Source organism: Cohnella sp. SGD-V74, assembly GCF_003001675.1.
GTDB lineage: Bacteria > Bacillota > Bacilli > Paenibacillales > Paenibacillaceae > Cohnella.
Map to the genome: position 1 here is coordinate 115,344 of NZ_PVYW01000014.1, position 115,343 is coordinate 230,686.

Sequence of the window (115,343 nt, forward strand, 5' to 3'; positions counted from 1 at the left end):
TCGCGCCATAACTTCGTGCCGGGCCTATTCGTGCCTTGCCGGATTACCCAAGCCAATCTGTATTGGTCGGCCGGCCAACACGATCTCGCTCACGAGACGTTGGATGAAGCGACGGCCTTCGTCGCCGATCAGGCCGACGGAATCTGGACAGGCTATCTGGCTTCGGCCAGAGCGCGCCTCTTCCTGCGGGAAGGCTCGACGAACCTGGCGAAGAAAGAAGTGTCCAAGCTTCGGATCGGACCCAAGGACAGGCCGGCGTATCATCGCGAATACGATTATTTGACGCTGTGCCATCTGCTGTCGGCGCAGCGCAAGGAACGCGAGGCGCTTCGTCTGCTGGAGCTGATGAAACCTCAAGCGGCACGCGAAGGGAGTCTGATGGGGCTCGCGGAAATCGGCCTGCTGCAAGCGGACCTGCTCGATCGAATGGGACAGCGCGCGCAGTCGATGAAAGCGTTGGAGGAAGCTCTGACGATCGGTGAAGCCAACGCGTATTGCAGAACCTTCCTGGAGGGGGGCGAGCGGACGGAGAAGCTGCTGCGGAAATATTTGGCGTTCCTTGGCCACGAAGACCGCAGCGCCGGGGAGACGGCATTGGCAGAGTACGTAAACGGGCTTCTATCCCGGTTTCCGGACAAGGAGGCGCGGGATGAGGTCGCGGCCGCGGCGCAGCCCGGTCTCGTCGAGCCGCTGACGCGTACGGAAATCCGTCTGCTGGACCTGATTCGCCAAGGCGAGTCCAACAAACGGATTGCGGAGAAGATGTCCCTGTCGGAAGGCTCCGTCAAGGTGTATTCCTCCCGCATCTACGGCAAGCTCGGCGTGTCCTCGCGGACGCAGGCCGTTATCGCGGCGCAGAGACTTGGCCTGCTGCAAGAGGACTAACCCGTTCACAATACGTAGAGCAGAATCGCGAAGAAATGGAACACGGAGCCGGCCACGACGAACAGATGCCATACTGCATGATGATAGGGGAAGCCGCGCCATACGTAGAAAATCGAACCGATCGTATAGAGCAGCCCGCCGATGACCAGCAGCTTGAGCCCTTCGGGCACGAGCAGCGCGTTCAACGGCTTCCAGGCGAAGACGATCAGCCATCCCATCAGGACGTAGAACAGCGTGGACAGCACCAGAAATTTTTTCGTAAAAAAGGCTTTGAACACGACGCCTGCGATCGCCAGTCCCCACACGACTCCGAACAGCGACCAGCCGAGCGGACTGCGGAGCGTGACGAGCAATAACGGCGTGTACGTCCCCGCGATGAACAGATAAATGCACGAATGGTCGAACGTCTCGAACAGATCCTTGACTTTGCCCGGAGGGAAGGCGTGAACGAGCGTCGAGGCCGTATACAGCAGGAGCATCGTCACGCCGTAGATCGTAAAGCTGACGACGTGCCAGGCCGTCCCTTCCAGACTCGCGAATACGATCAGCAGCACGAGCCCGGCGATGCTGAGCAGCGTTCCGATGCCGTGCGTGATCGCGTTCGCGATTTCCTCTCTTTTCGTGTAGACATGGGTATCCGCCATCGGCGGCACCGCCTTTCTCAGTTGTAAACCTTCCAGTTGCCGTCCGCGCGGGCGCGAACGACACCCGCCTTCGTTAAGTATTCGGCAATCGTCTCGGTCATGTCAACCGTCACCTCGCGCACGACCGGTTTCCCCCGGAACATCCGGTAGTCGCCGCCCCCCGAAGCGCGGTAGTGGTTCATCACGACGTCGTACTCCCCTTCCGGGTCCAGCGGACCCCCATTGCGGGCAAGCGCCCGAATGCGGCTGCCGACCGGACGGGAGACGTCGATCTCGTATTCGATGCCCTCCCACATATCGTAATTGTAAGGCTGCGGCTTCGGATGGAGGAACGACGAAGAGACCGCGATCCCGCCTTGCTCGTCCAGCGTGAAGTAGGAAGCCGTCTTCTCCAACGCTTCGCGGATATCCCTTCCGCTCAGGCGAAGCACCTTCAGCGTGTTCGGAAACGGATAGTTCGCCGTCACCTCTCTCATCGACACTCGCGGCCCGAAGCCCGGCGACAGGTCGTCGAACAGCGACGTACAGGAGATATCCGCTCCGGCCGCCTCCATCTGAATGCGGTTAACCAGCTCGATCAGCGGATGCTCCCGCAGACGGGCCGCCATCGGATCGGCGATCCTCATATCTCCTTGCACCTCGCACAGCGGCCGGTCCAGCCAGTTCTGCACCCGCGCTTCGCTGTCGCTCAGCCGCCCCTCCAGCTCCCGATCCGCTTCCGCTTCGCTCGCCTCCCGCAGCCTCGATTCGATCGCGGCCAGCTTCCAGCGTCCCGTATCGTCCCGTTCCAGCCCCAGCTCCAGCTGCGCCAGGCAGCTGCCCTGATAGCCCGGCTGCACGACGTAAGTCCCTCCGACGACAGCCCCTGCGATTCGTCTGTGCTGGTGACCGGTCAGCAGCACGTCGATGCCTTCGACCTCTTGGCACAGCCGCCATCCCTCGTTTTCTCCCGTCTGCTCCTCGGCCTCTTCTCCCGTGTCCAGCTCCCGTTCGAAGCCCCCGTGATACGAGACGATCACGATGTCCGCCCGCTCCCTTTCCTTCAGCCGAGGCACCCACCGCTTCGCAGCTTCGACCGCCGATTCGAACGCGATTCCGGCGATATTGGCCGGCTGCTCCCAGTTCGGAATGTACGGCGTCGTCAGCCCTAGCAGCGCGATTCTCGCCCCGCCCTCCAACTCGAACAGACGGTAGGGGCACCCGAAATAAGGCTCTTCCGTTCCTTCCCGCAGCAGGTTGGCCGACAGCCACGGGTAGGCGGATTCGGCTCTGGCCCGTTCGACGAACGGCAGCCCGTAATTGAACTCGTGGTTGCCCGGGATGAACGCATCCAGCTCCAGCGCGTTCATGACCGCCACGATCGGGTGCGGCGTCTCGCGATCCAGGCAGGCATGATAGTAGGCGAACGGCGTGCCCTGCAGCAGATCGCCGTTGTCGAGGAAGAGCGCGTTGCGCCGTTCCTTGCGCACCTGCTTGACGATGGAAGCCAGCTTCAGCAGCCCGTATTCCGCGGGCGAGTTGTCGGCGTAGCGGAGCGGCAGCATATGGCCGTGGACATCGCTTGTATAGAGCAAAGTTAACGTATCTGTTGCGGAGGTAGTCATCGCGGTTCTCTCCTGTCCGTTAAACGAAAATTTACAATCGCAAATGAAATTTTAACCAAATGAGACAATTAAACGAATAATTGGGTGATAGATTTAGGCTTGTATTCCCCATTATTTCCAAAATAGATAGAGGAGGACAAAGAAATCATGCTTAACCGATTGTCGAAAGTTCGTTTTCTGATTGCCGCTTCCCTCATTCTGCTCGTCATCGCCGGGTGCGGAAGCAACAACAACGCGGAGTCCGGCGCCTCGCCGTCCGCCGGCGCCGAAAGCTCGGCCCCGGCAAGCGAGCAAGCCTCTCCCAGCCCGAGCCCGAGTCCGGAACATACGGGATACGTTCCGAGCGAGCTGACGGTGCAATTCGTGCCGTCGCAGAACGCGGAGACGCTGGAAGCGAAAGCGAAGCCGCTGGAGAAACTGCTGGGAGACGCCCTCGGCATTCCGGTTAAAGTCAGCGTGTCGACCGACTACAACACGATCATCGAGGCGATGCAGTCCAAGAAGGTCGACGTCGGCTTCCTGCCTCCGAACACATACGTGCAAGCGAAAGGGATGGACGCGGCCGAAGTTATTTTGCAGGCGCAGCGCTTCGGCGTCAACGATGCGGACGGAACGCCTACGACCGAGCTGGTCGACAGCTACAAGTCGATGTTTATCGTCAAGGCCGGCTCCGACATCAAGACGCTGGCAGACCTGAAGGGCAAGACGATCGCCTGGCAAAGCGTCACCTCCTCGGCCGGATACGTGTACCCTGCCGTCGAGTTGAAAAGAGCCGGCGTCGACCCGAACACGGACGTGAAGAGCATCGAAGTAAAAGGCCATGACAAAGGCGTGCTCGCGGTGCTGAACGGCGACGCGGACGCGGCGGCGATCTTCCAGGACGCGCGCAACGTCGTCAAAGGCGACGTTCCGGACATTTTCGAGAAGACAGCCGCCCTGCACTTCACGATTCCGATTCCGAACGACACGATCTCGGTTCGCTCCGATATGAATAAAGAATGGATTGCCAAAATCCAGGATGCCTTCATCAGCCTCGGCCAGAACGAGGAGAGCAGGCAAATCATCTTCGAAATCTACTCGCACCAAGGCTATGCCAAGAGCGACGACAGCAAGTTCGATTCCGTGCGCGATTACGCTCAAGCGCTGCAATAAGACGGACGGCCCGGACGGCTCAAAGCCCGCAGAGGACTTCGGACCTTCCGGGCCTTTTGCCGCCCGCGGCCGATCAGCTCTTGCCTTCCACCAATCTCTTCCTCAGCTTGCCGGAGATCCAGTCGATCGCGGTGACGAGCACGATGATGCCGAGCAGAATGATGCCGACGCGGCTCCAGCTCCGGCCCTCCAGAGCGAAGATGAGCGGCGTTCCGATGCCGCCCGCCCCCACCGCGCCTAGAATGGCGGCCGACCGAACGTTGATCTCCAGCCGGAACAGCGCGAACGACAGATAGAACGGAATCGCCTGCGGCACGATGGCATGCCAGATCGTCTGCAGCCGGGTCGCTCCGCACGCCTTCAGCGCTTCCGAAGGCCCCATGTCCAGCTCCTCCAACGCCTCTGCGTTCAGCTTGCCCAGCATGCCGACGGAATTGAGTCCGACCGTCAGCACGCCCGCGAACGCGCCGGGGCCGACGGCCTTAATGAAAATGATCGCCATAATGATGTCCGGGAACGTACGGATGAGGCTGAGCGTAAAAGCGGATGCGCCGGAGAGCAGCCGCAGCTTGACCAGATTGCGCGCCGCCCACAGAGCGAACGGGATCGTGAGCACGACCGAGATTGCCGTTCCGAGCACGGCGATCGCCAGCGTCTCGCCCAGTCCGCGAAGCAAGTCCTCACCCTCCGCCAAATACACGTAGTTCCAATCAGGATGGAACAAGCCCGCGACGACCGCCTTCGTAATCTGCCAGGCGGTTTCTTTGATTCCGGAGAACGGAATGCCGCTGAACGCCCAGCCGTAGACAGCCGCCGCAATCGCAAGCCAGAGCCACGTGCGCGGGCGAGCGTAGAACGGCTTGGGCGGCTTGGGCGCTGCCGATGGATGAGGATAGTTCATGCGAGTTTCCCCCTGATTCTGGAGCTGGCGGCATCGATGGCGACGACGATCGCGAGCGTGAACAAAATAATGAGCAGCGTCTGGTCGTAGCGGAACATTCCGAGCGTCCGGTTCAAGTAGATGCCGATGCCGCCCGCTCCGACGAAGCCGAGAATGGCCGCGGCGCGAATGTTGATCTCGAACATGTACAGCGCAAAGCCGACGAACTGGCCCACGACCTGGGAGACGACGCCGTAATGAATCCACTGAAGCTTGTTCGCGCCGACCGCGGTCATCGCTTCCATCGGTCCGTCGTCGACCGTCTCGATCGCCTCGTACGCCCATTTGGACAAAATCCCGAACGAGAAAAAGGTGAGCGCCAGCGTGCCTGCAAGCGGACCGTAGCCGAAGACGGCCGCGAACAAGGCGGCGAACAGCAGATCGGGAATCGTGCGCGACAGGTTAAGCGCGAATTTGGCAGGCGCGCGCAGCAATCTAAGCTTAGTCACATTGCTCGCGGCCAGGAAAGAGACCGGCAGCGCCAGCAGCGCCCCGAACGTCGTTCCGAGTATCGCCATCTGCACCGTCTCGATCATCGGCTTCCAGACGACGCGGAAGTAGGCCCAATCCGGCGGAACCATTTTGGCGAAAAACTTGCCCATCTCCGGAATACCGCGCGCGAGCTCGCTTAAGGAGGCCTCCGTCTCCCGGGCGCACAGCCACAGGATGGCGAGCAGCAGCGCCGCCGTCAGCCAGGACTTCATGCCGGTCGGCGGCTTAGGCGGAAGGGCCTGCGGTCTAGACGGCTTCAACGGCTCTGCCTCCCAACCGTTCCTCTTCCGACACCGGGCGGCCGTAGATGTCCGCGAACGCTTCGTCCGTCGCTTGGGCCGCGGCGCCGTCGAACACGATCTCGCCCGCGCGCACTCCGACAATCCGCGTCGCGTATTCCCGGGCCAGATCGACGTAATGCAGGTTGACGACCGTCGTAATGCCCGTCTCCCGGTTGATGCGGCGCAAGTCGTCCATGACCTGGCGCGTCGTCAGCGGATCGAGCGAGGCGACCGGCTCGTCCGCGAGAATGATTTTGGGCTGCTGGGCCAGCGCCCTGGCGATCGACACGCGCTGCTGCTGGCCTCCGGACAGCTGGTCGGCGCGCTGATACGCTTTGTCCAGCATGTTGACCCTCCGCAGCGCGTCGAACGCCAGCTCCATGTCCTCCTTCGGGAACAAGCCCAGCATCGTGCGCAGCGTCGAATGGTAGCCGACCCGGCCGGCCAGCGCGTTGCGCAGCACCGTCGACCGCTTGACGAGGTTGAAGCTCTGGAAGATCATGCCGATGCTCCGCCTCATCATTCGGAGCTGCTTCCCTCTCGCCGCGGTGATCGACTGCCCGTCTATGAAAATCTCTCCCGACGTAATCTCGTGCAGGCGGTTGACCGAACGCAGCAGCGTCGACTTGCCCGCGCCGGACAAGCCGACGATGACGACGAACTCGCCCTTCCCGATCGTCAGGTCGATTTTGCTCAAGCCTACCGTGCCCCCGGGATACACCTTGCTTACCCGCTTGAATTCAATCATCTGTCCGAACGACCTCCGCTATCCGAATGTCGAAGCGCGCGTGTCTCTGTCGATCGATGCGCTTCTTCCCTTTTGTAGTTCGTCGCGGGCAGGTGCAATCCTATTGATATTGAAAAATTTAACATTAGGATGATAATTTTACATTCTATTTACATTGGTTTGATGGAGAGAGAAGAATTGCGAACGAAGGTGGCGAACGGTCATGCGCGAAAGCGGGAGACTGGCTGGGAGGAGCAGGCGGGACGGGCGTCGGAGACCTTGCTCCGTGCCGGACCCGCCTGTTGATTACCCGATCGGAAAACGATAAAAAGAGAGCGGTGGCATATACGTCAAGCTGTCGAGCGGATAGTAGGCGGCCGGATTTCTTTCGAAGCCGGCATGGATGAACGCCCGGCCCTGAAGCGGACGCTTCAGCGCAATCCGGATCGCGCTGCGGGCGGAGATCGACCAGGCTGCGATCTCCGCCCGTCCTGCCTCGTCCTCTATCGTGAACACAGGCTGATTAGGTCCTATTGTCAGCAGGTAGCCGCCGACATGGTCGTACGTCAGCTCGACGACGGGCGTTCCGTCATCCTCCGAGGACGCATCGTAGCGCGCGCCGGCGATCTCCGGGGCTCGGAAGTGAACGTCCTTGCCGTAGACGGATGCGAGCACGGCCCGGGCCATGCGCTCTCCGATCAACAGATTGCCGGCCGGACTGTTGTGAATCTCGTCGGAGAGCGGACTATCGATCGCCGGGACGACCGTCACGCCGGGGATATCGCGAGCGGCGACGCGCTGATGCTCGCGCACGAGCCCCCACCCCCGGTCGTCCTCCTCCGTCGTATCGCTGCCCGTGTACCGATTCAATTGCACGGTAGCGAACGGAAGCTCCGAATCGCCGAGATCGGCCCGCCATTGCTCGACCATCTTCCGGAAGCGTTCCCCGTAAGACTCGGAATCTCCCGGATAACAGTCGCTGCACCCTTGATACCAGACGACGCCTCTCGCGGAACCGCCCGCGGAGCGCACGATGTTCAGCATGTTGCGGTAGAGCGTCCCGTCCTCCCCGGGATTCCACGCCCTCAGCGGCGACCCGCCGAGCGCCGTCTGCACGAGGCCGATCGGATAACCCGTCTCTCTTTTCAACAGCTTCGCAAAAGCGAGAAAAGGAGAATGCCCCGGGTTCGCCGTCTCCCGATTTTCGATATGAAGCGTATTTGTCGACTCGTTAAAAGGATGGCTGGCGAGGTCCCACCTGCCGCTGTTGCGCAGCAGATGGATGCCGAGCTCCGGCGGATCGTTGATCGGGCCTTTGCCGTAGCCGGCCGCATTGCTCTGCCCTGCGATAATCCACAGATCGCCGACGCCGACGTGGTGGATCATGTCGCCGCGAACGGCCCACTCCAGCGCGGGATTGCCGTCGATCCGCAAACACGTCTCGATCCGGTACAGGCCGCCGGACGGAACGTTGTCCAAGACGACGCGCCAGCCGCGGTCGTCCGTCATCTCCGCCTTCGTCCAATCGACGACCGTCTCCGCGCTTTCTTCGCGAACGACCCGGGCGTACGCCTGCGCCTCGCGCGCCGGCTCGTCCGTGCGCCACTTCCCGGACAGCCCGATGACCGCCGAACCGTTCCTCTGCTGCACGATCGCCCAATCCCGCGGCCCTTGCTCCACGATGACTCCGATTTGTTTATTTTCCACGATTATTCCCCTCGCCGAGATAGATTTGCCGACGGTCTCTTGACCAGATAGACGCCGAGCAGCAGTCCGAGCAGCGCCATGGCCGCCATTCCCCGATACAGCGCGGCTCCGCCGAACTCGTCGAACACCCAGCCTCCGGCTGTCGAGCCGACGATGCCCGATAGGCCGAAGAAGGTCACCGTCATCGCCGTCTGTCCGGTCGACTTCCACTGCTCCGGCACGATCCGGTACAAATACTGCAAAGCGCCGACGTAGAAAATGACGAACGTCAATCCTTGAAAAACCTGCAAAGCGACAAGCCCGTAGGCGCTGCCGACCATCGAGCTGAGCGCGAATCGCAGCGCGTACATGCCCGCCGCGGCCGTCATCCAGGCCGTTTCCTTGCCGGGCTTGATGATCCGGGAGACGAACGCGAACATCACCGTCTCCACGATCGTCATGACGAACCACGACATTCCCGTCAGCCGCACGTCCCCGCCCAACTGTTCCACGTAGAGCCCGATGAACGTATCGTTCATCTTGTGCGGCACCGCCACGATCAGCACGATCAGGAAAAACAGCAGCGTCTCCCGCTGGGAGAAAAATTGTCCCAGACGGCGAAAGGACGCGCGAGACGCCGAAGCCTGCACGTCCGCCAGCCCGAACGCCTGGAGCAGCGCCGCGCAGCCGACGCCGAGGAAGATCCATGACAGGCTGCCCATTCCCCACGAGTTCAGCGCATACCCTGCCGTCAACGAGACGCAGGCATAGCCAAGCGCTCCGAACATGCGGACCGAGCCGTAGCCGACCCGCTCCCGCGCCGACGTCTGGAAGTTCAGGCTCTCGACGAGCGGATCGGTCGGCAGGAAGAAGACGTTCATCAGCACGACCAGCAAGAGCAGGCTCCATACGCGATCCGCTTGGAACAGCAGCGTGCCGCACAGGATGGACACGAGCAGCAGAAGCAGCAGCAGCTTCTTGATCGTCTTCGTCCTGTCGCTGACCATTCCCCACAGCGGCTGGGAGACGATGCTGACGAAGCTGCCCACGCCGAGCACGAACCCGATGTGCGTTCCCGATATGCCGACCTTCGCGGCATAGACGGGAAGGAACGACAGGAACAGCGCGAACATGGCGAAGTACAGAAAGTTAAAAGCACGAAGCCTGTTGACGACCGACACGCGTTACTCCTTGTCCGCCGGGTAGACGAGCCCCATTTGCCTGCGGGCTTCGTCCATCAGCTCCATGACCTTGATCGAGTTGTCGTAAGAGTTCGCGTCGGACTCGAGCTTCCCGGCCGCGATCAGATCGGCGAATTCCCGCACCTCGTAGTACATCGCGTTGTCCTCCTGAGGCTGCGTCAGCTCCTCGACCGATCCGTCGCGATAACGGAGGTGCGCCGTGTCCGGACGGCTGATTTTATCGAATACGATCGTTCCGTTCTCTCCTTGGATCTCGGCGCTGTTGTAGGAGTCGACGATCTTCGAGTAGTGCACGACCGCGTCCATCCCCTCGTAGCCGAGCAGCAGGCTGCCCGCCCCGTCCGCGCCGGATGCCAGCTTGAAGGCGCTCGCCTGTATCCGCTCCGGCGCTCCGAACAGCACGACGAGCGGGTAGATGCAATAGACGCCGAGGTCCATGAGCGCGCCGTTCGACAATGCCGGATTAAACGCGTTCGGCAGCTCTCCCCGCTTGTACAGATCGTAGCGCGACGAATATTGGCAGTAGCTGCCGGAATAGCGGCGCACCGTCCCGATCTTATGCAGATTGTCCCGCACCGCCCGGAACGTCGGCGTGAACGTCGACTTCATCGCCTCCATCAGCAGCACGCCGCTTGCTTTGGCCGCCTCGACCACTCGGCGCACCTCGCGCGCGTTGGAGGCGAGCGGCTTCTCGCACAGCACGTGCTTGCCTTGGCTCATGCACACAATCGCTTGATCGGCATGGGCGGCATTCGGGCTCGCGATATAGACGGCGTCGAACTCGTCTGACAACGCGAACCGCTCCAGATCCGTATAGACGTGCGGAATGCCGTGCTTGTCCGCGAACGCGCGGCCCTTGTCCTCCGTTCGGGAGAATACCGCCGTCAGCGCGATATCGTCGTTCCTCTTCGCCGCGTCGATGAAGTCGTCCGTAATCCAGTTCGTTCCGATAATGCCGAATCTAAGCATGTTCGCCAATCCCTTCGTCTCTATAAGTTGAACAAATCAAGTTGCTCCGGCTCGCGAACGACCGGAAGCTCGTATACGGGCTGTCCCAGCATGCGCATCAGCTGCTTGGCGTTGCCCGCCGCATGCCCGCCCGAATTGTTGTTGAAAATGACGCCCACCGTCCGGCTTTGCTCCGCCAGGCGCCGAACGATCGCGGTCCACTCGTCCAATTCGCTCTCATTGTAATCGTACAGGTAGCGGACTTCCCGCCAATTGGCGTTGCCGCTCTGGTTCCAGCCCCCGACGTTCCGGCCGTGCAGGCGGACGAGCGTGTAATCCGGGCTGGTCGCCACCGGAACGATCGGGATCGAGCCGACGCCGGCCTGCGGTTCGTCGCAGACGCTGTGAATCCAGCCCTCGTCACGCATGAACGCAAGCGTCCTCTCCCTCATCTCCGGCACGAACCAGCTCTGATGCCTGAACTCGAGCGCGCACGGAAAACCTTCCATCCTCTTCTTCGTCTCGCGCAGCAAGCGAACGTTCTCTTTCATGCAATCGAACCAGGGAGGATATTGGAACAGCGCCGCCGTCAGCTTGCCAGCTTCCCGAAGCGGAGTCAAGCTGTCCCGCAGCGCGCCGTACATGTCGTTGTCGTTCTCGTAATAGGGCTTGCCTCGCAGATGGCCTGTCATGCCCTGGTAGGCTTTGACGACGAAGCCGAAGCCCTCCGGCGTCTCCTCGGCGTAGCGCGCCATCCTGTCCGGAGGCTGCACCGCGTAGAAGGCGCTGTCCATCTCCACGATGGCGAAATGCCTGGCATACCCTTTAAGCTTGTCCTTCGCCGGCGTCCCCGGGGGGTACAGCGGGTCGTGGTCTCCCCACCCGGTCAATCCTATGACAATCACGGCGGCGTCCTCCTTCCCGTCGATCGCGCTCCGATTCGACATCCTACAACGAGTCTATCGGTTTCGCTTCCTTTCATCAAGCGCCCGCCTGGAATGCTGCGAGACGTTCATTCCGAACCTGCGTTTCCTGATACATTATACAAAAGGATTTTTGTCCCATTTTGACGAATAGGTGTAAAATGCATTCTATTGATGGGAGCGATCACCATTTTCGACGACGAGAAAAAGAACAAAGAACGTCCCAAACTCAAGGTTATCCATTTCGACAAAGACAAGCAATCGCTCGTGGAGACGGAGCAGCCCGTCACGACGTTCGCAGACGTCGGCGGTTTGGAGGAAGTGAAGCAGACGATACGCATGAACTTCATTCTTCCCCTTCAGCAGCCCGAGATGTTCCAGGCGTTCGGCATGCAAGCCGGCGGAAGCCTGCTACTCTACGGTCCGCCCGGCTGCGGCAAAACGTTCCTCGCCCGGGCGGTCGCCGGGGAGATCAAAGCGAACTTCATCCATCTCGAATTGCAGGCGATTCTATCGATGTATATCGGAGAGAGCGAGCACAACCTGCACGATCTGTTCGAGAAGGCGCGCGCGGAGAAGCCTTGCGTGCTGTTTATCGACGAGTTGGACGCGCTGGGGGGCAGCCGCCACCAGATGCGCCAGCATCATGAACGCATGCTCGTTAACCAACTGCTGATCGAGCTCGACGGATTGCACTCCTTTAATCAAGAGGTATTTGTCATCGGGGCAACGAATACGCCCTGGTACTTGGACACGGCCCTGCGGCGGCCCGGACGGTTCAACCAATTGGCTTTCGTCGCCCCTCCCGGCGCAGCGGAACGGGAAACGATCCTCCGGCTGAAAACGTCGGGAAAACCGCAGCAGGAGCTCGACTTCCGCAAGCTTTCGTCGCAGACGAACCTTTTCTCGGGGGCGGACTTGAACCGGCTCGTGGACGAGGCAACGCAATCGGCTCTTCGGAGATCGCTGCAATCCGGCAGCATCCAACCGATCACGAACGACGATCTCTCGCAAAGCTTGAAACAAAGAAAGCCTTCCACGCTGGAGTGGTTTCAAACGGCCAAAAACTACGCCACCTTCAGCGACTCGAACAAAGACTATCAAGTCGTGCTGGATTATATGAAAGAGCATAGGCTGCGTTGAGGAGGAATCGCCGGTGGAACACCTTCAAGTCCGCCATCCGTATTTGCATAAAATCTTGCAGTTACTCTCTTGGGAGCGGTATAAGGACGCCCTGAGCGAAGCGGAGGAATGGATCCGGCAGGATCCGGACGATGCCGAGGCGCTTGCTTGGCTGGCCTACGTATACCGATTTCTCGACATGGACAAGGCGCTCCATTGGAGCGGAGAGGCGCTTGCGCGGGATCCCGAATTGGAGCTGGCGTGGAAAACCCGGCTGTTCGTCTATTACGAGCGAGAAAATTGGGAGCCGTTCAAGCGAACCGCCGAGGAGATGCTGCGGTTATTTCCGGAAGATGGCTATATCTATCGTTTAAAGGCCCAATACCTGCTGATGTCGAAAAACGTAACTGAAGCCAGGGACCTGCTTCTGCAAGCCGTCGCTTTGGACCATTCCGCCGAGAGCTACGCGGTTTATTCGTACGCGGCCGCGCTGTCCGGAGAGTACAACGCATCCATGGAAGCGGAGAGAACCGCGTTGAGAGAAGAGCCGGAGAACGTGCAAGTGCTGCTCTACACCGGCTGGGCGGCCGATCAGAGAAGCGACTATAAGCAGGCGCTGGAGCGAATGAGCGCCGCGGTTCGCCTGGATCCCGACAACCAGCAAACGCGCGACGAATATTTGGAGACGCTGCAGAAATCGTACTGGTTTTACCGGATCCTGCTGCTCCCGAACTTCCTCAAGAGAATGAAGCCCTGGCAAATTCTTCTCCTCTGGGTCGCCTGCTGGCTGCTGTTCCGCCCGCTTCTCGTCGTCTTCATCGTGCTGTATATCGCGTCGTACTGGGTCAGCAAATGGCTCGTGCACGTAAAGGTCTTCGGCTTTCGGCGAGCCCCGCGGGGCGGGAAGGACTGAGTTCCGGCCGGAACTTATTGGTAAGAACCTATTCCGTCCCGAACGGCATCTTCCGTTCGAAAGTATGTTACAATCCCAAGACGGGTGCAACTTTACGGCTTGTTCTGCGTTCATAATTCGACAAACTATTCTGAAGTCTGCGGATATCGATAGACAACAAGAGAGGTGCAAGAAAAAGAGAGATGAGAGATTTGGGAGTGGAGACAAACCAGACCGTACCTGCCGACACTTACAGAGAGAGATCGTCCAGGCGCAGGCGCAAGGGCGCCGCGTTCTTCTTCGTCCTATTGTGGCTGGCCCTGATCGCCGGGGGCGTCTACGGAACGAAATGGTATTCCGACCGGATTCAGCAGCAGGTGTCCGCGAATCTGGAACGGCAGACCGCCGCGCAGATCGCGGCGATGCAGCAAGATTACGAGAGTCGGATCGCAGAGCTGAAAACCGATTTTCAGGAGCAAATGGCGCAGTTGGACGGCCAGGTGCAGACGTTAAATGAACTGCTCACCTTCGCCAAGGACAACGCCGATACGAAAACCGACAACAGCAACAAGCTGTACACGCAGCTCGCGGAAGTGAAAAAGCAGCTTAACGAGCTGAAAAAGAGTTTGGACGTGCTGAAATGAGCAGCGCCTCCATCCGATCGATGAACCGGACGCTGCTCCTGGCGACCGCTCCTTTTCTCGGTCTGCTGGCCTGGCTGCTCGTCTCCAACGTCGAGCTTGCGCTGTCCGACTCGGCTTACCCGGCGCATGAAGCGCAATCGTCCGATCTGAGCGCGAACACCGCCCCGGTAATGGACGGCTTGAGTCAGGCCGAGCTTCTGGCCCAAGGCACCGGCCAATCGATCAAGAAGCAGATCGCGCTGTACAACAAGACGAACGCCGACATGAACCAGATTGCCGAAGTCGCCTCCAAGCAAGCCGCGCGGCCTTACCAAATCTACGACAAGCGCATTACGAGCAAGCTTGGCAAGCCGGCCTCCACGATGAATTCGGACAAGCTGACGGCGCAATTGTTCCCCTTGAACACCCAGCACTTCAACGGCTACGCGCTGAAAATCAAGCTGAAGAAGGAAGACGCCATGAAGCTCGTGCTCGGCAAGGACGTTCAAGGCGGGGCGGAAACGACGCTCGAGGCGGTCAAACGGTACAAAGCCGCCATCGGGATCAACGGCGGCGGCTTCGCGGACGGCGGCGGCAAGCGGTATCCGCTTGGAACGACGATCGTCGACGGCGAATACGTAGGCGGGTTCCAGCCGACGTACAAGGACCTGTTCTTCGTCGGCATGAACGAGAGCAACAAGCTGATCGGCGGCAAATTCTCGAACAAGTCGCAGCTCGACGCGAAGAGCCCGAAGTTCGGCGCTTCTTTCGTGCCGATTCTGCTGCAGAACGGGCGGTCCGCGGAAATTCCGGCCAAGTGGCAGACAAGCCCGAAACGGGCCCCGCGCACGGTCATCGCCAATTACAAGGACGACCAGCTGCTGTTCCTCGTCGTCGACGGCTACAACGAGAAAGGCAGCTCGGGCGCAACGCTGGCGGAGATGCAAATTTTGCTGAAGCGCTTCGGGGCGATTAACGGCTACAACCTCGACGGCGGCGGCTCGACGTCTCTCGTCTGGAACGGGCGCGTCATCAACAATCCGTCCGACGGCCAGCTTCGCAAGCTTCCTACAAACTTCTTATTTTTTGCCTGACCGGCGCAAAAGTGGGGCTGTCTCATAAGTAAACTGAGGCGTACAGAACGATTATCGATGGATGGATGTTCATGGGCATCTATCTCCCTCCGATGCAAGATACCCCACAAAGTGACGTTAAGCTTCGAAGCTTATTCCGATTACTTTGCGGGGGCCCCAAAAGCGTGATCCTGAAATGGGAACGGTAAACCCGTTAAGAGGTGATTTCAGGACCGTATGAGGCAGTCTCCGGGAGATAGATGCCCACCTTCTTTTCATCGACAATCTTGTACGCCCTTACTTATGAGACAGCCCCTTCCGGCAGCCGGCCTGCCTTACTTGATTGCGCCGGCCGTCAGGCCCGAGACGATCTGCCGCTGGAAAAACATGTACATGAGCAGCACGGGGGCCATGGAGATCAGCAAGCCCGCGAACAGCGGCCCCCATTCCGTGCGGTACTGCATCTCGGCCTGCATGATCGCGATGCCGACCGGCAGCGTATATTGGGTTGGATCATTGATGAACACCGTTCCCATAATATACTCGTTCCAGTTATTCAGCGCGTTCACGATCGTCACCGTCACGAGGCCGGACTTGGCCATCGGCAGCATGATCTGGAAGAAAGTCCGGAAGTAACCCGCCCCGTCTATGTATGCAGCCTCCTCCAATTCCTTGGGCAGCGACTTGAAGAAGCCGCCCAGAACGAAAACCCCGAAAGGAATCGCCCATGCGGTATAGACAATCGCCAGTCCGCCCAGCTTGTTGATCAATCCGAAATCGTCCAATAAGAAGAAGAGCGGGATCAATCCCAAAATGAGCGGAATCATCATCGCGGACAAGTACGCGACGTACAGCAGGCGGCTTCCGCGAAATTCGAACCGGGAGAAGACGTAGGCGGTCGAAGCCGACAGAACGATCGCCGCGATCGAGCTGACGACGGTAACGAGCACCGAGTTCATGAAGTAACTCCCGAAGTTGTACGTCTGCCAAACGTAGGTGAAATGCTTCCACAACAGCGGCGTCTCCGGGAGCGCCCACGGCTTGTTCGTCAGAAATTGCGGATTGTCCTTCAACGCGCTCAGGAACGTCCAGAGCAGCGGATACAGCACGGCGGCGGCCCATACGGACAGAATCAGGAAGGCAACCGCCTTAAGCGCTCTGGAAGGTTGATTCAGCATGGGGATGCCTCCTTATTATGAGTATTCGACCGTATCCCGCCGCAGCAGGCGCTGCAGGACAAGCGTCGTGAGCAAGGACACGATCAGGATGACTACCCCGAGCGCGGCGGCGTATCCCATATGGAATTGCCGGAAGCCCATCTGGTACAAATACGAGCCGAGCACCTGCGTCGAATTGTCGGGTCCCCCTTCCGTCATGAGCAGCACCATCACGAACGACCCGTTCAGCGTCGTCATGACGATGTGAAGGACGCTCACTTTGACCTGTTCCCAGACGAGAGGAAGGGTAATCGTCCAAAATTGGCGTCCTTGCTTGGCCCCGTCGATCTCCGCGGCTTCGTACAACGAGGCGGGAATGCCCATGATCGCCGCGACCAGCAGCAGGAAATAAAACCCGATTCCCGCCCAGATCGAAGGCCACAGAATCGACCACAGCGCAGTCCCCTCTTCTCCCAGCCAAGGACGGTTCACCGGCTCGGCCGCGAACAGCGACAGGAACGAATTGAGAAAGCCGATGCTCGGGTTGTAGACGAATCTCCACAGCACGCCGATTACCACGATGGAGATGATGTTCGGAATAAAGAAGGCGATGCGAAAAAAGGAAGCTCCCCGAATGCGCAATCGGGTAACCGCTACCGCGAAGAAGGTGGCCAGCAGGACGATGCCGATCGTTTTGCCGAGCACGAGGAAGTAATCGTTGCCGATCGCCTTCCACACGATGGGATCGCGGACGATCTCCTTGAAATTGTCCAAGCCGACGTAAGTCATATGCTCCGAGCTCCCGGACCAATCGAACAGGGAAATATGGGCTCCCTTGGCGACCGGGTACAGCACGAACACGCTGAAAAACAAAAAAGTAGGAACGAGAAACGCCGCGATGAACAGCTTTCTCTGCAATTGACGGGACATCGGCTTATTCTCCTTTCCGGTACGCTGCGGAAGACCGAACGCCAACAAGCGCGACCGTCCTGCGATCGGCTTATTGGCGGTTGATCTTCCTTCGGCTTCTTTCAGCCGGACGGCTTTATTTTCTCGCTTTGGCAGCAGCGGCCTCGACGCGCTCCGCCCATTGCTCCGGCGTAATCTTGTTGACCGACAGCGCTACCGTCGCGTCGCACATCACTTTGAACACGTCGGCGTTGAAGACGACGACCGGCGCTACGAGCGTGTTGTCGCTGCTGTAATATTTCATGGCGTTCTTCGCCGTCTCCCCGGCGCTGGACGATTCGAGATCGACCTTCACGTTCATGAGGGCCCCCGTCTTCTCGGCCCAGTTCAAGGAAGCTTGCTTCGTGAAAATAAACTGGATGAACGCTTTGGCCGCTTCCGGATTTTTCGCTTTCTTCGCCACGGCCATCGTGCTCGTGTAAGGAAGAGCGACGTATTTGCCCCCCGCGGATTGCGTCACCGAAGGGACGAAACCGTATTCAAAATCGGCCGGCGCATCGTTCTTCATCTCGCTCTCCAGCCACAGACCGTTCGGGATCATCGCGGCTTTGCGCTGCAGGAACAGCATTTGCGAATCGGTATGGTTCAGCGCCGGCGCTCCTTGGTCGATGAAGCCTTTGGAACCGGTCTCGGCAAGCTGGTTGAGCGCCTTCATGACGGGCTCGCTGGCAAAGACGCCCTCCTTCATGTCGCCCATGTCTTGCAAAATCTGTCCGTCGTCCCCGTTGGCCGAGATAATCGCCGGATAGAGGAAACCTCCGAGAATGTAGTCGGGATAGACGCCCGTATGGATGTAAGGGCTGATGCCCGCGGCTTTGATCTTCTCGCTAAGCGTCAGGAATTCCTCGTAGGTCGACGGAGCCTCCCAGCCGTTCTTCGCGAACAGCGCCTTATCGTAGAACGTCCCGTAGGAGCCGAACACGAGCGGGATATTGTACGTCTTGCCGCCGTATTGCTCCGGCTGCGCGATCATGACGTCCAAAATTTTCTCCCCGTCGACATTCGTCGCTTGGCCGATCCAATCGGACAGATCGAGAAGCTGATCGTCCTCGATCATCTGCCTCGGATTCGAACCCGCGCCGTCAATATACACGACGTCCGGAGGGCTTCCTTGAATCCATCTCGGCTTCATCTGCTCGTTGATTTTCGGTCCCGCGGACTGCTTGATCTTCAAGTTCGGATGGAGCTCCTGGAATTGGGCGATGACGTCTTTCCACCAAGCGTCCCCGTATCCTCCGACGAAGTATTGAATTTCGAAATCTCCTTCCAGCTGCGCGTCCGAAGATTCCGCCGGCGTGACCGGCGAGGCATCCGGAGATGCCGGAGAAGCGTTCGAGGAGCTTGGGGTATCGCCGCCCGAAGCCGTCTGTTTCTCTTTGCCGCCGCCTCCGCAAGCCGCAAGAACAAGGATAAGTGCCAGAGTTAGAACCGTGCCCAACGTCTTTCTGATCTCCATGTCAGACCTCTCCTTTGAATATCGCTTAATTAATTAGTCCACTGGACTAATTATATAGTACGGGGTAAGCCATCCACTGTCAACGCTTACGTTTCTACTTCAATGATGAAATGGATACGCTTCCCGCATCACCTAAAAAGGACGACGGTGCAGAAGCGCCTCCCGAGTCGCGTCAAGGGAACGAAGAAGCGGATGAGCCGTCCGCGTCGCGTGAGGGAAACAACGAATCGGATACGACTCTCACCATCTCGTAAGGGGAACGGCGAAACGCTCCCCTCGTTATCCTCATTCAGGGAAAAACTTCGGCAAATACGCCCTGTTCGCTTGCAGCATCTCTTCCAGCAGCCGCTCCGCATCGTTGGCGGAAGGGACGAGGGGGTGATGCGCCAGCGCCAGCAAAGCCGTCTCCTTGTCTCCCGTCACCGCCGCTTCGATCGCCAGCCCTTCGTAAGTTTTCACCGCGGCGATCAGCCCTCTGACCGCGGGCGGAACCGCCGTCACAGGCAGAGGCTCGGGTCCCTGCTTGCCGACGCGGCAATTCGTCTCGATGCACGCATCGTCGGGGAGAAAATCCAGAATGCCGCCGTTGCGCACGTTGAGCGTCTGAACATCCCCGCTTCCGTTGTAAAGGGAGTTCATCAGATTAACGGCTGCCTCCGAGTAATAAGCCCCTCCCCTCTGCTCAAGCTGCTTCGGCTTCTCGGCCAGATCGGGATTCTCGTAAATCCGGAACAGCTCGTCTTCGAGCCGTTTGACCGTCTCCGCGCGCGTCTCGCCCCGAAGGGCGGCCGCCTGCTGCTCCGCCAGCATCTCCCGCTGCAAGTAGACATATTTCAAGTAGTAGGACGGAATCGCGCCGAGAGAACGAACGAGAGCCGAGTTCCACGCGTACGGGGAGGCGTTCTTGGCCGTGTATCCCGCGCTTTCGTCCAGCAGTTCGGAGAGCTTGGGCCGGCCGTCGACTTCGATCCGGCTGATCCAATGCAGATGGTTCAGGCCGACGAATTCGCAATAGATCCGCTCGGCCGGGACGGAATACAGGGACGACAGCCACTTGTACGCCGCGATCGGAGAGTTGCACAGCCCAATCGAACGAATGCGGGAATGCTTATGGATCGCTTCCGTCACCATGCCGGCCGGGTTGGTGAAGTTCAGCAGCCATGCTTCGGGGCACAACTCCTCCATCTCCCCGCAAATGTCGAGCAGCACGGGAATCGTGCGCAGTCCCTTCATCATGCCCCCGGGGCCGGTCGTCTCCTGGCCGATCATCCCGTACTTCAAGGGGATGGCCTCGTCCCGCGCGCGGGCGTCCAATTGTCCCACCCGCATCTGCGTCGAGACGTACGCCGCCCCGTCCAAGGCCGAACGCCGGTCGAGCGTCGGCTTGACTTCGATCGGCAGGCCGGATTTGGCGATCATCCGCTGCGCGAGGCTGCCGACGATATCCAGCTTGCGCCGGCCTTCCGGAATGTCGACGAGCGCGATCTCCGAGACGGGGAGCGTCTCGTAGTTGGCGATGAAGCCTTCGATCAATTCGGGCGTATACGACGATCCGCCGCCGATGACGGCGACCTTCAGCTTCGCGCTCATGCAGGCTTCTCCTCTCTAACGGCCAGCGACCGATTCAGATTGTCGTAGACGCGATCAGAGACGACCGCACCTGAACGCTCCAACGCCAGCAGTATCGCTCCCGCGACCGGCTCCGTCTCCAGCGTCCGCAACGTGCAGCGTTCCGCGATCGCCCGAATCTCCCGCTCAATGGAAGGAACGACGTACCGGTTGTCGCCCCGGGTAAGGATGCTGCCGATCAAGACGAGATCGAAGCGGGCATCTTCCATGCCGAGCTTCCGAATGACCGCGCCCGCCGCCTTGCCCAGCTCGGCTCCCTGTCTCTCCAAGATGACACGGGCGACCCGATCCTTCTCCGCGACCTCGAAGAGCAGCTTGGCCAACCGGTGCGGAATCTCCCGCCCCTCGTCCAGAAACCCGTGAAACATGGCGTCCACGGAGCCGTAGCCCAGCTCCCGGATCGTCGCGTCCGTCAGCAGCGTGGCGCTCTCCCGGCCTTCCCAGGAGCGAATGACCGAGCGGAACACTTCCACGGCCAATTCGCTGCCTCCGCCGAAGTCTCCGAAGGCGTAGCCGAAGCCGCCGACCTGAAACTCCTCGCCGCGGCCGTTGATCCCGTAGCAGTTCGTCCCGCTGCCGCAGACAAGCACGACGCCGTCCGGCTGTCTCGTGCCGGCCCGCAAGCCGATGACCGTATCGCAGACGATCGTGTGGCGCTCAAAGCCGAGCCGCGCAATCATCGGACGCAGGACGCGGTAGTCCGCTTCGCGGTCCGCTCCGGCCAGGCCGAACGTCGCGAAGCGAATATCCGCAAGGCTCAGTCCCGCCTCGCGCATAGCGTCTGCCGCGGCTTCCGCGATATTCCGCTCGGCCAGCGCGGCGTCGAGCTGATGATTGCCGCAGCCGCTGCGGCCGCGCCCGACGATCCGTCCTTCCGCGTCGGCGACGACGGCCAACGTTTTGCTGCCTCCTCCGTCTATGCCCAAATAATAAGCCAAGTAGGTTCTCTCCTATGTCTGTTCGTATTTTAATCCGCTTAAGGGTTAAGCATTTTCAAATTATCGCGCCACTTGTTCGTTTTGTACTCCAGCAAGCGATCGTAGCCGGCTTTCTGAGCGTCCTTCTCCGCCTGATCGAGAACGGCCAGCACTTCGTCTTCCGACTTGGCTCCGATGACCGCTTTGGCTTTCGCCTTTTCATAGATCTCGATGACGCTCTGCGAGATGATGCCTTCGTCGGAATCTCCGGCGGGAGCGAGATTCACGAACTCCGTCGTGTTGTATTGCGTCTTCCACGTGATTTCCGTCTGCCAGCGCGTTTCCCAGTTGCGTTTTTCCGGCGGAAGCGTCGATTCGAACTTCGTTTTCGAGCGGTCCACGTACACGGTATTGCCGTTCCATTGGAAGTTGACCGTCGAGTTCATCAGCTCGTCGCGTCCTTGCGGATCGCTCGTGAACTTGTCGGTGAACAGCGGCGCTTCCTCGTCGTCCGTCCCTTCCCAATACAAGCCCTCCGGTCCCCACATGATCGTGCGCTGCCCTTCCGGGCCCGTGAACCAGTCCAGGAAAGCGAAGATCGCTTCGGGGTCCTTCGCCGCCTTCGTAATGACGCTGACGTTCCATCCCAGCTGCTTGTAGTCGCCGGGGAAGATTTTGTTGCGGTCCAACCCCGCCTTGTGAATCGGCCATACGATGATGTAGCCCGCGCTCGGGTCCTCAGACGACAGAGCCGCGTTGCCTTTGGAGCCGAATTCCGTCGGACTGGAAGCGGCATAGACGGCGATCTTGCCCGTCACGACCTTCTGCTCGACCTGCTCCAGCTTCTGCGTGAAGGCGTCCTGCGTCATCAGCTTCTCCCGGTACAGCTTGTTCGCCAATTGCAGCGTCTCGCGGAACACCGGATCGGCAAACACGGACGTCAGCCGGTCGCCGGACGGCACCGCCAACATGTGCAGGCTGCTGTACAGATACGGACGGTTTTCCGCGAACGCCGACGTCAGAATGTCGATGCCTTCCGCTCCCTGGCCGACTTCGAACGGCACGACGTCCGGGTAGCTCTCCTTCACCTGCCGCAAGTACGCGTACAAGTCGTCCGTCGTCTCCAGACTTGGCGAGCCGAGCTCCTCGTAGATTTTCTTGTTGACCAAGTAGCCCGAATTGCCGTTCGGCTGCGTCGTGTACCAGTTCGGAAACTGATAGATCTTGCCGTCGGGCGAACGCAGCATGTCGAGCGTGGATTCGCCCGCCCACTTTTTCAAATTCGGATATTTATCCAGGTAATCGTCGAACGGCACGAGCATGCCTTCGGAACGAAGCTTCTCCACGTCCGCCCCCCGCTCCATCCAGATCACGTCGGGCAGTTCCCCGGAGACGATCATCGTGCTCATCTTCTGCTTCGCGTTGCCGCCCGAGCTGACCGGAACGACGTTAACCTTCTTGTTCTCCTTGATCCATTTCGTCGCCAAGTCCTCGCCCCAGGGCGGCATCGTGTACCAGTCGTAATGTCCGTAGAACGAAAATTCGAGCGGCTGCTCGCCCAACGCGAACCCCGCGCCCGCCTCCTCCGAGGCCGAACTTGCCGGCGGGGCGGAACTTCCCGGGGACGGGGACGAAGAAGATCCCTCGTTCTTCGCGCAGCCCGTCAATGCTGCCGTTCCCGTCAACGCCGCCGCGAGCGCCAGATGCAATGCTCTCTTCCGAAATGCCATGGCCATGACTCCCTTCGAATGATTATCTATGGTTAAAAGCGCAAGCTTTTGAACCCCTGGTCATTCCTTCAACGAACCGATCAGGACGCCTTTCACGAAGTATTTCTGCACGAACGGATAGACGCAGAGAATCGGAACCGTAGCCACCATCATCGTGGCCATCGACAGAGACTTCGTCGTTACCGAGCGCATTCGGCCCATATGGCTGCTTGCCGAACTGTCCATCTGCGCCAGCTGCTCATGCATGATGTTCGAATTGAGAATCTGCTGGAGCTTCGTCTGAATCGGCAGCAGGTCCGCGTTCGTGATATAGATGCTCGGGGCGAACCAGTCGTTCCAGTGATAGACGGCCGTGAACAGCGACAGTGTCGCCAGGACGGGGCCGGACAGCGGCAGAACGATGCGGACGAGAATGCCCCAATTCGAGCATCCGTCGATTTTCGCGGACTCCTCCAGCCCCGCGGGCAAGCCCGCGAAAAAGGTCCGGAACACGATCATATTCCACACGCTGATCAGTCCCGGCACGACCATGACCCAGAACGAATTCATCAGGCCGAGCTCGCGGATGAGCAGGTAGCTGGGAATGAGCCCGCCGCTGAAGTACATCGTGACGATGCACGCCACCATGTACGCCTTGCGTCCGATGAGCTCCTTCTTCGTCATGCCGTAAGCGAATACCGCCGTCGCGGCAATCGAGCAGGCCGTCCCGACGAGCGTTCGCAAGATAGAGATGACGAACCCGTCTATCAGGCGCGCGTCCTCGAACACGACCCGGTAATTTTCGAGCGTGAACGCCCGAGGCCAGAAAGTAATTCCGCCCTTCAGCGTATCCGCCCCCGAATTGAAGGAGACGACCGCCGCGTTCCAGAACGGATAGAAAGCGGTAAATCCTACGATGGCAAGCGCGATATAGATGGCGGCGACGAAAACCCGATCGCCGGTTGACAGCTTCATGTGCAATTCCTCCCCTTCCTGGCCGCCGCGATTACCACAGGCTGTTGCCGGATCTTCTGGCCCAATAATTGGCCCCGGCGAGCAATCCGACGCTGATGACCGCTTTGAACAATCCCGCTGCCGTCGCGTAGGAGTAGCGCGAGTTCTCGATTCCGATCCGGTACACGTAGGTGTCTATGACGTCGCTGACGTCCCGGAGAATCGGGTTGCTCGCGAGCAGCAAAATGTCTTCGAAGCCGGCGTTCAGCAGATTGCCGATCGCGAGAATCAGAAACACGACGACGACCGGAACGATGGACGGCAGCGTGATCGAGAACATCTGCCTCGGCTTGCCCGCGCCGTCGATCGAAGCCGCTTCGTACAGATGCGGATCGACTCCCGCGATGGCCGCCAGATAGACGATCGAGGCGAAGCCGATTTCCTTCCACACGCCCGTGGCGACGAGAATGGACCAGAAGTATTCCGGCATCGACAGGAAATTGATCGGCTCCTCGATCCAGTTCAGCTTCTGCAGCAGCAGGTTCAGGCTGCCATTGTCCGTGGACAGCAGCGAGGAGACGAAACCCGCCACGATGACCCAAGACAAGAAATGCGGCAAATAGCTGATCGTCTGGACCGTTCGCTTGAATATCCGGCTGCGCACCTCGTTTAACATCAGAGCGAGCAGGATCGGCGCCGGAAACCCGATCAGCAGCTTAAGCGAGCTGATGACGAGCGTGTTGCGCATAACGTCCCAGAACACCGGGGCGTGGAAGAACGCCTCGAAATGTTTGAATCCGACCCATGGACTGCCCAGAAATCCTCTGAACAAGCTGTAATCCTGAAAAGCGGTCAGCACGCCGTACATCGGGATGTAGCTGAAGACGAACACGAACAGCATCGCCGGGAGCGCCATCAGTTGAATGTCCCACTGCTTCAGAAATCTTCTCGCCGGACCGGGCTTCGCGTAAGCGGTTTCGTTTTTTCTTCTGCCCGATATGTCCATCTGAATCCCCCGTTCCTCGATAGATCGCATCGTTGCCGTTCAAGCGGCGATTCCGATCCGATTGCCTGCTTTCTTCTTGTATTTTAAAAGCAAAAAAAGGCGGATTCTCCGCCTATACGCCTGAAAACCGACTCAATCCTACTGTTAATTGAACATTCTGTTTTTGGTCGTTCTGGGGGAAGAACCGAGGTGCTGCTTGAACAGACGATTAAAGTTGGACAGCGTCCGGAAGCCGCATTCCATCGCGATCTCCGTAATCTTCAGATCGGTCGTATCGAGCAGCGCGACCGCGTGTTCGAGACGGATGCGAATCAAATATTCCAGGGGAGAGATGCCCGCCGCACGGCGGAAAATATCGCTGAAACGAGAGGGGCTCAAGTAGACGAGAGACGCGAGTTCATCCAACGTCCAAGGGTGAGAGAAATGCCGCTCCATCGCATGGATGACCTTGCGCACTTTCTGCAATTGCTCGGGGTTCATCTTCTTCCCGGGTTTGCGGAGATCGTCCATCCGGAAATCGCGATTGACCTGCGCGAGAAAACGAAGAAGATGCGAATACACCATCGAGACGTGCGAGGGGCGACCGCCCACGTGCTCCTCCTGCAGATCGAGCAACGTTCGGCGCAAGCCGTCCAAGGACGGATGCTTCCGTTCCAGCAAGTTCGCGAAGCGAAGGCCCATCTCCTTAAACGGGGACAAAATGTCCGGATCGTAGCGCAGATGACCGTGCAGCCATGCGGGATCGAAGGTGACGACCAGCATGACGAGCCCTTCGGTCTCGTAGGCGCAATGAAGATCGTTCGAGTTGATCAACAGAATGTCGCCTTGACCGAATTCGAACTTCTGACCGTTAATGATGTAATGCCCGGTGCCGGACTTGATCAGATTGATCTCGAGCACGTCGTGCCAATGCATCTTCTGGTAGAGGGAGTTGACGCCGACCGTGTCCGCGACGTAGATCGGGTACTGCTTGGCCATCGGGAACTTCTCTTTCGGAACTTCCGCGTTGTTCGGAACTGCCATCCTGCCCGCCTCCTCCTTCCGCTTGTTCGCGCGAAGGCCCGCATGGGGCTGTCCCATAAGTAAACTGAGGCGTACAGAACGATTATCGATGGATGGATGTTAATGGGCATCTATCTCCTTCCGATGCTATACGATCCTGAAATTTGAATGGTAAACCCGTGACAGGGTAATTTCAGGAACGTATGAGGCAGTCTCCAGGAGATAAATGCTTCTTCTTTTTCATCGATCATCTTGTACGCCTTTACTTATGAGACAGTCCCATCGGCGCTTCCTATTGCCCAACGAGCAGTGCCGCCCCGATCGCTCCGGCTTCCTTGCCCAACGTCGGACCGACGAAGCGGACGCCCGCCGCCATCGAGGAGATGCCGCGCTCGGCGATCGCTTCGTGCATCGGATCGAACAGCGCGGCGCCGATATTCGCAGCGCCTCCTCCGATGACCACCACTTCCGGATTCATGACGTGGATGATGGTGACCATGCCGTTGCCCAGCGCCAAACCGGCTTCTCTCAGCACGCGCAGGGACAACTCGTCGCCTTCGGCTGCGGCTTCCGCGACATGGCGAGAGGTCAGCGCCGCGCCGCCGGCTTTGCCGAGCAGCGCCGCGGCTTTCTCGGGATATTCGGCGGCCAGCTTCCCGGCGTTTCTCGCAATTGCCGTTCCGGAGGCGTACAGCTCCAGGCAGCCTGCGTTGCCGCAGGTGCAGCGGGGACCGTTCATGTCGACGGTAATATGACCCAGTTCGCCCGCGCTGTTGTCTCTGCCGCGAATGAGGCGGCCCGAGCTGACGATGCCCGCTCCGATTCCCGTCGACACGGTCACGTACACGCAGTTTTGCGTGCCTTTTCCCGCGCCTGCCGCCCACTCGCCGTAGGCTGCCGCGTTGGCGTCGTTCTCCAGGCTGACGGGCACGCCGAACTGTTCCTCCAGCCGCTTGCCCAAGGGAATATCGTTCCAGCCCAGGTTCGCCGCGTACGCGACGATGCCTTCTTTCGCGTTTAACGTGCCTGCCGTCGCGACGCCGATGCTCGCAAGCTCCTGCTCGGAAGTCAGGCTGTCTCTAATCAGTCCGACCATCCGGCCGATGACGGCTTCCGGCCCTTCGTGCGGCTGCGTAGCCGTTTCCGAGCGACAGACGACGTCTCCCTGCTCGTCCAGCAGAAGCGCGAGAATTTTCGTGCCGCCCAAATCGATGCCTGCGTAAACTTTGTTGCTCATGTGTATGACCTCCAATTAGTCCAGAACGGATGCGCTGAATATTTTTTGCAGCATGATCGTCGCGGAGCCGTACAGAGCCCCTTTGTCTCCGAACGAAGCTTGCAGTACCCGATCCCGGGTGAACGGGAACGGAAAAGGGAACTTCTCCAAGGCGTCCGAGAGCTTGTCGGAAAATTTCGCGGAGCGGTTCATCCAGCCTTCGATAATGACGGCCTCGGGACTCATGAAGTTGACGGCGCTCGCGATCATCAGCCGCGATACGTCGAGGATCCGGTCGAAAATCGGCTCCAGCCACGCTTCTCCGTCATCGTACCGGGCAAGCGCCTCCTCGAAATCGGCAGGAACGGCGACGCCCAGCTCTCTGGCCGCGTCCTGGCACCTTTTCAAGATAAAAGGACTGGTCAATACGGTCTCCACGCAGCCGCGCTGACCGCAATTGCAGATCTCCCCTTGGGAGTCCACCGGAATATGTCCGATTTCTCCGGCCGAGCCCCGGTAGCCCGAATGAATCTGGCCGTTCAGGATGATTCCCGCGCCGATGCCTTCGTTAATCGTGAAGTAGACAAGACTGCTCTTGTCCTTCCCCGCTCCGGAGTAATGCTCCGCGAAGGCGGCGGCGTTGGAATCGTTAACGATCTTGATCGGCACGTCCGGGAAGAAAGCCGCCACCTGTCTTCTCAAGTTGAAATTGGTCAGCCTCAGCAAGCTCGAGAACAGAACGGTGCCTTCCTGCTCGTCGATAATGCCGGGCGTCGAGATGCCGATTCCCTTGATCCGCTCGGAGCGAACCGACTCGGCTTGAGCCATGCACTCCCGCAGCGCGGAATGAATCTGCTCCGCCAGCGAATCGTTGCCGAACGCGATCTTCGTCTTGTACTCGGAGATCAGTTGACCGTGCAGGTTCAGCACGGCGCAAATCAAATACCGGTTGCCGAAAGAAATGCCGATCACGTAACCGCCGTCTTTGTTGATTTGCAGCGTGATCGCTTTCCTCCCCGCTCCGGCGGACGGCTTCTCCCCGATCTCTTCGACGAAGTTTTTCCCGATCAGCTCTTCGATCAGCGCGGATACCGTCGTCGCGCTCAGCTTGGTGATCTTCGCCAGCTCCGCCCGGGTCATGCGCCCTTCCCGGTGAAGCAGATTCATGATCATCGCCGTGTTGATCTCTTTCATCAATTGCAAATTTCCTTTAACGTGCACGACTTCCGTTCCTCCTGCCCTGCGGCGGATATCTGTCAGGGAGAGATAAGCCGGAACGAGTTTTCGCGCCGACGCCGCATCCGCCAATTATTTCATTCACTGGACTAATTTATTCGTAAAACGGTTAAGTCACACATTCATTATACCCTCGGAGCGGTCCGGCGGACAAGCGGGCATTGCTATCCATGCGAAATTCCGCTCGGAAAATCGGATACTCATCGGTGCCGGGCGCCTAAGCGAAGAGCTTCAACGACCGCAACGAACCGGCTCGAATCCCGTCGTTTTTGAATTTATGCGGCCGCTTGCGTATACTAGAAATATAATCTATTCCCATACGAATTGGAGGAGATTGATCATGAGCCAAACCGCTTCTCATCTGCAAGACTCGGTAGCGCTGAACAACGGCGTACGCATGCCGTGGTTCGGATTGGGCGTATTCAAAGTCCAGGAAGGAAACGAAGTCGTCGATTCGGTAAAAACGGCCATCAAGCACGGTTATCGCAGCATCGATACGGCAGCGATCTATCGGAACGAGGAAGGCGTCGGACAAGCGATCGCGGAAGCGATCCGCGAATACTCGGTGCCTCGCGAAGAACTGTTCGTCACCTCCAAAGTGTGGAATTCCGATCAAGGCTACCAGTCGACGCTGGACGCGTTCGACCTCAGCCTGAAGAAGCTGGGCCTCGACTATCTGGACCTCTATCTGATCCATTGGCCGGTCAAAGGCAAGTACAAAGACACGTGGAAAGCGCTCGAGCATATTTACAAGTCGGGCAAAGTCCGGGCGATCGGCGTCAGCAACTTCCACGTCCACCATCTCGAGGACTTGCTCGCCGAAGCGGAAATCGTTCCGGCGGTCGACCAAGTGGAGCTGCACCCGTATTTGACGCAGGTAGGACTCCGAGAATTCGCCCAATCCAAGGGCATTCAGATCGAAGCCTGGTCTCCGCTGGCGCAAGGGCTCGTGCTGAAGGATCCGGCCATCGAGGCGCTCGCCGCCAAGTACGGCAAAACCGCCGCGCAGATCGTGCTGCGCTGGAATCTGCAGAGCGGCATCGTCACGATTCCGAAGTCGGTTCAACCGGCGCGTATTGTCGGCAACGCGGACTTGTTCGATTTCGAACTCAGCGCGGAAGACGTCGCGGCTATCGACGCCCTTAACCGCAACCAGCGGGTCGGATCGGACCCGGACAACTTTAACTTCTAAGCGACGCCGCCCTCTCCGGGCGCAGCATCGAGGCAATAACGCCTTCTGCGTCCTTTGGAGGATAGCGGATTTTATACTCTCCGACTCGTCGAAAGAAGGCTTTGTCTCCTCCGCGATCCCGCGGGAGACAAAGCCTTCTGTGTCGAAACGGCTTGCTTGGGGCGATCAGACGCCCGTACGCCGCTTCTGGTTGTTTTGCACCTTGTGAATTTGCGTCTTCATCTTCTTCGTCTCCGTAGAGAAGCCGCCCTTCCCGCCTGCGCCTTGGCGTCCCTGCTTCTTGCGCTCCAGAATGCGCTTGATCGCTTCGGCCTGGCTCAGCTTCTTCCCGGCATCCCCGTCTTGGCCTTCAGCGGCCGGATTCGCGCGACTGTCGTCCATTTTGCTCGCCCCCATGATCGTATCCCGTCTATTCTACAACACCGAGGCGGTTCAAGTCCTGTTTTTTCCGTAAAAGATCTCGTCCATCTCCGCCTTCAGCTGCCTTGTGATCGCCTCTTGCTCCCGCGTGCTCAACTGGTCCTTGCCGTAGCCGAACAAATAATTGTTCAGATCGAATTCGCGCAGCTTGCACTTCGTATGGAAAATATGCTCCTGGTACACGTTAACGTCGATCATATCGTATTGCCGCACGATTTCTTCGGGAATGTAATTTTGGATGGAGTTAATGCTATGGTCGATGAACAGCTTATGGCCGTGAATGTCCCTCGTAAACCCTCTGACGCGATAGTCGATCGTCATGATGTCGGTGTCAAACGAGCTGATCAAATAGTTTAACGCCTTAAGAGGGGATATCTCTCCGCATGTCGAGACGTCGATGTCCGCGCGGAACGTGCTGATGCCTTCGCTCGGATGGTACTCCGGGTACGTGTGCACGGTGACGTGGCTCTTGTCCAGCTGCATGACGACGTTGCCCGGCAGCGGGCCGGGCGATTCCTCGTACGAAGCGGCCGGCACTTCCACGATCGGCCCTTCGGAGACGAGCAAGGTTACGCTTGCTCCCTGGGGCACGTAATCCTGCTTGGCCGTGTTCAGCACGTGCGCCCCGATCATGTCGGAGACGGTGCTCAGAATATGAGTCAGCCGATCCGAATTGTACTGTTCGTCGATATACGCGATATACGCTTCGCGTTCTTCCTTCGTTTTCGTATAACAAATATCGTACATATTGAAGCTGAGCGTCTTCGTCAAGTTGTTGAACCCGTGCAGCGTGATCCGTTCTTCATCGGCCGTCGGCATTCGTCATCCCCCCGTTCCCCTACATCTTACCCGTTATCCGTTAGTCCGATTCGCTTTGAACGGCTTGGGATTGGTCTTGGGAGGCTTTTTTCTTGGCGATTTTCTTCTTGATCAGGAGGAAAATAACGACGAGCGGAATGGCAATCGCGGCGATATAGAGGGAAATATCCTTCACCATGCCTTCGGCGGCCCGACCGTAGCTATAGAACAACAAGCCGACGGCGTAGAACTTGACTGCGCGCCCGAATGCGGCGTATACCATCAGTCTCCACAGCGGATAGTTCAAGCACCCGGACAAGATCGTGAACACCTTGAACGGAATCGGAGTGAAAGAACCGATCAGAATGGCGGCTTCCCCGCTCTTCTGAAACATCCGCGTCGCACTGTCGATCCAGGATTTCTTCAGAAATTTATGCAAGACCGATTGGCCCAGCAGCTTGCCGACCAAGTAACCGAAAGGGGTCCCGAGCAAACACGCCACATAGCCGGCCGTCGCCAGCCACAACGCGTTGGAGGGATGGATCAAGCTTAGGGGCACTTGAAGGAAAAAGGCGGGAATCGGAAAAAAGATCGCGTCGGCGAAAGAGTGTATAAATAATCCCCAGATGCCAAATTGCATTAAAGTGTCGATCAAGTTTTGAAACATAGCCGGCTCCTATCCGAAACGATCTTGGGTTGTGGGTCGATGTCCAAGCGGTCCTCCTTACTAGAAATACTATACCTATACTATTATATACTCAATTTGTTAAGGTCGAGTTTCAAATAAGACTTAAGACTGGTTTTTTTTCCGAAAATAAATGTTTCCAGACGGAGGCGCCTGTCGACAAGGCGTATAAAAGACTTAGGAGCTGTCCCATAAGTATACAGAACCGTACCGAACGATTATCGATGAAGGAGTGCCAGATGCCTTCTTTTTCATCGATAATCTTGTACGTCCCTTACTTATGGACAGCCCCTTTTGCGGGATGTCTATTCTATAGAAACTTGGATGAGACGCCGAGCATAACGAGAATCTGGTTTACACCCGTTCGCATCAGCACTCTGCAACCCGAGGGAGATGTCGTTGCAATTCCCTCGTCATTAGGACGACAATAGCCATTCGGATGACAGCTTCCGTCATCCCGGACGCGCAGTTGGCCGACCAGACCGACGGCCGCCCATTCGGGCCGCTCGGAGCGCGGAACGTAGATGCGGTCAGGATCGAAATCCGGATTGACCACTTTCCTCAGTTCCGTCCGGGCGGGACGAACCAGCATTCCGTCCATAGTTATTTCCGCCTCGTATTGTACTTCCTGCTTGATCAGTCTGCCCCACTCGTCCTTCAAGTACTTGCTGCGCCACTTCAATTCCTCGGCGTTAGCGACGAAAGCGGGCGTTGCGCTCGTAATTCCGAGTACGTAGTCGTCGGATGAAGTCGCTTTCCGGATTTTGTTTCCTTCCAGCGTAACGAAATAACCGACATCGATCGGAGCCCCGTCGAACGTCTCGAACATCTCCGCGTAATCGGCCGGAGCGGCCAGCCAGCCGTTCTGGGTCACGCCTTGTTCCCCCGGTCCGGAAATTCGGGCCGCCAGATCAGGCGTAATCGCATCGCCGTCCGCCAGAAACCACGAGTATTCTTCCGTCGCCGAACCGAAGCGTCCCATAATATGCGCACCTTCAAAGAGATTTGTGTCGGTCTCCAGTCCTTCCGCATGGGAGTAATCTCCGCTTGCTATCGTTCGCCCTCCCTCCGCATGCGACGAAATACCGCTCGCTTCCGTGCTCCATCCCTCCGCATGCGATGATTCGCCGCTTGCTGACGTGTCATCCCCCTCCGCATGCGATAAATCTCCACTCGCGGTCGAACGTTCTCCTTCCGCATGTGATGCTTCACCGCTTGCCGTCGTCTCACTCCCCTCCGCATGCGAGCTACGCCCGCTGGCCCTCGTTCTTAGCCCTTCCGCATGCGACCGCCCGCCGCTTGCCACCGCACCTTCCCCCTCCGCATGTGCCGCCTCGCCGCTTGCTGAAGTGCCAAGCCCCTCCGCATGCGACCCTCGAACACTTGCCTGCGTGCCAAATCCCTCCGCATGTGCCGCCTCTCCACTCGCCGTAGTGCTAAAACCCTCCGCATGCGCCGCCTCGCCGCTTGCCGTCGTACTAGCCCCCTCCGCATGCGATCCATTACCACTCGCCGTCGTGCCCGATCCCTCCGCATGCGACGAATCACCGCTTGCCGTCGTTCCAGTTCCCTCCGCATGCGACGCATGACCGCTCGCCGTCGTATTACCGCCTTCCGCATGCGAAGAATCGCCTTCCGCCGTCGTATTCGTGCCTTCCGTATGGGCTTGATTGCCGAGCGCCGACGTTCCGGCCCCTTCCGCATGGGAGTTTGTCCCTTCTGCCAGCGTATTCATGCCCTCGACGTGCGAATAATCTCCGAACGCTCTTCCCAGTGCTCCCTCCGAATGTGCCGCAATGCCCCTTGCTTCATTGGCATATCCTTCCGCATGCGAGGCTACTCCGGATGCAATCGTTCCATACCCTTCCGCATGAGCCGTATCGCTTAAAGCCTGGGTGATGAACCCTTCCGCATGCGATGCCGAGCCAATAGCGATGCTCGTGCTCCCTTCCGCATGCGAAGAGTTCCCGACCGCAACCGTCGAAAATCCTTCGGCATGAGAAGCCGCCCCTATCGCCGTCGTATTCAGCCCACCCGCATCCGAACATGAGCCAATGGCTTGACGATTGCAAGAATCCGCCATATCCACACCTCGTTTCCTCATAATAATTCATCGTATTCGAGGAAAATCGCGAGTGTTTGGACGAGCGGAGCGAAACAGGTCCGAACGCTTAAGATCGTTTTTTAATCTCCGTAAATAAACGCCTCCAGCCGGGCCAGCCCCTCTTTGTCAAGAAGAGCCGTATTGTCGTAATCCAGCACGCTGCCTTCGGGGAGCGGCCACCTCGGCGCTCTCTTCGCCAGCGAGCGGCTGAAATCGGCCCAGTGCTCCAGCTTCCATCGGTCCAGCTCCGTCGCCCGGCGTTCAATACGCTCCCGATAGACGGCCAGGTCGGCCAGATGGACGACGACAACCTTCACCTCGACAGCGGCTGCCGCCGCTCCGAGTTTCGCCAACTCCGCGCCGATCCATTCCGGATCTTCCGTCTCCTTCGTAAAGGGACCTATCACGTAGACGTCGTTGCCCAACTCCACGTTCTCCAGCGCGGTATCCATCGTGATCCGGTAGCCCAGATCCCGGCACAGCCGCTTGTATTCGGCCGAATCCCGATCGCTCGGGTCCAGCCCGGCCTGCGTCATGAGCGCCTCCGCCGCCGGTCTCAGCAGCGTGTCCATGTCCAACAACACCGCCCGCCGCCTGGCCGCCAGCTTTTTCGCCACCGTCGTCTTCCCCGCTCCCGCCCCGCCGATGAAAAATACGAGTTTCGCCATTGTATTACGCTCCTATCGCCGCAAACTACGCTAACCATTCTCCTCCCGGAAACCGAAATCCTCCCTTACGCGAAGTTCCCGCAGAGAGCCCGACCGGGCTCTAGATCCTGGATCGGGCTCATTTTAACGAATGGATCGCGCTCTTCACAGCCTCGGCCTCCCCATGTTTCAGAGACAGATTCAAATGCCTGGCCACCAGTCAGATTTTCATCATGGCCTCGCCCGTGTGCCGATATCGGATTCCTTGGAGCACCAATCTCCGTTTGAGCGGGATTGGGGAGACGATAAGCGATTGTTGTTTAGAACATCGCCCTTCGTTCACTTAGCCAAAGCCTCTCCATCGGGGTCTCTATCGGGCGTTTCCTTTGCTCGTACTTGCGGATTGGTCAGTTGCAAAAAAAAAACGCCGAGGGCATGTTCTCCCTTTGACGGCGTTGAATGGTCATTTTAACGGAATTTGACAGCGACTCCGAGCATGACGAGAATCTGGTTGGCTCCCGTTCGCTTCAACACTCTGAAGCCGGAAGAGGACGCCGTTGCCGTTCCCTCGTCGTTCGGGCAACAATACCCGTTCGAACGGCAGCTTCCGTCGTCCCGAACGCGCAGTTGGCCGACCAGACCGACGGCCACCCATTCGGGCCGATCGGAGCGCGGAACGTATACGCGAGCAGGATCGAATTGCGGATTGACCACTTTCTCAAGCTCTGTTCTGGCGGGGCGGACCAGCATCCCGTTGGTTGCCGCTTCCGCCTCGTAGAAGACTTCCTGGCGGATCGCTCTGCCCCACTCGTCTTTCAAATACTTGCCCCGCCACTTCAATTCTTCGGCGTTGGCAACAAAGGCTGGTGTTGCGCTCGTTATTCCGAGCACGTAATCGTCGGAGGAAGTCGCTTTGCGAATTTTATCTTCTTCCAGCGTCACGAAGTAACCGACATCGATCGGCTCCCCGTCCGCCGTCTCGAACATTTCCGCATAATCGGCCGGAGCGGCCAGCCAGCCGTTCTGGGTCACGCCTTGTTCGCCCGGCCCGGAAATCCGGGCAGCCAAGTCAGGCGTAACCACATTGCCGTTCGCCAGAAACCAAGAGTATTCTTCCGTCGCCGACCCGAAGCGCCCTATAATGTGCGCTCCAGCAAAGTTATTCGTATCGGTCGCTAATCCTTCGGCATGCGAATGCTCGCCGCTGGCGATTGTTCCGTTCCCTTCCGCATGCGCTGCAAAGGCGCTTGCTATCGTGCCGGTCCCTTCCGCATGCGCTGCATCTCCGCTGGCCATCGTGTTAAACCCTTCCGCATGCGACGCGATTCTGATTGACTCTGAATCAATCCCCTCGGCATGGGCCCCTTCACCGCTTGCTAGCGTTCCCGCCCCCTCCGCATGCGACACATCGCCGCTTGCCGTCGTGCCATTCCCCTCCGCATGCGCCCCAATGCCGCTTGCCCTCGTGACTAACCCCTCAGCATGTGACGAATTGCCGCTGGCCACCGACAGTTGCCCTTCTGCGTGCGAAAAATTGCCGCTGGCGATCGTGCTCGTTCCTTCTGCATGCGACGCAAGGGCGCTGGCGATCGTAGTCCGTCCCTCCGAATGTGCCGTCACGCCGCTCGCCGTCGTGCCGGTCCCCTCTGCATGCGACGCAATACCGCTCGCTGTCGTAACATCCCCCTCTGCATGCGAGGCAAATGCGCTGGCGATCGTTTCACTCCCCTCCGCATGCGACACATCGCCGCTCGCCGTCGTGCCATTCCCCTCCGCATGCGCCCCAATGCCGCTTGCCCTCGTGACTAACCCCTCAGCATGTGACGAATTGCCGCTGGCCACCGACAGTTGCCCTTCTGCGTGCGAAAAATTGCCGCTGGCGATCGTGCTCGTTCCTTCTGCATGCGACGCATCGCCGCTCGCCGTCGTGCCAATCCCCTCAGCGTGCGACGCCAAACCTTCCGCCGACGTATTCTCGCCTTCGGCGTGGGCTTGACTGCCGACTGCCGACGTTCCGGAGCCTTCCGCATGGGAGTTTGTCCCTTCCGCCAGCGTATTCGTGCCCTCTACGTGCGAATAATCCCCGAACGCCCGTCCCAACGCTCCTTCGGAATGCGCCGCAATGCCTCTTGCTTCGTTGGCGTACCCCTCCGAATGCGACGCCACGCCCGATGCGATCGTACCGTACCCTTCCGCATGCGCCGTATCGCTTAATGCTTGAGAAAGATAACCTTCCGTATGCGATGCCGAGCCGACAGCGACGCTTGTGCTCCCTTCCGCATGGGAAGAGTTCCCGATCGCGAACGTCGAAAATCCCTCGGCGTGAGAAGCCGCTCCGCTCGCCGTCGTATTTAATCCGCCCGCGTCCGAACAAGCGCCAATCGCTTGACGATTGCATGAATCCGCCATATCCGCCCCCCCGTTTCTTCTCATGATGATTTATCCTATTCGAGAAAAAGCGCAAGCGTTTGGACGAGCGGATCCCTTCTTTTCGACAAACTTATCCCTTCTCGGTTATTTTGCTCCGTACCCAACGTGCGACCATAGTGAGCACCGTCAATGCCGCGCCAACCTCTATAGCATGATCCGCGACGTTCAAGATGCCGCCCGATCGGACGATAAAATCCGTCACCTGACCGAACAGCAGACGATCGACGCCGTTACCGACCGCTCCCCCTACGAGAAAACCGAGCGCGACGTCCATCGTAATGCCTTGCGCTTCTCCTTTTTTCCGATAGATCAGCACGCCCAACACGAACAAAACAGCGATAACTCCGAACAATCTCCCGTAGCCTTGCAGCAGGCTTCCGGCCATTCCGCTATTTTCAAAGCGGGTCCACTCTCTGCCCCACAGGATCAGCGTTTCTCCCACCTCAAGATGCACTCTTACCCAAGCTTTCGTTAACTGATCGGCTGCGACGACGAGAAAAGCGATGATGTAGAACGGCATATCCCGACCTTCTTCCTGTCCCCGTCGATCCGGGTTTACCCCAGTATAGCTTAATCGTCGGCTTGGGTTAACCGGTTGGTCTTATTGCCGAGCATCCCTCGCGTTCACGACAGGCGATGCCACTTAGCCCACATCTCGGGCGGGTTCAGCTCATATACGCCGTCTTCCCGGTACATGAACTGGTGCATGATGAATTCCCGGCGCATCGTCGCGAAATCCTCGTGATATTGCTTGATGAATTCGTTGATTTCCTTCTCGGCGTACTTCCTTCCGCTCTCCAAGTGCGAGACGATATGCTCCAGGACGATCAGCTTTTTCTTAAGCTGCGCCGGCACATGCTTCAAGCGGCCTTCCTTCGTGAAAAAATGCCGAATGACCGATGACCGCGTTCTCTCCAGCTCTTCTTCCATGTTCTCTTCTCCTTCCGTTCCGTCCGCCCCCCGATAGATGAGGCGCAGTGCGGCTTCGGCGTTGCCCTTCAGAAAGCAATCGTTCAGCGAGAAATAAATCGTGTTTTTGTCGCGGCGTTCATTGATCAGGCTCGCCTCCCGCAGCTTCGCGGCGTGATGCGTAATCGTCGCGGGCGTCACAGACAGCTTCTCCGCCAACGTCTGCCCGTTCCGTTCTCCGCCCGCAAGCAAAATCAGCATGCGGATTCTCGTGGGATCGGCTAGCGCTTTGTGGTAGGCAACGACTTTGTCGAGTTGCATATTGCGATCTCCTTTTATAAATTTAATATTCATCTAATTAGATATTCATTAAATACCAATATAAAGATCAGCGATGACGTTGTCAATGCTCCCCCTTTGCCGATATCCCCTCTAGTCAGTTCACGTCATACCTGTCCTAGCGCTTTTTCGCTTCTTTTGTCGCTATCCCTTCCGGTCAGTTCTCGCTCCCGCTGCCTTATGCTGCCTCCCCTTTTGCCGCTATCCCTTTGAGTCAGTTCACGCCATACCTGTCCTAGCGCTTTTTCGTATCCTTTGTCACTATCCCTTCCGGTCAGCTCTCGCTCCCGCTGCCTTATGCTACCTCCCCTTTTGCCGATATCCCTTTGAGTCAGTTGGGAGTAATATCCGGTATCTGGTAGATTGATCCACTCTTCTACAATCACTCATCCGAAGCCCGCGAAGTCTTGCAGCCGTTCCCAGTCTGGCGGACTGGCCCGAGCCTCACGGCAACAGAAGCTGCTGAACGCTAATTCGCAGCCGTAAGGATGATCCCGATTAATCGGGATAGCTTGTCGCTAAACGCTAAATCATCAGGTTTCTGAGCCGTCGGGATAAAGATAAATGGAGGATAGGACATGTCCGATCTCACAGGATGCGTACGAACAACCTGACTGAACGGGATACCGGCGAAGGAGAGGAAAAGGTACTATGTACAGATTCAGAATGCGGCGCTGAAACTGACTGAACGGGATATCGGCAAAAGAGCGGAAAAGGTACTACGTACAGATTCTGAATGCGGCGCTGAAAAGCTGAGTGGATGGGATGCTGGGAAAAGACACTATGTGCACATTCAGAATGCAGCGCAGAAACTGACTGAATGGGATACCGGCAAAGGAGCGGAAAAGGTACTACGTACAGACTCAGAATGCGGCGCTGAAACTGACTGAACGGGATATCGGCAAAAGAGAGGAAAAGGTACTACGTACAGATTCAGAATGTAGCGCAGAAAAGCTAAGTGGATAGGATACGGGCAAAGAGGCAGAGAGCGATAAATCCCGCGGCATCTGCAATTCACATTGGGCATACCAAAGATGGCGGAACTGCAACCAGATAGCGTCGGCTTAGAGCGGGCCAATCCAGGATTTCGGAACTGCAACCCGGCTGCATCGGCTTAGAGCGTGCAACGGTGCGATGGCGGAACTGCAACCAGATGACGTCGGCTTAGAGCGGGCCAATCCAGGATTTCGGAACTGCAACCCGGCTGCATCGGCTTAGAGCGTGCGAAGGTGCGGTGGCGGAACTGCAAGCAGATGACGTCGGCTTAGAGCGAGCCAATCCAGGATTTCGGAACTGCAACCCGGCTGCATCGGCTTAGTGCGTGCAACGGTGCGATGGCGGAGCTGCGACCAAACGGCGTCGGCTTAGAGCGAGCCAATCCAGGATTTCGAAACTACAACCCGGCTGCACCGGCTTAGAGCGTGCGAGCGATGCGATGGCGGAACTGCAACCAGATGACGTCGGCTTAGAGCGAGCCAATCCAGGATTTCGGAACTGCAACCCGGCTGCATCGGCTTAGAGCGTGCAACGGTGCGGTGGCGGAACTGCAACCAGATAGCGTCGGCTTAGAGCGAGCCAATCCAGGATTTCGGAACTGCAACCCGGCTGCATCGGCTTAGAGCGTGCAACGGTGCAATGGCGGAGCTGCAACCAGACGGCGTCGGCTTAGAGCGTGCAACGGTGCGATGGCGGAGCTGCAACCAGACGACGTCGGCTTAGAGCGTGCGAAGGTGCGGTGGCGGAACTGCAACCAGACGGCATCGGCTTAGAGCGTGCAACGGTGCGATAGCGGAACTGCAACCAGATGACGTCGGCTTAGAGCGAGCCAATCCAGGATTTCGGAACTACAACCAGATAGCGTCGGCTTAGAGCGAGCCAATCCAGGATTTCGGAACTGCAACCAGACGGTGTCGGCTTAGAGCGTGCAACGGTGCGGTGGCGGAGCTGCGGTCAGACGAAGAAGGGGGCCATCCCCCCGGCCACGAAGCTCGCGGTCGTCGGAACAGCCCCTATCTTTATTTCGTCGCTTCCAGCAGACGCCAGACGACTTGCGCGCTCTCCGCACGCGTCGTGAGATGCTGCGGCTCAAACCGTCCCGAGCCTTTGCCTTGCACGAGACCGAGCACACGAGCGGCCGCGACCGCATCGCTCGCCCATCCGGAGATCGACCGTTCGTCCGCGAACCCGGTCGATCCGGTCGAAGCGTCCGGCGCCTTCTTACCGGACTTCGCCTCGTAAGCGCGAACGATCATTACCGCCATCTCCTCGCGCGTGACCGGGGCGTTCGGAACGAACCGGTCGCCGTCCCGTCCTTGCACGATACCGGCTTGGCTGGCCGCCGCAACCGCATCGGCGTAATCCTCGCCCGGATCGACGTCTTCGAACGCAGCGCCTCCCTCGGCTTTAAGACCGAGCGCATTCGCAAGCATGGCTGCGAATTCGGCTCTCGTCACCTTGTCGTTCGGAGAGAAGCGGTCGGCCTCGACGCCCTCCACAAGATGTTTGGCAGACAGCTTCCGGATCGCGTCCGCAGCCCAGAAGCCGGCCGGAACGTCGGCGTACGAGCGGTCGTACTCCAGCACGGCATATTTGCTGAAGTGACGAAGCGCAGCCGACAACTCGCCGTTAACCCACTGACCGCCCAAGTAGACGATCTTCCCGTCGTCCGCGATCAGGTACACTCCCGCCAAGTCGCGGTTCGCCCCGTCGTTTGCCTTTATCCTCAGCTGAACGGGAGGATCGAAGCTTTCCGGCTTCACTGTCTTGCCGTCCTTGGTGATAAGCGCCAGTTCCAGCTCCAGAATCGATCCCGCCAAACGCAGCCCGGCCTCGCTGGCTTCGTCGGCTTTCTTCGCCAGGGCGGATGCCTCCGACGCTTCCATCGGTCTAAGCGTAATCGACAGCTTCGACTCTTTGCGCTCCTCGTCGGATACGAGCGCCAACAGACTACGCAGCGCGTCTCCCGGAATGTCGAGGGAGCCGCTATTGCCGGTCACCGCAAGCGATTTGGTATCCGCCAGCGCCGCCGCGTCCGCAGGCAGAAGCACTCTCGATTCACCGGCCCCAAGCGATACGGCGATGCTGCCCGAAGCGTCGGCTTTCGGCTCCCGTACGAGCACGGCGCCTTCCTCGACGGTATCCGAGGTTCCTCCTCCACCGCTTTCTCCGCTGCCACCGCCTCCGCCGCTGCCGCCGTTCCCTCCTCCAGGTACGGTCGCGGATTCGGCAAACCTGACATTGTCCATATACATCGTGCCAGCGTAATCGCTTGCGCCATCCGCCACGACGATCGTAATGTCGCGAAGCACGGTATCCGCGGCGATCACTTTATTGTCCGCGATCTTCGTCAGATCGAAGCTGACCTGATAGCGGTAGAGTCCGTCGGACGTTCTGACCTGCGAGGACAAAGCGTTCAGCGCGATATCATAGTTCTCCGCCGCCTGAGCCCAGTAGCCTAGGCTAGCCGGCGGGGCGAAAGCCAGATTGATGGACAACGTGCCTTCGGACGCCCGAACCGGCTGCAAATAAAAATCGAACAGCAAGTACCGGTTCGCGTCCCGAGTGGCGTTGATCCCGCCCAGCACGATGCGCGGCGCGGACGCCCACCCGTCGGAGGGCTTCACTTCCGGATAAGCGACTTCCCAGCCGATCGCCTTCGATCCGTTCGCAGGCTGGATCGTCAGCGCGCTCTTCACTCCCGAGCCGCCGTCCCAGGCCCAGCCTTGACGGGTCGAATCCTCGAACGTGGACGGAAGCGTCGGCGTCCCCAACGGATCGTGCACGACCGGCTGCTCGACGATCTCCCGCACCCCGGACACGGTCACGTTGTCCAAGGCAACCCACTCCGCGTCTTCCGCGCCGATAATCAGAATGAGGTTGGTCATGACGCTGTCCGCGCCGTCTTCGCCGATAACCCCGAGGTTGGGCGCGTCGTCTTTTGTAATCGTAATCGTCGCTTTATAGGTTCCGTCGTCCTGCTCTTCGAAGTCGGCCGGATTCGCCGCAACCGCGCGAGTCGGATTCAGCCAACTGTGAGAAGCGCTCTGCGGAATCGCGGCAATCGCTACTGTCGTCGGAGCGGGGGCGAAGACGTCCAGCGTCAGCCGCTGCGCGCCCAGAATGTCCGGACGAGCGGCTGAACCGTTCGCGGACAACCGTACGTTGCCCCAGTAGTTGGTTTCCGAAACGTCGCTGCTCGCTTCCATACCGGACAGCTTTAAACGGCCGTTCTCGACGGCGACGTCAACGCTCTTCACAGGACTTTCCCCGTTCAAGTCAAAACCTTGCGCGGTTCCGTCGTCGAAGTCCCAGACGACCGTCGAGAATTCCTCGCGCGGAGTTCTGTCGATCGGCTCGTAAGGGATGCCCTTGATTCTCGCCCTGACGTATTCACCCGATACGCTCAGCTCCGGAATCGACCACAGCTTGTCGTCGCCGGGATTCAGATTCGTCGCCTCGCTCTTGCCGAGTTCGAACGGCGTGAACGCCGCGGAAGTCTCGTTCTTGTTCGTGAGCGACCAGTTCACCCAGCTGACATTGTGCTCGTTCAGGAAGTTCAGCCAGACGTCGGCCTCGGCCAGGTAGGGACCATTGTTGCCGCTCGCCTCGCTCGTCCCCCACTCCGTGGCGAAAATCGCGACGCCGTTCTCCAGCGCATAACGGGCGTTGCTCATGACGTTCTCCCTGCTGGCGCTGTCGTCGGCCGGCATGTGCGTGCCGGTATAGAAATGGACCGTATATACCGTATTAGGGTCCGTCTCCCCCGTATTCGGATCTTCGATCGGGTCGTCGGCCGCCAGGTCGGGACGCTGGCTCCAGTTCGGACTGCCCACGATAATCACGTTGTCGTTGCCGTTCGCCCGCAGCATGCCGACGATCGGCTCCGCGTAATCTTTGATTTTCCGCCAGCCCGCAGCGTCGTTCGTCACGCCAGGCGCATTGCCGCTCGGCTCGTTAGCCAATTCGTAAATGATGTGCTCGTTGTTCGGGTACAAACCGGATATTTCCGTAAAAAAGTCCATCGCCCCCGCATACACTTCGGCATTCGGGTCGCCGGGGTCGTGTACATGCCAGTCGACGATGACGTAGAGATCGTTGGCGATCGCATATTCGATGCCGTCGATGACTCTCTGCTTGATGACGGCGGGGTTAGACGCATAGCCGTTCTCGCCGACGTACATCGCAAGCCGGATGACGTTGGATTCCCAATCCCCCGCCAGCGCGGCGAACGCGTTGTCGTTAATAATCTCCGGGAACCACTGCAGCCCGTGAGTGCTCATTCCCCGAAGTTGAATCGGCTGCCCGTCCTCCCCGGCCAGCGTTTTCATCCCGTTCTCCTCGACGATTTGCAGCGCGCCCGCAGCGGACGGCTTCAGCACACTGTCGTTGCCGAGCAAATATACCGTTTCCGTTACGCTGGACGAAGCTCCTCCCTGAGCTTCGTCCTCTGTTCCCGCCACCGCGGAAACAGACCAAAAAGGATAAAGCGCCAACAGCAGTGATCCGATCATAGCCCATACAAGAAGTCGTTTCCGAATGCTCCTCTTCACGGTTGAATCCTCCTCCAAACGATAGAATGAGACCTGCGCGCAACGATCCGAACGCTTCTTTTCCTCCTTTTCCCGCTCAATAATCAACATCGTAGAAAACGTTTTCTAAAGTCTGCAAAAAAAGAACGTTCCCCTTCTTCGTCGCAGTGCGCCTCCATAGAATGCTTCTCTCTACGAGCTGGTTTCGCCGAATACAGAAAACGTTTTCTATACTATAATTCATAATTTCCGTTTTGACAATCGCTAGTTTTGACGAAACTCGTCGTCATAGCCGAAATCGCCGTAAGCCTGCTCGTTCGCGACATTCTGAATCTCCTCCGCCCCGATCGCGATGTATCCGTAGCCTTCCTCCGCGTTTTTCCGCAGCGCCTTCATCTTCATGAACTTGGGGCTCCCTTCTCCCGCGTCGTCGTCGTAGACGAGCAAAATCCCGTCCGTCTTGCGGAGCAGCAAGTCGTCCCGCGCTTGAAACTGCCAAGCCCCGGTGAACGGCTGCTTGCTGACCGAGCCGAAATAATCGACGCGCCGGACGATGCCGCGATAATATTCCTGCTTGTCCTCCTTCCACTTCTCCTCCTGTCCGGCGAAGGCGGTCAGAATCGAAATTTTCAGATGGGGGTATTGCTCCTTCAGCTCCAGCGCCGTCTCGCAGGCCCATAAGTCGACGCCGTACTGGCCGGGGGTAATGATCCATTCCAGCCCGTCCTCGAGCAGCGGGATTAATCTCGCCTCGATCGCGCGGCGAATATAGGGAATGCCTTTGTGCTTCTGGTCGAAAATGCCCAGCTCGTGGGCGCGGTATCCGGTAATCAGCAGATTTTTCATCCGTTCTCCTTCATGACGAAAGTCGTTGAGACCAGTGTAACAGATTTCCCCGAGAGCATCATCTGCAAGCCCCGCGCCAAGCCGTCCGCTCAACCGTTGCCGCAGCCCCAGTCCCTAAGCGCGTCGTCGCTTCGCGAAAAAAATATCAGATTTGTCCAGTTCGACGCCTGCTTTCTCTATTGAGAGTTTCGGCGCGCTGAGCAATAATGAGAGCGAGATAGGCTATTCCGTAGAGGAGGATTCCCTTGCGCAAAGTGGTCGTAGGAGTCATAGGAACGGGACAGATCAGCGGTATCTACCTGAAAAACTTAACGGAAACGTTCGACGACATCGTCGAAGTGAAAGCGGTTGCGGATCAAGTGCCCGAGCTTGCGGCGAAGCGTGCGGAGCAATTCGGCGTTCCGAACGCCTGGACCGTGGAGCGGCTGCTGGCCGATCCCGACATCGAGCTCGTGCTGAACCTGACCGCACCGGTCGCCCATGCGCCGATCAATCTGGCCGCCTTGCAGGCCGGCAAGCACGTCTATACGGAGAAGCCGTTCGCGCTGACCCGAGAAGATGCGAACGAAGTGCTGGAACTGGCCGAGAAGCAAGGCTTGCTCGTCGGCTGCGCGCCCGATACGTTCCTCGGCGGCGGACTGCAAACCTGCCGGAAGCTGATCGACGACGGCTGGATCGGCACGCCGTATTCCGCGAACGGCACAATCGTCATGGGCAACGCCTGGAACGGGCTGCATCCCAACTTCCGCAATTTCCTCAAGCTGGGCGGAGATCCGATCATGGATATGGCGCCCTATTATTTGACCGCAATGGTGTTCCTGCTCGGTCCGGTGCGCAGAGTGTCCGGAACGGCGCAGCAGCTGCACCGCGAGATGACGGTGCGGAACCCGAAGTCGGCGGCGTACGGAGAGACGGTGCCGATCGAAGCGCCGACGAACGTCTCCGCCGTGCTGGACTTCGCCGGCGGAGCGGTCGGCAGCCTGCAAGCCGCCAAAGAGAGCTTCGGCTATCTGCCGCGGCTGGAGATTTTCGGCACGGAGGGCAACCTGATTGCGAACGATCCGAACTTCTTCGGCGGACGCGTCGCCGTGCAATTCCCGAGCGGCGAGACGAAGGAATTCCCGATCGCCCACGGCTTCACGGAAGACACCCGCGGCATCGGACTGGCCGACATGGCGTATGCCATTCGCGGCGGCCGAAGCCACCGCGCGAGCGGCGCTTTGGCCCGCCATGTGCTCGACGTCTCGCTCGGCATTTTCGAATCGTCGCGGGAAGAGCGGCACATCGCCGTCGCTTCGACCGTCGAACGCCCCGAGCCGCTGCCGCTCGGACTGAAGTACAACCGTCTCGACGTCTAAAAGCCTGACCAACCGCAAGAGTCTGCCATTTTTCCATAGAGGAGCTGTTGTCCGTGAACAGATTTCCGATTGCCGTCCAACCCTACACCGTACGGGATGCGTTAAGCCGGGATTACGCCGGAACGTTGGAGAAGCTCTCCGCGATCGGCTTCGAAGGCATCGAGCTCGGCCCGCCGCCCGAGGGGATGACCGTCTCCGAGCAGAAGGAGCTTCTGGCCCGCTTGAACCTGCAAGTCGTCGGCGCCCACGCCTCGTTCGACAACCTTGACGTCGACTTCGGCAAGCTTATCGAGTATCTTCATGAAGTGGGAGGACGATACGTCGCCGTCTCGATGAAGTTCGAATCCAAGGAAGACGCGCTGCGCAAAGCCGAACGATTCAACCGGATCGGCAAGCTGTGCCGGGACGCGGGAACGACCTTCCTCTACCATAATCACGACTGGGAATTCGAACGTTACGACGGAGAGTATGTGCTCGATCTCATCCTGAGGGAAACCGATCCCGAACTCGTTAAGCTGGAGTTGGACACGTACTGGGTCGCCAAGGGCGGAGAAGATCCGGCCGCCTTCCTGCGCAAGCTGAAGGGGCGCTGCCCGCTGCTGCACATCAAGGACATGGAAGCCGGAGAGGAGCGCTTCTTCGCGGAGATCGGAGAAGGCGTTCTCGACTTCCGCGCCATCGCGGACGCGGCGGCCGAGGTCGGAACGGAATGGCTGATCGTCGAGCAGGACGCGTCCCGCCGCGATCCGCTGGACAGTCTGGCGATCAGTTACAGCAACCTGTCCAAGCTGGACTTGAACCGCAAGAACGCCGGGTAGACGCGGCCATAAGGCCGGAGGGGAGGTGTCCGCACATGACAGAGACAGCCGCAATCGAACCCCCGGCGCCCGACATAGGCAAGCCGACGGGCGGACTTCGCGCCGCGCTGAACCTTCCGTCCATTCGCGTGCTGGGCGACTTCGTGAAGAAGCAGGGAACGGGACTGGAAGAGCGGGAAATTCCCGATTACGAGGTGCTTTATTTTCCGGAGGGAACTTCGACGGTCTACCGGGTCGGGGATCGGGAATTTTCCCTGAACAAGCCCTGCTTCGTTCTGACTCGGCCCGGAGAAGTGCACAGCTATCGCTACGATCCGCACAAGCCGACGAGACATCTGTTCATCCATTTCTGGCTGAAGGCGCTCCCCGACGACCTGCTCACCGTGCTGCAGCCGGAAGCTCCGTCGGTCATTCCGTATCAGGGCGAACTGCTCTTCTCGCTGATGAAGCAGATTAACGTCATCGCCCATTCGAAGCCGGAGAAGCTGCAGGATCGGGGAAGTCTGCTCCTGCTCTCCCTGCTGTCGGAGATCGACGCCTTGGCCGCGGACGAACCGCCCGACACGAATCGGCTGCCTCCCCAGCTCTCGAAGGCGCTGAACGTGATCGACGGCCATCTGTCCTCCCCGCTGTCCGTGGAGCAATTGGCCAGACGCGTCGGCTGGACGCCGGAGCATCTGTCCCGGTCGTTCTCCCGCCATCTGGGCATGACGCCGAAGGAAACGATCGTGCGCAAGAAGATCGACCGCGCCTGCCAGCTGCTGCTCTACGGACAGAAGAGCGTTAAGGAGATCGCCTTCGAGGTCGGATTCGCGGACGAAAATTATTTCTGCCGGGTGTTCAAAGCGACGAAAGCGATCACCGCCACCGACTACCGGGCCAAGTACTACAAGCCTCAGTACGAGGACCTTGCGCCGGCGAGCGATGAGGAAGCCTCGTACCCGTCCAATCGCGTGTTTTTCGGAGATTTCTAAATCAGAAGGAGCGTGCAGCCGATGTTTCCTTTTCGCGCGGCGCTTAATGCGTCCACCCTGTTCCCGTATCAGCTCGGAATCCGGGAGCAAATCCGCGTCGCAGCCCAGACGGGCTATGACGGTATCGAAATCTGGATGAAGGACCTGCAGCAATACGTCGCAGGCGGAGGTTCGACGGCCGAGCTGCGCCGCGAAGCGGCCGACGCCGGCATCGAGATCGCCAACGCGATCTCGTTCATTCCGTGGGCCGACGAGGACGAAGGCGTTCGCCAACGCGCCGCCGCGCAGACCGACGAGGAGCTGTCGCTGCTGGCCGAGCTGGGCTGCCCGTCGTTCGCCGCGCCTCCGTTCGGCGACGTCGCCGGCGCTTCGCTGGACGATATCGCCGTCCGCTTCGCCGCCTTGGCCGAGCAGTGCCGGAACTGCGGCGTCGCCCCGGTGCTGGAATTCTGGGGCCGCGCCCCCAAGCTGTCCCGGCTGAGCGAAGCGGCCTACGTCGCGATGCAGAGCCGCGTTCCGGACGCGACGCTTCTGCTCGATCCGTTCCACATGTATACGGGCGGCAGCTCGCTCGCCGATCTCGACTTCCTGTCGGGAGAACGGATCGGCATCGTGCACGCGAACGATTATCCCGAACAGCCTCCGCGGGAGACGATCAGCGACGACGACCGTCTGTTTCCCGGCGACGGAATCGCTCCCTCCGGGGAATTCGCGCGGCGGCTTCATCAGCTCGGCTATCGGGGCTTCCTGTCGCTGGAGCTGTTCCTGAAGGATGTCGGCGGACGCTCGGCGCTCGAGCTGGCCAGCCACGGCCTGGACAAAATGAGAAGCGCCTACTCCGTCTAGGGCGTGGTATGCAAACCCGCCCTAGTACAGATCGAACATGCTGATCTCGTACCCCAGCACCTTCAAGTAGTTGAACATCTGCCCGCGATGGTGCTGGGCATGCGTGACAATCTCGATCAGCCACTTGGCCTGCGCCAATCCGTGCTCCAGATAGAACGGCTTCGTTTTTTTCCGCAGAAAATCCTCGTCCGACAGACTGTCCATATACCGCTTCAAATCCGCCGTCCCCGACCCCATCCAGGCCGCAAGCTTGTCCGAATCTTCGCCGTCCGCCTCGATGCGGCTTTCCAGCTGCCTGACTTCCTCCTGGGTACTCTCCTGCAAAATCAGCAAGTCCACGGAAGGCACTCCCGCCAGATGCTGCGCAAGCTCAAGCAAACTTCTCATATTGGCCGCCGGTCTGTACGACCAATGCTCGGCCTTGATTTTGGCGAACAGATTGGAAGACGTCCTGACGATCAACTCCAGTTCCTCGAACAGCAAATGCTTCATTTCTTTAAGCTCGTTCATCTTCGATCTCTCCGTTTCGTAAGTGGGCTGCGGGGGCCAAGTTGGTCCCGCTTCCTACTATAGCTTATAATAGTGACAATCCCTGTCATGATTACAGCCGCAGAAAATGGAGGACAACCGATGTCGAAATCGAAGCGTCTGATGGAACTGATGATGACCGTGAACCGGATGCGCAAATTTACGGTCAAGGAACTGGCCGCCGAGTTTAACGTGTCGTCCAGAACGATTCTGAGAGATTTGCAAGAGCTGAGCGAGCTCGGCGTCCCGCTCTACTCCGAAGTCGGCCCGCACGGCGGCTATCAGGTGCTGAAGGAGCGGATTCTCCCCCCGATCGCGTTCGGCGTGGACGAGGCGGTCGCCATGTTCTTCGCCAGCCATGCGCTGCGCCACTACCTGTCGCTTCCTTTCGAGGCCGAATCGTCTTCGGCGCTTCAGAAGTTCTACTACTACATGCCGGGAGACGTCAGGGACCGCATCGACGAGATGAAAAACCGGGTCGACTTCCACGCCCGCGACCGGCAGCAGAAGGTCGACTGTCTCGGCCTCCTGCTGGAGGCCGCTGTGCGGCAGCGGGTGGTGACGATCCGGTACGGGAGCCAGCAGGAGGATTCGGAGCGCAGCATCCAGCCGGTCGGCATCTATGCGAGCAACGGTTTCTGGTACTGCCCGGCTTACTGCTTCCTGCGCCGGGGATTCCGTCTGTTCCGCTGCGACCGGATCCAGTCGGCCGCCTTCGACGAGACCGGGATCGAACCGCTTGATCACCGCCATGTTCACCTCGGCAACTGGGAGGAATTCGGACGCGAGGGGCGGATCGATGTCCGCATCGTCGCCGAGTTGAGCCGCGAGGGCGTGCAGCGCTGCCAAGGGGAGCTGTCGCATGTTCCGTTCATCGCGGTGCGCGAGGATGGAAGCGGACGGCTGGATCAGCGCGTTCCGGAGAGCGAGCTTCCGTATTTCGCCAAGTTTTTTCTCGGCTTGGGCGGCGAAGCGACCGTGGAAGGGCCGGAGGAACTGGTCGCGCTTATCCGCAAGCTGCTGTCGGAGCTGTCGGCCAAATACGGCTTAATGTGACAGGCCCGGATCTCGGAGGTACAATGGAAGGGCAAGCATAATCCGCCTAACGGAGGGACACGCGATGAAATTTATCAGCAACAACGACATCACCGATCCGACGCTGAACCTGGCGCTGGAAGAATATATTTTGCGCTCGCTGCCGGATACGGACGACTACCTGCTTTTCTACATCAACGAGCCGTCGATCATTATCGGCAAAAACCAGAACACGGTGGAAGAGATCAACGCGGAGTACGTGGAGCAGAACGGTATTCACGTCGTGCGCAGGCTGTCCGGCGGGGGAGCCGTCTATCATGACCTGGGCAATCTGAACTTCAGCTTCATCATGAAGGACGACGGCCAGTCGTTTCATAATTTCAAGAAGTTTACCGAGCCGGTCGTGCGCGCCTTGCGCAAGCTGGGCGTCGAGGCGGAGCTGACGGGGAGAAACGATCTGCAGGTCGGGGAACGGAAGATTTCCGGCAACGCGCAGTTCTCGACGAAGGGGAAAATGTTCAGTCACGGCACGCTGCTGTTCGACTCGGAGATCGAGAACGTCGTGTCCGCGCTGAAGGCGAACGCCGAGAAATACGTCTCCAAGGCGACCAAGTCGATTCGCAGCCGGGTCGCCAACATATCGGAGTTTCTTCGGGAGCCGATGACGGTCGAGCAATTCCGCGAGAAGCTGCTCGTCTCCCTGTTCGAAGGGGAAGCGGACATTCCGCGCTGCGAGCTGAGCGAGCAGGATTGGGCCAACGTGCGCAAGCTGGCGGACGAGCGCTACCGGAGCTGGGAGTGGAATTACGGCCGCTCGCCGGCGTTTAACGTGCGTCAGACGAAACGAATCGAGGGCGCAGGCACGTTCGACGTGCGGCTGCAGGTCGAGAACGGCGTCATCACCGGAGCCGCGCTCTACGGCGACTTCTTCGGCCGCGGCGACAGCGCCGAGCTGGCCGCCAAGTTCGTCGGCGTCCGCTACGAGGCGGAAGCCGTCGGCGCCCTGCTGGACGGTATCGACCTTCCCTTCTACGTAGGTCCGGTCACGAAGGAGCAATGGCTCGAGCTGATGCTGTAACGCTGCTGCAGCAAGGGGCCGCATCCCAAGTCGGGCGACTCGGGATACGGCCCCTTTGCAATGCGGACAGACGATCCGCTATTCGGTATATACTTTCATATCCGAGAGCTTAAACGCGATTTTGCCGCTGGTGTTCTTCGTGTCGTAATCTTTGTCGAACCGGATAATGAACAAGTGCGAATCCGCCGGATCGGCTTCGAACGCAATCGTCTTCGTCGACTTGGCTTTCACCTTCACTTCGTCTTCTCCGGAGCCGCTCGCGACGACGATCAGATCGGCCGTTCCCGTGTTCTCGAACTTGAACGTCACGGTAGTCGCGCCGGTATCCGAAAGCACGATCTGCGAGAAATGGCTGCCGCTGTTCGTGAAGACGCCGTTGGCGAATTTCAGATCTTCATATTCGAGCAGCGCATCGCCGATCAGCTCTTTGGCCGTATAATACAAGCCGCTCTCTTCTTCCTCGGCTTCGGCCTCGCCGGCAAGCAGCTCGAAATAGTCCTCGCCGTATTTATCCGTCAGCAGCTTTTCCACCTTGGCCCACGTTTTGTCCGGAACGGTATCCAGATCTTTGATCTGAACGTTCTTCGGGGATTTCTCGGTGACGAATTTCGGATTGCCCTTGTCGTTAAGCAAATAGACGGTGACGCTGTAGTTCGACAGAGTGAAAATCTCGGGCGAGGCCGAGAGCAAATAACCGCTCAGCTTGAAGGCTTGTCCGAGCTTCTTGTCCGGGGAGCCGGATTTGACGATTTTCAGGTCTACATGCTTGATAAATCCGTCGTATTCGTCGATAAAAGACTTGATATTATTCATCGAGTCGAACGCGGAGCTGTCGAGTTTAATCGAGGGGTGCAGAATGCTTTTCAACAGCTTCTGGTTCCCGGTTTCGACTGCGGTCAAATACTTGGAAATGACGGCGGATTGGGTTTTCGAAGGCGCCGTGGACGGTGCTGCGAGCGCCGCGGTGCCGCTGACGGTCAACAGCAGCAGGACAAGCATGGCGGATACGATTTTCTTCATGAATGACGACATCTCCCCTGGATAGGCATATTCCTCTGTGGAGGAAAACAATGGAAGTAATTATATAAAATTTATCGCCAGTTTTCCAGCCAAAATTATGCAATTTCGACAGGGTTCGACGTCCGCAATAAAGCGCCTTGCCGGCACGGCTTTCACACCTTTGTTCAGACAGGAGAGATCCCCTTTGTCCAACGTCAAATCGCGATTTCAATTCAAGCTCGCCTCCGCCCTCATCTTGTTCGCCATGCTGATCTCGACGCTGGTGGCGACTTCGGACCATCTTAGAATGAAAAATCAGGCCATCGCGAATACGGAGAAGCAGATCGAGCTCTATGAAAAATCGGTCAGAAACGCGCTCGATACGCTGGACAAAGCCTACTACCTGTTCGGGGAAAACTTGGCGAAAAGAATGAAAGAAATCTCCTACGAGCTGATCGTGAAGTACGAAGCCGATCCGCGTCTGGACGAGTGGGATTTTCAGCGCTTAAAGGAAGCTTACCGATTCGACGTGTACATGATCAACGAGGAAAATAAAATCGTCTACAGCAGCTATTTGCCCGACATCGGACTGGATTTCAACGACTGCTGCGGCAAACTCGCCAAGGTGCTGGACGAGCGGCGGGCCGGCGGCGGCTTTTACCACGACGGCATCGACACCGAGCAGTATTCCGGAAAATTGAAGAAATACAGCTACCTCGCGACCGGGGACAAGAAATATATCGTGCAGCTCGGCTATTCTCTGGAGAACAGCCCGATTTTCAAAGAATTCGATTTCTCCCGCACGGTCGACGGGCTTATTCAAGGCAATCCGTCCATTAACGAAATTCAAGTGCTGAATCTTGCCAGCCGGCGTCTGGGCAGCTCGGAACGAGGCGAGATCCTTCAGGGGGACAGAAAGCAGGCTTTCGATGCCGCATTTGCCACGGGAACGACAACCGAATACAAGGGGACGTGGAACGGCGAGCCGGCGGTCTACCGGTACGTTCGGCACGAATCGCAATACGACGAAGGCGTGACCAAGGTCAAGGTGCTGGAAATCGTCTACAACGAAAAAGAACTGGACCGGGTGCTCGACGTCAATACGAGAACGTTTCTCTCCCAACTGCTCGGCATTCTCGTCGTAGCCGCGGGTTTATCGCTGCTGATCGCCGGTTGGGTAGCCAAACCTATGTATTTGGCGTTCCACGACAGTCTGACCGGCTTGAAGAACCGGGCTTCCTTCGAAGACGACATCCGCGCCGCGCTGGCAAAACCGGCAGGTACGCTGGGACTGCTCATGATCGATCTCGACAATTTCAAAGTCGTTAACGACAGGCTCGGCCACGAAGCCGGCGATCGGCTGCTCCGCGGCGTCGCCCGGGAAATCCGCGCGGCTGTCGGCAGCGAAGCTTACGCCTATCGGCTGGGCGGCGACGAATTCGTCGCGTTGCTGCCGTCGGCTACGCTCCGGGAGGCGGAGGCCACCGCCTCCCGCGTGCTGAGTTCGGTGCGCCGGACGATCTCCGCGGAAGTCGAGTCGTTCGGACAGGCCATCACGGTAAGCATCGGCATCGCCCTCTCCCCCGAGCACGGCGCCGATCCCCGCACGCTGTGCCGCAACGCCGACACCGCCCTCTACAAGTCGAAAGAGCTGGGCAAAAACACCTATTGCGTCTACCAGCCTGACGGCGGTCGGTAGGCGGACCGAGCGCCGGTAAGCTCGCCGGGCGCGCTTATTTCGTCCGGGCCCGCCCCTCGGACCGCCATTAGCGCCGCCTGGCGCGCTTATCCGCCCGGCCCCGCCCCTTGGCCCGCCATTAGCGCCGCCTGACGCCGCAAAAAGGCCGCCAATCGATTCGCCCAAAACCTCGAATCGACTGGCGGCCCTTCCTTTTACACCATCACCTTACAAATATCGTTCGTGAACTCGACCGGATCGCCGATCGGCAAGCCTTCGATAAGCAGCGCCTGATTGTACAGCAGGCTCGTGTACAGGTTCAGCTTCTCCTTATCCTTGCCGTGCGCGTCCTTGAGCGACTGGAATACCGCGTGGTTGACGTTGATCTCCAGCACCTTCTCGGCTTTCACGCCCGGGCTGCTTGGCATGGAGTTCAGCACCTTCTCCATCTCGATCGTCAGCTCGCCTTCGGTGCTCAGGCAGACGGGATGGCTTCTCAGACGTTTGGAAGCCCGGACGCTCTTCACCTTGTCGCCCAGGAATTCCTTCATCGCCTCGAACAGCTCCTTGCTCTCTTCGGTCTCGTTCTCCTTGTCCTTCTCGTCCGCCTCGATGCCCAGATCGCTGCTGGAGACCGACTTGAATTCCTTCTCTTTGTACTTGGCGATCACCTTGACCGCGAATTCGTCGATATCGTCGGTCAGGTACAGAATCTCGTAACCTTTGTCGGAGACAAGCTCCGTCTGCGGCAGCTTCTCGATCCGCTCCTTCGATTCGCCGGTCGCATAGTAGATGAACTTCTGCTCCTCCGGCATGCGAGATACGTATTCGTCCAGCGTCACCAGCTTCTGCTCCTTGGAGGAGTAGAACAGCAGCAGGTCCTGCAGCACGTCCTTGTTCACGCCGTAATCGTTGTAAGCGCCGAACTTGAGCTGACGGCCGAAGCCTTCATAGAACTTCTCGTACTTCTCGCGCTCATCCTTGAGCAAGCTTTGCAATTGGCTCTTGATCTTGCTCTGGATGTTCTTCGCGATCTGCTTCAGCTGACGGTCGTGCTGCAGCATCTCTCGGGAAATGTTCAGCGACAGATCCTCGGAATCGACCATCCCTTTGACGAAGCTGAAGTAATCCGGCAGCAGGTCGGCGCACTTCTCCATGATCAGGACGCCGTTGGAGTACAGCTCCAAGCCTTTTTCGAATTCCTTCGTGTAATAATCGAACGGCGTGTTTTCCGGAATGTACAGGATCGCCTGATAACGAACCGCACCGTCGACGCTCAGGTGAATATGCTTGAGCGGCTTATCCCAGCCGTAGTGCTTCTCGTTGTAGAAGTTCTCGTAGTCGGCGTCGGTCAGCTCGCTTTTGTTTTTGCGCCAGATCGGCACCATGCTGTTGACGACCTGCTCCTCGGTATACTCCTCGAACTCCTTGTCGTCGCCTTCCTTCGGGCGGCTGCCCGTAATGTCCATCTTGATCGGATAGCGGATGAAGTCCGAGTATTTCTTGACGATCGCCTTGAGCCGGTACTGCTCCAGAAACTCGTCGTACTGGTCCTCCTCGGTATTCTCCTTGATTTTCAGCACGATTTCCGTGCCGACCGTTTCCTTCTCCGCCGACTCGATCGTATAGCCGTCCGCTCCGGTGGACTCCCAGCGGTACGCTTCGTCGCTGCCCAGCGCCTTGCTCGTGACAGTCACTTTGTCCGCAACCATGAACGCCGAATAGAATCCGACGCCGAATTGGCCGATGATGTTGTGGCCGTCCTGCGCCTCGTTCTCCTTCTTGAACGCGAGCGATCCGCTCTTGGCGATGATGCCGAGGTTGTTTTCCAGCTCTTCCTTCGTCATGCCGATGCCGGTATCGGTCACCGTCAACGTGCGGGACGCTTTGTCGGCGGTAATCTTAATGTAGTAATCCTCTTTATTAAACGTGAGGTTTTCGTCGGTCAGCGCTTTGTAGTAGATTTTGTCCACGGCGTCGCTGGCGTTGGAGATGAGTTCCCTCAGGAAAATCTCCCGCTGCGTGTAGATGGAGTTGATCATCATTTCGAGCAGACGTTTGGATTCCGCTTTGAATTGTTTCTTGGCCATGATTAGTTCTCCTTTCGGGGTATGTAAATGAGACTTTCATAGGCACAATCGTTTTAGGTTTAGCACTCGCTTGAACCGAGTGCCAACACAGCTATATTTTCACATTAACCCGAATTCATGTCAAGATGGCTTGCGGCTAGAACGGGAAATCGCAGACTGACCGACAGGAATTGACAGTTCCTATCCATTCCAGCATAATAAAAGCAATAAATGTCGAGGAAGCACCTCACAAAGATAAACACAGGACGTGTTTCTTTGCTGGGGTGCTCTTTATTTTCAAACAAAAAACTGTCGCAGCCATAGAAAAAAAAGCCCAAAGCGCCGGAAATCATCCGATTGACGCCTTGAGCGAAACGATAAGGAGCAGATAAGGTGAAAAAGAAAACGTACGAAGAAGTCATCAAAGAGTCGCCCGTTACTTACGAGTTATACGCCAATATGATCGACGACGGCAATCGCTACGAGATTTCTGACGGCGTATTGGAGCTGATGAGCCCTTCGCCGACATTTACGCATCAATCCATCATCTATGAATTTCAGTACAAGCTCAACTCCGATTGCCGGAATGAATTCATTATCGTATCTTCGCCCATCGACGTCATCTTGTCCGACACAGAGGTGCGGCAGCCGGATATCGTTCTGATCCGGCGCAGCAGGATGTCGATCATCAGCAACAGAGGCATTAACGGCGCTCCGGATCTCGTCGTGGAGGTTACGTCCGAGCATTCACGCAGACGGGACAAGGTGCGCAAGCGCATCGTGTACGCCAAATATGGCGTGCCGGAATACTGGATCGTGGACCTCTCCAATCTCACCTTGGAGCAATACGTATTGGATGGGGACCACTATGAGCTGATCGAGGTGTATGCGGAAGACGATCCGATCAGCTCGCAGACCGTACCGTGCGCTTCATTCAGTATGAACGAGATCATACAAAGCCTGCCCGTGCATCCCGATCAATTGGAGTAAACATTCTCCGTTCACTCAGCCGGCCGCAGCGCCCTGGTCGTTCCGCGAGCTACCAGCTTCGGCACGATCTCGTCCTTGACGAGTTCTCCCGGACTTCTCGGCAGCTCGTGCAGCAAAATCTCGATCGCCCGGCGGCCGATCTGAGCCGTATTCTGATTGATCGTCGTCAGATGCGGATACGTGTACGCGCTAATCCTCAGATCGTCGTATCCGATCAGGCTGACGTCTCCCGGAACATCGAGTCCCATGTCCTGAGCCGCTTTCAGCGCGCCGAGCGCCTTCAGGTCGCTCGTGACGAAGATCGCCGTCGGAGGCTCCCCGCCGCTGCGTCCGAGCAGCTCCTTGAAGCCCTCGTACCCCATCTCCGCGTTCTCGGACGGACCGTCCATGACGCATACCAGCTCCGGATCGAACGGAATTTGGTGCTGCTGAAGCGCCAAGCGGTAGCCTTGCAAGCGGAGCGAGAACTCCTGGTTCAGATCGACGACGGACTTCCCGGTCAGAATGATGCCCGTCCTCCTATGTCCAAGCGACAGCAGATGCTGCGTAGCCAGGTAGCCGCCGGTCAAATTGTCCGCGACGACGTAAGGAACGGACAGATGCGGGTAATAAAATTGCACGGTCACGAGCCGTTTGCCTTCATCCCTCCACGCTTCGAGCGACTTCTGGTCGAAGCTGTACGGAGGAGTCACCAACACGTAGGCCGCGCCCGGCTTCTCGGGCAGCCGATACCGTTCATCGACCGCCCACAGGTAGAACTCGACTCCGTTCTCTTCGCAGACCTCCCTCATCGCTTCCAGCATGTCTCCCCAGTAACGATGATTAAGCGAATCTACGGACAAGTTGTGATAGACGAAGAAAATATGCCGAACGGGAAGCGGACTCTCCTCCTCTTCTTCGCCCTCCGAGCCGCGGACGAACGTCCCCTTGCCGCGCACTCTGTAGACGTACCCTTCGTTCACCAGCTCGGTCAGCGCCCTGCGGGACGTAATCTCGCTGGCGTTGTACAGCTTGGCCAATTCCTGTTGATTCGGCAGCGGCCATCCTTTCGGATACTGTCCGCTGCGGATTTTCGTCTTCAGGTCGTCGATCATGACCTGATACATCGGCGCGCTTCTGTCCGATATGCGGATCACCTTGAATCCCCTCCGCTCTACAGCTTTAACGCGCCCTGCGTCATGCCTTGAATATAGTACTTCATCCCGAAGGAGAAAATAGCGAGCAGCGGCAGCGACGCGATCGTATACGCCGCGAAACGCGTTCCGAGATCGGTAATGCCGAACTGCTTGGTGAAAATCGTCAGCCCGACAGCAATCACTTGAAGATTGCTGTCCCGGATCGTGAGCAGCGGCCAGATGTAATCGTTGTATACGCCGACGGACTGCATGATGAACAGCGTCGCCAGAATCGGCACCGACAGCGGAATAACGACCTGCAGGAATACGCGCCGTTCCGTCGCTCCGTCGATGCGCGCCGCTTCGAACAGTTCGCTCGGCAGCCCGGCCATGAACGTCCGGCACAGAAACGTTCCGAAAATCTGGCCTCCGGCCGCGCAGGCGATAATGATCGCCCACGGCGTATTCGTCAGCCCCATATTTTCATAGAGCACATAGGAAGGAATAAGCGTCAGAATGCCGGGAACCATCATCATGGCCAGCATCAGCATGAACAGGAAATCTTTGCCCGGAAACGTCTTCTTCGCGAACAGATAACCCGACACGGACGACAGCGCCATCACAAGCACACTTCCGACGACGGCATAGACGATCGTGTTGACGATGTAGCGCCAAATGCTATGGAAGGCTTCGCCGTAGTTGCCCCATCTGGCAGGCGCGGGCAATCCCCAGAAGTTGCCCAAAATTTGCGCGTTGCTCTTCAGAGAGCTGACGAGCATGAACAAGATCGGCACAAGCGTCAGAAAGACGAGCACGGCCAGCAGCGCGATGATGACGAGCTGGCGGACGTGAATGAGTTTAAGCGTTCGCATAGTCTCGTCCTCCTTAATGATCTTCCGTTTTGATAAACTTCAGGTTGATGACCGTAATGACCAGAATGATCGCGAACATGCTGACCCCGAGCGCCGACGCGTAGCCCAGCTCGTTGAACTTGGTCGCCGCGTAGTACATCTGCAAGGCCGGAACGTACGTCGAATCCATCGGTCCGCCCCCGGTAACGATCAGAATGCCGTTGAAATCCTGAATGATCCCGATCAGCCCGAGAATGATAAGGAACTTGAATTGACCGGCGAGCAGCGGCAGGTGAATCGACCGAATTATGCGAGGCAGCGTGGCCCCGTCGATCTTCGCGGATTCGATCATCTCCTCCGAGATGGAGAGAAGTCCCGCATAGAACACGAGCAATTGCAGAATGCCGACGAACGGGAAGCCGATGAAGATCAGCGCCCACAGCGCCGTATCCGGATCGCCAAGCCAGCCGTGCGCCCACGAGCCGAGTCCGATCAGCTTCAGGAAATTGTTGAACAGCCCCAGGTTGGGGTCGTAAAAATTTTGCCATATGAGCAACCCCGCGACGCCCGGAATGACCATCGAAGCCGTGAACGCGGTGCGGAAGCCGTATTGCAGCCTCTTGCTGCGCAGGTGGTAGATCAGCTCCGCGACGATCAGCGGGGGAATGAGCGTTTTGATAAGTCCCGTCACGACCAGAATGACCAGATTGCCGAGGCCTTTGGTGACGAACGGGTCGTTCAGCATGCGCTTGAAATTGTCCAGCCCGATGAAGGTCGTCCTGCCGCCCGGCTGCCATTCGTACAGCGAGTGGAACAGACCGGAGAAAGCCGGAAAATACAAAAACGTGAATATGAGAATAAAGCTTGGAGCCAGTCCGACGTAGATCCATTTCGAGCGCCATATTTCCCGGAAAATGCCCAGCTTGTTGCGCCTTTTCATCCATCCGAGCAGGAAGGCGATCAACGCCAATGCCGCGAGCACGGCTGCTCCCCATAAGATGGTCCTCATTTTGGCTTCGCTCTTCGACTTGGCGACGACGCTTCCGACGTCAAACGAGAGGATGCGGCCATCGTTCGTGCCCCCGTACAGCGTCTTGCCTTCCGGATCGAACGCGACGGCGCGGCCGTTGCCGCCGGCTTTGGATTCCCACAGCTTCTTCCCGTCCGCGTCGAAAATATAGAAATAACCTGACAAATCCGAGACCCCGATCGTTCTTCCGTCCGCGGAGAAAGCGACGTCCGTCACGTGATCCCGCGTCTTGGCGATATGAACCGGCTGGCCTTGGGGATTAAACAGCTCCACTTCGTTCAGCTTCGTTCCGATCGCCGTATAGCCTTCGGCGGACACGTCGATCGCCTGAATCTGTCCCTTGGCCCCGATCTTGCCGACTATGCCGTCCCGGTTCAACAAATGCGCGTATTGGTCGGAGGAGCCTACGGCGGCCCACTGCCCGTTCTCCGACACTTTGACCGTTCGCATCGTCGCGCTGATCGGCACGGAACCGACCTGCTCGCCGGTCCTGCCGTCGATGAAGAGAAGCTCGTCGTTGCGCTGCACGACCGCGGCGATCCAGGTCCCGTCGTCCGATGCGGACATGCTTTTGACTTGACGCTTCAAATCCGTTGCCCACAGCGGGTTTCCGTCGCGATCGTAAGCGTACAGCCGCCGGTCGTCCGAGGCCAGCAGCAGGCTGCCGTCCGTCAGCAGCTCGACCGCGTTCACGACGTTGCCGGCCGGCGCTTCGAACGCCAAACCTCCGTCCGCCTCGTAGACGAGCGCTTTGGCGTCCCGGCTGCCGATAGCAATACGGCTCCCGTCCGGAGCCGCGGAGATGGACGTCATATCTGCGCCGCTCTCGATGGACCAGCCCTCCTGCGCCGACGCGACGCCCGGGAAGATTCCCGGCAGGAACAACAATGCCATCGCAAGCCATGCGATTTTTCTCATGCTGCCTTTCCTCCCCTTCCGCGCATGATCCTCTTTAAGGTCCAACGGCACAGGCCGAATGCCGGCCCGTGCCGTTGGCGTCCGCTTATTGACGTTCAGGCGGTCGTCTTTCCGGCGTGTCCAGATCGGACATTTCCTTCTTCGCTTGCTTCAGCGCCGGCTCGAGATATTTGTCGATGTTCGTTTGCAGTTCCTTCAAATACTGCTCCGTCGTCAGCTTGCCGTCGAAGAAGCGCTGTACGCTGCCTACCCAGTCCTGCACGGACGGCTGATAGTCCATCAGTCCGCGAGCCAATTGGTTGCCCGGGCTCCAGTAGCCTTCGGTATTGCCGATCGGCGCGAAGTCCGCGAAAGCGGAAGCCATTTCCGGCGGAAGCGTAATGTCCTTCAGCGCAGGAGAGCCTGCCAGCGATGCGTCGTCGCTCTCTTGGATTGCTTTAACGTATACGCCGTAGCCTTCCGGACTCGTCAAATACATCATGAAGTCCGCGTTCAGTTCATTCTGCTCGGCCGACTTGTTCACGAACCCGTAGAAGCCGATCGGAATTTGAATCGTTCTGGCCGGAGCCATCACTTCCGGGCCTTCCATCGACGGCATGTTGAAGAATCCGTATTGGAACGGCTTCACGCCGCCCTGTGCGCCGGTTTTCTCTTCATCCGCGAAATCCTTCGGCAGTTGGAAGTAGTGGCCCGGAGTTCCCATCAGCGTAGCGGCCTTGCCCGTCAGGAACAGATTGTACGCTTGCTCGGCCTTCACTCCGAAGAAGCCTTCAGGAACGTATTGGAACAAGCGCTTCAGATTGTCGGCATAGGCGACCCACTTCGGATTGCCCTCCACCTGATAAGGCCCCTCTTTATCGCGAATCGCCTTCAAATGGCGCATTTCGTTCTTCGTGACATTGCTGTTCGAATCGTTGTACGGATCGGTCAAATCATACTCCCATACGCTGTCGATATCCGGCACGTACGAGTAGTCCTGCTCCTGGGAACGGATGACGTTAATGAAGTCGCGCAAATACTGGTCGGCGTAAATCCGCACGAGCCATCCTGCCTCGCCGCTCCACATCGAAGTGGAATCCCCGGCCAGCGCGAGCGGCGTGTAGCCCTCGGCTTTGATTTTCTCGAATGCGTCGATCAGCTCGTTAAACGTCTTCGGCGCTTGCGTAATGCCGACTTTCTCGAAAATCTCCTTATTGTATACCCATACGATCTGCACCGACTCGAAATTGAGGTTGGCCAGGAAGTCCTCGGAGCTGACGCCCTCGAGGTTGATGCCCATCGCTCCGAGATCGAGCGATTCCACCCAAGGCTTGCCGGTGTAGGGATTCATTTTGTCGAAATAAGCGTAATAGTCCATGAACTTGCGTTCGTTGACCAGGGCCGCGACCTCGTTGTTCACGACCATGTCCACTTCCGGCGTGCCGGCTGCGAACTGGGCCGTCAGCCATTCCTTGTAGCCTTCCATCGGCTTGTTGTCGACCGTGACCTTGACGCCCGGATTTTTGGCCATGTAACCGCTGGCCACCGCGTTCCATACGGAAGAGGAAGCATTGGGCAAGGAAATGTTGATCGTTCCCTTTAACTCTCGCGCAGCTTCGGCAGGGCTTTCGGAAGCGGTTTCCGACGGCGGCGCGCTGGAGCTCGGGGTCGTGCCGGAAGGACTCGACTCGGCGGCGTTGTTTTTGCTGCATGCCGCGAGTAACGAGGACACCATAAGTATACCAAGTAGCAAAGCCAGCCCCTTCTTTTTGAACATGTCGATCTCACCCTCGTTTTCGTCATTTTTGGTGAAGCGCTTTCTTCCCTTGACCGATAAGCGTCCCGAACGAACCCGGCTTGTCGGCCATGCTGTCGATCAAACCCTATCTTTGTCGCCAGTAAAGTATAGTGTTTATTATTTCGTATACTTTACTTTTAAAAGAATACTATATAAGGAGCTGCAGTGCAACATCTTTTTCGCTCTCCGCGGCTCCGATTTGCCGTAATCGGAATAAGAAAGGCTGTCGCCAACTTCCCGACAGCCCCGCGCTCCCAACAGGAGCCCCAACTATTCAATTGCTTGCCCTTAGCGCTTTGCGGGAGCCGGTCCCGTACTGTCTCTCTGGACTAGCGTAGGTACGATCTCGTCCTTCACAAGCCGGTTCTCTCCGTCTTTCATTTCGTACAGCAAAATTTCCGCGGCTCTCTGGCCGAGTTTATACGTATTCTGATTAACCGTGGACAACGTCGGATAAGTATACTTGCTTACTTTAACGTCATCGTACCCCATAATGCTGACTTCCTCCGGAACCTTCATGCCGAGCTCCTTGGCCGCATACACGGCCCCCATCGCCTTGTAATCGCTCGTCGCGAAGATGGCTGTCGGAGGATCGTCGAGCGACATCAGCCTCCGGAATCCGTCGTTGCCCATGCTCACTCTTTCGTGATCTCCGCTCATAATGGCGACCAGCTCGGGATCGAACGGAATTTGCCGCTGCGACAGCGCAAGCCGGTAGCCCTGCAGCCGGAGGGAAAATTCCTGGTTGATTTCCAGAATCGAATTGCCCGTCAGAATGACCCCGATGCGCCGATGGCCGAGGGACAGCAAGTGCTGCGTCGCGAGATAGCCCCCGGTCAAGTTGTCCACGATGACGTACGGGATGCCCAAGTGCGGGTAGTAGAAATGCACGGTGACGATGCGCCGTTTCTCTTGCTGCCAGGCGGACAGGCGGGACTGATCGAACGAATCCATCGTCGTCAGCAGGATGATGCCCGCTCCCGGGTCCTGCGGAAGCTCGTAGTTTTCTCCGATGTTCCACATGTGGAAGGCGATTCCGCTCTCGTCGCACGCCGCCTTGATCCCTTCGAACATATCGGTGAAGAACGGATGGGTGAAATCCGACACTTCATGATTTTTATGAGCGAAAAAAATCGTCCGAATCGGCTTCGGTCCGGCTGAAGCGACAGTCTCCTGGATAAAGGTTCCTTTGCCGCGTATACGGTATACGTATCCTTCCTGGACGAGATCCGACAGAGCTCTGCGAGACGTGATCTCGCTCGTGTTGTATTCTTTGGCCAGATCGATCTGCGTCGGGAGCGGATCGTGCGCCTTCAGCTCCCCCGTCTCGATCTTGCGCTTAATATCGTTCATGATATGCCGATACATCGGAGTCTTGTCCGACCTATCCATGTCCATGCGACTACACTCCTCCCGAATTGGGATTAGTATACTTTAGCGTCGCCTTTTTCGCAAGACGGAACAGAGCGGGAGGGCCGGAGGGTTATGTCCCTCGCTCGCTCCCGCTCTGTTGCGCACAGCGGTTACCGCCGTGCTCGCCTATCGTCGCCGATCCTTGCCGCCGTTCTCCGTTAATGCCGACGAACTTAGGAAATCTCGCAGTCCTATTCGCCCGCCGGGATTGAATAACGGTAATTCAGTCTGCCCGCCGGCGCGACGTCGCCGTATTGGTAGAAGTCCATCGGATCGCCCTCGTTCTGCAGGTTGTCGGCCCATTTGAACGACAGCATGAGCTCCCGGTCCGACTTCTCCAGGCCGAGCAGCGTTCTCGGAATCGCCAGATGCAGCTCGTTTCCCCGTACCGCATAGCCGATCTCTCCGACCGCTTCCCAATTCCAACCGCCCAGACTCTTCTCCAGATAGGCCGCGGATTCACCCGGCGTCCGCCGGTTAACGGCAAAGTGATAGCCCTCCCAGTCTCTGTCTTCGTTTCCTTCGATGCGAAGAAGCAGCATCATCCAGTTGCGATCCGTGTAAGGTGTCAGATCGGACGCCGACGCCGCATAGAAAAACAGCGTATCGTCCGTATGCGCCGCCTTGAACGCAACGAGCTCGTTGCGCCCCGTTGCGTTCGCGTAATGAAGCTCGCCGTAGCCCGGATGGCTTCTAGGCCGCGTCTTGCCGCGAAAATCGCGATACTCCGCGCCGACTCCCCGCCACGCCCCGAAGTCGGGAGCGATCGGAATCGGCCTCTCGAGGCGGCAGCTCGGCTCCGCTTCGTCCGGCATGCCTTTGAAACGCCGGATGTAACCGATCAACTGCATATAGTAGCTGTCCCCGTAACCGCCCTTCATCGGTTCGATGTCGCGGCTGAAGTTCAGCGTCGCCTGATCGACGAACAGCACCGGCCTCTCCGGCCGGCCCGGCAGGCGCATCGCGATCCATTCGTTCCAGCCTGTCACGAACACGATTTCCGGATCTTCGGCCAGCGCGAACGCCCACTGCTCCGCCACGTTGGCGCCCCGAACGATCGCCTCCTCCGAATCCGTCTCTCCCGGACCCGCGCCTTCGTGATACCCTCTGCCCCAATTGTCGCCGCAGCCATAGAAGGGAGTGTCGCTCATCGCCACGCTGGGGTGCTGGGCGACAGATACGCTGATTGTCTCCTTGGCTCCCTCTTCGCTGTAGAACACCCGCTGCGGACGCTGGAACTCGATCCACGGAAAGCCGTTCGTCTTCTCCGCTTCATTCGGCCATTGGTTCAGCCGGAACGTGAAGAAAGCGCGGTGCTCCTCCTCGCATTGCGAAGGATCGCCGATGATCAGCGGCTTGCCCTTCCAGCGGAACCACAGATGCGGATACCGGTTCGGCTTGTACACGTCTTCGTAAATGTCCGCCACGGTCCGCCCCGACTCCGTATTCGTATAGAAAACGAATCGCGGAACTTTGAAGCCCTGCCCGGCAAGCTCGTCGAGAATGCGGAACAGCCGGTCGTACACGTTCTTGTACGTGACCGCGTTCGTCGTATCGAAGACGAGAAAGTCGACGCCTGCCGCCGTCAGAAGCTGAGCATGCTTGCGCAGCACCCATTCATCGTCGTTCAAGTAGTAGCCATACAGCGGTTCTCCCCAAAAGTGAAACGACTCGGGCGGGCCCCAGGCGGGATGCTCCGGGTCATGCACCGCTTCCGGCCACCGGGCGAGGATGCGCGTATTGTCGTTAGGCCCTTCCGTTCCATGCTGCCCCAGCCACAGGAAATAAAACAGTCCGACGAACCGATCCGCCCGATACGGCCCGGCCTCCTCCCGGGTCGGCAGCTTCCTTCCCAAGGCGTCGATGCCCGCGCAGCTCTCAAACCCTTTGTTCTCCATCCGTTTTCTCTCCTTTTATCTGTCGCGGCATACCGCCGATATCCCGCGGTTCCGGCCGCTCGGAGAGAGGGCGAACCCGTCGCGCCTCTCCCTCGCACTGCCCCGCGCTGCCGTTATTCCACGCCGATCCGGTCCAGCTGAAACTCCGGATTCCAAGTGATGTCGCTGCCGACCGCACGGAAGGAAATTTCAATGTCGGTAACCGAAGAGCGGCCCGCCCATGCCGACAGGTCTGCAGAGATGCGGTTCCAGCGATCCGCGCTCATGGCGCTCGTGTAGCTGAAGCTGTCTTCCCCGCTCCGCAGCGTTACTCGTGTCTCATAAGTGGCTCCCGGAACGCCGCCGTAGCTGTTGATGTCGTACGAGAATACGGAGGCTCCGCTTAGATCGAACGGCTGCTCGGGCGTCGTCTTCACCGTCTTCCAGGCGGAGGCCGCCGCGATCGCGGAACGCCCCGACAAAGCTTGCTGTCCTTCGCTCGGCGTGCCCGGACCGTTCGGGAACGACTGCACGGCGGCGACGCTGGCTACGTTCAAGCCTGCGCTCCAGCCCTGAACGCCGTCCTCGAAGTTGTACAGAACGCCGTCCTCCGGGGTTACCGGGGCTTTTCCTTTTAACGGGAATGTATACGTGCGATCCTCCAGCTTGATTTTCAGCTCGGGTTCTGTTCCGTTGGCCGGCGTATATTGCGTGACCTTCACGGTGAAAGATCGGCTTTCGTCGGTTCGTATGCCGCCGGGTTGAATGTCCTTCTTGGACAGCTTCAGGCCGGGCGTCGGTTCCAGCTTCAGCTTCTTGTTCAGCTTGTCGGGGCCGAAATTCGTTACGGTTACGGATATTTCCGCTCCTGCTTCGAGTGCCGGAGAGACAAGCTTCGCTTCCACTTCGACGTTCGGATACTTCTTCTCTTCCTTGATCTTCTTGACGAATTTCGCCTCGTCGATACGGATTTCACCTTGCCAAGGCGCCCCTCCGACGGAACGGACCCAGATTTTGACGCCGTCGATCGACCGCAGACCATCCCAGCCCTTAAGCGGCAGCGCCAGATGGTTCCAGCCCTTCGACAGATCCAGTTTGGCCGTACCTTCCACGCGCTCGGAGCCGCTGTAGACGATGAACTTCGCATAGTACGCATGGCTCGGATCAGCGCCGGGCAGTTGAATGGCGGCCGTGAAATACGGCGTTTTCTTCGCGTCGAGCGGTTGCGTAAGCTTCTTCTGCACGCCCGCCCAATTGAGCCGGTAAGCGCTGTTCACGGTCGCCGCCAAGTAGCCGTTGCCGCGGAAAGCGCCTCCTTGCTCGGAGCGGATCGAACTGACTTCATCCGATGCCGCGAATCCGTCCGTTCCCGCTTCGAAGCCCCCGTCCGGCCCTGCTTGGTCTGCGCTAGCGATAAACTCGAGGCCGTTGGCTTGCGGCAAGCTCCGATCGGCCAGAAGGGCGGGATTAAAGCCCGGAATCGCCTGCTGCCAGCTCGGAATGCCGATGATCGCCTTCGCGAAATCCGTCACCTCCAACGACCGCTCCGTATCGATATACTTGAACACATCGTAGATCGCTTTGTGCTGATCCGGAGTGACGACGGAAGTCGGCGTATGCGTCCACAGCCCGAGATTCAGTCCGCCCTCTTCGCCGTGATCGACGTGGCGGTGCAGAATAAAGGCGTCGATGCCGTCAAGGAACCGGATCTTGTAGTACGCATACGCGTAAGCCGCGGCTTGAACCTTCTGATCGTTCTCGGAGTTCGTCAGGCTGTGGAAGCCCTGCTCCGACAGGATAATGCGGCGCATCTCCCCGTCGTACGTATAGTCCGGCTGCTTCATGTAGTCGACGAGCACGTCCAGATTTTTGAACGTAATCCGCTCCGTGTCGAAGGAATCCGTCGCCGTCGCGTCATTCCAGAAGCGAGGATTGAACAAGTTTTCCGGGTACGGATGGAACGCCATGTTCCAGCTGAAGTCGCCTTCCGCGCGCGTCAGCTGCGTCAAGCGGTCGACGATCGCCTTGTTGTCGTATTTCCATAAGGAATCTGCGCTCAAGTTCTCGTTCCAGAAATGGTCGAGAGAGATATACGTTCTGGCATTCGCGTAAGCCGACTTGACGATCGTATCGACGAGGCGAAGCGTCTGGGCGTATTCGCGGACGTAGGCGTCCAGCTTTTTCGGCCCCATGTTGTTCCATACTTTGTTCTGGCCGACCTCGTTGCCCACGATGTAGTTGACCGCGCGCCCGAATTGCTGGTCGGACTTGGAGTAGCGCTCGGCCAGAAATTTAGTCGCCGCTTTCACATACTCGACGCCGACAGCGTTGGACGTATTCAGCGCGTAGACGATGCCGCCGGGCTCCGAGTCCGGGTGGAGCAAATATTCGTTCGCGGATTCCGGGTCTTTCGTATCGTACATGATAAGAATGAGGGAGACGATAATGCCGTTGTCGGACAGGCTCTTGACCTGACGGTCCATCTGCTCGATCCGATCCTTGCGGAAAAAGTAGGTCTGGCCTTCGACTTCGAACGGAATCGAATTGTTCGGGTGATTGCCGTTCTTGTACATCAGCTCGTTGTAGGCTACGTTCAGCGCCGCGTGGCTGATGCCGAGCTCCTGCGCGTCGCCCGTCATCTGCACCTGCAGCCCCTTGATGCTCTCAGCTTGGGGGAACGGCTCGTTGTTGGCGGCGAGCGTCTCCGCGTTCGCGACGTATTGCGGCGCGGCGACGAGCGTGTACTCGCCTCCGTCCTCGCGGGCCGCCACCGCAAACTTGGAATACAGCCGGCTCCTCGTTCCGTCGTTCAGGCCGGTCTCGAACCGGAACGACTCTGCGAGGTCCGCATCCGCCAGCGGCGTATGCGACGCCAACTCCGTCTGTGCATCCTCGTAGGTGGCCAATTCGAACAAATACAGCCTCGCCTCGGGATGATTGGCGACGAACTCGGGCTTAACGGTTCCTTCAATGGCGATCACTCCGCCTTGCTCAATGAGAGCTTGCGCCGTTCCGTCGAACGGCTTCTCCAGAACGGGCATCGATTTGGGCGTAATCTGATCGATCGCCAGCGTGCCCGAAGCGGCAGGGATGCTGAAGCGGAACGCCGTCACCGTCCCGCTCCAGTCCTCGCGGTCCGAGAAGTTGAAATCGCGGGTGAACGTGCCCGAAGCCGGAATATCGAACGTCTTCGTGCGGGCGGCGTCCCAATCCGTTCCCGCCGTTTTCCACTGTACGGTCAGTTGCTCCGCCCCCGTTCCGTTCGTCATCGTCACGGACAATCCGTTACGCTTCGCCGCGTCGATTGCCAGCAGCGGGGATTCGAGCGTTCCGGCCGAGCCTCCGAGCGAGTAGAGCAGCTGTCCGCCCGCCGTCTGCAAGCTTCCTCCCGCAGCGGTGAAGCCTTCGGTTTCACCTTCGATGTCGAAGCTGAGGTCGCGCGCGTTCGTCGCCGTAATGTAGTCGATCTGGAAACGGCCGTTCCAGTAATCGTAGCCTGGCGCTCCTGGTGCGATCCCCTCCAGGTCGAAGTTCTGCATGAAGGAAATTTCCATCTTCGTGATGTTGCTTCTTCCAGCCCACTCCTCCAGGTTGATGAAGATCGGCCTCCAGGAGTCCGGACGGATCATGGCGACGCTCTCGAAACGGTCGTCTCCGCTGTACAGCGCGACCTTAAGCGCATAGTCCGCCGTCGCCTGCCATCCCCAGCTGTTGGCCGCCAGCGCCAGATAGCGGTATCCGCTCAGATCCAGCGGCTGCTCGTAGTCGCGGTAGATCGATCTCCACTCGTATACTTTGACCAGCTCCGGCACCTGCTCCAAGGCGCCAACGCCTTCGAACGGCTGGTTGGGACCGTTCAGCAGACTCGTCACGTACTGGACGGCGTCCGTATTTTGTCCGGCCTGCCACGCCTGCACCGACTCCGGCGCATTAAAATCGTCCAGCACGATCGCGGGGTACACGTCCTTGCCCGTCGATACCCGGTCGGACTGCTGCAGCGCCGGATCGTATTTGCCCGCCGAGACGACGGCGGCAAGAAGCAACTGCAAAAGCATCAGCACTGCCAGTACCGCAGATACGTTACGCATTCGAGACATAAATAGCCTCCTCCATTGGATTAAGAATGTTTTCGCAAATAACATAACAAATAAGTATTCTTTATACAACAATTATTTAACTAAGTATACATAATTGTTGCTGAGGAACTATTTTTAGCGTGAATGTCGGGTGCTTAAGGGGCTGCGTCAGGGCGATGGGGCGATGGAACGCGTGGTCAAGGCCACAAAAGTGCCTTGAGGCTCTCAGGCGGGGCAATCTGCTGCGACGGTAAGGCCATAAAAGTGCCTCGGCGCTCTCCGACGGGGAGTGGGTGTGATGAATGATAAGTGCGAGGCTCAAGTGCGGGAGTATGCCAAGAGACAGCCGGGATCGGCTGTCTCCTCAGGACACGCATTAAACGCAGCTATAGTCGGATCGGGTTGCGGTGAAGGTGGCGGTAACGACGGTGAACCCTCCGTCCTCTGCCGTTTCGACGTTATCGAGCGATTCGTCCGCGGACCAGCCAAGCCCTGCGGGAAGCCGGGCTTCGAAGGCGACAGCTCCGCCGTCCGTTTCGGACCAAGAGGCTTCGATGTCCCCGCGAGGTGTCGGAATTGTACCTTTGGCCCAAGCGAGCCCTCCCGCGGCGGCGGGACGAAGCGCGACCAGCCCTTCCCCCAGCCGGGAGGTATCGACGCCCAGCACTTCGCGCGACAGCAAATAAGTCGGAGAAGCGCCCCAGCCGTGAGAGAAGCTGACGGGGATGGAGGCCTGCATATACGTCGGCGTATGGCCCAGATACGGACTCGGCACCGTGCATGCGGGCAGCGACGGGTCGAACGTCTCCCACCATGTCGTCGCTCCCCGGTCGAGCATGGCTCCCCAGAAGTAACGAATTTCCTTCAACGCTTCTTCGCGATAGGAGTAAGCAAACAACGTTTCCAGAACGATATGGTAGAAAAACGCCCCCTTGATCGGCGGAAGCTTGCCGGTCAAGTAGAAGTCCTCGATGAAGCTTCTGGCCGCTTCCTCCTCCATGATTCCGCACCAGGCGGCGACGAAGTTCGTCTGCGCCGTTACGCTGTCGGACAGCCCGCCGGCTGACAGGCAATCCGCGAACAGCGGCCCTTCCGGCAAACGCATGCGCTCCCTGACCGTCTTGCGCAATTCGGCCGCTTTCGCCTCCAGCGCCCGCGATCTCGGCAACTCTCCCATGCGCTTGGCAAGCTGCGAGACGGTAAGCAGGAACTTGTAATAGTAGCAGGAGATCGCCGTTACCTTGTCCTTGCGCTCAATGTCGTCCGACCAATCGATAAAGCACCACCAGCCGTCGCGGTCGGCATTGGCGAACAAGCCCTCTTCGTCCTCCTGCGCCCTGAACCATGCCTCCAGCCTGCTTATGGAAGGCCACAGCTCGGCCAGGAACCTGTCGTCCCCGCTGTAATCGACGTACTCCTTCACGCCGAACAGCCAATGCGCGCAAAAATCCGGGAGCATAAAGTCGTTCCTCTCCGGTCCCGTTCCGGGAATCGAACCGTCTTCGTTCTGAACGCGGGCGATCTGCAGCAAGCATTTGCGAACCAGGGACAAATCTCCGAAAGTTTGATAGACGACTCTGGCCATCACGACGGCATCCGCCACCCACAATGCGGCCTCGCGATAGGGGCAATCCTCGAAATGCTCCTGGCTGTTGACGATTGCCGTATATTTGCCCACTTCCCAGATCCGGTTCAGCCTCTCGTCGCTGCACGCAAAGCTGCCATGCTCCAGATACGGGTAATGCACGGACTTCATTCGCACCGAGCGGACTTCGACGGGCGACGGAGTTCCTTGCAGCGCAAGCTTCATGAACCGGAAAGCCCGTCTGCCGAAGGAACGCACGCGATTGCTTCCCTTCTTCAGCACGAACGTATCGGTAAGCTCCAGCTCAAGCCCTTCTCCGTAAAAAAGATGAGCGACCCCGCCCTCGGGAGCTTCAAGCTCCAGCTCGGGGTACCCGACGACTTCCGTTCCGAAATCGTAGGTCGCGTTCGGATAAGAGCCCGGCACAGAAGCATCGACGGACATTGAACCGGAGGGATCTGCGCCCTCAAGCACGGAACCGGCGTTAACAATCGCTCCGAGATAGGCCTGCTCTCCGACGAGGTCGACCGGTCGCAGCCAAGCTTGCTTCAAATGGGGAGTTTCCCGCTCCAGCAGCTTGGGCCACGGCGACTCCTCGCCATTCGCCACGGCAACGACCGTCGCGGCCGACCAATCCGAATCGTCGTACTCCGGCAGCTCCCATCCATCCTCCCGTTCGGCCAAGTAAATTTCCCGGTACCCGCCCCACATATGCATGCGAATCGAATCCGGCCTCCACCTCGGAGAAACGCGGCATTTCCAGCCCTCTCCCGTAGCCGCCAAGCAGACGCTCACGTCAACGCCCGCGTCCGGCTTCAGATCGACCTGGCACAGCAAACCTCCCGGACCCTGACGCTGTCCGGTGACGATGCTGTCCGTTCCGAAGTTGTAAGCCAGCACACCGACAACGTTGCGTCCGGGACGCAGCTTATCGGCGATCTCGTATACGTCGTAATACTGCGAGCCGTTATCGCACGGCGACGGCCCTCTTCCGATCTCCTCGCCGTTCACGTACAGCTCGTATTCCTGATTTGCCGTTACGCGAAGCACAGCCCTCTCGGGAGACGTCCGAAGCTCGAACGAACCCCGCGCTTCCATATATTGATTGTTTCGTCTCAGTTCCTCGTTCACCCAGATCCAGCTTGCTTCCCACTTCTTCATCGCTCCCCAACCTCCGGTATTCTCTGTAGCTTATATTTGTTATTTAGTATACTTAATAATACTTTAATATACTTTTAGTGTCTATATCTAACACAAAGAATTAACCGCTACCTCGCGATTGTGTCCTTAACAGCTCCACAGACCATTATCCCCTCATGAGATAAGCCCGCCGCGCGGGTTTATTCGGCAAGTCTGCTGCGCGAAGGGCTTATTGGCGAGTCTGTGAGGGCGGCGGATAAAAAAAGCCCGTGAACCCAAATGGGCTCACGGACTTTCAAGCTGTCTTTATTTAAAGATTTGAACGCTGCCGTCGGACGACATCATTACAGTGCCGGACGCCGACTCGATATCTCGGATCGCCCAATGCTTCGCCGGGACGTCCGGCCAAGAGGACTTCGAGACGTCAGGCGTCGGTCTCGCGAGCAGCTGATTCAGCACCCGTACCGCTTCCGCGCGAGTCAGGGTACGATCCGGACGGAACGTTCCATCCGGATAGCCTTGCAGAATGCCGGCTTGCAGCGCTTGAGTGATCGCGCCTGCCGCCCAGTGTCCCCGTAAGTCTTCCGGAACATCGGTTCGAGCTTGACCCGTCGTTCCCGATGGAAGCAGTCTGGCTACGATGCTAGCCATCTCCGCGCGGGTAACGGCGGCTTCCGGACGGAAGCGGCCTTGATTGTCGCCGCGCATTAGACCCGCAAGTTGCATTGCCGCAATCGCCTCCGAAGCCCAATGCTTGGCCGTCACGTCTTTGTAATCGGCAACCTGTCCGACCGCTGAAGAATCTGTGCTCTTCAAGCCAAGACGATGCAGGATCGTTGCGAATTCCGCACGTTTGATCGATTGCGACGGACGGAAGGTGCCGTCCGGGTAACCGGACAGGTACGGCTTCAGCGTTTCCTCTTGCGTTGCGCCGCTGTCGCCTATCCGCACAGTAGTGAACGTGCTGAACTTGTCGACCTCGAAGGCAATGCCGGCTTTGCCGCTCTCAAAGCGGATTTCGCCTCGAGCCAGCTTCTTCTCTCCGTCGCTGTGCTCGATGTATACCGCCAGTCCCGACAGCATCCGTCTTGCCGCCGCTTCGTCGGTCGGCAGCTTCAAGCCGTCGTCGAGCCGCAACAGCAGTTCCGTCTTGTAGCCGGAGAAGTTGGTTTCGATCTTGACCGGTCGACCGACGATCGAGACCGGTTGGCCGTCCGCCGCCTGCTGAACCAATTCCGCTTTCAGCACGCGTCCATCCACTTCGCTTCGCTCGCTTGCCTTCACGATCGGAACGATCCGGAAGTAAGCGTCTTTCGCCTGAGCTCCAAGCTGCTTCAGCGAATCTGCCCGCAGTTCGATGACGCCCTCGGGAAGCTCGATCTGCAGCGACAAGCCGCTGTCTGAGAGCAGCGACAAAGCCGCTGCGCTTAAGTTGACCAGTCGTTCATCTGCCGGATCATCCGGCAGATCGGTCACTAGAATCCGCGCGACGTTGTTCTTGCTCTGCCGAGCTCTGTCCAGAACTTCCTTCGTCTTGTCGGAGTCCAGCTTCACCGTATCGATAACGCTGCCGTCCGGCGCGGTCGTCCGAACGATCGGAATTTCCACGATCCAGTCGCCCGCTCCGCCGGTAACCTTCGATTGACGCACGATCTCCGTCGGCCCGGAGCCTGAGCTTACGCGGGTCACGTCGATCGAATACGTCTGCGAAACTTTCTGATCCGACGATTCAACCCGAATGTTGATCGTATTTTGTCCCGTCGCCAAGCTTGCCGTGAAGCTGCCGCCTCCCTGCAAGGTTTTGCCCATCACGGTGACCGTCGCTTGCGGATCGTTCGCGGTTGCCGTAATGGACACGCTGCTCTGGCTCACCTTCTGTTTCGTGCCATAGCTCAGCTTGTACGGCGAAAAGCTGTCGTCAATCCGCGCGCTCGCCTCCAGAGCGGACAGTAGCGGCGGCGCTTCAGGCTCGCCCTTCTGACGCAGAATGTGAAGCGTATAGTCGCGCGTGCTTCCATCCTGCGCGCTGACTCCAATCCGCACGGTCAGGCTGTCGCCGTCATAAGGAAGCGTCGCCGCGCTGCCGGTCAGAAGCTGACCGTTAACGCGAACGGCTGCGTCCTCGTGGGCGACCGGCAGCAGCGTAAAGACCGTCGCAGCCCCAGGTACATACACTTGGTAATCGGTAATCTCCGGAGCAAAGCCCGGTGTCAGCACTGCACCATTCGTCTGAATGCCAAGCTGACGCAATTCGGCGTCGCCGCTGTTTTCTCGCCAGACGCTAATCTGGTAGACACGCGATTGCACGCCGTCAGGCGACACGACGGTAAGCGCAATGCGGTTTTCGCCCGTTTGCAGGTCGATCAGCGGAGAAGCTTGCCCGCCTGACACCGTGTTGCCGTCGACTTTAACCGTCGATCCGGTCTTCAAGGCGCTTGGCGTCAATGTCACGCCTTCGACCGTATGATCGACATAGACTTCGTAGGTTTCTTCCGTTCCTGCAAAAGGAGCTGCGGCAATCGTTTCGCCGGTCTGCGATTTTATCGTCAGATCGCCGAGCAAAGATACACTCGAACCGCCGCTAATCTGCAGCGAATAGAGCTTCTCCGGCTCGTTTCCGGCCGGTTGAACCCGGATTTGCACCGTTTTTCCCGCGTCAGGCACATCTATCTCAACATAACCGTCAGCCGAAAGGGGCTGCCCGTCGATCGTTACCGTTGACGTTGCGACCATCGGAACCGCGAAGACGCGTACCCGGTTCGAATCGGCTTTCGCTTCATAAGAAAGCTTCCCAAACTGATAGGCGGCGGCCAACGTCGCGCCCCCCACCGTCAGCGCAGCGAGATCGCCAGGGAAATCTTCCCACGTTCCATCGCTGTCCTTCAGCACCTCAAAGCCGTACTCCGTTGTGTTGCCGGCCGCATCGGAAGCGACAATCGTTATCGGAATCCGATCCGCGTTGACGTTCCAATCGAGTGGCGCATAGTAAACAAAGCGACCCTCGTCATCCAAAGGCACGGTCGTGCCGCTGATGACCAGCGTGGCCCCGATGTCCGTCTGTCCGACAAGCAGCAGCTTGCCGGCGCTGTCCACCGAACCGTTGAGCGAGATCGGCGCGCCGGTATCGTCCTTGCCGGAAACGATCAGCAGCGGCCCCGTGCGATCGACGAACAGGCTGCGAGTTTCGAAGCTGCGGTCGCCGCGCTCGTTCACCGCTTCGACCAACAGTTTGTATTCCCGCTCTTCCAGCGCGCCGACATTCAGCAGCACATTCAGATCAAAAGAGTGGACGCCGCCCGCCGCAATCTGAGCGCTGCTGCCAAGCTGCTGCCCGTCAATTGTCAAGGTCACCGCCGTCGCCTGATTAGCTTCGACGTTCAGCAGGGCATGTTCTGCGGCTGTAAAGAATATCACCCGGTCGCTGCCGTCATAAGCTTGGACGGTTTGGGTTTTGACCGCATCCAGGCTGCCCCCGGCATCCAACGATACGGCAAGCGCGGCCGGCTGCGGATTCGGCAGCGTCACGGCGACGCTTGCGGATAGCGGGCTAAGCGCGATCCGGTCGGCCGACTGGCCGATTGCCGATACAGCCACCGTATAGTCGGCGTTCGTCGGCAGTCCGGAAATGACCACTTGCTGGGTTACACCCGCCTGCGGCTCGATCTCCAGCGCCGGATTAACCGGCTGGCTGGCTGCGCCTTCGCCGATCCATACCCGATATTTCTCCACCTGGCCGGATACGGACTTGAAGCCCAGCGATATTTCGCCATTGCCCGTCGATAGCAGCTCAAGCTGCGTCGGCGCGGCCAACGCATAGGAGGATTTGACCTCCACCGTCTCTTCCGCAACGCCGTAAGCGGGCGCTTCGCCGTCGCTTGTCGCCGCGGCCGACAAATAATAGGTTCCGGGCAGCACCGAATCCGGAATATCGATCAAGATCATGCCGGATGCCGGCAAAGCTTCCGCAAGCGCGTCTCCGATATAATCTTCCTTGCCGCCGGTCAGCATTAACGCGATTTCCGTGTTAGGAGCGGCATTTGCCGTCGACCACGTTACGCGAATGCGATTGTCGGCCACTCTGGCTACGGATGCTTTCACCTCGGGCAGAGAAATCAATTTCTGAATTTCCAGTTCCGTTCGCGTGCCGTTCTGCACTAGCCATCTTCCGGCAGGCGCGTCCAGCAGCGAGACGTACAGCATATCACGGCCGTCCTCGGCAGGATAAGGCGTTGCGACCTGCGACTGCTCCGTCGGATCGCCGCCGGAGGAACCGTCCGGCACCCGGTCCGCCGCCGGCTGCACATACGCGTTGCCGCTCGGCGTTGTAAAGTCCAGCGCATAGCGGGTGCCGTCCGGCTTCAGAATGACCGTGTCGGTATTACCGCCGCTGATGGACAGCATATAGTTTCCTTTTTCTACCACACTAAAATATTTCGAATATCGGCCTTCGTTAATCAGCGGCTTGATAGACTTGAACTTCCGGTTCAGTTGATAGGCCAGAATGCTCGTAAAGCTGCTGCCGACCGCCTTCCACTGGCCTTTCAGCTCGCCCCCGTCGATCCACACGGTCATTTTCCGCTGCGCATCGTCGTAGATCATATTCATGCCGCTCAAATTCGAATTTGGCTGAAGAGCGTACAGGTCGCCTGCAGGCGTATACAGCTTCGTATGCTCGTCCGCTCCGTAAATTTCCACGATCGCCTGACCGCTGGTCCAATTGTCCAGCTCGAACACCGTCGGGTAAGCGGCGTCCTGCACCCATTGCCGGAGCTGATCGGCAGTCGTATCTGCCGGCACGCGGCTCAAATGCGCCTGAGGGCTTGTATTAGCGACGATTAGCCATGTTCCCGTTTCGGCCGCGTCCACCAAAATGTGCTGATGGCCGTCGACGTCCGTAAAGGAGTTCCAGCCCGGCTGACCGGTCGACGTTTCCAGATGATAAGGTCTGCCATCCGGTTTGTAGAGAATCATTTCGGCAGGGGCCTCATACACCCGCAGCGCATGAAGGCCGCGCTCCTCTACCAATAAGGATGTAACCAGCCGCTCGGCGGTCTGCATCCATACTTGGGCCAACTGCTCCAGCGTCAGCGAGCGGTTCGCGAACAGCAGCTCATGAATACGAATCTGGCTGTCGGCGCCGGCCGTAAGCTTCCAAATACCTTTATGCAAGGAAACCCGCATGAAAGTAAGATCCGATTCGGCATCGTAGACCGTCTCCGTCCTCACCGCGCTTTCAGCTTGCGGATTGTTGACGGCGGCAACCTTCAACGACGCGGAACGCTGATCTCCCGTCAACACAATCAACGCCTCGTAGGCGCGGTCCGACCGGAACGCGGAAGACGTCTGGCCTGCGGCCGCATTCTGCGCGGTCATCGGCAGCGCCTGCTCTACGGAGGTCAACTGACCGTCCGCAAAACGCGCCTTTACATTCCGCTCCGCGGCGTCCTGCGGCTGCACGATTCCGTTCACCGGCGTCATCTCGTACACCTTCTGCATCTGGCCGGATACCGTCGGCAGAGCGGCAACCGCGTTGAACCGGGCAAAGTCGAAGCTCATCGCCCAATCGTCTCCGGCCGCAAGCCTGAAGGCCGACAGCTCGCTTGGCTCGGCGCCGATCAATTCCTCGAGAATATCGCCCAGCGGCGCGGTTTTCTCGAAGAAATCGTCGATTTTGTTATAGAGGTTGCCGACGAAATCCAGCCCCTTCTCCCACCAGGATTTCTTCGGCGGTTCGGCCTCGACCTCGAACAAAATCGTATTGTTGCTGAACGTATACGACACTCTCGCGTTGATTCCGTTGTGCTTCATCATCCCGATCATTTGCTTGTCGTTTACGCTTAAGGCGACATCGCGAATCGTCGCGCCGCCGATGCGCGGAATACCCTTTGGCACGTATACGGTCGCTTTCAGAATGCCGTCGTATCCTTTCTTATTGAAGGAATACGCCGCAATTTTGCCTTTGATCGTATCGAAGGCGTTAATGTCGCCCGACGCCAGGAATCCTGGCTTCGAGAAGCCTTTGATCCCCGCAATCGAGGGATTAACGACCGCTTGCAAGGTCATATTTTTGACCGGCAGCCAGTAGTAGTACTCGATTCCCGTCGCGTCAAAGCCGTAAGACGTCAGATTGACGGCGATCTCGTCGGTGCCGAGCAGGTTAAACTTGCTGCTCACCGCCGGATGCTTCTGCTGCGGAACGAGAACGTCCGTCACCGAACCGGATACCGGGAGGCGCTGCGGAATTTGCGTCTTGCCGGCCAGCTTGTCCACGGTGCCGTACAAGTAATCGACCTGCAAGCCTGTGGAGGCCAGATTCGACTTGTTGAACATGCTAAAGCCGATCTCGTCGAGTTGGCCTTGCTTCAGCTTCATACGCAGGTCGAAGCCGATGTCCGTTCCCGGCAGCTTGCCCTTGCCCTTCACGTTAACCGAAGGAAAACGGCTGTCTATGGCAAAGGAGGTGTCGCTTACGTCGATTGGACCGACCTTAAAGCTCTTGTCCAGCGGGTAATTGCCGACCAGCTCGAACCGTCCGTAGCGATATTGCAGATCGTCGACGGCAATCGCTTTGGACACTTTCTGGCTGCCGACCATAAAGCCGAGCTCCAGGGAACCGGCCAAATTCACGCCGTCCTTGTTGAACGTAATCTTGGTCGGTTTAAGAGGCATATCGATGCCCAAATAATCGGCAGCCTTGCCGTCGTTAAACGCAATGGAGAAATCGTTCGAAGTCAGTTCGAAGCTTCCGTCGTACAACGTATACGACGCGTTCGCCCCTTGGCCTCCCGTATTGACGTACAGGCGCCCTTCTCCGGTAATGACGGATACTCCCGGGTCCCGCTTGTCCACCACAAGGCTGCTGCCTTTGAACATAACGGTATTGTTAATCGCAACGACCTCGGAAACATCGTTCAGCTGATATACATTCGGAGCCTCCGGAGTTTCCGTAAACGGTCCTTGCAGCCTCAGGGCGCCAAGCTCGTTAGCCGAGGACGTGCTGGGAACCTCCACCCACGCGAAATCGCGCGGCTTGTAGAAGTCCGTCACAAGCAGCTGCAGTCCTTCCGGGAACGTATATTTTTCGGACGTATCTTTATCATCTTCTTTATTATAGAAATCATGTTCAAGCACGACGTCATATTTTCCCGGCGGCAAATCCTCGTCCCAGGTCAACTCCAGTTGACGACCGTTCAAAATATTATAATCCAGCGGATGCTCGGCAGCGCCGTTCTTCAGATGAAAATGAATTTGATCCAACGGCTTGCGCAGTAAATTGGTCATGCCTTCGCCGACGGCAACGATCCGCTTCCTGTCCTTCACATGGACGTAAGTCGCACCGACGCGATCAAATCGAACCTCCGGCGGCAGCATATTCGGATCATCCTTCAGTTCGAACGGTTTGATCTCGGTATAGCTCGTGCCTATTTCATTAACGGCAAAGCCCCTGGCCTCGTATTTGAGATGCCAGTCGAGACCGGTCAATCTGACGGTGAAGGAACCGACTCCTTGCGGATTCGTGTCCGTGTAGGGGACAGATATCCAGTCCTCGCTGCCATCATCCGTATAAGGCCGGTATTCTACCCCGCGAGAAGAAATAGGACGACCGCCAATGGATTTGATTTCCGTAATGACGCTGACGGTATCGTTAATATGATCCGGATCGAAGTTAGGGATTGGATTCTCGGTCATCTCGATAACCGGAGCGGACGGCGGCGTGTAACCGAACGCCCACGTTTCGTTCATTCGGCCGGCAGGCACAGTAAGATGCAAATCCGGCTGTTTATCAGGCGTCTGCGATTGATGCATGGTATAGACGCTTACTGAATCGCGATGACCGCCGAAAACGATAAATTTGGACCCGTCGAACGCCATACTTGCGCCCGTAATCGGAAAAGGCGTTATATTCGGCCAAAGCTGAAGCAGACCCGGATACCCAACGTCGTCCAAAAAAGCGCCGTTTGAAGATCCGAACTGCGGAGATTCCTCCCATTTCCCGTTGTTCCATCCGTAGGCCATGCCTGTTCTCGGATACGGATACATGGATGATGGCAGCTTTAATTCCGGCACCAATACATTGTTGGAATGAATATAGTCCCGCGCTCCGCTGAAGATAACGGTTCGCTTGCCGTCGTACGCCATCGCGTGATCCCAGCGGCCGAAAGGCAGCGGGCCGGGCGTCGAGTTCCAGGTTTGCGTCTGAGTATTCCACATCCAAAAATCCGGAGAGCTGTCTTTAATCGTATGTCCGCTCTCCGTTTTGGTTCCCGTAATCCCTCCGTACAAAACGGCAGTCTGGCCGTTGAAGCTCATCTGGCCGTTGTAGGCAGCGGGCGGAGAATCGCCCGGATCCGCCGGGGTCACATTCGTCCAAGACGTTCCGTTCCACAACCAGGTTTCTCGATTCGGCACCTTAGTCGAACCGCTAAGCGTGTACCCGCCGAACAGAATCAGATTCTGGCCGTCAGAGGCCATCTGTGCGCCCCCACGCGGCGATGGAGACGGCGACAGTCCGGTCACTTGCGTCCAAACGCTGCCGTTCCATTTCCACGTATCGCCGAGTACGCCGGACTGGCCTTGCCCGCCGAAGAGGATGACGCTATTGCTGACGCGATCGAAGGCCATTGCGGCATTCTTTCGGATGGGCGGCACGGTCGACAGCTCAACTTCTTCCCAGGAATTGACGTCGCCGCCGGTCCAGATCCAAGTATCGTTCCTCAGGCCGCTGTTCCCCTCGCCCCCGAACAATACGACATTTTCGAAAAGCTCATCATAGACCATGGCCGCCGCTTCTCTTGCAGCTGGACTATACACGCCTCCGGTCCGTTCCCAAGTATAATCGATCAAATGATCGGTCCCATAGGTGACGTCCGTCACGCTAGGTTCATAAGTGCTTTGCGTAACGCTGACCGGCTCATAGGAAAAAAACGGCCCGTCGCCCGGTTCCTCCGCATAAGCCGCGCTTCCTCCCCATTGCATCGCAGGGATGCTCTGCAGAAGCAGCGCGATAACCAACAGCTTGGCCAATCCCGAACTCCATTGTTTTCGCATCAATGCTCTTCCTCCATTCGTTCGACTGAACCAACTATATTCCTATGCCTCAAGTCGGATAGCTCTCGACTTTATTCTACATATCGCCTATAAACAAATAATAAACAAACAGGATAAACGCCTCGTAGTGCCCAAGAGAGTTGTCGAATCTCCACACAGAATCTGGTATGATTAGGAGACCTATGTTTTTGGGGCATCTTATTTGTAAACGAGAGGTACTTCGATGACGATCAAGTCCAAATTTCTAATTCTAACGCTCGTCCTGGCACTCGGAACGACAGCGCTCGGCCTGCTGACGGTTCGCTGGTACAATTCGTATTTCCCGTCGCTGCATCGGGCCGTTCCCGCCCTCGTGCAGGCGATCGCGCTGGACAAGTCTCCTTCCGCCTATTACGGACTGCAACCGACGCCGACGGAGCCGTCCGGCGTGTACTACCAAGACCGCGTTCTCGTGCTCATGTACCACGACGTCAGCCCGGAGCCGCAGGACAGCAAATCGCTCAGCACGGCCGCTTTCGAGAAGCAGCTCGAGCTCATGAAAGCGAACAACTTCAAATGGATTTCGATGAACGAATACAGGGATTTCATTCTCCATTCCGCCCCCGTGCCCGACAATGCCGTGCTGCTGACGTTCGACGACGGCTATGAATCGTTGTACAGCCATGCCTATCCGCTGCTGAAGCGATTCGAAGCGCCGTCGGCAGCTTTCCTGATCGCCGGCAAAGTCGGGGAACGAAAGGGCGCTTTCCCGAAAGCGACGTGGGATCAGGTCCGGGAAATGGCGCAGGGCGGGATCGATTTCTTCAGCCATACGTTCAATTCCCACCATTACGTTCCGACCGCCCCCGGCAACAAAGAGCTGAAGCCGATGCTGGCGAAACCGAGGTACTTGAAAAAGGAAAAGCGGATGGAAACCGAGGACGAGTACGAGGAACGAGTGACCGAGGATTTGCGTCAGGCTAACGAGGTTTTGCAGCGGGAGCTGGGCAAGCCGAATTACGCGCTCGCCTTCCCGTACGGCGCGCATTCCCAAGCGGTGCTCGACATCTGCAAGCGGCTCGGCATCGACATCACCTTCACCGTAAGGGCGGGGCTTAACGCCGCGGGCCAGACGAACGGATACCGGCTGAACGCAGGAGGCACGGATAACGATCCGGCTCTGCAGATCGAGCTGATGAAGAAGGCGGAGAAGCGCCTTAACGGCACGTATTCCCCGTTCCTGTCCCCGGCCGCTCGCAAATACGTGTTCCTGGCTTCCTCGGCCGCTTGGCTGCTCGTCGGCCTTCTCTGGGCATGGACCGGATGGAAGCTGCTGCGAAGACGCAACCGCGACGTCGGCTTGTAGCCGTCGGAACAATATAAAAGGCATGCATCCCGGAGCAATCGCTTCGGATGTGCATGCCTTTTTCGTTTACCCTTTGACCGCTCCGGCGGTCATGCCCTTCATGATCTGCTCCTGGAACATCAGGAACGCGACGATCGTCGGAATGACGGCGATCGTCATCGCGGCCATCGTCAGCTTGTAATCGGTCGAATAGCCGGTGGCGAACACCGACAAGCTGAGCGGAACCGTCTTGAGCGCCGGCTTGCTGATGAAGATCAGCGCGAACGCGAAGTCGTTCCAGAACCGCAAGAAGCCGAGAATCGCTACCGTCGACAGCGCGGGAAGGCTGAGCGGCAGCATCATCCGGAAGAAGATGCCCCAGTAGCCGGTGCCGTCGATGAGCGCAGCCTCTTCGATCTCCTTCGGAATGACCGTCAGGAACGCGGCCGTTACGAAGATCGCGAGCGGCAGCTCGAACGCCGTGTACGGCAAGATCAGCGCCCAGTACGTGTCGAGCAGCGACACTTTCTTCAGCATAATGAACAGCGGCACAAGCGTACTGTGGATCGGAATGAGCATGCCGAGCAAGAACAGGCCCATAAGGAAAGCCTTCAGCCGGAACTGAAAACGCGCCAGCACGTACGCCGCCAGAGCGCCGAGCAGCAGCGTCAGCGCGAGCGAGGCGATCGTCACGATCGTCGAGTTGATCAGCGAAGTTCCCATCGCCGATACTTTCCATGCTCGCGACAAGTTGTCCCAATGCCATACCTCGGGCAAGTAAAACGGACGCGAGTCGAATTCTTCGTTCGTCTTGAATGCGCTGGTGAACAGCCAGAACAACGGATACAACGTCACGATCGCGTACAGCGACAATCCGATATTGATCAGCCCGCGGCTTATTTTCGCCCAACCCCGTCCCGGACTAAAGGGAAGCTTCTGCTCCATCTGCATGTGTAACGCCTCCTATCGATAATCCCGTTTCATGAGATATTGGCTGCCGAGGATCAAGATCAGGCTCAAAATGATAATCGACGTCGAAATCGCGCTGCCGTACCCGAAGCGGTACACGTTAAAGGTACTGTTGTACATGTAAGAAGCGAGTACCTCCGTCGTATGCGCCGGCCCGCCGCCGGTCATGACGTAGATCAGGTCGAACGCCTTCAAGCTTCCCGAGATACAGAGGACGACGACGACCTTGATCGTATCCCAGATCATCGGAAGCGTGATCTGGAACAGCTTGCGGGTCGAGCCTACGCCGTCAATCTGCGCGGCGTCGTTGATCTCGGAAGGAATGTTCTGCAAAGCCGCGATGAAGATGATCATATACGGGCCGATATAGTTCCAGATAATCGGAATCATGATCATGTACATCGAGATGCTCGGCTCGGACAGCCAAGCTTTCTTGAGATGCTCCAGCCCGACCGAATCGAGCAGGAAATTCAGAATTCCGATCTGAGGGTGGTAGATGTAGCTCCAGATAATGCCGACTACGACGGATGACAGCACCATCGGCATAAACACCGAAGCCCGTATCATCTTCTGGAAAAGATTCGACCGCGTCAGCAGCAGCGCCAAAATCATCGCGATCGGCACTTGGCCGAACACGGACGCAGCGACGATCAACATATTGTTCTTGAAGCCTTTCCAGAAGATCGGATCCCGAACGACTTCCGCATAGTTGTCGAATCCGATGAATTTGGCAGCCCCGATTCCCTTCCAATCGAAAAATCCGTAATAAGCGGACCAGAAAATCGGAACGACGACGAAAAACAGATAGATCAGCAGAGCCGGTAAAATTCCGATGAGGATAAATCCTTTGATTCGCGCCGAAGTTGTCATGGTTCCCTCCTTGCAAGTCGCACGGCTTCGCCATCCTTGCCTTGGGACAGCGGGCTCGCGAGCGGTTAAACAAACCGATTCCAGAGCCGGGAAGTCCCGGCAGCTGGAATCGCGGTTCCGTTTCTTTACTTAGTCATGGCCAGTTCTTTGTCGTGCGCGTCCTGAATCTTCTTCGCGATCGCTTCCGGAGAACCGCCCATGAGCAGCTCTTGCAAACCGTTGTTCATGACGTCAGCCACCGCGGAGCTCAGACGTCCGTCGTATACCGGCGTCGTCGTTACCGTACCCAGCAAGCTGTAGACTTCCGCGAAAATCGGGGAAACTTTGGACTTATCCAGATCGACCTTGTAGCTGACCAGTTGGTTGCCTTCCAGCGTCTTCTTCTGAACTTCCGGGCTCGCCATCGTATAGATCAGCTTAAACGCGGCTTCCTTGCGAGCGCCTTCCACGTTCTTGCTCAGACCGAGTCCCGTTCCGACGACGCCGGACAGAGAGTTCGGGCTGCCCTTGCCGTTCGGTACCGAAGGAAGCACCGTCGCGCCCATGTCCGCCAGAGCTTCCGGAGAAGCGTTGGCCGCCAGGTTGGTCAGCGCCCAGCCTCCGTCGATCATCATCGCCGCTTTGCCTTGCGCGAACATCTGCTCCATCTGCGTATTGTCGATGCTGTTGAAGCCGTCTTGGAACGCTTTGGCTTCGGCCAGCTGCTTCAAATAGGCCAGCGCTTGAACGAATTCCGGATCGGTGAACTTCGCTCCGTCGCCCGCTACCGCTTTAAGGAACCATTCTGTGCCCGTCACCCGGTCGCCCAGGGAGCTGAGAATGCTGGATTGCGCCAGCCATGCCGCTTTGTTGCCGAGCGCGATCGGGGTGATCTTCGCTTTGTTGAACGTATCGACGACGTTCATCAAGTCGTCCCAAGTTTTCGGAGGCTGCACGTTCTGATCGGCGAACAGCTTCTTGTTGTAATACAGAATCGACGTCGGGGACAGCGCCATCGGAACGGCGTACGTGTTGCCGTCGATCGTGAAGTCGTTAAAGGAGTTCGGCAGGAAGCCTTCCTTCCATTCCGGCTTGCTGTCGATCAATTCGTTAATCGGCTGGAGCAGATCCCCGCCGTGGAATTCCTTGGTCATGACGCCCGGCCACATGACGAACAGGTCCGGCATTTCGTTCGCTGCCGCTACCGTCTTAAGGCGAGCGCGGTAGCCGTCGGGCGGGATGCCCTGAATATCCAATTGAATGTTAGGGTTGTCCTTCTGGAACTGCTCCAGAGTGGCGCGCATCGTCTGCGCGCGCAAGTCGTCGCCCGTGTAGTTATGCCAGATGGACAGCTTGACCTTCTCGCCGGAAGCGTTCGTCGCCGAAGCCCCGCTCTCTTTCGGAGAATTGCTCTTCTCGCCTGCCCCGCACCCGACCAGGGATACTGCCAAGCCTGCGGTCAGCAACGCCGTTAACCATGTCTTTTTCATGCGTTATGCCCTCCTTGTTTGTCTCTCGCTACACGTTCAGTATAAAGGGCGAAGGCAATCGGGATAACGGGATAAACTTCGGGACGATGGGGGTCATTATTCAGGTTCTCTCGGAGATTGCCGGTATTCGGACGGAGTTTTGCCCGTATGCTTCTTGAACTGCTGCGTAAAATACTTGATATCCATATAGCCTACCCGATTGGCGATATCGGCCACCTTGATCGGCGTTCCGTGCAGCATTTCGGCGGCTCTGCGCATTCGCTCCTGGGTGACGAATTCCAGATAGGTCATCCCTGTCTCCCGCTTGAATACTTCGCTGAAGTGGTTCGGATTCGAATGCACGAATCCCGCCACCTGCTGCAGCGACAGCGGTTGATCGAGATGCTCGCGAATGTAGTCGATCGCCTTGCGGATATACGAAAACCGAGTCCGGTCCATCGATTGATGGTAGGCCGCCATGGCCCCGGACAAGCTTTTGAACACTTCGTCCTCCGGACGTCCTCCCCAGTCGTAGACGGGGGGCTCGGGCACGAACAGAGCCTGACCCTGGCCGGCAGCCGCCTCTCCGGCACGCGTTCTCTCCAGCCAGCGGTAGCCCGCGAGGACAACGGAATGGAGATAAGCTTGCAGCGTCGTCGGGGTTGCGGCCGAGTCCTCCACCTGCGCCCTTACCGTCTGGTTCGTCCAATGCCTCAGCCCGGTCGCATCGTTGCTCATCAGCAGCGCCGACAGCTCGGCCTCTTCCTGCTCGGAGCAGAGCGTTCTCCCTCCCGCTCTCCCTTTAAGATCCTCGCAGGTGAACAGTCCGCTGCTACCGATCAGCCCTTTGAACGAATAGATCCGTTCCGCCTCCGCGTACGATTCCGGCAACTGTTCGTACCGATCCGTCGAGCGGCCGACCGCAGCGAACGTCTCGCACTTCAGAATTCTCTCCACATGCCTCATCGCCCTTGTCACAGCGGCTTCGCCGCCCGCCTCCGCTTCCTCGCGCAGCACGACGACGAGGCGCTCCCTGTCCGGCAGCGTGATGCAGGTCAGCAATTCGTTCATCATGTTGTCCACGGCGCCGATCAGCAAACCTTCGAACCGCTTGTCTCCCCAGCCGGAAGCGGACACGATAACGACGCGCGCCGCTTCCGCTTCCTCGGTCCGGCCGCCCTCCTCCTTGCGCAGCCAGTCCCGGATGCGTTCGAACTCGGCCGCGCCGGCGCCCGGCATGGCTCCGCTCAACAGCTTCATCAACGTCTGCTTGTTCAGCTCGTTGCGCTGCCGTCTCTCCTGCTTCAACAGCTCTCTTTTCTCCACGATGTTCTGCTTGGCCTTCATCGCCGCCTTGATGATTTCCTCCGGACGGCTCGTCTTCAGCAAATAATCGGTCACTCCTCCGCGAAGCGCCTGCTGGGCATACGAGAAGTCGTCGAATCCGGTGAGAATGATCACCTCGGTATCCGGCAGCATCGCCTTGACTTCCTTCGCGAGCTCGATGCCGTCCATGCCCGTCATGCGAATGTCGGTCAGCAGAATGTTCGGCTGCTCGGTCGGAATCCGCTCCAGCGCCTCTTCGGCGGAAGCCGCGGGAGGGATAAGCTCCAGCCCGAGCTCCTTCCAGTCGATTACCGTACACAGGCCGTTGCGGATAATGACTTCGTCGTCCACGATCATAATTTTCACGATTGCCCCTCCTTAAACGGAATCAGAAACGAGATTCGCGTGCCGCGGCCCGGCTGGCTGTCGATCGTCAACCCGGAACCGCTTCCGTAATGCAGCCTGAGACGCCGGTGAACGTTCAGCAGGCCGTAGCTGCCCCCCGTATTCGGCTTGGCCGCCTCTCCAGCATGGGGGGTTGTATCGACGTCCGTCATCATTCGGGCCCGGATGCCGCGCAGCGTCGCTTCGTCCATGCCGATTCCCGTATCCTCCACGACGAACTTCATGACGTCTCCGTTCCATTCGCCGTGCACGAAGACGTGCCCCTTCTCTTTCTTCTTCTGAATGCCGTGGATCAGACTGTTCTCGATGAGCGGCTGGAACAGCAGCTTGAGGATCGGCAAGTCCATCATGTCCGGGTCGACGAAAAATTCGATCTCGAATTGGTCGGGAAAACGAATCGACTGAATGTACGCGTAGTTTTGCGCATGCGCGATCTCCTGGCGAACGTGGCAATATTCCTCGCCCTTGTTCAGGCTGAATCTCATAAAATCGCTGAGCGCCCCGACCATCTCGGCGATCTGCTTGTCCTTGTTCATGAGCGCGATCCACTGAATCGACGAGAGCGTATTGTACAGAAAATGCGGATTGATCTGCGCCTGCAGCGCCTGCATGTCCGCTTCTTTTTTCTTGGCCTCGTTTTTCTGAACCTGGGTTTTAAGCAGGTCGATCTTGTCGCCGAGCTTGTTGTAGCTGCGAACGAGCAGCCCGATCTCGTCGGTGCTGCGGATCGGATAGAGCGGAATCGGGTCGTCCGGGTTCACGTCCTTCAGGTACTTCGTCAGGCCGGTCAAAGGCTTGGTCACCCATTGGACAAACAGCAGCATAAGCCCGACGGCGAGCACGAGCGCGATTCCGGTCGCGAAAGCGGTGACGTTAAGCACGTAAGCATTCTGCGCCCCGTACACCTGCGTCGGAATGAAGCCGACCAGCTTCCAGCCCAGATTCGGAATCGTATTGTACAAAATCGTCTTTTGTTCTTTTCCCGCGCCGTACTTCAGCACCCCGCTGGCTTCGTTCAGCGGCTCCATATCCGGCATAACCTCGGCCATCGGCTTGGACAGCCACGACGGATCGCCGCCGGAGACGGAGATGATTCTGTCCTCCTTGTCCAGCAGCAGCACGTAACCGCTCTTCTCCCAGGCAGCCTCGTTGATGAACCGTTCGATCTCCTTCTGGTCGAGGCTGACCGCGATCCATCCGATCTCCCGGAAGTTGTAGAAATTGCGAATCGGCCGCACGATCGAGATGACCTGCTTCACGCCCTCGTTCGTCCGGTTCGTATAGAGGGACGTCCACCATTTCGACGTTTTCCGGTAATCCATCTTGAACTGCTCCAGCAGCGGAGTCAGCCCGGATTCGAGAATGGTCGAGTTGGACAGCTCCGGCTTGCCGTCGAGCGGCTTGATCGTAATGTTCGAGATATATTTTTTGGAAAATGCCAGGTTGGTGAGCGTCCCGATAATCAGAGAATAGCGCGTAACGTCCTCCGTCTTGTTGTCCAGATAAAGCTGTATGTCCTTCTCCCCGATCAGGAAAATGGACATGTTCTCCACGTCCTGAATGACGAATTCGAGCTTGTCCTTAATCTGCTTCAGCGTGTTCATCCCCGACTGCTTCGCCTTCTCCTCCGTCACGGAAGCGGCGATCCGGTAGGACACGATGCCGGTAATCAGCATCGGAAGCAGGATCGCGAACACGAGCAGCAGCGTTAATTTGCGTTTCAACGAATTCGCGAACCAGCGTCTCATCCCGCACCTCCCTCTGCTATATAGTTGAACCAATGAAACGGGAAGCCCATTGCATTCCGAAAGGGATGGCTTTGCCGGCTTCAGACAGGTTGTTTTGAGTTGCTCTGATTCATAAGACCTTCAAAGGTTTGCAACTCAAAGCCAAAACTCGCGGCAAAACCCTCCCTTTCTCCATTCCATTGGGTACGCTCTTTCGACGTATCTTGGGTTCAACTTGTATCAGTATTCCAAAGCTCAGTAAATTCGACGCGAACGGCCAAATTCCTCGCGGTCTGCAGGTTTGCTCAACCGTCGGTTGCAACCGTCCGCTTTACTGCAACTTCTAATCGGATTACCTTCGTTCTTGTACATGCTATAGTGTATTTATCGGTCTTATCTTTCGGAGAGGAGAATAACGAATGCTGGATTACTCTGCAATCGGACGGAATTTGGCGGAGCTGCGCAATAAATCGGGCAAAACTCAAATGGAGTTGGCCAAACTGTTGAACGTATCCCATCAAGCCGTATCCAAGTGGGAACGAGGGCAAGCGCTTCCAGGGATCGAGAGTTTTCTGATCCTGAGCGAGCTGTACCGCTTAACGATCAATGAACTGGTCTCCCCGGATCGATGTCAGATCGACCAAGCCGCTCCCGCTGATCAACAATGGACAGACAGCGGCGAAATGTCGAGTATATGGCCTGAGTTGCTGAAGCATTTCCGATCTAAATTGTCAAAACCGAGCTTCGATACCTGGTTTAAGGAAACTACGGCCGAATTTAACGAAAATTCCGTCACCGTATACAGCCCTACGGCTTTTGCCAACGAATGGTTGAGCATCCGATATTCCTCCAGCATCGCCGAGGCTATAAGAGAACTAACCGGAAACTCGGATCTTAAACTCTGTTTTCGATCAAGATGTCAGGGAACGCCGGCCTGATTCCTAAAAGGAAAGGGCCGTCGCTTACCCCCCGGTCCAGCGAAGCCCCTTCGGAAAATGATTTTTGAGCGTGCCGTCCGCCAGCTTGCCCCAGCCGATCGAATAGCCGTCGACCTCGACGAGATGCCAGCCCTTCGCCCCTTCAGCTTCCAGCGCTTCTCCCTTCAAGTAAGCGAGCATCCGCGGCGCATCGGATGACAAGCTCAAGCGGTTGCGGACCTCGTCTCCCCTAAGCGACAATGCGAGCGCATGCGAAGGCTCGAAGCGGTTTTTCTTGAGCGTGCCCAGATGCCAGCCCGGGCGGACAACCTTCAATTGATCAAGCGAGAGCATCCCCGTCGGCAAAATGTACAGCTGATCCCCGAACAGGGTGAACTCTCCCGCAGGCGTCGTTGTCAGCGTCTCTTCGGCGAACGTGAAGTAGTCTTTTAACGCTTTGCGGTCGGTCAAGCCCTTCGCATACTTGCGTCTCGCAGGCTCCTCTTCCCCGTCCGTCTTCCTCAGCACGGCGGCATAGTGACCCTCGCCGCGAATGCGGTGCGGCCACAGCCGCAGCGTCTCGCCGATGCCGGGAGCGGCGTCCGCCGTCCAATCCGCCCGGCCGCGGTCGAACCCTTCGTAAGTATGCGCCTCCTCGATCGTAAATTCCGGATGAAGCTCGACGAATCGGCTGATCGCTCCTTCGTTCTCCTCCGGCGAAAACGTACATGTCGAATAGACAAGCCTGCCGCCGGGCTTCAGCATCTTCGCGGCGCTCTCCAGAATGTCGAGCTGACGAGTCGCGCACATCGCAACGTGATCGGGGCTCCACTGCGCGCAAGCGTCGGGATCTTTGCGGAACATGCCTTCGCCCGAGCACGGGGCGTCGACCAGAATCCGGTCGAAGAACACGGGAAATCTGTCGGCGAGCTTGTCCGGCATCTCGTTCGTCACGACCGCGTTGCGGACGCCCAGACGCTCTACGTTCTGCGACAGTATTTTCGAGCGCGCGGGATGAGGCTCGTTGGCGACGAGCAGCCCCTCCCCGTTCATCCGGCCGGCCAGATGCGTCGTCTTCCCTCCCGGCGCGGCGCACAAATCGAGCACCGTTTCTCCCGGCCGAGGATCGACGAGCGCTCCGACGGCCATCGCGCTTGGCTCCTGAATGTAGATCAGCCCCGCCTCATGGTAAGGGTGCTTGCCCGGCCGATCTTCCTTGCCGTAATAGAAGCCTTCGGCCGCCCAGGGCACTCCGTTCAACGCGAATGGAGCGATTCGGGCAAGTTCCTCCGCGGAAACCTTTAACGGATTCACCCGCAGCCCCTGAGCTTTCTCCTCGTCGTAGCTGGCGACGAAAGCCTCATATTGCTCATGCAGAAGTTCTTTCATTTTATCCAGAAAAAGTGGCGGCAAATGCACTCCGATCAACCCTCGTCTTTCGTCGGCTTGGCCAGCTTCATGAACGCTTCGTTCACGTTTTTCATCCGCGCCTCGACTTTTTTCGCCGCCGCGTCCAGCGTGTAGCCGTCGTCCAGCAGCTCCTTGATGAGCAGTATTTTTTTCACGCTCAAGTAATCGTATTTCCTCGTTGCCCCTTCCGCCTCCTTGGTCGACTGAAGGATGCCTTTGTCCTCCCAGTAACGGATTTGCCGCGTCGGCACGCCCGTAATGTCCGACACTTCCCCGATGCCGACGACCAGCTTGCTCAACAGGTCGAAATCGACCAAATACTGCAGTTCCTCGCTCGCGCTCAAAGTTATCACCGTCTCGATCCTAGGTTTGCGATTTATTTTACTACACTCGATTTCCAGCTACAACTTTTGTTATATTATTGACAACAATTGTAGTTTAGTTACAATTAGTGTTGTGCGAGTGCCTAGATCGCAAATTTCTTTCAGACAAAGGAGAGGTAAGCAATGCCGATCATTAACGTGGACTGCTGGGAAGGCTTCAACGAGGAACAAAAGAAACAATGGATTCAGACGTTAACCGACGCGACCGTCAAGCTGTTCAACCTTCCTCCGGACAAAGTTCTGGTCATTCTCCGCGAAACGTCGGTGACGAACTGGGGCCAGGCCGGCGTCGTCGCTTCCGACCCGGATTTCCTGGACAAAAGCCGGATTACCGAGGCAGCGGCAGGATGAGCGCCCTCTCCGCGCGGCATCGGGACAGTCTCGAAATGTTGAATGTCGCTCTCAAGCTGCTCGACGTGCCGGCCAATTACGTGTTGAACCGCGTGCGGGAAGGCTCCCAGAACGGCGAAGAGGTATGGATCTTCCGGTATGCGAAGCGTTCGGGCGCTTCGAATGGACTTGGAGGGGAGCATTATTCTTTTGTCGCGCGCAAGCGGGACGGACGCGTACTCGGCTGCACTTGGATGGATCGCAGCTTGGCGGACGGAGCTCTGCCGGAGAAAGATGCGGCCGCCGCATGCGCATGGCGGTTCCTCGACCGGGTCGCGCCGGGCTTGAGCAGACAGCTTGAGGTATTGTGGATCGAGCGGCATGACGAACGAATTGCGATCATCGAGAACGGCAAGCCGACAAGCATCATCGTATCGGGGATGAAGGTAAAATGTCGCGACAAAGAAAATGACGACTACGTCTGGGTGGTCGCAGGACCGAACGAGGCCATCGTTACGTTCGAACGGGGCATCCGCTGGGTAAACGGCAGGGTGACGGAGAAATGGCTGCACGACGGTTGGCTGCAGGAACGTTGAAGACTCCCTAGGGCGTGTATGCAACCTCCGAGGACAGCAGATGTTGCCGAATTTTCGTTCCATGCAAGGAACTTTTGTGAAGGCGTACCGGGGTACGTCAAGCAAAAGTGACGCAGCAGGGGATGATAGATGCTCCTGAGCGGGTTTGCATACACGCCCTAGAGAGGTTGTTCGAAAAAGAGAGAGGCCATCCCTTGGTCATCTAAAAGACAACCTAGGGATGGCCCCGTCTCGTGCGGCGTTATCCGATCCGCGACGCTTCCGGCGTCAAGATCAACTGCCGAATTGCGCCCGGTGCAGCCTGCTGTAGGTGCCGCCGGCCTCGACCAGTTCCTCGTGCCGACCTTGCTCGGAGATGCCTTGATCGGAGACGACGACGATGCGATCCGCGCTGCGGATCGTCGCCAGCCGGTGGGCGATGACGAGCGTCGTGCGTCCCTGCGACAGCTCGGTCAGCGCCAATTGAATGGCCGCTTCCGTCTCGGTGTCCAGGGCGGAAGTCGCTTCGTCGAGAATGAGGATCGGCGGATTTTTCAGAATCATCCGCGCGATCGACAGCCGCTGCTTCTGCCCGCCGGAGAGCTTCACGCCCCGTTCCCCGATCAGTGTATCGAGTCCTTCCGGCTGCGAGCGGATCATCTCCTCCAACTGAGCGCGCCGCGCCGCATCCCAAATTTCCTCTTCGGTCGCGTGCAGCTTGCCGTAAGCGATGTTCTCGCGGATCGAACCGTCGAACAGGAAGACGTCCTGCTGCACGATTCCGATGTGGGAGCGCAGCGACTCCAGCTTCATCTCCCGAATATCGATGCCGTCGACTTTAATCACTCCCGCGTCCACGTCATAGAATCTCGGCAGCAAGGAGCAGAGCGTCGTCTTGCCCGCTCCGGACGGCCCCACGAGAGCAACCGTTTCTCCCGCTTGAATCGAGAGATTGACGTTAACGAGCACCTTATCCTTGTTTTCATATCCGAACGTAACGCCTTGGAAATCGAGGTCTCCCTTGACATGCTTCACCTCGACCGCATCCGGCGCATCGGCCACGTCCGGCTCCGTCTCCAGCAGCTCCAGAAAACGCTTGAAGCCCGCGATCCCTTTCGGATACGTCTCGATGACCAAGTTGATCTGCTGGATCGGCCCGAGGAAGACGTTCGAGAGCATGATGAACGCGATGAATTCACCGTAGGTCATACGGTCCTGAATGACGAACCAGGTTCCGCAGACGAGCACGAACAGCGATACGGCTTTCATCAAAATAAAGCTCAGCGACGAGTTCCAAGCCATGATGCGGTAAGCGACCAGCTTCGCCAAGCGGAAGCGGTTGTTGTTGTCGGCGAACTTGGCCATCTCGTGCTTCTCGTTGGCGAACGCTTGAACGACGCGGATGCCGCTGACGTTGTTTTCGACGCGCGCGTTGTAGTCGGCGATGTTCGCGAACATCTTGTCGAAGGCGACCGACATTTTGCGGCTGAAGTACAGCGACAGGTAGATCATCAGCGGTACGATGATGAACGTAAGCACCGCGAGCTGCCAGTTGATGCTCAGCATGATGCCGAACGCGCCGGCCAGCGTCATGATCGCGATGAACAGATCCTCCGGCCCGTGGTGCGCGATCTCGCCGTGTCCATCAGGTCGTTCGTCATCCGCGAGACGAGATGCCCTGTCTTGTTGTTGTCGAAGAAGCGGAACGACAGCTTCTGCACCCGGTCGAACAGCGCTTTGCGCATGTCCGTCTCGATGTTGATGCCCAGCTTATGTCCCCAATACGTGACCACGTAGTGCAGTGCGGAGCTGACGATGTATACACCCAGCAAACCCAGGCAAGCGTATAAAATCCAGATCCAGTTGCCGCTCGGCAGCAAGTCGTCCACCACCCGGTTGACCGCAATCGGAAACGCCAGCTCCAGCAGAGCCGCCAAGATGGCGCAACTGAAATCGAGAATGAACAGACTTCTGTAAGGTCTGTAATAAGCAAAAAAACGTCGCAGCATGAAGCTTCGTGCCCTCCCAATCAAGCTATGATCATAATGATTATTCATTTGCGATTGATAATCATTATCATAATGATGATAGCGGGCATGGGAGAAAAATGCAATGGATTTTATTCGTGTGATTCTTGTACATTTCTGACCGCCTCCACAGACGGGAAAGCAGCACGAAACACCGTCGCTGGCTCACTCTAAGCCGACACGGTCGGGTTGCAGCACGAAACGCCGACGACGGCTCGCTCTAAGCCGACACGGGCGGGTTGCAGCACGAAACACCGGCACCGGCTCGCTCTAAGCCGACACGGCCGGGTTGCAGCACGAAACGCCGACGTCGGCTCGCTCTAAGCCGACACGGGCGGGTTGCAGCACGAAACACCGTCGCTGGCTCGCTCTAAGCCGACACCGTCGGGTTGCAGCACGAAACACCGACCGCTGGCTCGCTCTAAGCCGACACGGGCGGGTTGCAGCACGAAACACCGACCGCTGGCTCGCTCTAAGCCGACACACTCGGGTTGCAGCACGAAACACCGACAACGGCTCGCTCTAAGCCGACACCGTCGGGTTGCAGCACGAAACACCGACGCTGGCTCGCTCTAAGCCGACACGGCCGGGTTGCAGCACGAAACACCGACGCTGGCTCGCTCTAAGCCGATACGGGCGGGTTGCAGCACGAAAAACCGACCACTGGCTCGCTCTAAGCCGACACCGTCGGGTTGCAGCACGAAACACCGACAACGGCTCGCTCTAAGCCGACACCGTCGGGTTGCAGCACGAAACACCGACGCTGGCTCGCTCTAAGCCGACACGGCCGGGTTGCAGCACGAAACACCGACGCTGGCTCGCTCTAAGCCGATACGGGCGGGTTGCAGCACGAAACACCGACGACGGCTCGCTCTAAGCCGACACAGTCGGGTTGCAGCTCAAAACACCGACGCTGGCTCGCTCTAAGCCGACACGGGCGGGTTGCAGCACGAAACACCGACGCTGGCTCGCTCTAAGCCGACACCGTCGGGTTGCAGCTCCACCTTTTCAGATCAGCAGCCCGCCCGTATCCCGCCTAAACTTCCACCGTCTCGATCGACGCCCCGTTTCTGAGCGTGTTGCCGATCGTGCATACTTCTTCGGCGGCTTCGATCAGCTCCCGCTTGTAGGCCTCGTCCAGCGAGGAGGGCAGCTTGAGCGTCACCTTAAAATCCGTGAACCGGTCCGTTACACCTTTCCCCTTGCGCACCGTCACATCGATCTGGATCTCCGAGGCATCGTAGTCGATTTCGTCGTGGGCCAGCTTTTTCTGCATCGAGATCGAGACGCACAGACCAAGCGCCGCTTCCAGCAACTCCTTCGGGTTAAGTCCGCTCAGGTTCGGTCCGGTGCTTCCGATGACCTGCAATCCCGCTCCGTTGTAAATGACGTTCTGGCCTTGCGTGATTTTCACCGTTGTCATCGCTGTATCTCTCCTTGGATGTCTTATTAAACGTAGTGGCAGGCGACCCGGTGGTCCGCCTGTACTTCCCTGACGACAGGAGGCTCGACCTTGCACTTGTCCGTCGCCAGCGGGCAGCGCGTGTGGAATACGCAGCCTTGCGGCGGGGACAGCGGAGACGGAATCTCGCCCTTCAAGATGATCCGCTCCTTCAGCCGGCTGCGGGTATAGTCGGGCACGGCCGACAGCAGCGCTTTCGTATACGGATGCTGGGGGGCCTGGAACAGATCGTCCGTCAGCGCCTCCTCGACGATCGTCCCCAGGTACATGATGCCGATGCGGTCGGAAATGTAGCGGACGACGCTGATGTCGTGCGTGATGAACAGCATCGTCAAGCCAAGCTCCGTCTGCAGCTCGCGCAGCATGTTCAGAATTTGCGACTGAATGGACACGTCCAACGCCGACACCGGCTCGTCGCAGATCATGATTTTCGGATTAACGATGAGCGCTCGGGCCAGCCCGATCCGCTGCCGCTGCCCTCCGGAAAATTCGTGCGGATAGCGAAAATAATGCTCCGGCTGCAAGCCGACGACTTCGAGGATGCGGAACACTTGCTCCTGACGCCGCTGCCGATCACCTATCTTATGAATAATGAGCGGCTCTTCGAGAATGTCGCCGATCCGCTTGCGCGGATTCAAGGAAGAGAGCGGGTCCTGGAAGACGAACTGGATCTCGTTGCGGAACTTGCGCAGCTCCTGCTTCGACAGCTTGACGAGATCCTGTCCCCGGTAGAGCACTTCTCCCGAGCTGGCCGGCGTGAGGCCGAGAATGGCGCGCCCGGTCGTGCTCTTGCCCGAGCCCGACTCGCCGACGAGGCCGTACGTCTCTCCTTCGTACAGACGAAAGGACGCTTCCCTGACCGCGTTCACGTAAGCTTTGGCCCCGAACAGCTTCCCGAACGAACCGTATACCGGAAACTTCTTCGCCAGCCCGTTAACTGACAATATCGGTTCAGCCGCCGACCGTTTCGCCATCGCCGCTCCTCCTCTCTTCCAGACGGTTGATCTTCTCGTAATGCCAGCACTTCACCCGATGCCGCTCGTCCGCCTTCACCATCTCCGGGTCTTCGTTGCGGCACTTCTCGTCGGCGTATGGGCAGCGGGTCGAGAATCCGCAGCCGCGCGGGATGTCGAACAGCGAAGGAACGGTCCCTTCGATGACGTGCAGCTTCTCGCGGCGGTCGCCCTCCAGCTTCGGAATCGACTTCAGCAGCCCCCGCGTGTACGGATGCAGCGGAGATCGGAACAACTGCTCCGTCGTCGCCTCCTCGACGATCCTCCCCAAGTACATCACCTTGACGCCGGTGCAAATTTCCGATACGACTCCGAGATCGTGCGTAATGAACAGCACGCCCATACCGAGCGTCCGGTTGAGCTCCGTGATCAGCTCCAGAATTTGCGCCTGGATCGTCACGTCGAGCGCGGTCGTCGGCTCGTCGGCGATGAGCAGCTTCGGCTCGCAGGCCAGCGCCATCGCGATCATCGCGCGCTGCTGCATGCCGCCGGACAATTGGTGCGGATAATCGTCCACCCGCGTCTCCGGCGAAGGAATGCCCGTCAGGCCCAAAATCTCGATCGCCTTCTTGCGCGCCTCTTTCTTGGACAGCTTGCGGTGAAGGCGAAGCGCCTCCTCGATCTGATTGCCGATCGTATATACCGGATTAAGCGAAGTGAGCGGGTCCTGGAAAATCATCGAGATATCGTTGCCGCGAACGGCCCGCAGCTTGGACAGCGGCATGTCCAGCAGATTCTGGCCCTCGAACCGGACTTCGCCCTCGTACTCGACCGAATCGGTATGCTCGAGCAGCCTCAAGATGGACTGGGACATGACGCTCTTCCCGCAGCCCGACTCGCCCACGATGCCGATAATCTCGCCGCGGTCCATGGAGAAGCTGACCCCGCCGACGGCCGTCACTTTTCCCCGCTCCGTATGAAAATGCGTCTTCAAGTTGTTGATTTCCAATAGAGGCGCCTGCTTCATAACGTCCCCTCCGTCCCGTTCGATGTCATGATTTCTTCTGCTTCAGCTTCACGCGAGGGTCGAGAAAGTCCCGCAAGCCGTCCCCCAGCAGATTCAAGCCGAGAACGGACAAAATGATGAATACGCCTGGGAACACGACCATCCACCACGCCTTGTAGATGACCAGCTTGCCCGCATGGAGAATGTTGCCCCAGCTCGCTTCCGGAGCCGGAATGCCCGCCCCGAGGAAGCTCAGCGCCGCTTCGGAAATGATCGCCTCCGCGAAGACGAACGTCGCTTGCACGAGCAGCGGAGACAGCGTGTTGACGGCGATATGCTTCCAGAGAATGCGAGAGTCGCTCGCCCCTTGGGCGTGCATCGCTTCGATATAGGTCTGCTCCCGGACGACGAGCGCCGACGAGCGGACGACCCGGGCGATGTTCGGCGTAAATACGATCGTCAGCGCGATAATGACGTTCATCGCGGACGCGCCCAGCGCAGCCATCAGAGCGATGGCGAGCAGCACGCCGGGAATGGCGATCAAGCCGTCGCAGATGCGCATTAAAATATGATCCAGTGTCTTGTAGTAGCTGGCGTAAATTCCGATCACAAGGCCGAGCAGCGAGGACAGCAGCGATACGACCAAGCCTACGCTGAGGGAGACCCTCGCTCCGTACACGATTCTCGTCATCAGATCCCGGCCGAATTCGTCGGTTCCGAGCAGATGGGCGCCGCTGGGCGGCTGCAGACGTTCGGTGACTTTCATCGCGTACGGGTCGAACGGCATCAGATAAGGCCCGATAGCCGCGATCAAGATGAACAGCGCGAACAGGACGGCGCCGATGACCAAGCCGTAATTGCTTCTGAACCGGCGGAAGCGCAAGGCTCGCTGCTCTTTTTTCAGCCGCCTGCTCATCGCGATGATATTTTCTTTCGCCATGATGCCTTCTCCTCCCTATTTGCGGTCCAGACGAACGCGTGGATCCACCGCGCCGTACAGCAGGTCGACGATCAGATTGATGCCCACATAGATGAGCGTGACGATCAGTACGACGCCCTGAATGACGGCAAAATCCCTGCGCACGACCGAGTTCAGGATGAGCTGGCCCAGTCCGGGAATATTAAAAATCGACTCCACGACGACCGCTCCCGTCACGAGCGTGCCGAAAGTCTGGCCGATGACGGTCAGAATCGGCAGGAACGCGTTGCGGAAGGCGTGCTTCGTCAGCACCGTCAGCTCCCGCAGCCCTTTGGAACGGGCCGTCTTGATATAGTTCAGGTTCAAAATCTCCAGCATGGACGAGCGGGTCATTCTTGTGATGAGCGCCGCCTGAATGGCGCCCAGGGAAAGCCCCGGAAGAATCAAATATTGCAGATGTTCCCACAGCCCCTTGCTCAGCGGCTCATACCCCGCCACCGGCAGCCATTGTAGCTGGACGCCGACGATCAGCATCAGGAACAAGCCGAGCAGGAAGCTCGGGATCGCAAGTCCCAGCAGCGATACGCCCATTAGCGAGTAATCGACGGCCGTGCCTCTCTTGTATGCGGCGATCATGCCGAACGGAATCGCCAGCACGAGCGCGATCGCCTGTCCGAGAATCGCCAGGGAAAGCGTAGGGCCGATATGCTCGACGATCGCTTGTCCGACGGACTGGCGCATGAAGATGGAGTCTCCCAGATCGCCTCTGAGCACGCCCGAAACCCAATGCATGTACTGCTCGTGCACGGGGCGATTTAATCCGAGCTGCTCGTTCAGCGCCCGAATCTCCTCCTCCGAAGCCTCAATGCCCAGCATGGCGGCCGCCGGGTCCCCCGGCGTCAGGTGAATGATCAGGAAGATCGCGACCGTGACGACGAACAATACGGGAATCAGAGACAGGAGCCTTTTCGCAATGTAAACCAGCATGAAATCCCCTCGTTCGTTGTCGAATAAGACTGGCGTCTTCGATTGTATTCCATTGTTGCCGATTCATCAATAGAAGGAGGGTGTCGGCTAAGTTACAAAGTAACTTGTCACACCCTCCTCTAATGGAGACGACTATCTTATTTCGCGCTTATTTCGCGATTTTCGCGTTCCACACCAGCGGAGTTTTGAACAGCTCGAAGCCTTCCAGGTTCTTCGACGTCGCCACGAGGATGTTGTAATGCCCGATAACCGTGGACGAACCGAATTCGTACAGGAACTGCTGCAGCTTCTCCCATTCCGCCTTGGCCGCTTCCGGAGTCGCCGCGCCGCGAATGTCGATCAGCGCCTGCTTCACGGTGTCGTTGTTCAGACCGGCCCAGTCCGGGTTGACGGCGAGCAATTGCGGAGGAGTCGGCTGATAACCCGTGCTCGCTACGAACAGATCCCATTTGCTGCGGTCGTTCTTCGTCTCCAGGAACGTTGGGAAGTCGAAGTTGTCGACTTTGACGTTCATGCCGATCTGGCGGAGCTGCTCTTGAATGACCAGCGTAGCCGTGTACATCTCGGCGTAATCTTTCGTCGTCAGCAGCGTGACTTCTTCTCCGTTATAGCCGGCTTCCGCGAGAAGCTTCTTAGCCTTCTCTTGGTCGGCCTGGTTGTAGTACTCCTTGCCGGCGTCGTTCGCCCATTGCACTTGACTGCTGCTCAGGTAGCCCGGAGCGAGCGAGTACAGCTCCGGCTTGGCGAAGCTCGCCAGCAGAATTTCGTCGTTGTTGAGCGCCGCGATAACCGCCTGGCGGATCGTCTGATTCGCGAACAAGCCTTCGGAGGTGTTCAGGAACGCGGTCAGCGCCCCGCCCGGGAACGTCTGCACGTCTACGTTCTTGTCAGCGGCAAGCTCGTCGTAGCTCTCGATCGGAATGCTGTCGGCCACGTCGTATTTGCCGGTCTTGACGCCCGCGATCCGCGTCGCATGGTCGGTGACGAAGTGGAAATACAGATTTTCGGTAGGCGCGTCCTTGCGTCCGTAGTAGCCGCTCGGCTCCGCCTCGATGCCTTGGTAATCTTCGTTTCTAACCAGATGAATATACTGATCCTGCTTCCATTCCTTGAACTTGTAAGGACCTGTGCCGATGTACTCCGTAATGCCTTCCGGAGGCGCGGATTCCACGATCTCCTTCGGCAGGATCGAAGGGAATTGCGCTTGGGAAGCGATCAGGATGAGCACGTCCGAAGCCGCCTTCTCGACCGTTAATTTTACCGTATAAGCGTCGACCGCTTCGAACTTTGCGTTCGTCAGCAGCACCTTGGCGCGGGACGACGTCGTGAGCCAACGGTTCATCGAGGCAACGACGTCTTCGGAAGTCATCTCTTTGCCGTTGTGGAACTTCACGCCTTGGCGCAGCTTAAACGTATACGTCAAGCCGTCCTCGCTTATCTCCACCGATTCCGCCAGCTGCGGCTGCGGCTCGTAGTTAGCGTTCAAAGTGTACAGCTGTTCGAAAATGTTGCCCGCCGTATCCAGCGCTACGGCCGATACCGTGATCGCGGTATCCAATGTCGGAGGCTGCGCCGTGAGGGCGATGTTCAGTTCGTTCTTATATTCCTTGGCATTCTGCTCCTGAGACGGGCTGGCGCTGCCGGCCGGACTCTGCGAAGCATTCTGGCCGCCGCTGTTCGAATTGTCTTTACTGCATGCGGCCAGCACCGTTGTTAACAATAATACCAATGCCAGCAAGCTGATCTTGTTGAATTTCATTCTGTCGTTCTCCCCCTGGTCGTGATGCGGAATTTTCGGAATTTTTAGAAAACATACTATTCCGAGTTGATATAATGGAATACTAAATCATTTTACTGGGGTTGTCAACGACAAAAATAGCCCAATCCTCATAGGACTTGGGCTTTAAGCGCGCCGGCGGGTCCGGACTCGTCAACAATTTTTTTAATCCTGACAAACAGATGTCAACAAAGAGCGGTTATGATGATTTCAGACGGCGGGTTCGCCGGTTCACTTAATCGCGAAGGGAATGGAACATCTCATGAGTAAAGAGAAAAATAAAGTCGGGTTCATTATGGCGGGGCTTCTGCTCTCCATCCTCATGGCGTCGATGGACAACACGATCGTGGCTACGGCCATGGGAACGATCGTCGGGGAGATGGGCGGGCTTGACAAATTCGTCTGGGTGACGTCCGCTTATATGGTCACGGAGATGGCGGGGATGCCGATCTTCGGCAAGCTGTCCGACATGTACGGGCGCAAGCGGTTTTTCATCTTCGGCATCATCGTGTTCATGATCGGATCGGCCCTGTGCGGCACGGCCGACTCCATCGTGATGCTCAGCATCTACAGAGCAGTGCAAGGGATCGGCGCAGGCGCCATGGTATCGATCGCGTTCACGATCATGTTCGACGTCGTGTCCCCCGAGAACAGAGGGAAAATGATGGGGTTGTTCGGAGGGCTGTTCGGTCTGTCGAGCATAGCCGCGCCGATGGTCGGCGGGTACATCACGGACCATCTGCGTTGGGAATGGATCTTCTACATCAACTTGCCGCTCGGCTTGATCGCGTTCGTGCTGATCGCATTGTTCTACAAGAAGTCGGCCGCCCATTCCAGACAAAGCATTGATTACTTGGGGGCGACGCTGCTCGTCGGAGCGATCGTATGTCTCATGATGGCTTTGGAGCTCGGCGGAAAACAGTATGCCTGGGGCTCGCCTCAGATTCTCGGACTGTTCGCGGGTTTCCTCGTGTTGGCGCTGCTCCTGATCTTCGTGGAAAAAAGAGCGGCCGAACCGATCATCTCCTTCCGGATGTTCCAGAATCGGCTCTATACGACGAGCAACGTCATCGCCATGTTCAGCGGAGCCGCCTTCATGTCCGCGTCGGTGTTCATTCCGATCTACATCCAGGGCGTGCTGGGAGGCACCGCGTCCAATGCCGGACTCGTTCTGCTGCCGATGATGATGGGGTCCGTAGTGACGGCTACGCTGGGAGGTTTCCTGATGACGAAGCTGCCTTATCGAACGATTCTGGTGCCTCCCCTCTTCCTGCTCGTGGCCGGGCTCATTCTGCTGACGGGGATTACGGCGGAATCGCCGCGCATTCTCGTCACCGTCTATATGATTCTGATCGGTCTCGGCGTAGGCGCGACCTTCTCCGTTCTCAGCACGTCGGCCATTCAATCTTTTCCGGCGACGCAGCGCGGGGCCGCCAACTCTACGCTTAACTTCAACCGTTCGCTCGGCATGACGCTCGGAATTACGATCTTCGGCATCATTCAAAGCCACTTGCTCACAGGCAAATTGACATCGGCATTCGCGAGCGGCGGATCCTCTTCCGTGCCAGCGAACCTGGACTACGGCGATCCGTACGTCCTGTTGAATCCCGAGCTCAGCCGAACCTTCGACGCCGGCGTGCTGGACGTCGTCCGGTCGGGGCTCGCTTCATCGATCGGCGCGACGTTCGCATGGGCGCTCCTTCCCGCCATTCTTGCCCTGGTGACCGCCCTGTTCATGAGCAATGAGAAGCTCGACCCGGCGGCGGAGGTCGACAGTTACGCGACGGCGCATTGACGGCGCCGGAAGTTACGATCGGGAGGAACGGATATGAAGCTCGAACGAATGATGGCTATTACGATTCTTCTCTTGAACAGAAAGCGAGTGCAGGCGAATGAGCTGGCCGAGCGGATGGAAGTGTCTCTGCGCACGATCTACCGCGACCTGGAGTCGTTAAGCCTGGCGGGAATCCCGATCGTCTCCTACACCGGAGCCGAAGGCGGCTTCGAGATCATGGACAGCTTCCGGCTGGACCGGCAGCTGCTGTCCTTCGCCGAGCTTGCTTCGCTGTTCACTGCCCTGAAGGGGCTTCAATCGACTCGTGCGCTGAACGACTCCGGCATGGAAGCCCTGCTCGGCAAAGTCGGCGCGCTGCTCTCGCAGGCGGAACGTGATCGGCTATCGGAACGCCAGCAGGTTGTGGTCGACTTTACCCCTTGGCGCAACAGCGAGACCGAGCGCCGCAAATACGAGACGCTGCAGACGGCGACCGCCGAGACGAAGCTCGTCCGCTTCGCCTACACCGACGGCCAGGGAGGCGAATCGGAACGCAGCGTCGAGCCGGTGGGGCTGGCGCTCAAGGGGTACTCCTGGTACCTTCACGGATATTGTCTGACTCGCGAGGATTATCGGATCTTCAAGCTTTCGCGGATTCGGGATTTGCAGATGCTGGCCGAAGGCTATCGACGCAGGGGAGCGGATCTGGCCGAATTGAACCGGCGGATGAAGGCGCCCGTGGAGCAAGCGGCGCCCCGCGTCGATCTGGTGCTGCGGATTTCGGGCGAAGGAAAGGTAGCGGCCATCGACTGGTTCGACGAGAGCGAGATCGAGAAGCAGCCTAACGGCTCGCTTCTCGTGCGAACCTCTCTTCCCGAAGGAAAACAGCTGATCGGATTTCTGCTTCAATCGGGGACCGATGTCCTTGTGCTGGAGCCCCCTCGCATTGCCGAGGAAGTAAGGAAAACGGCGCTGGAAATCGCGCAGATGTATTCGGCTTCCCAAATCAACGAATAGAAGGAAGGGTTGGCAATGGAACTTCAAGGCAAAGTGGCGATTGTTACGGGAGGCTCGCGGGGAATCGGCCGCGCCTCCTCCCTCCTGCTCGCCGAGCGGGGAGCGCGGGTAGTCGTCAATGATTCGGCGGCGAACTTATCCTCCGCCGAACAGCTCGCAGAGAAGATAGCGGCCCGCGGCGGGGAAGCGATGGCGCTGCAGGCGGACGTTCTTCGCGAGGAGGAATTCGCCCGTCTCGTCGATGCGGCTCTGGCTTCATACGGCCGCATTGATATTCTGGTGTGCAACGCCTCCATCGACTTCGAAGCCGCACCTTTCGCGGATCTGACCTGGAGCTCTTTCGCGGCGAAAGTGCTGCACGAATTAAAAGCCGCGTTCGTACCGACCCAAGCCGTCATTCCCTATATGATGGAACGGCGTTACGGCAGGCTCGTTTACGTATCCGACACGTTGGGCAAAGACCCTTCGCCCTGCATGATCTCCCAAGGCACGGCAAAGGGCGGCCTGGATTCCTTCGCCGCGTACATCGCGCAAGAGCTGGGAGCGCAAGGCATTACCGCCAATGTCGTCGCGCCGGGGCACGTGAATACGGAAGCGAGCGATGGCAGCGCGCTGTCTGCGCACGAAAGGGAGGTCGTCGGCCGGTTTACGCCTCTTGGCCGCATAGCCGAACCCGACGACGTGGCCTCGGTCATCGCTTTCCTGGCGAGCGACGATGCCCGCTTTCTGACCGGCACGTATACGCCCGTCACCGGCGGATTAACGATGGAGTGAGCGGCCGCGGCCTAATCAAGCAGCCCCTTCGGGACAATGCCTTCGAGAGCCGCAACGATCTCCCGCGCTTTCTTCAACGTTCGAGGGCCTTGCGGAACGCCTCCCCGTCTATGCAGCAGCATCCATCTCAGGCATGCGATTCCCTCGAACAGGCGGAGCTCCTCCGGGGGGATCGGATTTTCCTTGAGATACGCGACGCGAAATGCCGAAGCGAGCTTGTCCGAAACGTAAATGCGGCCGAGGACGAACGCCCAAGCGAAATCGTATCTGTAATCCCCTGCTTGCCCGTTCGTCCAGTCGATGACCGCGTATTCGCCGTTGCGCTCGACGATATTTTGCAGATGATAATCTCCGTGGATGAGCCGATCGCTCGTCTCGGGAATGCGGGCAACGAGCTGCCGCAAGGTTTGTTCAAGATCGGGATGAGCTTCGATTCCAGGAAAAAAGTAGGCGGCCATCTCGTACTTCGGCAGCTCCACGCTTCCGAACGCTTCGACCGGAATCCGATGAATCGCCGACAAAATGCGAGCCAACGCAGTCATCGTCCCGACGTTCGCCTTAGTGACGGGCTCTCCGCCATAACGAGTGAGCAGCGCCTGATGTCCGCTGGCGTCGATTCCCCAGCCGAGCGTCTCCGGCACTGCGACTCCCCGCTGGCTCAAAGCCGTAAGCAACCGATATTGAAACCCAATATCCGGATTGGAGTCTTTGTTCCATCTTTTCAGCACGAAGCTGTCCCGCTCCGTATCGATTCTCGTAACTTCGGCCTCGAAGCCTTGATTCATGCCGCGAACGGATAAGGTCCCGGGCTGCGCCAGCAGCTCTTCCAGCGCCGGGGTTCCGTCCGCCCAGCGAATGCTCTCTACCGGATTGCTCAACGCTCTCTTCCTTCCCATTATTTCCTCAAACTCATCGCTTCGAAAGCATGGCGAGTCACGCAGCGCTCCAGCCAGGCCGCGTCCAGCCCCTGCTCCGCCGCGAAGGGAAAGAAATCGGTAAACAGTCGGTGGTAAGGCTTCAATTCCCCGCCGCGCTCCTCTCCGACCGTGTACCATCCCGTATCCTGCGACAGCAATATCCGATCTCCGACGCCCAGTTCGATCAACCGCCGGAGCAGCTCCGCATGCTTGTCGTATGTGCCCGGCAAGATGGAATCGATGGAAATCCACATTCCTTGGGCAGCCAGCCTCTGAGGAACGGTCAGATCGCTGGAAGATTGCGCATGAATCCAAATGAAACGTTCCCGGTCGAATCCCGCCTCTTCCATCAACCGCGCGGCATGCGCGGCGACATCGTCCCCGATCGTATGGCACTGGATCGGAAGCCCGGTATCCAGCGATGCGCGCATCGCCGCTCTCAAAATCTTCTGCTGGGTATCGTCGATGGCCGTTCCGTCGTTCAGCGCGATCTTGATAAAACCGGGATACACGCCGCTGTCCCCGATCCCGCGCTCCGCTTCGCGAACCCACCGGGCGGCCAGCTCCCGCTCGTCTTCCCGATAGACGAACGGCGCCAAATAAGGCTTCTTGTAATAACCCGTGTTGGCGATAATGCGAACTCCCGTCCGCTCGGAAAGGCGCTTCAACACGTAAGGGTCCCGTCCCAAAAATTCCGGCGCGCAATCGACGAAAGTCGAGCAGCCCGCCTTCTTAAGCTCCAGCAAGTAAGGCTCGACTTCCGCGACAACCTCGTCCGCATCGTAATCCTCCGGAGTCAGCTTCCCGTCTTCGACGAATCCGACCATGACGTGCTCGTGCTCCAGAATCCGTCCCGCTTCTTCTTCCCCGATCATGCCCGTAACGGTGCGCAGCATCGATCCGATCTCCTCCTTGGAATCCTTTTCCTTCATTGTAACTTGACCGCGCCTCCCGGCAAAGCGCCGAAATTCGCCGACGGCCGCCGGAGCAGTACGAGCGGCTCGGCCTGACATCGACGTAAACATGGAAATCCCTCTGGCACGCGCAGCAGCGTTCGCCAGAGGGATTTGTTCTACATATGCTGTCTCGCTTCGAGAGGATGGCCGATCGTCGGGAACTCCGCGATGCGCAGCTTCGCGCCGCCGTAAGGAACGAGCTCCAGATCCACGTTCGGCTGACCGACAGCGTTCGGATGCAGCGGCGGGGTCCCGGCGTTGTTGCCTTCCATCTTCCAATCGCGCACCAGCCGGCCCTTCGCTTTCAATCGAACGGGGGAATGGCTCGCATCGAAAGGCTGGCAGGCGACGTCGTCAAAGCTGATCTCGTACTCGTTGTCCGCTAACAATCCGTATTTCCACGGAGAGCCGGGGTACACTTCCCAATCGTGGAACTTCTCCCTCTGCTGCAGCAGCTGCCAGTTCCCCTGAATCGGCAAGGCGTACACGAGCGGTCCCCGCTCCACGCTGACGGCGAGCAGATTGCGGGCGACGGTCTTGACCTTCATCGGCAGGAGCAGCGTCAGCCTGTCTCCGTCGGACCATTCGCGGCTAAGCTTGGCATAGCCCCGTTCGACCGTCAGCGACGCTTCTTCCCCGTTCACGGTCACGATCGGCCGCTCGCACCATTCGGGAATACGCAGCGAAAGGCCGAATTCGGCCGGGCGGTCGAGCGTCAACTCGATGTCCACCGTCTCGCGGAACGGATAATTGCCGCGAACCTTCAACGTCGCTTCGGCTGTCGCGCCAACCGTTCCGACTTGCGCCGTTATCGTGCAAGGCGCATACGATACCGCCGCCAGGCCGCCTTCGCCGTCCCGCATCCACAGATGCGAAGCCAGCTTCGGCCAGCCCTGATGCATGTTCGCCGTGCAGCAGCCGAAGTTGGGCTCCAGGCCGAACAGATTGGCCTCGGCGCCGTTGCTCCAAGCGCGGGGAGCCACATTGCAGACGATCTGGTTCACCTGCTGGTCGTATTGGTGGGACGTCCAGTCCTTGGAGATCGTCGCCGGCAAGGCGTTAAACGCCACCTTCTCCAGAATGTCGCCGAAGCGCCCTTCCCCGAACACTCTTGTCAGCTGCTCCATGGAGAACATGTACTCCACGACGGCGCACAGCTCCACGCCTTGGCTCGGATGGGTGCCCGACAGCCACTCGTCTCCCGAGAACATGCCGTGGGCCTGTCCGTGATACGTCATCAGGCTGTCGATGCCGCGATGCACCGCTTCCCGCTCCCGGGGATCGCCGGTCAGCTCGTACAGAGCGCCGGGCGCCTTGATGCCCATCGCCACGTTCACGACATGCGTTTTCCAATCCCATTGCTCCACCTTGCGCCAGAACGGAAAATCGCGGAACACGTCCGTCCAGCCGGTCGTCTGATCCGCCACGAGGCTCGCCAGCTCCAGGAGACTCTCGTCCCCGGTTTTCCGATAGAGCCACTGGATCGACAGCAGCATCTCCATGCCGCGCGCCTCCGCCCAGCCGCGCAGCGGATGCTCCTCGATCCGGCTGCGCACGTACCGGAAATACGAAGTCAGGAACGGAACGATTCGCTCGTCCCCCGTCGCCTCCCCGTATTGCGTCAGCACCTTCAGCATGATCATGTAGTGCCACCAATCCTGCTTTTTGTCGACGTCTCCGTTGACCGTCTCAATGCTCTCCGGACCGAACGAGCCGTCCTCTCGCTGGCTGGCCAGCGACCATTCCACCCAGCGCTTCGCCTTGGCGATCAGGCCTTCGTCCTCCAGCAAATAAGCCAGCGGAAGCAAACCGTCCAAGTAGTACGGTCCCCGCTCCCAGCTCTCGCCGTTGCCGCCGATCCAGCCGTTGTCGGGCCCGACGTCCGCCCAGTGCTCCTCCAGATGCCCCGTCAGCCCGTCCGCCTGAATCCGCAGTTGATCCCGAAGCCACTGCTCCGGCTTGATCGCTCCGAGCGGGAGCGCTTCGAATGCCGCATGCCGTTTGCTCATTATGAATACCTCGCTTATTCGGAAAGTAGGTTCTCTCCCTCCGAATATAGCACTGCGGCGTCCATTCTCCGATAGCCTAACTCACACACTTTTTGTCGGATCGCAACTTCGCTATACTAGGACGTGTATGCATGCGCGCCCTAGAAAGACAATCCGCGAACGGAGGCATTCGAATGCTGCAATTCATCGCTCCGCCCTTGCCGCATTTCACTACGTGCGGCGAAGATACATATCCCGCCGGAGGCAAGCATGCGGACCGCTCCGGCATCGGCGTGTTCGATCTGCTGGTCGTCACCCGCGGCTGCCTGTACATGGCGGAAGACGATCTTCCCATAGTCGTGCCGGCTGGAGGCTTCGGCCTGCTGCGCCCGGACCGCGCCCACCGGACGACGGAGCCTTGCCGGGAGGAAACCCATTTCTACTGGCTCCACTTCCAGACGCTCGGAGACTGGCGAGAGTCGGACCCGGCGAATCCCGCGGGTCTGCCGCAGCTCTCCGAGAGCGGCTACTCCACCCTCGTTCCGTTCGCGCATTATTTGCCGCAGTCCGGCATGCTGCAATCGCCGGACGACGCTTGTTCGCGGCTGCGCCGGCTGCTCGCGCTGCAAGCGGAGATGTCCGCTGCCTCCCATTGGAGACGGCAGCTGCTCTTCCAGGAGCTGCTGCTGCAGCTCCACGAAGAAACGAGCCTCCCGGCAGGAGGCTCGTATTTGGCGATCGCCGAAGAAGCGGCCGCATTTCTGCGCCGCCATTTTCGGGAGACGTTCACCTATAAAACGATGTCGGATGAATTGCATTTCCACGCCAACTATATTTCGCTCTGCATGAAGCGCGCTTACGGCTGCACGCCGCTCGACTACTTGACCCGCTACCGGATCGAGCAGGCCAAACGGCTGCTCGTCGATACGGACGACGCGGTCGGAACGATCGCCGAGAACGTCGGTTTCGGGTCTTTCCCGCATTTCGTGCGCTGCTTCGGCCGGCTCGCCGGCACGACTCCGAAGGCGTTCCGCATGAGATTCCGCCGGCCGTAAGAAGCCCCTCTCGCACCGGCTAACGAAGCTTGTCCAAGGCTCTGTCCGCGAACCGGCGGTGCTTCTCCCGCATCGCCCTTTCGACGGATGGCTCCAACCCCCAATCGGACAGTCGCGAAGCCGGCTTCAGCGCGGCGTACAGATCCCAGACGGGAAGATTCCCGGCGTCAATTCCGCCCGCCAGCGTGAGGTATCGCGCCGTCAACGCTTCCATCGCCTCTTCCCCGTAAGCCCACAGCATCTCCAGCCGCGCATTGCCGAGATCAGCCAGAGGATCTCCCAGGGCGGCATCCTCCCAGTCGATGACGGCGGCCAGCCGGCCTCCGTTCCAGAGGACGTTGCCCGGCCAGAAATCCCCGTGCAGCAGCGCGGTCCGATTGCTCCGCGCCGGTGGCCATGCCCGCTCCAGCGCATCCCTGATGCGGCCTTCACTCAACGATTCGTCGAGCCGATCCGGCCTGGCGGCCACCCGCTCCGCGACCAGCTCGTCCTGCCGCGGAAGGAACGCCAGCTCCTCCAAGCCGCCGTCGGACCGATGTATCGCGGCCAGAGCTTCCGCCATTCGGCGAGCGTGCTCGTTGCTGTCCGCCGGAACGTATTCCCGTTCATGCTCGATGTATTCGATCGCAACATAAGGCGAAGGCAGCGTCTCTCCAGACTCGTCGTATCCGTACGGCTCGGGCGCGGGCGCTCCCGCCGCGCGCAGCCATTGCAGCAGTTGGAATTCGTGCGCGGCGATGCGCGGATCGCGCGCGAGATCGGCTTGTCCGTGCTGACGGACGACGATCTTGCGCGCGCTTCCGTCGGCCAGCTCGAGCTCAAGTCCGACGACCCGCGCGGACACTCCCCCCGGCAATTCCCGCGCGCGCAGCAGCCGGGCTCCCGGCATTATCTTCGAAGCGATCGCCTCCAGCGGCTCTCTCATCGTCAACCCTCTCCCGCTAACCATTGTCTTCATACCCCCGCCAACGCGAGGCGAATGCGAAGCTCGCAACCAGACGGCGAGCCGTCCGCCGCCGCCCCGGCCCGCACCGTCATCTCTCCGTCGAGCAATTCCACCCTCTCCCTCATTGAAGCGAGTCCGAACCCGGGCTCCGACGCGGAGAACGGCTCTCCGTCGCTGACGAGAAGGAAGACCAGCGCTTGTTCCTCTACCCGCAGCGTAAACCGAAACCGCCTGCTGCCGCCATGGCGAATTCCGTTTGTAAAGCCTTCCTGAAGCGCATGGTAGAGCACGTTGTCCGCAAGCTTGCCCAGCGTAAAGCCCGGAGGCAACTGGATTTTCTCCTCGACCGCAATTTCCATCGTATCCTCGGCGAAACGAATCAATTCGTCAAGCAGGGCGGGCAGAGGGATCGCTTCCTCCTCCCCCGACGCCAACAGTCTGACCGTGCTTCGAATGTCGTTCAGCCCTTTCCGCACCAGCTCGTCGAGCAGATCCAGCTTCTCCTGCGGCACGCTGCCGTCCGCGCCGGACAGCCGCTTCGTCGCCTCCAATTGCACGATCGCCGCCGTAAGCGTATGACCGACGACATCGTGCATCTCGTAGGCGATGCGATTGCGCTCCTCCAACACCGATAGATGCGCAAGCGTCTCCGCCTTCTCCCGCAGCGTCACCGAGAGCGTGCGGTTAGCCTGCTCCAGCTCGGCCGTGCGCCGCTCCACAAGCCGCTCCAGATTGCGGTGAAACTGCTCGAGCTCCTTGTTTTTCTCCCGCAGCTCGGAGGCGTTGCGCTCGGATTCCAGATGAACGAGGCGCACTCGGCCGACGATCACCATCACCATGCAGATCATGAACAGAAACAAGCTGTTCGGAGTCAGTCCCTCGATGATTCGATACAAGTACGTCCGCGAATTCAACCAATCGGTCAGCAAGCCCGGCACCAGCCACATGGCAAGATAGACGATGCCGCATAATGTAAACGTCCAGTACCCGCGAATGATCCACCTGCGTCCCATGTCCCGATGATCGGACGCGCGGGAAGAACGCAGCAGGAAGAAGGTCACGACGACGAAGCCGATCAGCGCCGCGACCGCATTGCCAAGCCCGGACCACGACAGGTACAGCGAAGGGATCGTCAACGCCGCAACGAGGCAGGCAACGACGTTTAGCGCGTTGAGAGCGTGCACGGCCCGTACGGCCTTTCCCTTGGGGACGCCAAGCGCGTTGACGTATATTCCGACGCTGGCCCAGATGGCGAGCGGCGAGAGCAGCTCCTTCCAATAATACGCTTCCTTCAGATCGACGAACCATTGCGGCAGGCGGCAGATCAGCAGCAGCGTCAGTCCCATGGACAGACCGAACAGCGTAAACCAGCCGTACAGCGCTTCCTTGCGGCGCACGAACAGGATCGATCCGGCTATGCCTATCGCCAGGCTCAGCACCGCATAGACGAAGAAATTCATCTCGACCAGCATCAGAGCATAGAAAATTTGATCCGGCTCCCCGGCCAGCGCCATGTCGTTGCCGACCAGCGGCGACCCGTCCCATTCCGTGCGGATCAGCAGCGTCTTCCCTTCGTCCTGCGGACTGACGGGCACAGGATGCATCACCCTGTTCGAGTTGAAGTAGCGCAGCGCTCCGTCCATATTAAAGGAATACGCCATCCGGTCGTCCAGGTAAACTTCGAATCGTCCCATATTGCTGAAGACGAGATAGGGACTGCGCCATGGAAGCTCGGGCAAGGGGCGCTGAAGCCATACCGTGCCCCGGTATCCGCTCAAGCTCTCTCTCGTCTCCGCGTTAAAAGTTTTCCATTCCGCTTCCGCCGGACGCTCCTCACCGAAGTGGATTTGCCAATACTTCACGAGCGCAACGAACGGCTCTCGCCGGCTGTCGAAACGGCTCTCCCGATCCACCAGCAGCGACGGCAGAAACGTACAGACGACGATACCGCAAACGAGACACCATATGAGCAAGGAAAAGCGTTGACGAATCATCGGGAGAAGGCACTCCTTCGGCGTCCGCACAGCCCGCCGTTTATTGTCTGTTTTACCGATTCCAGCTTAGCATATCGGACGGCTCGAATCCGCGAGAACTCCCGATTAGTGACAAAGGTGACAAAACGGATGACAAATTGTAACGAGGCTAGTTATCCGCATCCGCCTCTTCTATCTTTCTTTTTCCCCACCAGGAGGCCCATTCCTTCCGATGCTTGCAGACGAGAATTAAAAAATTGCCGAGCCACACGCCCAAGAGCGCCGGATCGGGCTTCGCCGCGCACAAATAGACGAGCAGCAGCGCCATCCCGATGACGACCTGCAGACCGTCCGACTGCGCGGGTTTAGGTCCGTTCGCGCGAAGCATTCGGCCGATCGTCTTCAACACGGCCAAGATCGCGGCGTAGGCCAGTGCGGCTTCGAACCCCGTGATTGCGCTCCATACTCCGAAAGACACTGCGATCGCCTTGCCTCCGCGTCCTCTCAAGAACGGGGAGAACGCATGTCCCGCAATCGGAGCGACCGCCAGCGGAACGAGGCCGTACCCATGGGCGTAATCCGTGCCGCTCAGCCAGAGCAGCGGCAAATAGCCCTTCAGGAAATCCAGGACGATCCCGGTCAACCCGAGCCGGAAGCCCGCCGCCTTCCACAGATTCAGGGCGCCGGGATTGCCGTCGCCGACGCCGTTCAGATCGCGTTTGACCGCCCGTCCGAGCCAGTAGGAAAACATGAGCGATCCCGACAGGAACGCCGCAACCGTCCACAGAAGCAGCATCACCGTCTCCTCCCGCTTCCGACCCGGACGTCTCTGCCCTTCCATCTGACGCGCCCGAGCACCGCTACTTGATAGAGCGAATACAGCATGACGATCAGGAAAAACAGGACGGCCAGCGGATGAAGCAGCGGCACGACGATGCCGAAAAAGCCGACGTATCGCATCAAATAGAGCAATTGAACGGTATACAGGACGTAACCCATCGCCAGCGGGAGAGCCCATGGCGTAAAGGCCGTCAGCAGCGCGCTCTCCGACACGAGAAGCCCCGCTGTCCATGCCGCCGAGCAGACGACCGTCCAGCGGTTCAACGTAGACGTGCTCAGCACGGCTCCCTTGCTGAAGCCTTCGATCTCGCTGCGAATGCCTTGCGGATACATCCGAAAGGAAACGAGGCGGTATCCGAGATAGTTGGCGGTCGGAATGCCGGCTTCGCGAAACTTCGAACCGAGCAGCAGATCGTCCAGCACTTCGGATTTGACGCTCTCGTGGCCGTTGATTCGCTCGTAATCTTCCCGAGCCGCCACGATGCAGGAGCCGTACAGCCCTTTCCTCGGATTGTTTCTCTCGAACGGAGAAGTAAACGCGAATGCGCCCAGCAGATTGAATACGAGCGCCAATCTTTCGTACAGCTTCTGCGTGCGGTGATAAGGCACGACGGACACGACGCCGCCGGAACGCTCTCTGGCGCGAAGCAAAGAGGCCAGCGCGTTCGGCGCGAGCCGGACGTCGGCGTCCAGGAAGACGAGAACATCCCCGGAAGCGCGCAAGTATCCGTTCCATACCGCC

The 115,343-nt window shown here is 58.4% G+C and carries 85 protein-coding genes and 1 pseudogene (2 of these 86 cut by a window edge); 23 read left to right on the forward strand and 63 right to left on the reverse strand.

Features of this window, described 5'->3' with window-relative positions; all coding sequences use genetic code 11:
- On the forward strand, nt 1–885 hold the end of the coding sequence (locus tag B0G52_RS21025) for a winged helix-turn-helix domain-containing protein (protein WP_094047352.1). 1,722 nt of this gene lie to the left of the window's left edge; 885 of the gene's 2,607 nt are visible here — the last part of the coding sequence; its start codon lies off the left edge, out of view; it ends in the stop codon at nt 883–885.
- 5 nt (nt 886–890) lie between these two features.
- Here the strand turns inward: B0G52_RS21025 and trhA are convergent, their stop codons facing one another.
- Together trhA and B0G52_RS21035 are read right to left on the reverse strand one after the other, a co-directional pair.
- On the reverse strand, nt 891–1,529 hold the full coding sequence (gene trhA / locus B0G52_RS21030; RefSeq protein ID WP_094047353.1) for a PAQR family membrane homeostasis protein TrhA: 639 nt from the start codon (nt 1,527–1,529) through the stop codon (nt 891–893).
- A gap of 17 nt (nt 1,530–1,546) precedes the next feature.
- Nucleotides 1,547–3,133: a bifunctional metallophosphatase/5'-nucleotidase gene (locus B0G52_RS21035; RefSeq protein WP_094047354.1), complete on the reverse strand. Its 1,587-nt coding sequence runs from the start codon at nt 3,131–3,133 to the stop codon at nt 1,547–1,549.
- A gap of 147 nt (nt 3,134–3,280) precedes the next feature.
- On the opposite strand from B0G52_RS21035, the gene B0G52_RS21040 reads away from it, so the two are divergent.
- A complete protein-coding gene (locus B0G52_RS21040) occupies nt 3,281–4,285 on the forward strand; it encodes a phosphate/phosphite/phosphonate ABC transporter substrate-binding protein (RefSeq protein ID WP_094047355.1) in 1,005 nt (334 codons plus the stop codon).
- Nucleotides 4,286–4,358: 73 nt separating this feature from the next.
- On the opposite strand, the gene phnE (B0G52_RS21045) is transcribed toward B0G52_RS21040, so the two are convergent.
- The 7 genes from phnE (B0G52_RS21045) to B0G52_RS21075 all read right to left on the reverse strand — a co-directional run bounded on the left by phnE (B0G52_RS21045) (nt 4,359) and on the right by B0G52_RS21075 (nt 11,466).
- The gene (phnE, locus tag B0G52_RS21045) at nt 4,359–5,186 is read right to left on the reverse strand and encodes a phosphonate ABC transporter, permease protein PhnE (protein ID WP_094047356.1); all 828 of its coding nucleotides are present in this window, start codon (nt 5,184–5,186) and stop codon (nt 4,359–4,361) included.
- Nucleotides 5,183–5,929: a phosphonate ABC transporter, permease protein PhnE gene (gene phnE, locus B0G52_RS21050; protein ID WP_094047446.1), complete on the reverse strand. Its 747-nt coding sequence runs from the start codon at nt 5,927–5,929 to the stop codon at nt 5,183–5,185. Before phnE (B0G52_RS21050) ends, phnE (B0G52_RS21045) begins: the two co-directional genes overlap by 4 nt.
- Before the next feature lie 34 nt (nt 5,930–5,963).
- Nucleotides 5,964–6,746, reverse strand: coding sequence for a phosphonate ABC transporter ATP-binding protein (phnC, locus tag B0G52_RS21055; protein ID WP_094047357.1), 783 nt, complete (start codon nt 6,744–6,746; stop codon nt 5,964–5,966).
- A gap of 285 nt (nt 6,747–7,031) precedes the next feature.
- On the reverse strand, nt 7,032–8,432 hold the full coding sequence (locus B0G52_RS21060; protein WP_094047358.1) for a sialate O-acetylesterase: 1,401 nt from the start codon (nt 8,430–8,432) through the stop codon (nt 7,032–7,034).
- 2 nt (nt 8,433–8,434) lie between these two features.
- Nucleotides 8,435–9,592: an MFS transporter gene (locus B0G52_RS21065; protein ID WP_094047359.1), complete on the reverse strand. Its 1,158-nt coding sequence runs from the start codon at nt 9,590–9,592 to the stop codon at nt 8,435–8,437.
- Between the two features lie 3 nt (nt 9,593–9,595).
- Entirely contained in the window at nt 9,596–10,582 is a 987-nt protein-coding gene (locus B0G52_RS21070; RefSeq protein WP_094047447.1) for a Gfo/Idh/MocA family protein, read from the reverse strand.
- Between the two features lie 20 nt (nt 10,583–10,602).
- Nucleotides 10,603–11,466 (reverse strand): DUF72 domain-containing protein, encoded by an 864-nt coding sequence (locus B0G52_RS21075; RefSeq protein ID WP_094047448.1) that lies wholly within the window; start codon nt 11,464–11,466, stop codon nt 10,603–10,605.
- Between the two features lie 192 nt (nt 11,467–11,658).
- Between B0G52_RS21075 and B0G52_RS21080 the strand changes: the two genes are divergently transcribed.
- The 4 genes from B0G52_RS21080 to B0G52_RS21095 all read left to right on the forward strand — a co-directional run bounded on the left by B0G52_RS21080 (nt 11,659) and on the right by B0G52_RS21095 (nt 15,215).
- The gene (locus B0G52_RS21080; RefSeq protein WP_094047360.1) at nt 11,659–12,627 is read left to right on the forward strand and encodes an ATP-binding protein; all 969 of its coding nucleotides are present in this window, start codon (nt 11,659–11,661) and stop codon (nt 12,625–12,627) included.
- Between the two features lie 13 nt (nt 12,628–12,640).
- A complete protein-coding gene (locus tag B0G52_RS21085) occupies nt 12,641–13,519 on the forward strand; it encodes a tetratricopeptide repeat protein (protein ID WP_094047361.1) in 879 nt (292 codons plus the stop codon).
- A 182-nt stretch (nt 13,520–13,701) separates the two neighbouring features.
- Entirely contained in the window at nt 13,702–14,142 is a 441-nt protein-coding gene (locus B0G52_RS21090) for a hypothetical protein (protein WP_233162891.1), read from the forward strand.
- Entirely contained in the window at nt 14,139–15,215 is a 1,077-nt protein-coding gene (locus B0G52_RS21095; RefSeq protein ID WP_094047362.1) for a phosphodiester glycosidase family protein, read from the forward strand. Before B0G52_RS21090 ends, B0G52_RS21095 begins: the two co-directional genes overlap by 4 nt.
- Nucleotides 15,216–15,529: 314 nt before the next feature.
- Here the strand turns inward: B0G52_RS21095 and B0G52_RS21100 are convergent, their stop codons facing one another.
- From B0G52_RS21100 to B0G52_RS21150, 11 genes are all read right to left on the reverse strand, one after another.
- A complete protein-coding gene (locus B0G52_RS21100; RefSeq protein ID WP_094047363.1) occupies nt 15,530–16,372 on the reverse strand; it encodes a carbohydrate ABC transporter permease in 843 nt (280 codons plus the stop codon).
- A 15-nt stretch (nt 16,373–16,387) separates the two neighbouring features.
- A complete protein-coding gene (locus tag B0G52_RS21105) occupies nt 16,388–17,281 on the reverse strand; it encodes a carbohydrate ABC transporter permease (protein ID WP_094047364.1) in 894 nt (297 codons plus the stop codon).
- Nucleotides 17,282–17,396: 115 nt separating this feature from the next.
- Nucleotides 17,397–18,776, reverse strand: coding sequence for an ABC transporter substrate-binding protein (locus tag B0G52_RS21110; RefSeq protein WP_094047365.1), 1,380 nt, complete (start codon nt 18,774–18,776; stop codon nt 17,397–17,399).
- Nucleotides 18,777–19,061: 285 nt separating this feature from the next.
- The gene (locus B0G52_RS21115) at nt 19,062–20,366 is read right to left on the reverse strand and encodes a 6-phospho-beta-glucosidase (RefSeq protein WP_094047366.1); all 1,305 of its coding nucleotides are present in this window, start codon (nt 20,364–20,366) and stop codon (nt 19,062–19,064) included.
- Complete coding sequence (locus B0G52_RS21120; RefSeq protein ID WP_094047367.1) at nt 20,363–21,343, reverse strand: N-acetylglucosamine kinase; 981 nt, start codon at nt 21,341–21,343, stop codon at nt 20,363–20,365. The genes B0G52_RS21115 and B0G52_RS21120 overlap by 4 nt, the downstream gene beginning before the upstream one ends.
- Nucleotides 21,344–21,381: 38 nt before the next feature.
- Nucleotides 21,382–23,052, reverse strand: a complete 1,671-nt coding sequence (locus B0G52_RS21125) for an extracellular solute-binding protein (RefSeq protein WP_094047368.1) — start codon at nt 23,050–23,052, stop codon at nt 21,382–21,384.
- A gap of 60 nt (nt 23,053–23,112) precedes the next feature.
- The gene (locus tag B0G52_RS21130) at nt 23,113–24,006 is read right to left on the reverse strand and encodes a carbohydrate ABC transporter permease (protein WP_094047369.1); all 894 of its coding nucleotides are present in this window, start codon (nt 24,004–24,006) and stop codon (nt 23,113–23,115) included.
- 31 nt (nt 24,007–24,037) lie between these two features.
- Nucleotides 24,038–24,991, reverse strand: a complete 954-nt coding sequence (locus B0G52_RS21135; protein ID WP_094047370.1) for an ABC transporter permease — start codon at nt 24,989–24,991, stop codon at nt 24,038–24,040.
- Nucleotides 24,992–25,135: 144 nt separating this feature from the next.
- Entirely contained in the window at nt 25,136–26,014 is an 879-nt protein-coding gene (locus B0G52_RS21140; protein ID WP_094047371.1) for an AraC family transcriptional regulator, read from the reverse strand.
- Between the two features lie 271 nt (nt 26,015–26,285).
- Nucleotides 26,286–27,230 (reverse strand): ROK family protein, encoded by a 945-nt coding sequence (locus B0G52_RS21145; protein WP_094047372.1) that lies wholly within the window; start codon nt 27,228–27,230, stop codon nt 26,286–26,288.
- A 15-nt stretch (nt 27,231–27,245) separates the two neighbouring features.
- A complete protein-coding gene (locus B0G52_RS21150) occupies nt 27,246–28,430 on the reverse strand; it encodes an ROK family transcriptional regulator (protein WP_094047373.1) in 1,185 nt (394 codons plus the stop codon).
- 355 nt (nt 28,431–28,785) lie between these two features.
- On the opposite strand from B0G52_RS21150, the gene B0G52_RS21155 reads away from it, so the two are divergent.
- On the forward strand, nt 28,786–29,637 hold the full coding sequence (locus B0G52_RS21155) for an aldo/keto reductase (protein ID WP_094047374.1): 852 nt from the start codon (nt 28,786–28,788) through the stop codon (nt 29,635–29,637).
- Between the two features lie 165 nt (nt 29,638–29,802).
- Here B0G52_RS21155 and B0G52_RS21160 read toward each other — a convergent pair whose 3' ends face one another.
- The 10 genes from B0G52_RS21160 to B0G52_RS21205 all read right to left on the reverse strand — a co-directional run bounded on the left by B0G52_RS21160 (nt 29,803) and on the right by B0G52_RS21205 (nt 44,343).
- Entirely contained in the window at nt 29,803–30,018 is a 216-nt protein-coding gene (locus tag B0G52_RS21160; protein WP_094047375.1) for a hypothetical protein, read from the reverse strand.
- A 51-nt stretch (nt 30,019–30,069) separates the two neighbouring features.
- Nucleotides 30,070–30,876: an adenosylmethionine decarboxylase gene (gene speD / locus B0G52_RS21165; RefSeq protein ID WP_094047376.1), complete on the reverse strand. Its 807-nt coding sequence runs from the start codon at nt 30,874–30,876 to the stop codon at nt 30,070–30,072.
- 40 nt (nt 30,877–30,916) lie between these two features.
- Complete coding sequence (locus B0G52_RS21170) at nt 30,917–31,522, reverse strand: YqaA family protein (RefSeq protein ID WP_094047377.1); 606 nt, start codon at nt 31,520–31,522, stop codon at nt 30,917–30,919.
- A gap of 328 nt (nt 31,523–31,850) precedes the next feature.
- A complete protein-coding gene (locus tag B0G52_RS21175; protein ID WP_094047378.1) occupies nt 31,851–33,623 on the reverse strand; it encodes a peptidase G2 autoproteolytic cleavage domain-containing protein in 1,773 nt (590 codons plus the stop codon).
- 101 nt (nt 33,624–33,724) lie between these two features.
- Nucleotides 33,725–34,312 carry a P-loop nucleotide/nucleoside kinase family protein gene (locus B0G52_RS21180; protein WP_094047379.1) on the reverse strand — a complete coding sequence of 196 codons (588 nt, stop codon included), beginning with the start codon at nt 34,310–34,312 and terminating at the stop codon, nt 33,725–33,727.
- Between the two features lie 447 nt (nt 34,313–34,759).
- Complete coding sequence (locus B0G52_RS21185) at nt 34,760–36,724, reverse strand: peptidase G2 autoproteolytic cleavage domain-containing protein (protein WP_233162893.1); 1,965 nt, start codon at nt 36,722–36,724, stop codon at nt 34,760–34,762.
- A 67-nt stretch (nt 36,725–36,791) separates the two neighbouring features.
- The gene (locus tag B0G52_RS21190) at nt 36,792–37,241 is read right to left on the reverse strand and encodes a signal peptidase II (protein ID WP_094047380.1); all 450 of its coding nucleotides are present in this window, start codon (nt 37,239–37,241) and stop codon (nt 36,792–36,794) included.
- Nucleotides 37,242–37,345: 104 nt separating this feature from the next.
- The gene (locus B0G52_RS21195) at nt 37,346–37,951 is read right to left on the reverse strand and encodes a DUF2087 domain-containing protein (RefSeq protein ID WP_094047381.1); all 606 of its coding nucleotides are present in this window, start codon (nt 37,949–37,951) and stop codon (nt 37,346–37,348) included.
- Between the two features lie 2,033 nt (nt 37,952–39,984).
- Entirely contained in the window at nt 39,985–43,518 is a 3,534-nt protein-coding gene (locus B0G52_RS21200; protein ID WP_143762605.1) for a carbohydrate-binding domain-containing protein, read from the reverse strand.
- A gap of 243 nt (nt 43,519–43,761) precedes the next feature.
- The gene (locus tag B0G52_RS21205) at nt 43,762–44,343 is read right to left on the reverse strand and encodes an SLOG family protein (protein WP_094047383.1); all 582 of its coding nucleotides are present in this window, start codon (nt 44,341–44,343) and stop codon (nt 43,762–43,764) included.
- A 254-nt stretch (nt 44,344–44,597) separates the two neighbouring features.
- On the opposite strand from B0G52_RS21205, the gene B0G52_RS21210 reads away from it, so the two are divergent.
- Genes B0G52_RS21210 through B0G52_RS21225 form a run of 4 tightly spaced genes read left to right on the forward strand, consistent with a single transcriptional unit; the run spans nt 44,598 to nt 48,339 of the window.
- The gene (locus B0G52_RS21210) at nt 44,598–45,701 is read left to right on the forward strand and encodes a Gfo/Idh/MocA family protein (RefSeq protein ID WP_233162904.1); all 1,104 of its coding nucleotides are present in this window, start codon (nt 44,598–44,600) and stop codon (nt 45,699–45,701) included.
- A gap of 53 nt (nt 45,702–45,754) precedes the next feature.
- On the forward strand, nt 45,755–46,519 hold the full coding sequence (locus B0G52_RS21215; protein ID WP_158223808.1) for a sugar phosphate isomerase/epimerase family protein: 765 nt from the start codon (nt 45,755–45,757) through the stop codon (nt 46,517–46,519).
- Between the two features lie 35 nt (nt 46,520–46,554).
- Nucleotides 46,555–47,493, forward strand: a complete 939-nt coding sequence (locus B0G52_RS21220) for an AraC family transcriptional regulator (RefSeq protein ID WP_094047386.1) — start codon at nt 46,555–46,557, stop codon at nt 47,491–47,493.
- Between the two features lie 21 nt (nt 47,494–47,514).
- The gene (locus B0G52_RS21225) at nt 47,515–48,339 is read left to right on the forward strand and encodes a sugar phosphate isomerase/epimerase family protein (RefSeq protein ID WP_094047387.1); all 825 of its coding nucleotides are present in this window, start codon (nt 47,515–47,517) and stop codon (nt 48,337–48,339) included.
- Nucleotides 48,340–48,360: 21 nt separating this feature from the next.
- Here the strand turns inward: B0G52_RS21225 and B0G52_RS21230 are convergent, their stop codons facing one another.
- A complete protein-coding gene (locus B0G52_RS21230) occupies nt 48,361–48,849 on the reverse strand; it encodes a DinB family protein (protein ID WP_094047388.1) in 489 nt (162 codons plus the stop codon).
- 120 nt (nt 48,850–48,969) lie between these two features.
- Between B0G52_RS21230 and B0G52_RS21235 the strand changes: the two genes are divergently transcribed.
- Entirely contained in the window at nt 48,970–49,923 is a 954-nt protein-coding gene (locus B0G52_RS21235) for a helix-turn-helix transcriptional regulator (RefSeq protein ID WP_094047389.1), read from the forward strand.
- Nucleotides 49,924–49,987: 64 nt separating this feature from the next.
- Nucleotides 49,988–50,980 (forward strand): lipoate--protein ligase, encoded by a 993-nt coding sequence (gene lplA, locus B0G52_RS21240; RefSeq protein ID WP_094047390.1) that lies wholly within the window; start codon nt 49,988–49,990, stop codon nt 50,978–50,980.
- A 78-nt stretch (nt 50,981–51,058) separates the two neighbouring features.
- Here the strand turns inward: lplA and B0G52_RS21245 are convergent, their stop codons facing one another.
- The gene (locus B0G52_RS21245) at nt 51,059–52,000 is read right to left on the reverse strand and encodes a hypothetical protein (RefSeq protein ID WP_094047391.1); all 942 of its coding nucleotides are present in this window, start codon (nt 51,998–52,000) and stop codon (nt 51,059–51,061) included.
- Nucleotides 52,001–52,184: 184 nt separating this feature from the next.
- Here B0G52_RS21245 and B0G52_RS21250 point away from each other — a divergent pair, with 184 nt between their 5' ends.
- The gene (locus B0G52_RS21250) at nt 52,185–53,678 is read left to right on the forward strand and encodes a GGDEF domain-containing protein (RefSeq protein WP_158223809.1); all 1,494 of its coding nucleotides are present in this window, start codon (nt 52,185–52,187) and stop codon (nt 53,676–53,678) included.
- Between the two features lie 194 nt (nt 53,679–53,872).
- On the opposite strand, the gene htpG is transcribed toward B0G52_RS21250, so the two are convergent.
- Nucleotides 53,873–55,747, reverse strand: a complete 1,875-nt coding sequence (htpG, locus tag B0G52_RS21255; protein WP_094047393.1) for a molecular chaperone HtpG — start codon at nt 55,745–55,747, stop codon at nt 53,873–53,875.
- Between the two features lie 372 nt (nt 55,748–56,119).
- On the opposite strand from htpG, the gene B0G52_RS21260 reads away from it, so the two are divergent.
- Nucleotides 56,120–56,716, forward strand: a complete 597-nt coding sequence (locus B0G52_RS21260) for a Uma2 family endonuclease (protein WP_233162894.1) — start codon at nt 56,120–56,122, stop codon at nt 56,714–56,716.
- An 11-nt stretch (nt 56,717–56,727) separates the two neighbouring features.
- Here the strand turns inward: B0G52_RS21260 and B0G52_RS21265 are convergent, their stop codons facing one another.
- The 9 genes from B0G52_RS21265 to B0G52_RS21305 form a co-directional block, all read right to left on the reverse strand.
- A complete protein-coding gene (locus B0G52_RS21265) occupies nt 56,728–57,852 on the reverse strand; it encodes a GntR family transcriptional regulator (protein WP_233162896.1) in 1,125 nt (374 codons plus the stop codon).
- Between the two features lie 17 nt (nt 57,853–57,869).
- On the reverse strand, nt 57,870–58,703 hold the full coding sequence (locus B0G52_RS21270; protein WP_094047394.1) for a carbohydrate ABC transporter permease: 834 nt from the start codon (nt 58,701–58,703) through the stop codon (nt 57,870–57,872).
- 13 nt (nt 58,704–58,716) lie between these two features.
- The gene (locus B0G52_RS21275) at nt 58,717–60,630 is read right to left on the reverse strand and encodes a DUF5711 family protein (protein WP_094047395.1); all 1,914 of its coding nucleotides are present in this window, start codon (nt 60,628–60,630) and stop codon (nt 58,717–58,719) included.
- An 85-nt stretch (nt 60,631–60,715) separates the two neighbouring features.
- Nucleotides 60,716–62,386, reverse strand: a complete 1,671-nt coding sequence (locus tag B0G52_RS21280; RefSeq protein ID WP_094047396.1) for an ABC transporter substrate-binding protein — start codon at nt 62,384–62,386, stop codon at nt 60,716–60,718.
- A gap of 309 nt (nt 62,387–62,695) precedes the next feature.
- Nucleotides 62,696–63,805, reverse strand: a complete 1,110-nt coding sequence (locus B0G52_RS21285) for a GntR family transcriptional regulator (RefSeq protein ID WP_094047397.1) — start codon at nt 63,803–63,805, stop codon at nt 62,696–62,698.
- A 206-nt stretch (nt 63,806–64,011) separates the two neighbouring features.
- Nucleotides 64,012–65,718 (reverse strand): glycoside hydrolase family 71/99 protein, encoded by a 1,707-nt coding sequence (locus B0G52_RS21290; RefSeq protein WP_094047398.1) that lies wholly within the window; start codon nt 65,716–65,718, stop codon nt 64,012–64,014.
- A 113-nt stretch (nt 65,719–65,831) separates the two neighbouring features.
- Nucleotides 65,832–69,794 (reverse strand): DUF5722 domain-containing protein, encoded by a 3,963-nt coding sequence (locus tag B0G52_RS21295; protein WP_143762607.1) that lies wholly within the window; start codon nt 69,792–69,794, stop codon nt 65,832–65,834.
- Between the two features lie 355 nt (nt 69,795–70,149).
- Entirely contained in the window at nt 70,150–72,519 is a 2,370-nt protein-coding gene (locus B0G52_RS21300; RefSeq protein WP_094047400.1) for an alpha-L-rhamnosidase-related protein, read from the reverse strand.
- A 285-nt stretch (nt 72,520–72,804) separates the two neighbouring features.
- Complete coding sequence (locus B0G52_RS21305) at nt 72,805–81,546, reverse strand: cadherin-like beta sandwich domain-containing protein (protein ID WP_094047401.1); 8,742 nt, start codon at nt 81,544–81,546, stop codon at nt 72,805–72,807.
- Between the two features lie 223 nt (nt 81,547–81,769).
- Here B0G52_RS21305 and B0G52_RS21310 point away from each other — a divergent pair, with 223 nt between their 5' ends.
- A complete protein-coding gene (locus B0G52_RS21310; protein WP_094047402.1) occupies nt 81,770–82,891 on the forward strand; it encodes a polysaccharide deacetylase family protein in 1,122 nt (373 codons plus the stop codon).
- A 66-nt stretch (nt 82,892–82,957) separates the two neighbouring features.
- Here B0G52_RS21310 and B0G52_RS21315 read toward each other — a convergent pair whose 3' ends face one another.
- The 5 genes from B0G52_RS21315 to B0G52_RS21335 all read right to left on the reverse strand — a co-directional run bounded on the left by B0G52_RS21315 (nt 82,958) and on the right by B0G52_RS21335 (nt 89,636).
- Nucleotides 82,958–83,815: a carbohydrate ABC transporter permease gene (locus tag B0G52_RS21315; protein ID WP_233162906.1), complete on the reverse strand. Its 858-nt coding sequence runs from the start codon at nt 83,813–83,815 to the stop codon at nt 82,958–82,960.
- Nucleotides 83,816–83,833: 18 nt separating this feature from the next.
- Entirely contained in the window at nt 83,834–84,709 is an 876-nt protein-coding gene (locus tag B0G52_RS21320; protein WP_094047404.1) for a carbohydrate ABC transporter permease, read from the reverse strand.
- A 125-nt stretch (nt 84,710–84,834) separates the two neighbouring features.
- Entirely contained in the window at nt 84,835–86,178 is a 1,344-nt protein-coding gene (locus B0G52_RS21325) for an extracellular solute-binding protein (RefSeq protein WP_094047405.1), read from the reverse strand.
- 96 nt (nt 86,179–86,274) lie between these two features.
- Nucleotides 86,275–87,840, reverse strand: a complete 1,566-nt coding sequence (locus B0G52_RS21330) for an AraC family transcriptional regulator (protein ID WP_233162908.1) — start codon at nt 87,838–87,840, stop codon at nt 86,275–86,277.
- A 5-nt stretch (nt 87,841–87,845) separates the two neighbouring features.
- Nucleotides 87,846–89,636: a cache domain-containing sensor histidine kinase gene (locus tag B0G52_RS21335; RefSeq protein WP_094047407.1), complete on the reverse strand. Its 1,791-nt coding sequence runs from the start codon at nt 89,634–89,636 to the stop codon at nt 87,846–87,848.
- A gap of 398 nt (nt 89,637–90,034) precedes the next feature.
- Between B0G52_RS21335 and B0G52_RS21340 the strand changes: the two genes are divergently transcribed.
- A complete protein-coding gene (locus B0G52_RS21340) occupies nt 90,035–90,553 on the forward strand; it encodes a helix-turn-helix transcriptional regulator (RefSeq protein WP_094047408.1) in 519 nt (172 codons plus the stop codon).
- 24 nt (nt 90,554–90,577) lie between these two features.
- Here the strand turns inward: B0G52_RS21340 and B0G52_RS21345 are convergent, their stop codons facing one another.
- Both B0G52_RS21345 and B0G52_RS21350 read right to left on the reverse strand, forming a co-directional pair.
- The gene (locus B0G52_RS21345) at nt 90,578–91,951 is read right to left on the reverse strand and encodes an RsmF rRNA methyltransferase first C-terminal domain-containing protein (RefSeq protein ID WP_094047453.1); all 1,374 of its coding nucleotides are present in this window, start codon (nt 91,949–91,951) and stop codon (nt 90,578–90,580) included.
- 5 nt (nt 91,952–91,956) lie between these two features.
- Nucleotides 91,957–92,295, reverse strand: coding sequence for a MerR family transcriptional regulator (locus B0G52_RS21350; protein WP_233162900.1), 339 nt, complete (start codon nt 92,293–92,295; stop codon nt 91,957–91,959).
- 153 nt (nt 92,296–92,448) lie between these two features.
- Between B0G52_RS21350 and B0G52_RS21355 the strand changes: the two genes are divergently transcribed.
- Both B0G52_RS21355 and B0G52_RS21360 read left to right on the forward strand, forming a co-directional pair.
- The gene (locus B0G52_RS21355) at nt 92,449–92,676 is read left to right on the forward strand and encodes a tautomerase family protein (protein ID WP_094047410.1); all 228 of its coding nucleotides are present in this window, start codon (nt 92,449–92,451) and stop codon (nt 92,674–92,676) included.
- Nucleotides 92,677–92,711: 35 nt separating this feature from the next.
- Complete coding sequence (locus B0G52_RS21360) at nt 92,712–93,251, forward strand: hypothetical protein (RefSeq protein WP_143762608.1); 540 nt, start codon at nt 92,712–92,714, stop codon at nt 93,249–93,251.
- Between the two features lie 273 nt (nt 93,252–93,524).
- On the opposite strand, the pseudogene B0G52_RS21365 reads toward B0G52_RS21360, so the two are convergent.
- The 7 genes and pseudogenes from B0G52_RS21365 to B0G52_RS21395 form a co-directional block, all read right to left on the reverse strand.
- A pseudogene (locus B0G52_RS21365) lies at nt 93,525–95,239 on the reverse strand (ABC transporter ATP-binding protein).
- 1,054 nt (nt 95,240–96,293) lie between these two features.
- On the reverse strand, nt 96,294–96,680 hold the full coding sequence (locus B0G52_RS21370) for an OsmC family protein (protein WP_094047412.1): 387 nt from the start codon (nt 96,678–96,680) through the stop codon (nt 96,294–96,296).
- A gap of 26 nt (nt 96,681–96,706) precedes the next feature.
- Nucleotides 96,707–97,693 (reverse strand): ABC transporter ATP-binding protein, encoded by a 987-nt coding sequence (locus tag B0G52_RS21375; RefSeq protein ID WP_094047413.1) that lies wholly within the window; start codon nt 97,691–97,693, stop codon nt 96,707–96,709.
- The gene (locus tag B0G52_RS21380; RefSeq protein WP_094047414.1) at nt 97,671–98,699 is read right to left on the reverse strand and encodes an ABC transporter ATP-binding protein; all 1,029 of its coding nucleotides are present in this window, start codon (nt 98,697–98,699) and stop codon (nt 97,671–97,673) included. The genes B0G52_RS21375 and B0G52_RS21380 overlap by 23 nt, the downstream gene beginning before the upstream one ends.
- Nucleotides 98,700–98,724: 25 nt before the next feature.
- The gene (locus B0G52_RS21385; protein ID WP_094047415.1) at nt 98,725–99,618 is read right to left on the reverse strand and encodes an ABC transporter permease; all 894 of its coding nucleotides are present in this window, start codon (nt 99,616–99,618) and stop codon (nt 98,725–98,727) included.
- Between the two features lie 15 nt (nt 99,619–99,633).
- Nucleotides 99,634–100,584 (reverse strand): ABC transporter permease, encoded by a 951-nt coding sequence (locus B0G52_RS21390; RefSeq protein ID WP_094047416.1) that lies wholly within the window; start codon nt 100,582–100,584, stop codon nt 99,634–99,636.
- 148 nt (nt 100,585–100,732) lie between these two features.
- On the reverse strand, nt 100,733–102,343 hold the full coding sequence (locus B0G52_RS21395) for an ABC transporter substrate-binding protein (RefSeq protein WP_094047417.1): 1,611 nt from the start codon (nt 102,341–102,343) through the stop codon (nt 100,733–100,735).
- A gap of 280 nt (nt 102,344–102,623) precedes the next feature.
- Here B0G52_RS21395 and B0G52_RS21400 point away from each other — a divergent pair, with 280 nt between their 5' ends.
- Genes B0G52_RS21400 through B0G52_RS21410 form a run of 3 tightly spaced genes read left to right on the forward strand, consistent with a single transcriptional unit; the run spans nt 102,624 to nt 105,926 of the window.
- Nucleotides 102,624–104,156, forward strand: coding sequence for an MFS transporter (locus B0G52_RS21400; protein ID WP_094047418.1), 1,533 nt, complete (start codon nt 102,624–102,626; stop codon nt 104,154–104,156).
- A gap of 33 nt (nt 104,157–104,189) precedes the next feature.
- Entirely contained in the window at nt 104,190–105,152 is a 963-nt protein-coding gene (locus B0G52_RS21405) for a helix-turn-helix transcriptional regulator (RefSeq protein ID WP_094047419.1), read from the forward strand.
- Nucleotides 105,153–105,167: 15 nt separating this feature from the next.
- Complete coding sequence (locus B0G52_RS21410; protein WP_094047420.1) at nt 105,168–105,926, forward strand: SDR family NAD(P)-dependent oxidoreductase; 759 nt, start codon at nt 105,168–105,170, stop codon at nt 105,924–105,926.
- A gap of 11 nt (nt 105,927–105,937) precedes the next feature.
- On the opposite strand, the gene B0G52_RS21415 is transcribed toward B0G52_RS21410, so the two are convergent.
- The 3 genes from B0G52_RS21415 to B0G52_RS21425 all read right to left on the reverse strand — a co-directional run bounded on the left by B0G52_RS21415 (nt 105,938) and on the right by B0G52_RS21425 (nt 109,808).
- On the reverse strand, nt 105,938–106,804 hold the full coding sequence (locus B0G52_RS21415) for a phosphotransferase family protein (RefSeq protein ID WP_158223810.1): 867 nt from the start codon (nt 106,802–106,804) through the stop codon (nt 105,938–105,940).
- Nucleotides 106,805–106,821: 17 nt separating this feature from the next.
- Nucleotides 106,822–107,775, reverse strand: a complete 954-nt coding sequence (locus B0G52_RS21420; protein WP_158223811.1) for a phosphotriesterase family protein — start codon at nt 107,773–107,775, stop codon at nt 106,822–106,824.
- A gap of 140 nt (nt 107,776–107,915) precedes the next feature.
- Nucleotides 107,916–109,808, reverse strand: a complete 1,893-nt coding sequence (locus tag B0G52_RS21425) for a beta-L-arabinofuranosidase domain-containing protein (protein WP_094047423.1) — start codon at nt 109,806–109,808, stop codon at nt 107,916–107,918.
- Nucleotides 109,809–109,981: 173 nt separating this feature from the next.
- Here B0G52_RS21425 and B0G52_RS21430 point away from each other — a divergent pair, with 173 nt between their 5' ends.
- Nucleotides 109,982–110,842 carry a helix-turn-helix transcriptional regulator gene (locus B0G52_RS21430; protein WP_094047424.1) on the forward strand — a complete coding sequence of 287 codons (861 nt, stop codon included), beginning with the start codon at nt 109,982–109,984 and terminating at the stop codon, nt 110,840–110,842.
- A 19-nt stretch (nt 110,843–110,861) separates the two neighbouring features.
- Here the strand turns inward: B0G52_RS21430 and B0G52_RS21435 are convergent, their stop codons facing one another.
- From B0G52_RS21435 to B0G52_RS21450, 4 genes are all read right to left on the reverse strand, one after another.
- Nucleotides 110,862–111,767 (reverse strand): phosphotransferase family protein, encoded by a 906-nt coding sequence (locus B0G52_RS21435; protein WP_094047425.1) that lies wholly within the window; start codon nt 111,765–111,767, stop codon nt 110,862–110,864.
- Between the two features lie 29 nt (nt 111,768–111,796).
- A complete protein-coding gene (locus tag B0G52_RS21440) occupies nt 111,797–113,782 on the reverse strand; it encodes a sensor histidine kinase (RefSeq protein WP_094047426.1) in 1,986 nt (661 codons plus the stop codon).
- A 148-nt stretch (nt 113,783–113,930) separates the two neighbouring features.
- Nucleotides 113,931–114,557, reverse strand: coding sequence for a glycerol-3-phosphate acyltransferase (locus B0G52_RS21445; protein WP_094047427.1), 627 nt, complete (start codon nt 114,555–114,557; stop codon nt 113,931–113,933).
- Nucleotides 114,557–115,343: the 3' portion of a glycosyltransferase gene (locus B0G52_RS21450; RefSeq protein ID WP_094047454.1), read on the reverse strand. 320 nt of this gene lie beyond the right edge of the window; the window shows 787 of its 1,107 coding nt (coding positions 321–1,107); its start codon lies off the right edge, out of view; its stop codon occupies nt 114,557–114,559. Before B0G52_RS21450 ends, B0G52_RS21445 begins: the two co-directional genes overlap by 1 nt.

Bases quoted from the DNA above. Each gene is read 5' to 3' on its own strand.
- B0G52_RS21175 (WP_094047378.1), bottom strand. From the start codon at position 33,623: ATGGCGGATTCTTGCAATCGTCAAGCCATTGGCTCATGTTCGGATGCG.
- B0G52_RS21375 (WP_094047413.1), bottom strand. From the start codon at position 97,693: ATGGCGAAACGGTCGGCGGCTGAACCGATATTGTCAGTTAACGGGCTG.
- B0G52_RS21100 (WP_094047363.1), bottom strand. From the start codon at position 16,372: ATGCTGAATCAACCTTCCAGAGCGCTTAAGGCGGTTGCCTTCCTGATT.
- B0G52_RS21180 (WP_094047379.1), bottom strand. From the start codon at position 34,312: ATGGCGAAACTCGTATTTTTCATCGGCGGGGCGGGAGCGGGGAAGACG.
- B0G52_RS21145 (WP_094047372.1), bottom strand. From the start codon at position 27,230: ATGAGCAACAAAGTTTACGCAGGCATCGATTTGGGCGGCACGAAAATT.
- B0G52_RS21040 (WP_094047355.1), top strand. From the start codon at position 3,281: ATGCTTAACCGATTGTCGAAAGTTCGTTTTCTGATTGCCGCTTCCCTC.
- lplA (WP_094047390.1), top strand. From the start codon at position 49,988: ATGAAATTTATCAGCAACAACGACATCACCGATCCGACGCTGAACCTG.
- B0G52_RS21105 (WP_094047364.1), bottom strand. From the start codon at position 17,281: ATGTCCCGTCAATTGCAGAGAAAGCTGTTCATCGCGGCGTTTCTCGTT.
- B0G52_RS21300 (WP_094047400.1), bottom strand. From the start codon at position 72,519: ATGAAGAAGTGGGAAGCAAGCTGGATCTGGGTGAACGAGGAACTGAGA.
- B0G52_RS21235 (WP_094047389.1), top strand. From the start codon at position 48,970: ATGTCGAAATCGAAGCGTCTGATGGAACTGATGATGACCGTGAACCGG.
- B0G52_RS21305 (WP_094047401.1), bottom strand. From the start codon at position 81,546: ATGCGAAAACAATGGAGTTCGGGATTGGCCAAGCTGTTGGTTATCGCG.
- B0G52_RS21280 (WP_094047396.1), bottom strand. From the start codon at position 62,386: ATGTTCAAAAAGAAGGGGCTGGCTTTGCTACTTGGTATACTTATGGTG.
- B0G52_RS21435 (WP_094047425.1), bottom strand. From the start codon at position 111,767: ATGAGAGAGCCGCTGGAGGCGATCGCTTCGAAGATAATGCCGGGAGCC.
- B0G52_RS21225 (WP_094047387.1), top strand. From the start codon at position 47,515: ATGTTTCCTTTTCGCGCGGCGCTTAATGCGTCCACCCTGTTCCCGTAT.
- B0G52_RS21440 (WP_094047426.1), bottom strand. From the start codon at position 113,782: ATGATTCGTCAACGCTTTTCCTTGCTCATATGGTGTCTCGTTTGCGGT.
- B0G52_RS21355 (WP_094047410.1), top strand. From the start codon at position 92,449: ATGCCGATCATTAACGTGGACTGCTGGGAAGGCTTCAACGAGGAACAA.
- B0G52_RS21170 (WP_094047377.1), bottom strand. From the start codon at position 31,522: ATGTTTCAAAACTTGATCGACACTTTAATGCAATTTGGCATCTGGGGA.
- B0G52_RS21270 (WP_094047394.1), bottom strand. From the start codon at position 58,703: ATGCGAACGCTTAAACTCATTCACGTCCGCCAGCTCGTCATCATCGCG.
- B0G52_RS21220 (WP_094047386.1), top strand. From the start codon at position 46,555: ATGACAGAGACAGCCGCAATCGAACCCCCGGCGCCCGACATAGGCAAG.
- B0G52_RS21115 (WP_094047366.1), bottom strand. From the start codon at position 20,366: ATGAGCGCGAAGCTGAAGGTCGCCGTCATCGGCGGCGGATCGTCGTAT.
- B0G52_RS21275 (WP_094047395.1), bottom strand. From the start codon at position 60,630: ATGAGAAAAATCGCATGGCTTGCGATGGCATTGTTGTTCCTGCCGGGA.
- B0G52_RS21125 (WP_094047368.1), bottom strand. From the start codon at position 23,052: ATGGCATTTCGGAAGAGAGCATTGCATCTGGCGCTCGCGGCGGCGTTG.
- B0G52_RS21335 (WP_094047407.1), bottom strand. From the start codon at position 89,636: ATGAGACGCTGGTTCGCGAATTCGTTGAAACGCAAATTAACGCTGCTG.
- phnE (WP_094047446.1), bottom strand. From the start codon at position 5,929: ATGAAGTCCTGGCTGACGGCGGCGCTGCTGCTCGCCATCCTGTGGCTG.
- B0G52_RS21340 (WP_094047408.1), top strand. From the start codon at position 90,035: ATGCTGGATTACTCTGCAATCGGACGGAATTTGGCGGAGCTGCGCAAT.
- B0G52_RS21400 (WP_094047418.1), top strand. From the start codon at position 102,624: ATGAGTAAAGAGAAAAATAAAGTCGGGTTCATTATGGCGGGGCTTCTG.
- B0G52_RS21395 (WP_094047417.1), bottom strand. From the start codon at position 102,343: ATGAAATTCAACAAGATCAGCTTGCTGGCATTGGTATTATTGTTAACA.
- speD (WP_094047376.1), bottom strand. From the start codon at position 30,876: ATGCCGACGGCCGATGAAGAACGGATCACGCTGCACGGGTTCAACAAC.
- B0G52_RS21385 (WP_094047415.1), bottom strand. From the start codon at position 99,618: ATGGCGAAAGAAAATATCATCGCGATGAGCAGGCGGCTGAAAAAAGAG.
- B0G52_RS21195 (WP_094047381.1), bottom strand. From the start codon at position 37,951: ATGCAACTCGACAAAGTCGTTGCCTACCACAAAGCGCTAGCCGATCCC.
- B0G52_RS21310 (WP_094047402.1), top strand. From the start codon at position 81,770: ATGACGATCAAGTCCAAATTTCTAATTCTAACGCTCGTCCTGGCACTC.
- B0G52_RS21285 (WP_094047397.1), bottom strand. From the start codon at position 63,805: ATGGACATGGATAGGTCGGACAAGACTCCGATGTATCGGCATATCATG.
- B0G52_RS21095 (WP_094047362.1), top strand. From the start codon at position 14,139: ATGAGCAGCGCCTCCATCCGATCGATGAACCGGACGCTGCTCCTGGCG.
- B0G52_RS21320 (WP_094047404.1), bottom strand. From the start codon at position 84,709: ATGACAACTTCGGCGCGAATCAAAGGATTTATCCTCATCGGAATTTTA.
- B0G52_RS21205 (WP_094047383.1), bottom strand. From the start codon at position 44,343: ATGAAAAATCTGCTGATTACCGGATACCGCGCCCACGAGCTGGGCATT.
- B0G52_RS21245 (WP_094047391.1), bottom strand. From the start codon at position 52,000: ATGAAGAAAATCGTATCCGCCATGCTTGTCCTGCTGCTGTTGACCGTC.
- B0G52_RS21390 (WP_094047416.1), bottom strand. From the start codon at position 100,584: ATGCTGGTTTACATTGCGAAAAGGCTCCTGTCTCTGATTCCCGTATTG.
- B0G52_RS21325 (WP_094047405.1), bottom strand. From the start codon at position 86,178: ATGAAAAAGACATGGTTAACGGCGTTGCTGACCGCAGGCTTGGCAGTA.
- B0G52_RS21185 (WP_233162893.1), bottom strand. From the start codon at position 36,724: ATGAGAAGAAACGGGGGGGCGGATATGGCGGATTCATGCAATCGTCAA.
- B0G52_RS21360 (WP_143762608.1), top strand. From the start codon at position 92,712: ATGTTGAATGTCGCTCTCAAGCTGCTCGACGTGCCGGCCAATTACGTG.
- B0G52_RS21190 (WP_094047380.1), bottom strand. From the start codon at position 37,241: ATGCCGTTCTACATCATCGCTTTTCTCGTCGTCGCAGCCGATCAGTTA.
- B0G52_RS21140 (WP_094047371.1), bottom strand. From the start codon at position 26,014: ATGGCAGTTCCGAACAACGCGGAAGTTCCGAAAGAGAAGTTCCCGATG.
- B0G52_RS21135 (WP_094047370.1), bottom strand. From the start codon at position 24,991: ATGGACATATCGGGCAGAAGAAAAAACGAAACCGCTTACGCGAAGCCC.
- B0G52_RS21420 (WP_158223811.1), bottom strand. From the start codon at position 107,775: ATGAAGGAAAAGGATTCCAAGGAGGAGATCGGATCGATGCTGCGCACC.
- B0G52_RS21160 (WP_094047375.1), bottom strand. From the start codon at position 30,018: ATGGACGACAGTCGCGCGAATCCGGCCGCTGAAGGCCAAGACGGGGAT.
- B0G52_RS21445 (WP_094047427.1), bottom strand. From the start codon at position 114,557: ATGCTGCTTCTGTGGACGGTTGCGGCGTTCCTGTCGGGATCGCTCATG.
- B0G52_RS21090 (WP_233162891.1), top strand. From the start codon at position 13,702: ATGAGAGATTTGGGAGTGGAGACAAACCAGACCGTACCTGCCGACACT.
- htpG (WP_094047393.1), bottom strand. From the start codon at position 55,747: ATGGCCAAGAAACAATTCAAAGCGGAATCCAAACGTCTGCTCGAAATG.
- B0G52_RS21130 (WP_094047369.1), bottom strand. From the start codon at position 24,006: ATGAAGCTGTCAACCGGCGATCGGGTTTTCGTCGCCGCCATCTATATC.
- B0G52_RS21380 (WP_094047414.1), bottom strand. From the start codon at position 98,699: ATGAAGCAGGCGCCTCTATTGGAAATCAACAACTTGAAGACGCATTTT.
- B0G52_RS21410 (WP_094047420.1), top strand. From the start codon at position 105,168: ATGGAACTTCAAGGCAAAGTGGCGATTGTTACGGGAGGCTCGCGGGGA.
- B0G52_RS21405 (WP_094047419.1), top strand. From the start codon at position 104,190: ATGAAGCTCGAACGAATGATGGCTATTACGATTCTTCTCTTGAACAGA.
- B0G52_RS21330 (WP_233162908.1), bottom strand. From the start codon at position 87,840: ATGATCGTGGACGACGAAGTCATTATCCGCAACGGCCTGTGTACGGTA.
- B0G52_RS21230 (WP_094047388.1), bottom strand. From the start codon at position 48,849: ATGAACGAGCTTAAAGAAATGAAGCATTTGCTGTTCGAGGAACTGGAG.
- phnC (WP_094047357.1), bottom strand. From the start codon at position 6,746: ATGATTGAATTCAAGCGGGTAAGCAAGGTGTATCCCGGGGGCACGGTA.
- B0G52_RS21430 (WP_094047424.1), top strand. From the start codon at position 109,982: ATGCTGCAATTCATCGCTCCGCCCTTGCCGCATTTCACTACGTGCGGC.
- phnE (WP_094047356.1), bottom strand. From the start codon at position 5,186: ATGAACTATCCTCATCCATCGGCAGCGCCCAAGCCGCCCAAGCCGTTC.
- B0G52_RS21035 (WP_094047354.1), bottom strand. From the start codon at position 3,133: ATGACTACCTCCGCAACAGATACGTTAACTTTGCTCTATACAAGCGAT.
- B0G52_RS21080 (WP_094047360.1), top strand. From the start codon at position 11,659: ATGGGAGCGATCACCATTTTCGACGACGAGAAAAAGAACAAAGAACGT.
- B0G52_RS21290 (WP_094047398.1), bottom strand. From the start codon at position 65,718: ATGGAGAACAAAGGGTTTGAGAGCTGCGCGGGCATCGACGCCTTGGGA.
- B0G52_RS21155 (WP_094047374.1), top strand. From the start codon at position 28,786: ATGAGCCAAACCGCTTCTCATCTGCAAGACTCGGTAGCGCTGAACAAC.
- B0G52_RS21110 (WP_094047365.1), bottom strand. From the start codon at position 18,776: ATGGAGATCAGAAAGACGTTGGGCACGGTTCTAACTCTGGCACTTATC.
- B0G52_RS21070 (WP_094047447.1), bottom strand. From the start codon at position 10,582: ATGCTTAGATTCGGCATTATCGGAACGAACTGGATTACGGACGACTTC.
- B0G52_RS21295 (WP_143762607.1), bottom strand. From the start codon at position 69,794: ATGTCTCGAATGCGTAACGTATCTGCGGTACTGGCAGTGCTGATGCTT.
- B0G52_RS21425 (WP_094047423.1), bottom strand. From the start codon at position 109,808: ATGAGCAAACGGCATGCGGCATTCGAAGCGCTCCCGCTCGGAGCGATC.
- trhA (WP_094047353.1), bottom strand. From the start codon at position 1,529: ATGGCGGATACCCATGTCTACACGAAAAGAGAGGAAATCGCGAACGCG.
- B0G52_RS21370 (WP_094047412.1), bottom strand. From the start codon at position 96,680: ATGACAACGGTGAAAATCACGCAAGGCCAGAACGTCATTTACAACGGA.
- B0G52_RS21315 (WP_233162906.1), bottom strand. From the start codon at position 83,815: ATGGAGCAGAAGCTTCCCTTTAGTCCGGGACGGGGTTGGGCGAAAATA.